The organism is Pseudomonas sp. CFBP 13719, from assembly GCF_014842095.1.
GTDB lineage: Bacteria > Pseudomonadota > Gammaproteobacteria > Pseudomonadales > Pseudomonadaceae > Aquipseudomonas.
On record NZ_JACYVB010000002.1, the window covers coordinates 56801 to 168920 of the forward strand.

Annotated in this window: 114 protein-coding genes and 1 other RNA gene (2 of these 115 cut by a window edge); 50 read left to right on the forward strand and 65 right to left on the reverse strand. The window is 52.2% G+C overall.

All coding sequences use genetic code 11. The features are described 5' to 3' along the window. The 3 genes in view from IFT57_RS05370 to IFT57_RS05380 are tightly spaced (at most 12 nt apart) and all read left to right on the forward strand, a layout consistent with a single transcriptional unit that may run on beyond the window. Window positions 1-39: the end of a hypothetical protein gene (locus tag IFT57_RS05370; RefSeq protein ID WP_192150917.1), read on the forward strand. It extends 864 nt beyond the left edge of the window; 39 of the gene's 903 nt are visible here — the last part of the coding sequence; its start codon lies beyond the left edge, outside the window; the stop codon is at window positions 37-39. Between the two features lie 12 nt (window positions 40-51). Continuing rightward, a complete protein-coding gene (locus IFT57_RS05375; protein ID WP_122531443.1) occupies window positions 52-468 on the forward strand; it encodes a hypothetical protein in 417 nt (138 codons plus the stop codon). Beyond that, window positions 461-1384 (forward strand): hypothetical protein, encoded by a 924-nt coding sequence (locus IFT57_RS05380; RefSeq protein ID WP_122531442.1) that lies wholly within the window; start codon window positions 461-463, stop codon window positions 1382-1384. Before IFT57_RS05375 ends, IFT57_RS05380 begins: the two co-directional genes overlap by 8 nt. A gap of 35 nt (window positions 1385-1419) precedes the next feature. Here IFT57_RS05380 and IFT57_RS26925 read toward each other — a convergent pair whose 3' ends face one another. Further along, entirely contained in the window at window positions 1420-2019 is a 600-nt protein-coding gene (locus IFT57_RS26925; protein ID WP_241032730.1) for a hypothetical protein, read from the reverse strand. A gap of 83 nt (window positions 2020-2102) precedes the next feature. On the opposite strand from IFT57_RS26925, the gene IFT57_RS05390 reads away from it, so the two are divergent. After that, window positions 2103-2402 carry a hypothetical protein gene (locus IFT57_RS05390; RefSeq protein WP_122531441.1) on the forward strand — a complete coding sequence of 100 codons (300 nt, stop codon included), beginning with the start codon at window positions 2103-2105 and terminating at the stop codon, window positions 2400-2402. A gap of 62 nt (window positions 2403-2464) precedes the next feature. On the opposite strand, the gene IFT57_RS05395 is transcribed toward IFT57_RS05390, so the two are convergent. After that, a complete protein-coding gene (locus tag IFT57_RS05395; protein ID WP_241032729.1) occupies window positions 2465-2839 on the reverse strand; it encodes a hypothetical protein in 375 nt (124 codons plus the stop codon). Window positions 2840-3384: 545 nt separating this feature from the next. Between IFT57_RS05395 and IFT57_RS05400 the strand changes: the two genes are divergently transcribed. After that, entirely contained in the window at window positions 3385-5922 is a 2538-nt protein-coding gene (locus tag IFT57_RS05400) for a hybrid sensor histidine kinase/response regulator (RefSeq protein ID WP_241032728.1), read from the forward strand. Window positions 5923-5929: 7 nt separating this feature from the next. Here IFT57_RS05400 and IFT57_RS05405 read toward each other — a convergent pair whose 3' ends face one another. Both IFT57_RS05405 and IFT57_RS05410 read right to left on the reverse strand, forming a co-directional pair. Further along, on the reverse strand, window positions 5930-7252 hold the full coding sequence (locus IFT57_RS05405) for a hypothetical protein (RefSeq protein WP_122531439.1): 1323 nt from the start codon (window positions 7250-7252) through the stop codon (window positions 5930-5932). A 1-nt stretch (window position 7253) separates the two neighbouring features. Next, on the reverse strand, window positions 7254-7586 hold the full coding sequence (locus tag IFT57_RS05410) for a hypothetical protein (RefSeq protein ID WP_241032727.1): 333 nt from the start codon (window positions 7584-7586) through the stop codon (window positions 7254-7256). Between the two features lie 133 nt (window positions 7587-7719). Between IFT57_RS05410 and IFT57_RS05415 the strand changes: the two genes are divergently transcribed. Continuing rightward, window positions 7720-8832, forward strand: a complete 1113-nt coding sequence (locus IFT57_RS05415; RefSeq protein ID WP_122531437.1) for a hypothetical protein — start codon at window positions 7720-7722, stop codon at window positions 8830-8832. On the opposite strand, the gene IFT57_RS05420 is transcribed toward IFT57_RS05415, so the two are convergent. Further along, a complete protein-coding gene (locus IFT57_RS05420) occupies window positions 8821-9588 on the reverse strand; it encodes a hypothetical protein (protein WP_122531436.1) in 768 nt (255 codons plus the stop codon). The genes IFT57_RS05415 and IFT57_RS05420 overlap by 12 nt on opposite strands. Window positions 9589-9675: 87 nt before the next feature. On the opposite strand from IFT57_RS05420, the gene IFT57_RS05425 reads away from it, so the two are divergent. Together IFT57_RS05425 and IFT57_RS05430 are read left to right on the forward strand one after the other, a co-directional pair. Next, window positions 9676-10326: a hypothetical protein gene (locus IFT57_RS05425; RefSeq protein ID WP_122531435.1), complete on the forward strand. Its 651-nt coding sequence runs from the start codon at window positions 9676-9678 to the stop codon at window positions 10324-10326. Window positions 10327-10366: 40 nt separating this feature from the next. Then, on the forward strand, window positions 10367-12388 hold the full coding sequence (locus IFT57_RS05430; RefSeq protein ID WP_241032726.1) for a hypothetical protein: 2022 nt from the start codon (window positions 10367-10369) through the stop codon (window positions 12386-12388). A gap of 4 nt (window positions 12389-12392) precedes the next feature. On the opposite strand, the gene IFT57_RS05435 is transcribed toward IFT57_RS05430, so the two are convergent. After that, a complete protein-coding gene (locus tag IFT57_RS05435; protein WP_122531434.1) occupies window positions 12393-13670 on the reverse strand; it encodes a hypothetical protein in 1278 nt (425 codons plus the stop codon). Window positions 13671-13765: 95 nt separating this feature from the next. Here IFT57_RS05435 and ssrA point away from each other — a divergent pair. From ssrA to IFT57_RS05450, 3 genes are all read left to right on the forward strand, one after another. Continuing rightward, window positions 13766-14147, forward strand: a transfer-messenger RNA (tmRNA) gene (gene ssrA, locus IFT57_RS05440). Window positions 14148-14237: 90 nt separating this feature from the next. After that, window positions 14238-14696 (forward strand): SsrA-binding protein SmpB, encoded by a 459-nt coding sequence (gene smpB / locus IFT57_RS05445; protein ID WP_122531433.1) that lies wholly within the window; start codon window positions 14238-14240, stop codon window positions 14694-14696. Window positions 14697-14709: 13 nt separating this feature from the next. Continuing rightward, window positions 14710-15225, forward strand: a complete 516-nt coding sequence (locus IFT57_RS05450) for a hypothetical protein (RefSeq protein WP_122531432.1) — start codon at window positions 14710-14712, stop codon at window positions 15223-15225. A 3-nt stretch (window positions 15226-15228) separates the two neighbouring features. On the opposite strand, the gene IFT57_RS05455 is transcribed toward IFT57_RS05450, so the two are convergent. The 3 genes from IFT57_RS05455 to IFT57_RS05465 are packed head-to-tail and all read right to left on the reverse strand — an operon-like array spanning window position 15229 to window position 17357. Continuing rightward, window positions 15229-15774, reverse strand: coding sequence for a hypothetical protein (locus IFT57_RS05455; protein ID WP_122531431.1), 546 nt, complete (start codon window positions 15772-15774; stop codon window positions 15229-15231). A 2-nt stretch (window positions 15775-15776) separates the two neighbouring features. Then, window positions 15777-16922 (reverse strand): hypothetical protein, encoded by a 1146-nt coding sequence (locus IFT57_RS05460; protein ID WP_122531430.1) that lies wholly within the window; start codon window positions 16920-16922, stop codon window positions 15777-15779. Window positions 16923-16925: 3 nt separating this feature from the next. Then, entirely contained in the window at window positions 16926-17357 is a 432-nt protein-coding gene (locus IFT57_RS05465) for a hypothetical protein (protein WP_122531726.1), read from the reverse strand. Window positions 17358-17472: 115 nt separating this feature from the next. Between IFT57_RS05465 and IFT57_RS05470 the strand changes: the two genes are divergently transcribed. From IFT57_RS05470 to IFT57_RS05480, 3 genes are all read left to right on the forward strand, one after another. Further along, on the forward strand, window positions 17473-18036 hold the full coding sequence (locus IFT57_RS05470; RefSeq protein WP_122531429.1) for a hypothetical protein: 564 nt from the start codon (window positions 17473-17475) through the stop codon (window positions 18034-18036). Next, window positions 18023-19468: a hypothetical protein gene (locus tag IFT57_RS05475; RefSeq protein WP_122531428.1), complete on the forward strand. Its 1446-nt coding sequence runs from the start codon at window positions 18023-18025 to the stop codon at window positions 19466-19468. The genes IFT57_RS05470 and IFT57_RS05475 overlap by 14 nt, the downstream gene beginning before the upstream one ends. Window positions 19469-19606: 138 nt before the next feature. Beyond that, window positions 19607-20119 (forward strand): hypothetical protein, encoded by a 513-nt coding sequence (locus tag IFT57_RS05480; RefSeq protein ID WP_122531427.1) that lies wholly within the window; start codon window positions 19607-19609, stop codon window positions 20117-20119. Here the strand turns inward: IFT57_RS05480 and IFT57_RS05485 are convergent. Continuing rightward, on the reverse strand, window positions 20109-20828 hold the full coding sequence (locus IFT57_RS05485) for a metallophosphoesterase family protein (protein WP_122531426.1): 720 nt from the start codon (window positions 20826-20828) through the stop codon (window positions 20109-20111). The genes IFT57_RS05480 and IFT57_RS05485 overlap by 11 nt on opposite strands. Before the next feature lie 77 nt (window positions 20829-20905). On the opposite strand from IFT57_RS05485, the gene IFT57_RS05490 reads away from it, so the two are divergent. Next, window positions 20906-21688 carry a hypothetical protein gene (locus IFT57_RS05490; RefSeq protein WP_122531425.1) on the forward strand — a complete coding sequence of 261 codons (783 nt, stop codon included), beginning with the start codon at window positions 20906-20908 and terminating at the stop codon, window positions 21686-21688. On the opposite strand, the gene IFT57_RS05495 is transcribed toward IFT57_RS05490, so the two are convergent. Together IFT57_RS05495 and IFT57_RS05500 are read right to left on the reverse strand one after the other, a co-directional pair. Then, window positions 21679-22191, reverse strand: a complete 513-nt coding sequence (locus IFT57_RS05495; RefSeq protein ID WP_122531424.1) for an NADAR family protein — start codon at window positions 22189-22191, stop codon at window positions 21679-21681. The two genes, IFT57_RS05490 and IFT57_RS05495, sit on opposite strands and share 10 nt — an antisense overlap. Further along, window positions 22188-22667, reverse strand: a complete 480-nt coding sequence (locus IFT57_RS05500) for a hypothetical protein (protein ID WP_122531423.1) — start codon at window positions 22665-22667, stop codon at window positions 22188-22190. Before IFT57_RS05500 ends, IFT57_RS05495 begins: the two co-directional genes overlap by 4 nt. Window positions 22668-22887: 220 nt before the next feature. On the opposite strand from IFT57_RS05500, the gene IFT57_RS05505 reads away from it, so the two are divergent. After that, window positions 22888-23055 carry a hypothetical protein gene (locus IFT57_RS05505; RefSeq protein ID WP_163020443.1) on the forward strand — a complete coding sequence of 56 codons (168 nt, stop codon included), beginning with the start codon at window positions 22888-22890 and terminating at the stop codon, window positions 23053-23055. Here IFT57_RS05505 and IFT57_RS05510 read toward each other — a convergent pair. Beyond that, window positions 23052-23654 carry a hypothetical protein gene (locus IFT57_RS05510; RefSeq protein WP_122531421.1) on the reverse strand — a complete coding sequence of 201 codons (603 nt, stop codon included), beginning with the start codon at window positions 23652-23654 and terminating at the stop codon, window positions 23052-23054. The two genes, IFT57_RS05505 and IFT57_RS05510, sit on opposite strands and share 4 nt — an antisense overlap. 61 nt (window positions 23655-23715) lie before the next feature. Further along, window positions 23716-24357, reverse strand: coding sequence for a hypothetical protein (locus IFT57_RS05515; RefSeq protein WP_122531725.1), 642 nt, complete (start codon window positions 24355-24357; stop codon window positions 23716-23718). 149 nt (window positions 24358-24506) lie between these two features. Between IFT57_RS05515 and IFT57_RS05520 the strand changes: the two genes are divergently transcribed. After that, window positions 24507-25346 (forward strand): hypothetical protein, encoded by an 840-nt coding sequence (locus tag IFT57_RS05520; protein ID WP_192150919.1) that lies wholly within the window; start codon window positions 24507-24509, stop codon window positions 25344-25346. On the opposite strand, the gene IFT57_RS05525 is transcribed toward IFT57_RS05520, so the two are convergent. The 3 genes from IFT57_RS05525 to IFT57_RS05535 form a co-directional block, all read right to left on the reverse strand. Beyond that, complete coding sequence (locus tag IFT57_RS05525) at window positions 25343-25789, reverse strand: GNAT family N-acetyltransferase (RefSeq protein WP_122531419.1); 447 nt, start codon at window positions 25787-25789, stop codon at window positions 25343-25345. The two genes, IFT57_RS05520 and IFT57_RS05525, sit on opposite strands and share 4 nt — an antisense overlap. A 52-nt stretch (window positions 25790-25841) precedes the next feature. Continuing rightward, the gene (locus IFT57_RS05530) at window positions 25842-26195 is read right to left on the reverse strand and encodes a hypothetical protein (RefSeq protein WP_122531418.1); all 354 of its coding nucleotides are present in this window, start codon (window positions 26193-26195) and stop codon (window positions 25842-25844) included. Between the two features lie 79 nt (window positions 26196-26274). Beyond that, a complete protein-coding gene (locus IFT57_RS05535) occupies window positions 26275-26655 on the reverse strand; it encodes a hypothetical protein (RefSeq protein WP_122531417.1) in 381 nt (126 codons plus the stop codon). A 202-nt stretch (window positions 26656-26857) separates the two neighbouring features. On the opposite strand from IFT57_RS05535, the gene IFT57_RS05540 reads away from it, so the two are divergent. Both IFT57_RS05540 and IFT57_RS05545 read left to right on the forward strand, forming a co-directional pair. After that, window positions 26858-28213, forward strand: a complete 1356-nt coding sequence (locus IFT57_RS05540; protein WP_192150921.1) for a hypothetical protein — start codon at window positions 26858-26860, stop codon at window positions 28211-28213. A 59-nt stretch (window positions 28214-28272) separates the two neighbouring features. Next, entirely contained in the window at window positions 28273-28935 is a 663-nt protein-coding gene (locus tag IFT57_RS05545; RefSeq protein ID WP_192150923.1) for a 3'-5' exonuclease, read from the forward strand. A gap of 26 nt (window positions 28936-28961) precedes the next feature. Here IFT57_RS05545 and IFT57_RS27240 read toward each other — a convergent pair whose 3' ends face one another. Together IFT57_RS27240 and IFT57_RS05555 are read right to left on the reverse strand one after the other, a co-directional pair. After that, the gene (locus tag IFT57_RS27240; RefSeq protein WP_192150925.1) at window positions 28962-29177 is read right to left on the reverse strand and encodes a DUF1289 domain-containing protein; all 216 of its coding nucleotides are present in this window, start codon (window positions 29175-29177) and stop codon (window positions 28962-28964) included. 104 nt (window positions 29178-29281) lie between these two features. Beyond that, window positions 29282-29791 carry a hypothetical protein gene (locus tag IFT57_RS05555; RefSeq protein WP_192150927.1) on the reverse strand — a complete coding sequence of 170 codons (510 nt, stop codon included), beginning with the start codon at window positions 29789-29791 and terminating at the stop codon, window positions 29282-29284. A 160-nt stretch (window positions 29792-29951) separates the two neighbouring features. Between IFT57_RS05555 and IFT57_RS05560 the strand changes: the two genes are divergently transcribed. Both IFT57_RS05560 and IFT57_RS05565 read left to right on the forward strand, forming a co-directional pair. Next, a complete protein-coding gene (locus IFT57_RS05560; protein ID WP_192150929.1) occupies window positions 29952-30908 on the forward strand; it encodes a metallophosphoesterase in 957 nt (318 codons plus the stop codon). Then, entirely contained in the window at window positions 30898-31608 is a 711-nt protein-coding gene (locus IFT57_RS05565) for a Sir2 family NAD-dependent protein deacetylase (protein ID WP_192150931.1), read from the forward strand. The genes IFT57_RS05560 and IFT57_RS05565 overlap by 11 nt, the downstream gene beginning before the upstream one ends. 2 nt (window positions 31609-31610) lie before the next feature. On the opposite strand, the gene IFT57_RS05570 is transcribed toward IFT57_RS05565, so the two are convergent. After that, window positions 31611-31907: a hypothetical protein gene (locus IFT57_RS05570; protein WP_241032724.1), complete on the reverse strand. Its 297-nt coding sequence runs from the start codon at window positions 31905-31907 to the stop codon at window positions 31611-31613. A gap of 112 nt (window positions 31908-32019) precedes the next feature. On the opposite strand from IFT57_RS05570, the gene IFT57_RS05575 reads away from it, so the two are divergent. Beyond that, window positions 32020-32463: a hypothetical protein gene (locus IFT57_RS05575; protein WP_241032723.1), complete on the forward strand. Its 444-nt coding sequence runs from the start codon at window positions 32020-32022 to the stop codon at window positions 32461-32463. 12 nt (window positions 32464-32475) lie between these two features. Here the strand turns inward: IFT57_RS05575 and IFT57_RS05580 are convergent, their stop codons facing one another. Next, window positions 32476-32865, reverse strand: a complete 390-nt coding sequence (locus tag IFT57_RS05580) for a hypothetical protein (protein WP_122531409.1) — start codon at window positions 32863-32865, stop codon at window positions 32476-32478. Between the two features lie 344 nt (window positions 32866-33209). On the opposite strand from IFT57_RS05580, the gene IFT57_RS05585 reads away from it, so the two are divergent. Continuing rightward, the gene (locus tag IFT57_RS05585; RefSeq protein WP_122531408.1) at window positions 33210-33908 is read left to right on the forward strand and encodes a hypothetical protein; all 699 of its coding nucleotides are present in this window, start codon (window positions 33210-33212) and stop codon (window positions 33906-33908) included. Here the strand turns inward: IFT57_RS05585 and IFT57_RS05590 are convergent. Next, window positions 33903-35522 (reverse strand): hypothetical protein, encoded by a 1620-nt coding sequence (locus tag IFT57_RS05590; RefSeq protein ID WP_197982725.1) that lies wholly within the window; start codon window positions 35520-35522, stop codon window positions 33903-33905. The two genes, IFT57_RS05585 and IFT57_RS05590, sit on opposite strands and share 6 nt — an antisense overlap. Before the next feature lie 149 nt (window positions 35523-35671). Between IFT57_RS05590 and IFT57_RS05595 the strand changes: the two genes are divergently transcribed. After that, window positions 35672-36280 carry a hypothetical protein gene (locus IFT57_RS05595; RefSeq protein WP_241032722.1) on the forward strand — a complete coding sequence of 203 codons (609 nt, stop codon included), beginning with the start codon at window positions 35672-35674 and terminating at the stop codon, window positions 36278-36280. A 30-nt stretch (window positions 36281-36310) separates the two neighbouring features. On the opposite strand, the gene IFT57_RS05600 is transcribed toward IFT57_RS05595, so the two are convergent. Continuing rightward, window positions 36311-36913, reverse strand: coding sequence for a hypothetical protein (locus IFT57_RS05600; RefSeq protein ID WP_122531406.1), 603 nt, complete (start codon window positions 36911-36913; stop codon window positions 36311-36313). Window positions 36914-37077: 164 nt separating this feature from the next. On the opposite strand from IFT57_RS05600, the gene IFT57_RS05605 reads away from it, so the two are divergent. Next, window positions 37078-40146: a hypothetical protein gene (locus IFT57_RS05605; RefSeq protein ID WP_122531405.1), complete on the forward strand. Its 3069-nt coding sequence runs from the start codon at window positions 37078-37080 to the stop codon at window positions 40144-40146. Window positions 40147-40184: 38 nt separating this feature from the next. Here IFT57_RS05605 and IFT57_RS05610 read toward each other — a convergent pair whose 3' ends face one another. Together IFT57_RS05610 and IFT57_RS05615 are read right to left on the reverse strand one after the other, a co-directional pair. After that, complete coding sequence (locus IFT57_RS05610; RefSeq protein ID WP_122531404.1) at window positions 40185-40478, reverse strand: hypothetical protein; 294 nt, start codon at window positions 40476-40478, stop codon at window positions 40185-40187. A 58-nt stretch (window positions 40479-40536) separates the two neighbouring features. Next, window positions 40537-41265 carry a hypothetical protein gene (locus IFT57_RS05615; protein ID WP_122531403.1) on the reverse strand — a complete coding sequence of 243 codons (729 nt, stop codon included), beginning with the start codon at window positions 41263-41265 and terminating at the stop codon, window positions 40537-40539. Between the two features lie 263 nt (window positions 41266-41528). Between IFT57_RS05615 and IFT57_RS05620 the strand changes: the two genes are divergently transcribed. The 3 genes from IFT57_RS05620 to IFT57_RS05630 all read left to right on the forward strand — a co-directional run bounded on the left by IFT57_RS05620 (window position 41529) and on the right by IFT57_RS05630 (window position 44446). Then, window positions 41529-42071: a hypothetical protein gene (locus IFT57_RS05620; protein ID WP_122531402.1), complete on the forward strand. Its 543-nt coding sequence runs from the start codon at window positions 41529-41531 to the stop codon at window positions 42069-42071. Between the two features lie 42 nt (window positions 42072-42113). Next, window positions 42114-43607, forward strand: a complete 1494-nt coding sequence (locus IFT57_RS05625) for a flotillin family protein (RefSeq protein ID WP_122531401.1) — start codon at window positions 42114-42116, stop codon at window positions 43605-43607. Between the two features lie 110 nt (window positions 43608-43717). Further along, window positions 43718-44446 carry a hypothetical protein gene (locus tag IFT57_RS05630; protein ID WP_122531400.1) on the forward strand — a complete coding sequence of 243 codons (729 nt, stop codon included), beginning with the start codon at window positions 43718-43720 and terminating at the stop codon, window positions 44444-44446. Between the two features lie 23 nt (window positions 44447-44469). Here IFT57_RS05630 and IFT57_RS05635 read toward each other — a convergent pair whose 3' ends face one another. Then, window positions 44470-45159 (reverse strand): hypothetical protein, encoded by a 690-nt coding sequence (locus IFT57_RS05635; protein WP_122531722.1) that lies wholly within the window; start codon window positions 45157-45159, stop codon window positions 44470-44472. A gap of 74 nt (window positions 45160-45233) precedes the next feature. Further along, window positions 45234-46202: a DUF6685 family protein gene (locus tag IFT57_RS05640; protein ID WP_122531399.1), complete on the reverse strand. Its 969-nt coding sequence runs from the start codon at window positions 46200-46202 to the stop codon at window positions 45234-45236. 159 nt (window positions 46203-46361) lie between these two features. Between IFT57_RS05640 and IFT57_RS05645 the strand changes: the two genes are divergently transcribed. From IFT57_RS05645 to IFT57_RS05655, 3 genes are all read left to right on the forward strand, one after another. Continuing rightward, window positions 46362-47195, forward strand: coding sequence for a glycosyltransferase family 2 protein (locus IFT57_RS05645; RefSeq protein WP_163020510.1), 834 nt, complete (start codon window positions 46362-46364; stop codon window positions 47193-47195). A gap of 13 nt (window positions 47196-47208) precedes the next feature. After that, the gene (locus IFT57_RS05650; RefSeq protein WP_122531397.1) at window positions 47209-47859 is read left to right on the forward strand and encodes a hypothetical protein; all 651 of its coding nucleotides are present in this window, start codon (window positions 47209-47211) and stop codon (window positions 47857-47859) included. A 249-nt stretch (window positions 47860-48108) separates the two neighbouring features. Further along, entirely contained in the window at window positions 48109-48540 is a 432-nt protein-coding gene (locus IFT57_RS05655; RefSeq protein ID WP_122531721.1) for a hypothetical protein, read from the forward strand. 25 nt (window positions 48541-48565) lie between these two features. Here IFT57_RS05655 and IFT57_RS05660 read toward each other — a convergent pair whose 3' ends face one another. The 14 genes from IFT57_RS05660 to IFT57_RS05725 all read right to left on the reverse strand — a co-directional run bounded on the left by IFT57_RS05660 (window position 48566) and on the right by IFT57_RS05725 (window position 63358). Continuing rightward, on the reverse strand, window positions 48566-49732 hold the full coding sequence (locus IFT57_RS05660) for a DUF4214 domain-containing protein (RefSeq protein WP_122531396.1): 1167 nt from the start codon (window positions 49730-49732) through the stop codon (window positions 48566-48568). 88 nt (window positions 49733-49820) lie between these two features. Further along, entirely contained in the window at window positions 49821-50705 is an 885-nt protein-coding gene (locus IFT57_RS05665) for a hypothetical protein (RefSeq protein WP_192150933.1), read from the reverse strand. Continuing rightward, the gene (locus IFT57_RS05670; RefSeq protein ID WP_163020509.1) at window positions 50706-51971 is read right to left on the reverse strand and encodes a hypothetical protein; all 1266 of its coding nucleotides are present in this window, start codon (window positions 51969-51971) and stop codon (window positions 50706-50708) included. A 15-nt stretch (window positions 51972-51986) separates the two neighbouring features. Continuing rightward, window positions 51987-52613 (reverse strand): type 4 pilus major pilin, encoded by a 627-nt coding sequence (locus IFT57_RS05675; RefSeq protein WP_122531394.1) that lies wholly within the window; start codon window positions 52611-52613, stop codon window positions 51987-51989. A gap of 152 nt (window positions 52614-52765) precedes the next feature. After that, complete coding sequence (locus IFT57_RS05680) at window positions 52766-53902, reverse strand: hypothetical protein (RefSeq protein ID WP_122531393.1); 1137 nt, start codon at window positions 53900-53902, stop codon at window positions 52766-52768. After that, window positions 53899-55695: an ATPase, T2SS/T4P/T4SS family gene (locus IFT57_RS05685; RefSeq protein WP_122531392.1), complete on the reverse strand. Its 1797-nt coding sequence runs from the start codon at window positions 55693-55695 to the stop codon at window positions 53899-53901. The genes IFT57_RS05680 and IFT57_RS05685 overlap by 4 nt, the downstream gene beginning before the upstream one ends. After that, entirely contained in the window at window positions 55692-56279 is a 588-nt protein-coding gene (locus tag IFT57_RS05690; RefSeq protein WP_122531391.1) for a hypothetical protein, read from the reverse strand. Before IFT57_RS05690 ends, IFT57_RS05685 begins: the two co-directional genes overlap by 4 nt. After that, on the reverse strand, window positions 56269-57609 hold the full coding sequence (locus IFT57_RS05695; protein ID WP_122531390.1) for a type 4b pilus protein PilO2: 1341 nt from the start codon (window positions 57607-57609) through the stop codon (window positions 56269-56271). The genes IFT57_RS05690 and IFT57_RS05695 overlap by 11 nt, the downstream gene beginning before the upstream one ends. Further along, window positions 57606-59336, reverse strand: a complete 1731-nt coding sequence (locus IFT57_RS05700; protein WP_122531389.1) for a hypothetical protein — start codon at window positions 59334-59336, stop codon at window positions 57606-57608. The genes IFT57_RS05695 and IFT57_RS05700 overlap by 4 nt, the downstream gene beginning before the upstream one ends. After that, entirely contained in the window at window positions 59333-59761 is a 429-nt protein-coding gene (locus IFT57_RS05705; RefSeq protein ID WP_122531388.1) for a toxin co-regulated pilus biosynthesis Q family protein, read from the reverse strand. Before IFT57_RS05705 ends, IFT57_RS05700 begins: the two co-directional genes overlap by 4 nt. A gap of 311 nt (window positions 59762-60072) precedes the next feature. Next, window positions 60073-61041, reverse strand: a complete 969-nt coding sequence (locus tag IFT57_RS05710; protein ID WP_122531387.1) for a metallophosphoesterase — start codon at window positions 61039-61041, stop codon at window positions 60073-60075. 111 nt (window positions 61042-61152) lie between these two features. After that, window positions 61153-61614 carry a hypothetical protein gene (locus IFT57_RS05715; RefSeq protein ID WP_122531386.1) on the reverse strand — a complete coding sequence of 154 codons (462 nt, stop codon included), beginning with the start codon at window positions 61612-61614 and terminating at the stop codon, window positions 61153-61155. A gap of 147 nt (window positions 61615-61761) precedes the next feature. Next, window positions 61762-62430, reverse strand: coding sequence for a hypothetical protein (locus IFT57_RS05720; protein ID WP_122531385.1), 669 nt, complete (start codon window positions 62428-62430; stop codon window positions 61762-61764). A gap of 52 nt (window positions 62431-62482) precedes the next feature. Beyond that, window positions 62483-63358 (reverse strand): hypothetical protein, encoded by an 876-nt coding sequence (locus tag IFT57_RS05725; RefSeq protein WP_122531384.1) that lies wholly within the window; start codon window positions 63356-63358, stop codon window positions 62483-62485. Window positions 63359-63778: 420 nt separating this feature from the next. On the opposite strand from IFT57_RS05725, the gene IFT57_RS05730 reads away from it, so the two are divergent. Then, the gene (locus IFT57_RS05730; RefSeq protein WP_122531383.1) at window positions 63779-64018 is read left to right on the forward strand and encodes a DNA-binding protein; all 240 of its coding nucleotides are present in this window, start codon (window positions 63779-63781) and stop codon (window positions 64016-64018) included. A gap of 31 nt (window positions 64019-64049) precedes the next feature. Here the strand turns inward: IFT57_RS05730 and IFT57_RS05735 are convergent, their stop codons facing one another. Together IFT57_RS05735 and IFT57_RS05740 are read right to left on the reverse strand one after the other, a co-directional pair. After that, entirely contained in the window at window positions 64050-64322 is a 273-nt protein-coding gene (locus IFT57_RS05735) for a hypothetical protein (protein WP_122531382.1), read from the reverse strand. A 35-nt stretch (window positions 64323-64357) separates the two neighbouring features. Further along, window positions 64358-65170, reverse strand: a complete 813-nt coding sequence (locus IFT57_RS05740) for an ERCC4 domain-containing protein (RefSeq protein ID WP_163020508.1) — start codon at window positions 65168-65170, stop codon at window positions 64358-64360. A gap of 354 nt (window positions 65171-65524) precedes the next feature. On the opposite strand from IFT57_RS05740, the gene IFT57_RS05745 reads away from it, so the two are divergent. From IFT57_RS05745 to IFT57_RS05760, 4 genes are all read left to right on the forward strand, one after another. Beyond that, window positions 65525-66070: a hypothetical protein gene (locus IFT57_RS05745; protein WP_192150934.1), complete on the forward strand. Its 546-nt coding sequence runs from the start codon at window positions 65525-65527 to the stop codon at window positions 66068-66070. A gap of 431 nt (window positions 66071-66501) precedes the next feature. Further along, window positions 66502-67659, forward strand: a complete 1158-nt coding sequence (locus IFT57_RS05750) for an ATP-binding protein (protein WP_199868792.1) — start codon at window positions 66502-66504, stop codon at window positions 67657-67659. Window positions 67660-67765: 106 nt separating this feature from the next. Continuing rightward, complete coding sequence (locus tag IFT57_RS05755; protein ID WP_122531377.1) at window positions 67766-68476, forward strand: ERCC4 domain-containing protein; 711 nt, start codon at window positions 67766-67768, stop codon at window positions 68474-68476. Between the two features lie 60 nt (window positions 68477-68536). Continuing rightward, window positions 68537-69193 (forward strand): hypothetical protein, encoded by a 657-nt coding sequence (locus IFT57_RS05760; protein ID WP_192150936.1) that lies wholly within the window; start codon window positions 68537-68539, stop codon window positions 69191-69193. A gap of 296 nt (window positions 69194-69489) precedes the next feature. Here the strand turns inward: IFT57_RS05760 and IFT57_RS05765 are convergent, their stop codons facing one another. The 3 genes from IFT57_RS05765 to IFT57_RS05775 all read right to left on the reverse strand — a co-directional run bounded on the left by IFT57_RS05765 (window position 69490) and on the right by IFT57_RS05775 (window position 74381). Beyond that, a complete protein-coding gene (locus IFT57_RS05765; RefSeq protein WP_122531375.1) occupies window positions 69490-71265 on the reverse strand; it encodes a 3'-5' exonuclease in 1776 nt (591 codons plus the stop codon). Between the two features lie 173 nt (window positions 71266-71438). Further along, a complete protein-coding gene (locus tag IFT57_RS05770; RefSeq protein WP_122531374.1) occupies window positions 71439-72989 on the reverse strand; it encodes a hypothetical protein in 1551 nt (516 codons plus the stop codon). A 90-nt stretch (window positions 72990-73079) separates the two neighbouring features. Next, on the reverse strand, window positions 73080-74381 hold the full coding sequence (locus IFT57_RS05775) for a tyrosine-type recombinase/integrase (protein ID WP_122531373.1): 1302 nt from the start codon (window positions 74379-74381) through the stop codon (window positions 73080-73082). A 437-nt stretch (window positions 74382-74818) separates the two neighbouring features. Between IFT57_RS05775 and IFT57_RS05780 the strand changes: the two genes are divergently transcribed. After that, window positions 74819-75226 carry an HD domain-containing protein gene (locus IFT57_RS05780; RefSeq protein ID WP_192150938.1) on the forward strand — a complete coding sequence of 136 codons (408 nt, stop codon included), beginning with the start codon at window positions 74819-74821 and terminating at the stop codon, window positions 75224-75226. Between the two features lie 147 nt (window positions 75227-75373). On the opposite strand, the gene IFT57_RS05785 is transcribed toward IFT57_RS05780, so the two are convergent. From IFT57_RS05785 to IFT57_RS05795, 3 genes are all read right to left on the reverse strand, one after another. Further along, window positions 75374-75781, reverse strand: coding sequence for a hypothetical protein (locus tag IFT57_RS05785; RefSeq protein ID WP_192150940.1), 408 nt, complete (start codon window positions 75779-75781; stop codon window positions 75374-75376). Further along, window positions 75778-75924 carry a hypothetical protein gene (locus tag IFT57_RS05790; protein ID WP_192150942.1) on the reverse strand — a complete coding sequence of 49 codons (147 nt, stop codon included), beginning with the start codon at window positions 75922-75924 and terminating at the stop codon, window positions 75778-75780. The genes IFT57_RS05785 and IFT57_RS05790 overlap by 4 nt, the downstream gene beginning before the upstream one ends. Before the next feature lie 160 nt (window positions 75925-76084). After that, window positions 76085-76978 carry a hypothetical protein gene (locus IFT57_RS05795; RefSeq protein ID WP_192150944.1) on the reverse strand — a complete coding sequence of 298 codons (894 nt, stop codon included), beginning with the start codon at window positions 76976-76978 and terminating at the stop codon, window positions 76085-76087. A gap of 168 nt (window positions 76979-77146) precedes the next feature. On the opposite strand from IFT57_RS05795, the gene IFT57_RS05800 reads away from it, so the two are divergent. Together IFT57_RS05800 and IFT57_RS05805 are read left to right on the forward strand one after the other, a co-directional pair. Next, on the forward strand, window positions 77147-78016 hold the full coding sequence (locus tag IFT57_RS05800) for a hypothetical protein (RefSeq protein ID WP_192150945.1): 870 nt from the start codon (window positions 77147-77149) through the stop codon (window positions 78014-78016). 341 nt (window positions 78017-78357) lie between these two features. Continuing rightward, window positions 78358-79173 (forward strand): hypothetical protein, encoded by an 816-nt coding sequence (locus IFT57_RS05805; RefSeq protein WP_199868793.1) that lies wholly within the window; start codon window positions 78358-78360, stop codon window positions 79171-79173. On the opposite strand, the gene IFT57_RS26930 is transcribed toward IFT57_RS05805, so the two are convergent. Next, on the reverse strand, window positions 79174-79917 hold the full coding sequence (locus IFT57_RS26930; RefSeq protein WP_244657264.1) for a hypothetical protein: 744 nt from the start codon (window positions 79915-79917) through the stop codon (window positions 79174-79176). 388 nt (window positions 79918-80305) lie between these two features. Here IFT57_RS26930 and IFT57_RS05815 point away from each other — a divergent pair, with 388 nt between their 5' ends. Further along, window positions 80306-81232, forward strand: coding sequence for an NAD-dependent epimerase/dehydratase family protein (locus tag IFT57_RS05815; RefSeq protein WP_192150947.1), 927 nt, complete (start codon window positions 80306-80308; stop codon window positions 81230-81232). Window positions 81233-81326: 94 nt separating this feature from the next. Next, window positions 81327-82136 (forward strand): hypothetical protein, encoded by an 810-nt coding sequence (locus tag IFT57_RS05820; RefSeq protein WP_192150949.1) that lies wholly within the window; start codon window positions 81327-81329, stop codon window positions 82134-82136. 125 nt (window positions 82137-82261) lie between these two features. Here IFT57_RS05820 and IFT57_RS05825 read toward each other — a convergent pair whose 3' ends face one another. Continuing rightward, entirely contained in the window at window positions 82262-82900 is a 639-nt protein-coding gene (locus IFT57_RS05825; RefSeq protein ID WP_192150951.1) for a discoidin domain-containing protein, read from the reverse strand. 105 nt (window positions 82901-83005) lie between these two features. Beyond that, window positions 83006-83845, reverse strand: a complete 840-nt coding sequence (locus IFT57_RS05830) for a ceramidase domain-containing protein (RefSeq protein WP_192150953.1) — start codon at window positions 83843-83845, stop codon at window positions 83006-83008. 160 nt (window positions 83846-84005) lie between these two features. Between IFT57_RS05830 and IFT57_RS05835 the strand changes: the two genes are divergently transcribed. Continuing rightward, the gene (locus tag IFT57_RS05835; protein WP_192150955.1) at window positions 84006-84548 is read left to right on the forward strand and encodes a hypothetical protein; all 543 of its coding nucleotides are present in this window, start codon (window positions 84006-84008) and stop codon (window positions 84546-84548) included. 106 nt (window positions 84549-84654) lie between these two features. Then, window positions 84655-85587: a DUF808 domain-containing protein gene (locus tag IFT57_RS05840; protein WP_192150957.1), complete on the forward strand. Its 933-nt coding sequence runs from the start codon at window positions 84655-84657 to the stop codon at window positions 85585-85587. A gap of 67 nt (window positions 85588-85654) precedes the next feature. On the opposite strand, the gene IFT57_RS05845 is transcribed toward IFT57_RS05840, so the two are convergent. Further along, a complete protein-coding gene (locus IFT57_RS05845; RefSeq protein WP_192150959.1) occupies window positions 85655-87124 on the reverse strand; it encodes a hypothetical protein in 1470 nt (489 codons plus the stop codon). A 121-nt stretch (window positions 87125-87245) separates the two neighbouring features. Then, entirely contained in the window at window positions 87246-88097 is an 852-nt protein-coding gene (locus IFT57_RS05850; protein ID WP_192092798.1) for a hypothetical protein, read from the reverse strand. Between the two features lie 204 nt (window positions 88098-88301). Here IFT57_RS05850 and IFT57_RS05855 point away from each other — a divergent pair, with 204 nt between their 5' ends. Both IFT57_RS05855 and IFT57_RS05860 read left to right on the forward strand, forming a co-directional pair. Continuing rightward, the gene (locus IFT57_RS05855; protein ID WP_163020502.1) at window positions 88302-88772 is read left to right on the forward strand and encodes a hypothetical protein; all 471 of its coding nucleotides are present in this window, start codon (window positions 88302-88304) and stop codon (window positions 88770-88772) included. 222 nt (window positions 88773-88994) lie between these two features. Continuing rightward, window positions 88995-89969: a hypothetical protein gene (locus tag IFT57_RS05860; RefSeq protein WP_192150961.1), complete on the forward strand. Its 975-nt coding sequence runs from the start codon at window positions 88995-88997 to the stop codon at window positions 89967-89969. An 8-nt stretch (window positions 89970-89977) separates the two neighbouring features. On the opposite strand, the gene IFT57_RS05865 is transcribed toward IFT57_RS05860, so the two are convergent. The 5 genes from IFT57_RS05865 to IFT57_RS05885 form a co-directional block, all read right to left on the reverse strand. Next, on the reverse strand, window positions 89978-90169 hold the full coding sequence (locus tag IFT57_RS05865; protein ID WP_192092795.1) for a hypothetical protein: 192 nt from the start codon (window positions 90167-90169) through the stop codon (window positions 89978-89980). Between the two features lie 130 nt (window positions 90170-90299). Beyond that, window positions 90300-91394 carry a saccharopine dehydrogenase family protein gene (locus tag IFT57_RS05870; RefSeq protein WP_192150963.1) on the reverse strand — a complete coding sequence of 365 codons (1095 nt, stop codon included), beginning with the start codon at window positions 91392-91394 and terminating at the stop codon, window positions 90300-90302. Between the two features lie 103 nt (window positions 91395-91497). Continuing rightward, window positions 91498-91647, reverse strand: coding sequence for a hypothetical protein (locus tag IFT57_RS05875; protein ID WP_192092793.1), 150 nt, complete (start codon window positions 91645-91647; stop codon window positions 91498-91500). Window positions 91648-91737: 90 nt separating this feature from the next. Next, window positions 91738-92838 carry a competence protein CoiA family protein gene (locus IFT57_RS05880; protein WP_192092792.1) on the reverse strand — a complete coding sequence of 367 codons (1101 nt, stop codon included), beginning with the start codon at window positions 92836-92838 and terminating at the stop codon, window positions 91738-91740. Next, complete coding sequence (locus tag IFT57_RS05885; protein ID WP_192092791.1) at window positions 92835-95306, reverse strand: DEAD/DEAH box helicase; 2472 nt, start codon at window positions 95304-95306, stop codon at window positions 92835-92837. The genes IFT57_RS05880 and IFT57_RS05885 overlap by 4 nt, the downstream gene beginning before the upstream one ends. 272 nt (window positions 95307-95578) lie before the next feature. On the opposite strand from IFT57_RS05885, the gene IFT57_RS05890 reads away from it, so the two are divergent. Beyond that, window positions 95579-96214, forward strand: a complete 636-nt coding sequence (locus IFT57_RS05890; protein ID WP_192150965.1) for a hypothetical protein — start codon at window positions 95579-95581, stop codon at window positions 96212-96214. 148 nt (window positions 96215-96362) lie between these two features. Continuing rightward, window positions 96363-98102: a hypothetical protein gene (locus IFT57_RS05895; protein ID WP_192092789.1), complete on the forward strand. Its 1740-nt coding sequence runs from the start codon at window positions 96363-96365 to the stop codon at window positions 98100-98102. A 64-nt stretch (window positions 98103-98166) separates the two neighbouring features. Here the strand turns inward: IFT57_RS05895 and IFT57_RS05900 are convergent, their stop codons facing one another. The 3 genes from IFT57_RS05900 to IFT57_RS05910 form a co-directional block, all read right to left on the reverse strand. Further along, window positions 98167-99726, reverse strand: coding sequence for a hypothetical protein (locus IFT57_RS05900; RefSeq protein WP_192092787.1), 1560 nt, complete (start codon window positions 99724-99726; stop codon window positions 98167-98169). Further along, window positions 99719-104704 carry an AAA domain-containing protein gene (locus IFT57_RS05905; protein ID WP_192092785.1) on the reverse strand — a complete coding sequence of 1662 codons (4986 nt, stop codon included), beginning with the start codon at window positions 104702-104704 and terminating at the stop codon, window positions 99719-99721. The genes IFT57_RS05900 and IFT57_RS05905 overlap by 8 nt, the downstream gene beginning before the upstream one ends. 118 nt (window positions 104705-104822) lie before the next feature. Beyond that, entirely contained in the window at window positions 104823-105449 is a 627-nt protein-coding gene (locus IFT57_RS05910; RefSeq protein WP_192092783.1) for a nuclease-related domain-containing protein, read from the reverse strand. A gap of 306 nt (window positions 105450-105755) precedes the next feature. Between IFT57_RS05910 and IFT57_RS05915 the strand changes: the two genes are divergently transcribed. Then, window positions 105756-106301, forward strand: coding sequence for an NUDIX hydrolase (locus IFT57_RS05915; RefSeq protein WP_192092781.1), 546 nt, complete (start codon window positions 105756-105758; stop codon window positions 106299-106301). Between the two features lie 1090 nt (window positions 106302-107391). Here IFT57_RS05915 and IFT57_RS05920 read toward each other — a convergent pair. Continuing rightward, entirely contained in the window at window positions 107392-107988 is a 597-nt protein-coding gene (locus IFT57_RS05920; RefSeq protein WP_192092779.1) for a hypothetical protein, read from the reverse strand. A gap of 251 nt (window positions 107989-108239) precedes the next feature. On the opposite strand from IFT57_RS05920, the gene IFT57_RS05925 reads away from it, so the two are divergent. Further along, window positions 108240-109781: a Fic family protein gene (locus IFT57_RS05925; RefSeq protein WP_192092777.1), complete on the forward strand. Its 1542-nt coding sequence runs from the start codon at window positions 108240-108242 to the stop codon at window positions 109779-109781. An 84-nt stretch (window positions 109782-109865) separates the two neighbouring features. Here the strand turns inward: IFT57_RS05925 and IFT57_RS05930 are convergent, their stop codons facing one another. After that, window positions 109866-110348, reverse strand: coding sequence for a DUF2798 domain-containing protein (locus IFT57_RS05930; protein ID WP_122531344.1), 483 nt, complete (start codon window positions 110346-110348; stop codon window positions 109866-109868). A 105-nt stretch (window positions 110349-110453) separates the two neighbouring features. Beyond that, complete coding sequence (locus tag IFT57_RS05935; protein ID WP_122531343.1) at window positions 110454-111158, reverse strand: CerR family C-terminal domain-containing protein; 705 nt, start codon at window positions 111156-111158, stop codon at window positions 110454-110456. A 223-nt stretch (window positions 111159-111381) separates the two neighbouring features. Here IFT57_RS05935 and IFT57_RS05940 point away from each other — a divergent pair, with 223 nt between their 5' ends. Beyond that, window positions 111382-112120: the 5' portion of an HlyD family efflux transporter periplasmic adaptor subunit gene (locus IFT57_RS05940; RefSeq protein WP_192150967.1), read on the forward strand. The gene runs 245 nt beyond the window's last position; only the first 739 of its 984 coding nucleotides appear in the window; its start codon is at window positions 111382-111384; its stop codon lies off the right edge, out of view.

The window sequence follows — 112120 nt, forward strand, 5'->3', positions numbered from 1 at the left end:
TATCTGGACAACAACCTGGGCGCTGACCTGGGGCTGTGAGGAGCTTCTACCGTGAACAATCAAGCAGTCGTACAAGATGCAGAAAAATTTCAGGCGTTGCTGGCAGAGGTGGTCAAAGCCCATCCCATGTTTGCCATCATAAAGCTCAATAAGCAAGGCGTGCCGATGTTGAGCGCACACAATGTCCTTCACATGGGTGTTTTTGCCGTGTTCATCGAGCAGATGGGTGACCTGGCCAATGCGCCTAGCCTTGGAAATCTATTGTCTGTGTCCCGGCTCACCTGCCAGAATTGGATCAATAGCCATAAGGCAAGTGGTGTAGAAATCGAATGGGTGTTTGGACGCGGCACCAACCGCCCACACCTTGAGATGAAATCCTGGGGATGCTACAGCCGCGAATGCTTCAACCCGATCGTTCCATTGGTGCGAGCGATCATTGACCGCTGGATAGAAGAGAAAAATGACTAGCAATGAGCCTCTGAACCTCCCGCTCGACTTCGGCGTACCTGACGAGGTTGTGTTTGCCGCTGCAGTCGAGATGAAGGATTACGAGACTTTGGGCAAGCTCTATGAGCAGGGAATGCCCATGAACGATCCTGATTTTGCCCTGCAGGATTTTTTGCTGGATCTCGAAGATGGTTTGGAGCTATCAGATGCCGCCATCAACGGCTTTGCACTTCGAATCTACAAGACGCTGGCTCTAACCGATCTTGAAGATGACCCCCTGAGTCAGAATGCGATCTACCAGCTACTTCGCAATGTTATGGCTGACGATCTGGGCGTGATGGATTCATCGGCCCGGCTGGCAGCGTCGCTGATGAAGTTGCCTTACACAAAATCAGATAAGCACTCTGTGTTGGGCACCATGCTTGAAGCAGCAGTCGACATTCTGGACGAAACTGATTCAGCCCTTGATGACACCCTTTGCTTCGCCCGACGCTTCAAAGAGGTCTATCCTGGAACCGCAGGTGCGAATGCCTTCGCTGCCCACTCGTGTGTCAGGCATTTTGGCAGCGATTCTGTGAACGTAAACTCAACCATTGGCTTAACGGGCATCCTAACGCATCCTTCGCCTGAAACATCTGAAATCAAGGATGCTTTCTGCCGTCACCTCAAAGAAACAAACCCTGGCAGGGTAGCTTTGCTCGTTGTGCTCCAGGGCATTGAGAAATCCTCGGGTAACGATAGAGCTACGGTTAAGCATACGCTGGAGGGGATGGCTCGCGATGGTTTTGAAATGAGCAGGCTGGCCAATGCTGTTGAGGATGACAACGAGATGCAGACGCTTTTGAAGAAACTTGATTTTGACAGAAGCCTATTCAAGCCTCAGATGATGAAACCGCACATGAGAGATAGCCTGATAGGAGTCGATCTGGGGCTCTAGGAAAGCAGGTGGCGCCCAGGTAGGGCGCCAAAGGCTTAGCTTTTCTCACGAATCGTCAACTTGCACGGACTGAATTGGTCAGTGGTGCTGGTATAGCGAATCTTTTCCATGACCAGAATGTCACCCGGCGCATGGTTCAAGGTGGCTGGAAGCTCAATGTTGATCCACTGCCCTTTGCTCATTCGCCCCGTAATCAATTGAGAACTCAGATCCTCAACTGAGCCACCGCGCTCTTGAAACTCGCGACCTGCCAGGGTCAGCTTGTCGGTAGCGGTGTCTGCCGTCCAAGCCGTATTGAGATAGCCTACATTGCCCCCGCCGAACTCCTGAATGCCAATTTTTGCTTGGATCTCACCTTTGCATGATGGGTCAATCAGGTATTGCAGATTTGTCAATGGAGCAGACAGTTGGATCAGGCCGACCATTGCACCAGCGGTGGTAGGCTGGGTGTCGTAAGCTGGTCGAATGAAATTAATGTCTAAATTGACGTTTTTGCTATTAGCAGGAGTAACCTGAAGGTAACCCTCGTAGCTTTTAACGTCGATGCGCTTGAGCAGGGACTCGGTGTCCTGGGCCTGCGCCATGGCACTGAGGCCGCAGAGAATGGTGGCTAGCAGCGCGGCTGATTTTTTCATTAGGCTATCCCTTTTCTTGTTATCATTTTATCGGTAATCTTAGCATAGCCCCAATCAATATTTACAATAAAATGGGTAAAGCAATGAGCTCCGACCAATCCAATACTTCTGAAGACCTGGAACGCTGCCTGGAGCAGCTTGTCAGGTGCTGCGCTGCACTCAATATGCCTGTATTTCTTGCATTGCAAGAGTCCGAGAAAAGCTTCCGCACCGTCCTTGCAAACGAGCAGTACGCCAAGGGCGGCCAGATGAAGCTGTTGCGCACGCTAGTGAAGGCCGGCAATCTGGATCAGTTCTTTCGACAGATATCGATCGAGGCACAGAATGAGGGGCATTCAAGCCTATTTCTCAAGGCTATTGGGATCCCTCAAAAGCCAAGCTAAGGCTCGAATGATGATTTTCGGGCATTAAAAAGCCCCTTTCGGGGCCCCACTCCTTTCGGAGCTTAAACGGATGACTTCAGAATTAGGCTTTGCCCAGTTCCGTAGCTTTCCTTGATGTGTTTCTGCCAGGTTTTCAGATTCTCAGGGAAGACGGGGGCACCGGATTCCAGAATAGTCCGAACTGTCAGATCCAATTTGCCCAGCAGATCCTCGAAATCACCGTATACGTTGACCCAAGTATAGCTTCCTTCACCACTGAACCTAGTTTCTATTGATAGATGAAACCGGGTGTCTGGCTTGGGAATCAACAATGCCGAGCGAATGTCATCAAGATACTTACGCTCGATAGCCATATTGAGCAAAGTTTCAGCCGCAGATACTTGGCGTTCTTCCCGACTTTGGTCGTTCGCCCCGCTGCTTAATCTTGATTGCATCATGGTAGTGTCTTCATTCAGATTTGCTTGCTTTCGAAGCCTAACTCTCAGGCAACGCTCTTACCATCTGAGCTTCATCCGCCAGTTTCAGCGGACGAGTGCACATTAGCCCCCTGTTGACTTTTTGACAAGACCGCTCGTTCCCTATTTATCGACAAATTCACACTTTAACCGACAGAATGAGTTGACTGCTGTATGGGTATACAGTGATTTTGATACAAATTGGTACAAGAGCCGGTTTCATTGGGGGCTATCTCACTGTTTTGGTGAGCACTCTTATGAATAACTTCACTGTTTTGGTGAACAATATCAACCGAAATTGTTTATTTCTTGCGCCAACATTCTGGCACTGTTAAACCTTCCGTGATGATTTTAATCTCTATTGCCACCCATAGCCATTAATTGGTCGCTCGTAAGTTAGTTTCATGAGTTCTGCAGTTCGTCATGCATTTAGACGAATATTAGTGTTGGCCAAGATCTGTCCGAGATGGTATAAAGCACACCTGATTTGAGGTCAATGGTTCGTCGGTTTGCGTGGGAATTCGAGCATGACGCGTGGTTTGTATAAAGCAGTATCAAGCAAGGCTTTTTGGGGCACGCTGACGGACGGTCTGGTTCGGCGGACAACCTTCAAGGGGATGATCAAACGTGCGGCAATGGGGCCCATGCTTGTGCTGGCCGGTGTAGTGGTCGTAACCCACCTTATCTCTCTGCACGAGAGCTCAAAGGAGGAAGCTTTCCGGACAAGCCATCGGATTTCTCAGGCTCTGTCTGAAAAGCTTCTCGTGTCGATGACTACCGGCGATCGTGACGAAAATCTGCGCGTGCTGAATCTGGCACTTAAAGACAGTGCCTTGATGCGCATCGAGCTGACAGTTGACCCTGTTGTTCCGGGTGAATCCGCGTCCATCCTCACCGCCGATTCTCCACCTACAAGGGGAGGCCCGCTGCTTCGTGCAGTTTCGTGGGTATGTTCATCGTGCATCGAGCCGCTCATTCACAAGAGCTACACGTTCGACGTCAACGCAGACGATTATCCATCTGTGGGAGAAAACTCCGATTCGAAGGCGCGACGCCTCGGTCAGATGCACATCACCCTAGACCTTTCCGATATCGTTTCGCCGCGCCTGAACCAGTTTGCAATCATTCTGACCATCGTCGCTTTGCTGGTGATCTTTGCCTTCTTGTTCGAGCAGACGATTCGTCGCCAGATCAGCGAGCCCCTGGAGGGCCTCATCAAGTCGATGGGGAAAATGAAGGAGCTGACATCCGATCCGACTCAGCATGACCGCCTGAGCATGTCAGAGCTTCCTACCAGTGATCAGCACGAGATCAAGGGATTGATTATTGCGTTTCAGCGCTTGATCGAAAATGTGTATCAGAGCGAAGACGGCATGAAGGCTGTTCTGGCTGCGCAATCCGATAAGATCCGTGCGGCAACAGCCTCCCTTGAGATTTCCCTGGCAAAAGAGAAAGAGGCCAGCGAGATCAAGGGCAATTTCATCAACCTGATGAGCCATGAGCTTCGCCAGCCCCTGTACGCCAGCAAAACTGCAGCGTTGAACATGACCCGTGATGAGGCCCTGTCCCATTATCCAAACCTGCGCCGCAACATTGAGCTGATCTTGCGCGAAATTGCCAAGGCCAGCAGTCAGATCGACAATGTGCTTGAGTATTCTCGCAACCTGCGTGACCCCAAGGTACCGACCAACTCGCATTTTGACCTGTACCGCAAGGTCGAAGGGGCGGTGCTATCGATTTCGGGCATGGCTTACGCCAAAGACCTCTACATCGACCTGATCGTTGAGGATGGTATGCCCAATCAGGTTGTGTCATCACAGGAGGCCTGGACTCATATCATAGACAACTACCTTGGGAACGCCATCAAGTACACTGAGACAGGTGGAATTCGGGTCTACCTGAGTCAGCTTGATGAAACCTCCAAGGACACAATCTGGATCCGCTTTTCGGTTGAAGACACGGGCGTTGGCGTACCTGATTCGAAAATGGACTACATCTTCGAGCCGTTTTCTCAGGTTGAAGATGCTCGAACCCGCCAGCAAAACGGTTTTGGCTTGGGTCTTGCCATCGTTTCGGAAAACATTCAAGCCATGAAAGGTCGTCGCGGTGTTGAGCGCCTGCCACAAGGCGGGATGCGCTTTTGGGCTGACATTCCCGTCAAGCGCTCCAAGGCGCTCTCCGGAGACCAGATCACAGGTGCAAGCAAGCTGAGTCAGGTGGGCGCTCAATTCGTCGTAATGGATAGCCGTGAGAGCTTCAGGGACTCCATTTGCAGTCGTCTGAGCAACTTTGACACCAAATGCGTGCCAGCAGAGAACATCGATCAGTTGGGTGATGCCTTGAACCAGCTTGATGGAGACAACAAGATCCTGATCGTTCGCCGAATCGCATCCAGGGATTTCAAGCGCTCTACAAACGACATGACCCTGGAGCAAATCAAGGCCAAAGGGTTCGTGACCGTGGTAAGCCTGGAACCGACCCTGGAGTCTGATGCAGTTGAAGGTGTGAAATTTCGCAAGGAGGCCGACTTTGGTTTTGTCGAGTCCCTTGAGATGCATAGCCTCATCACCAAGATCTACGCCAGCCTGCAGAATCGTTCAAGCACCGAGCATGGCATGGCTCAACTGCTAAGCATGCTCAAAGTGACCGAGGGTGAAACCCTGAGGGATGTGTCGGTTCTCTTGGTAGATGACCAACAGGTCAATCTGGATGTCATGAGTCAGAGCCTGCAAGGATACGGAGCAGTTGTCGAGACGGCCCGTGGAGGCGAGAGGGCGATCACACTGGCAAAGGAGCAAAAATACGACGTCATTCTCATGGACATCATGATGCCAATTGTTGACGGCATCTCAGCTACAAGAGCTATTCGAAGTGAGTCCAAGAATCAGGCAACCCCTATTTTTGCACTTTCAGCAGCGGGTCGGGACGAGAAGACCAAGGATGAAATGGAGTTTCTGGGGATGGTCTACATGAACAAGATGACGGCAGACGAAGCCTTGGTCTTTGGCATTCAGGCAGCCATCTCGGGCGGGACAGCCAAACCAGTGTTGACTGTCGTCCCTTAGGTAATCATCAAGGCTGGGGGTCGTCGGCGCCCAGCTTTTTTCGAGCCTTCGCTTCGGCTTTGGTGAGCTTGGCGCGAGTTTCAAGCACCTCTTCCAGGGTCAGAATCTGGCATCGCGAGATCTTGTTGTCATTGATGTGCTTGCCATAGGTTTTTGAATAGAAATTCTGGTGTTCTACCACCGTACCCACCAGCTGCACCGTCTGGCCAACCTCCACGTCAATCACGCCCGAGGCTTTCCAGGTGAAGTGATTACCAGAGGGGTCAAGGAAGCAGATCTTCGTGAAAGCGCCGTATTCGTTGCTGTCAGGCTTCACGTAACTCACAGACAGATCTTCAAGAAGCATGCGCTGCTTCTTCTCGCCAATAAAGTTGATGCCGACGTGGGATGTGCCTTCATGACGCTTGCGCTCTTCTTCCTTTCGAGCCAAATCTCTCAGGTAACGAATATAGGCCTGCGGCGCGCTTGCTAGCAGGTTTGCCTGCTTGATCGTGAGGTAGCCTACCTGAGCCATTGTCCTTAGGTTGACGAAGTAATCCAGCTGAGCATCCTGCTCGCGGTGTATGCTGCCCTTGATGAAGGTCAGCACCTCGTCAACAGCGACAGTATCTTCGGGATCTTCTCGCTCAGCACCGCTGCCGACCGCAGCCTGGGCGAGCATGAATGCTTGAGCGCCCGTGCTTTCACCCATATCCCGGTTGCGATAACCGTCTTTTTCTATCAATTTGTGGGCAATTGAAAGGAATAGGCGAAGTGGAATGATCTCGTTTTCAGACATTTCCTTGAAGGTCACTTCGGCAAACTTGTCGGCATCAGCAATGACTTCGTTAAGAGAGTTCGTCCAACGGGACATGTCAAACCCAACGTATTCCTTCAGGCAGCCGCCTCCGACACGCATGACACCCCCTGGTGTTTTGAGTGTGAAAATGTAGGCTCGGTTTCGATTGGAACTGCAATGGTCACAGCCACTTGGATTGGCCGGATTCTGGACAATGTCGCGCTCTTCGTCTGTCAGAGTGCCGTAGGTTTTATGCAGCATGCCGTCAGAATCCAGCTTCTTGACCAATTCAAGGGTGGTCTTGGCCAACACCTGAACACGTTGAGCAGTGGGTGAGGGCGCCGCCCGGACAATTGACAGGGTGACCATTGGAAGCTTCACAATCCCGCCCCCTGGAAGATCCATGCGGCGAAGGTGTGCGCCATGATTGATCACTTCGATGGGTGGTAGCCCACCAGACTTGAGCTTTTCATTGATCTTGGACAGGCGTGTTTCGAAATAGGGCAGTTTAGAGACCAATATATCCCTAATGATGTGTTCATTGAGGTTCATTTCAAATGCCTCGTTCTTGGCCTGAATGATCCAGGCTCTTATTATAAGTGATGCTTTTGTCGGTCAGCAGGTAGTGCCCATCCCGATCAATTTTCAGGCCTGATCGCGTTTTTGAGCCAGGCGCGTTGTTTATGGCGACAGTTTCCAACGCCAGCATACGCACGCAAGCGTCATCCAGGGTGGAAAGAATAGCCCCAAAGCCCGATCGTGCGTCTTCCAGGTGGCTCCCTGTGGCACTGGCCTCGTTCAGGATTAATGCCTCTCGCAGCACAGCGGCGTCGGCTAGGTGCAGAATGAACTCCCCGTGGCCTGCGGGAACGTCGAATGAAGACATTGTTGTGGACATGGTCGTGGATTTTCTGGGTTAGGGATATATCTTCAGAATAAGTAATGCACAAAGGCCGGCGCAACACAATTGCACATCCCTCAAGGCACCATTCATACTCAAGGTGTACCCGGAGAAGATCATGACGACCCCTTACAGATTTGAGCTCAATTCATTCGATATCACCGTTCAGGATCCGGCCAGCTCCCAAAGCTGGGTTGAAGGCCTCATGCCATTGATCGAGGATCTGGCAGAGGACAACGGCGTCACGCAATTTGAGCGGTGGGATAATATCTCGACTGATGCTCACCGAAAGGTGGGTGTCGCCATCCATGACGCCATGAAAAACTACCGCATAAAAGCTGAGGGCGACAAACCCTTCAAGACGTACCTTAGCTGGGCGCTGAATGATGCGTGGGGAGATGAGTCGATGGACTGGTTCATCGACAATATCAGCCGGCGCCCTGTTGATGATCTTTACAGTGATTTGGACGACATCATGGCGGAGTATGACGGCCCAGTGGCTAGCATCGATGAGGTGATCGATGACATGGCTCAGGCGATGGAAGACAAAATCCGAGAAAATGATGACTCCTCGTGCCTGGACTTGTTTTCTGGACACTCGATTCAGCTCACCTTTAACCCCTTCTACGATCCCTTTAAATCAGGGGTGGATGACCTGATGGTCTACCACTCGGCCCTGAAAGATGACCTGGAATCACATGCCGCCAAGTCATTGATCGAATTTCTTCGCCTGGACAAAAAACAGGTGCTTTCAATGCTCAGCTTTGACTACAAAGACACTGACGGCATTCGTAGCGTCCTGGATTCTCTGAGAGCCATCGACCACTCCTTGCCTGCGGTGGTGAAAACTTCAGATCTGGTCACGATGTTTGACAATGCCGGCAATTCTTGTGTCTACCCCCATTGGCACGGTGAAATCGATTTTGACGAACTGCTCAATTGCGACCCCGACAAACCTCTTCGACTCAAGGGAGGGGTGATTGCACTGGTCGACGTCATCAACGGCTCTGGTGATTACGTAAGTCTTCCAGAGGACAGTGTCCTGGTCATGAACCCAACTCAGTACCCATCCCCCAAGTACTGGAGCTACGGCTGTGAAGAGGTTTTTGGAGGCTGTCGTTCTTATGAAGCTACCATCAAGCCTTTCAACATCGAGGTTTACCAGGCGATGGAGGTCGAGAAGAAACGCCAACGCAAACTCGGTTACAGTGAGGTGTCCCTAGGCGAATAGGGGCGGGGTAGCGCAGAGTAGCAGTCTGTTTGACTCGATCCTCTCCCTGAGTAAGCCCTCATTCTCCACTGCCAGCACCTGGCGTCTGGCGTCTCGATAAAGCAACGCGGCTTTGTTCGGATAATCAGGGGCGATTTCATCCATAATTCTGGATATTTCGTGTTCAACAGTGACCAAGGCTGATCGTGCTTCAAGGCCTGGGAGCAGCCTGCGCACCAGTTCCGTGGAAGGAAAGCAATACTGTTGCTTCTCTACAATGCTGATCTTAAAGCCTCGCTCACCGAGAGCAGAGCCACTTAGCAACCGTTCCCAGGTTTTACCGCGCAACGCCCATTCGCGAGGGCTTACTCCGTCCAGAATGGTGTCGCTGGAATTTTGATAGTTGTAGGGTTCCAGACTATCGAATGAGTCTAGAAGTGCGGTGTAGTGGGTACCATGATAGTCGCTCATCACGTAGATATGCCGGCTGTCCACCAAAAATGTCAGTGACAAATCCCACACGCCAGAGCTTGGGCACTCATCAGCCAGGGCATTTTGAGTGCATTGCGCCATGACTGAATAAGGGTCGTTGTCTGCGATCGGATCAAAGCCTAGCGCGTGATTGTCCAGTTTCTGGCAAATCTCAAGCGCCAGATACGAGGCAAATCCACGGCTGGCAATCTCTATGGCCCTTACAGACAGTGCATCACACCAGGCTTGCAGGCGTTGCAGTGAAAGGGTCTTCATTCGATAGGCCCCCAAGATTCTGATCGACATAATGCCTCAATGAAAATTAAAAGGATGATATGCAATTTACAGGATATTCGAATTTGCATATCATTAAAGCCAAAAAGGCATTGCACGATGAACAGCCCGTCACCAACACCCCTTGAAAATGCTTTGAAACGCAAGGTTGCTGAAAACCCGGCAATTGTAAGCGACCTCAACCTCTTTGAGGAGCTCTGTCAGCCTTATTTTTCCAAGTCCTCCGCCATCAAAGCGATGAAAGCCTATTTGTCTGGGCGTGATGCAGCACCCAACGTGCTCGGCTGCCTGATTTACACCCAGGCTGGCCGACGTGAGCTGCAGGAATGGATTCGTTCCGGCATGCCGGCCTCATTACTGTATCGCGCCATGCTTCACGATGGGGGCATTTGGCGTGATGCCGATCACAAGCTTCATCTAATGGTAGAAATCCTCAATGGCGACGATCGCTGGGATTTCGACTACAGGCTTTTGTCTGAATCTGTTTTCTCTGACGCTGTGATTCCAGGATTTATGGAAGCTATCGTTCAAAGGGCTAGCCAGCGAGATCAGATCAAGCAACTGGTAGCTCAGTTGCCACAACGTGTCCTTTCGTCTCTGATCGAGTCATTTCCAGCAGCTTTCAAAGACATCTGTAAACAAATTCAGGAAGATTCAGTAGCCACTCCGGTTGAATTGGCAAGAGCCATGTGTGCCCGGTGGTTGCCGCCTGAGCGCTCAATCATGAAGATGCTGCTGCACTCGGCCTGAGGATTTGGTAGATTCACGGCCATTCAGTACAGGAGTGTGAATGGCTATGCTGCTTTCAAGATTGGAAGAATTTCTCGATGACCTTCCTATAGCGCAGGCTTGGCTACCGGATCGCTTCATTCAGCCGGATAATTCCGAGGAGGCTTGGGGTAATGTCTTCAACCAGGACAAAAGGCTCAAGAAAATCGCAGACGGAGTCAGAAAATCCCCTTTCCTCAAGAAACTAGGCCCGACTGGCAAGAAAGTCTCTCGCCTTCAAGATGCCCATCTGCTGTCCATGTTTTATGGCTCCGAGCCGATGCGCAGCATGATGGAAGATTCAGTGCAGAATGCATCTTCCAACCCTCCCACTGTAAGCTCCAGCGTCGAGTGGCTGACCGAAACTCTGCTTCAGGCGAACCCCTATGAGAAAGAAGCAGCGGATTATCTGATCTCCTTGTTTGAAGAGGATGAGGAGAGTAGCTACGCCAGTCATTTCTTGGTCTTTCTGACGGCGGCTACCGATGAAGCTTTCTACGGAAGTCTGAAGCCCAGGTTCATGGATGTGGCTGACCTTGGGGTAAACCTTCTGCTCTGCACACTGAGCCCGGAAAGCGCTTACGCATTCCTGGATAAGCACCCTTGGTTGGCCAAGAAACAAAGCAGATACATGGATGTTCTCAGAGATGGTCTTAGGGAGGAAGAGCCCGAAGACGATGCCACTCGATATGCCACCGAGCTGCTTTCACTAATCAGGTGCCTGTATGACTATGTCAGTCAGCAGCGAGAGGAGCCATCGCTTCAAGGGCACATGAAGATTCGATCGCTGATCAGGCAGATTCTGGCCTATAGCGAAGAGCATGGGGCCGACTCTTTCTCAGCAACGATGCAAGCCGAGCACTCTCAGATGATAAGCCTGCTGACCAAGGCCGGGGACGTCTTCAGACGCTACAAGATCAGTGAAGCCTTGACACTTTGGAACCCTCTGCTCGCCGATATCGAAGCGCTCCCACCGCTCAGGGCTATTGACGCCTCCAGTGATCAGCAGATCAGCCTGCTTGAAAACTTCCTTGCCAATCGACGTCAAGCAATCATGCCGGCGCAAGAAAGCTTTCGTGCTCTGCATTCCAGCGTAGGCCAGATAGAGCGCCACATGGAGAAGCTCTCCAAGATTACCCAAAATCAGGATGGGGGCCTTGATGAAATCCTAAAACTCAACGAGGAGCTTCTCCTAGCCAAAGGCATTGCTGTAGAAAAAGCTGCCCAGATTGCCCCAATCGGAGCCAGTCTGGTCAAAAACGCTTGCACCATGATCCAAGAAATTGATCGACTCAAAGCCATTCCTAAAATTGATTATGCCGCCCGGACACAAGAACTTGAGCAGCAGATGTCAGGGCTTTCATCTCAACTGTCTGGGCTTCAAGAGCAGGCTTCTTCGGCCACTCAAGCATTGGAGCTGGCCAACCAGGCGCTGGAAAAAGAGCGTGAGCGCCGAATCAATCAGGAGGAGGCAGCAACTGTTGCTCGACGTGAGGCCCATGAGGCTAAAACTGCCATGGCCAATATAGGCAAGAGCATGAACTCGCAGGGCAATTGCGCGAGCCTTCCACTGGAGCCAACATTTGTTGTCGAACTCATGAAAGGTTCTGCCAAGCTTACTCCAGAGTCGATCCTGACAACCTTCGCTGCTTTGTATCCCCAGGATATCGTGGTGCTGGAGAGTGCCATCAAGAGTGCTAAGGGTGCCTACAATTTTGAAATGGGCAGCCGGCTCGCTTCGCTGATCCAGTCATTGGTCGAGTATCTAGGAAGCGTACGATCGGGCAAGCCAGACACTGAGTCCAGAGTGATTTTGGGAAGCAGTTACGCCAGCCACGAATCAGATTCCGTCGTGAATAACGTGAAGCTTCGCTCACAGCGAGAATTTTCGTACGAGGGAGAAACGGTGCTATTTCTCTCTCATGTGGGCGTGGGTCGCGGGTATGGGACTCAGCATCAGATCCGGGTGTACTTCAAGGTCATCAACGACAAGATGGTGATCGCCTATTGCGGTGAGCGCCTGGATAGCGCCACCACAAGCTAAAAGCTTAAAGTCCCAGATCGATGGACATCGCGTGATCCCTGACCTTAGAGGGCACGCGATGGTACTGATCAATACCTGTCTCCTTCATGAGGCGGATCAACTTGGCGGAGTCGGCCTCCTTGCTGTTGCGCACCTTGCACAGACTCTTAAGGTGTCGATAGGCATGATCTCCCAATCCTTCTTCCCTCAAAGCCTGGTAATAGATTTTGCTGGTCGGCTCAAGCTTGCTCATTTGTGTTGCCAACGAAAGCAAGCGCTCACCCGCTGGATCCAGTCGACCCATCAGGCTCGATAATGTTTTCAGCGCAGGGCCTGCGTCTTCTCGATGCAGATTCTGCGGCAACAGGATTGCTGTGAGCAGATTGGAGATTGATTGATGACCGCCCTTGATATCCATCGAATGGCATAAGTGCGTCATCAAAAGGGCATAGGGCGCCAGCCAAGGCTGCTTGTTGGAGTAGGTCAGCAATTTTTGACCAAGCTTCTCCAGCATTTCGGGCTTTTCGGGCCATCCCTCGATCACTTTTGCGTAGTTGAACTTGTGGTTCATCATCGACAGCGCCAGTTGGGTTTCTCTAGGACGAACCCAGTCATGCCGCCCCAGAATGTCGGTAATGCGATCATCATAGGGCGTGTGGTGAATATCATTGCTTCTGAGCAGCTCCTGGGCCTGCGTACAGAGTTTTTTCCACTTGGGAGCAGACTCGGTATGCCTCAGAGCAAAATAGCGCTCATGGTCGGTCTGGTGGATCCCCAATAAGGATGGATCTACAAGGTACACTGCGATGGGTAGCGCCTTGTCGAACATGGGGTGCCTGACGTCGATGTCCCACTGCAAATAGAGCTTTTCAACTTCCCAGTCACGATCATTGATGAGTTTTCTGGCCGTCGCGAGAGACAAATCCCCAAGGGCTGTTTTCTCGGGAGTGGTTTCCCCTCCACAAGCTTTTTCCAGGGTGTCGGATGATCGAGCAGCAACCGGGTAGTCGAGATAGTGATAACGCTTCAGCATAAAAACCACTACCCCAAGCTTTGCCTGGGTCTTGCCGGTGCCAATGTGATGAAGCTCATCAACAAGCCTGGCTTCAAGCGCAATGGCAGAACTTGCATGAACCGGGTCATCTGCCATCGCCATCAGCGAGCTGTGGATTTGGTCTAGCTCGGCCACTACCCTTGGCTTCAAAATGTCCTCGGCGCTTAGGGCCCTCAGGAAGTCCTTGAGAGGGTCGCTGAAGTCCGTTTTGGATTTGCTGCCAAAAGGGAATGGAAATGGTGGTTTCATGAGAAGCTCCTTTTTTCTATTTTTTCATGTCTTTCGCACTTATTGCAATGAGGGCTGTTGACAATAAGCCGGAAAATGACGATTATAGTGTCCATGGGGTCGATTAGGATTCGACGCTGGTTTCAAAACTCTAGGTGCAAGCCGAGCTGGTAGCAGACCTCGTTAATTAGCTGCTGCAAAACCATAGTTGCCAACAACGACAACTTCGACGCTCCGGTGGCCCTGGCCGCTTGATGCGTTTCTGGTGGCCTCGGCCCCAGCGAGTACAAGGGGATGCCTGTAAACTCAAAGTGCTCGTCAGATAGAACAGGATCGCCGCCAAGCTCGCTGCAGGCGTAACGGCTAAAAAACATGCAGCTCGCTCCAAGCACCCTGCCATTCGGGCGGTGAGGAGTTAACTCAGTAGAATTGGCTAAGCCTGTAGTACCGACAGCAGAGAACTGGCGGACGGGGGTTCGAAACCCCCCGACTCCACCAAATTAAGCTATAAAAACAGGCACTTAGCTCATAGCGAAAGTGCCTTTTTTGTTTCACCTGCATTTGCAGCCACCATTTTCTGGGCCAGTTATGACTACCATCGCGCAAAATCGCAAAGCCCGGCATGATTATGCTGTGGAGCAAAAATTTCAGGCTGGGATCGCTTTGGAGGGCTGGGAAGTGAAAAGCCTTCGTGCCGGCAAGGCCCAGTTAACTGACAGCTACGTTCTGCTCAAGGGCGGAGAGGCGTTCATCATCGGTCTGCAAATTCAGCCGCTTCAGACTGCTAGCACCCATGTACAACCCGACCCGTTGCGCACACGCAAACTCCTGCTAAATCGCAAGGAGCTTGATCGACTTGTGAGCTCCGTTGAGCAGAAGGGCTACACAGCGGTGGTGCTGTCGCTTGAATGGTCAAAGCACCTGGTTAAATGCACTGTGGCCTTGGCCAAGGGCAAGAAAAATTACGAGAAACGCGAAACGCTCAAAGAGCGAGACGCCAAAAAGCAGATCGACCAGGCCCTCAAACAACGCCGCGCAGCAGCGTGAAGCCTTGGGTGACATGAACATGTTAGCCCCCATTGAATTACCACCGGCAGTCTTCGCCGAAGCTGTTCGCCTGGCCAACCTGCCAAACCTGGATCGAAAGGGTTGGCGCATTGCCATCGAGCATCTGACAAGCTGGTGGAATTCAACTGCGGATGTGCCGTACCAAGGCGCCTATGGCCTGTCACTGTACGTACGCTTTGGCGATGACTGGCTCTCAGGCAATCCGGAGGAGTGCTGGGTCAGTGGTGCTCAATGGGCCCTTGCTGAGAGGCCCCTTGCCCAAGCAGGATTATTGAACGGCGATGTGAGCATTACCTTTCAAAGGCAGGCAGAAGATATTGGAGGCCACTCCTTTGAAGCCAAGGCAGTCGATGGCTCTCATGGAACCTCTGGCGGACTGGTCGAGGGCTCAACCGGAAACGACACGCTTGATGAATTTTCATTCGAGGTGTTGAGCATCTTCCCAGTGCGCTATCCAGACGCTTGGGCAAAAATCCTGGATCAGTTCGCATCTGCGTCCGCCATCTGAACCCTAATTCAGAAGCGGAAATTCCACCCCACTGATCAAGGCCGAAAAATCATGCTCGAATGCGTAATCGCCAGCATAGGTCAGTGCGATTTTTCCTGTCCATACGATATCGAACAGATTACTTGACCCCACCCTTTGGAACTTGATTTTGTGGTGGGCGGTTGAATCATGCCCCAGCAAGTAGATTGAGAAAGCCAAATCATCTTGGTCGTAGTTATCTGCAGGGCAACTATCGACTTGAAATTCTTTACCATCCAGCCAGTCAGGTGTGAAAAGCTTTTTCTTGCATGCTTTGAAACCACCAACCCCCCACTCTTCTGACGAAAGAGTGCAGCTTCGATAATTTTTCCAGGTAACAGCCGCCTCCCAGTCGCTTGAGATCGCCTCCTCGTCTTGTTCGACCTCGCGCTCTGAATCGTAGTCCTTCGTCGACAGGTGAAAGTCGAACCAGACAGACCCATCCTTGATGCTAGCGCCCCAAGTGAATCCACTCAGCGGATGGCCTTCGGGCCATGGGTTGCCCTGAAAAGTTATTCTCCCTGATTCCATGATCAAAGCCCCAGGTCTGATGCAAAAGCATGCTCGCGGCCCAGTCGCAGCTGCTTGTAAATATCTTCTCCCATCAGACCCCTCACCATCTTCACGCGGCTGGGGGAGTCGTAGGTTTCGTCGAGCAGAGCGACGAGCCTTGCCTTGCTCTCATTGCCTCGGCGCGGCCATAGGTAATTACAGGCATCGCAAAGGGCTTTATCGAAAACTCTCTGAGGCATCAGGGTAATAGCGCTAGCGAACGCGTAATCGCCTTGCTCATCGAAATCCAAGGCCATCATGGAGCTGATTTTGGTTGAGACCTTATCCTTGGCAGCGTCTGAATTGTCCTTATAAGCCATGAATTTCTTGTAGGTATCCAACATTTCATGCTTGTCAGCGCTTTTTAGCCTGAATCCACACATGGCCAGTTTTTCATAATGGCCGATGTCACCCGTGACCGGGTTTCCTGCCACCTCGCAAGTTGCCATTTGCACCAGGTCGTCGAATCCGAATGCTTTGAGAGCAAGAGGGGCGTCTGCCCCATGTCCGGACACCCTGATCGTATCGTCGAGATCGGGGCCAATATGGCGAATCAGATCTAGCCAGTGCTGCTCTGGCTTCTCGCCTGCTCGGTAGCAGTGCACCAAGGACGAAAACGTCATCCCAGTCAGTGTATTCAAATCCCAGTGATCGAACACTTGGGATGCCGGGGAGCCGGAGGATCCAGTCACACGAACACCCGTAACATCTTCGACGTCCTGAGCGCTGATCAGCGCACGGCAGAGGTCTATCTTTCCGGCGTCGAGAAGGTTGATGTAGAGCTCAACGCGTTCCGTGAATGCAGTGTTTCGAGCAAAGTTGTGCACCACTGCTTGAAGCACTGCAGGCTGCTTAACCTCAATGATTTCGTTGCCCCGAAGCTGAATGCGACTTGCCAGAGTTCGGCCAATTTCTGCGGTGCAGTCAGCGGATAAAAGGTATTGTTTGGCCTGTCTCTCGACCAGGTGACTAACCCTGATCACCTCGTGAAAGTCTTGGGCCAGTGCGTGCTCGCTCAGGCTCTGCGCCAACCAATCCAAAGCCCTGGTCGTTGACATCCAGTCGTGCGCTCTAAGTCCTTCAGCCAGATGCCCAAGAGCCCGGTCGTTATCAGCCTTGCCGTTCATGGGTCACTCGCACTGGGTAATGAAGTAATTGGTGAAGAACTCGCCATCGGCAAAGTATACCTTCCAGAGGATGCGTCCGTTGGTATTCAGGTAAAGGCGCTCCAGCCCCTGGTTCTCACCGCAACTCAGGTTGTTGGCGTAGTCCTGCAGTTTTCGCTTGAGATCAAATTCATCTGAGGGTTTTGCAATCGATTCGCTACGGGTATGCCCGAACAGAATATTGATCGATGCAATACCGCCATTGATCGAAAGGTCAGTCATGGTAACCGTGTCGGTTACGGGGAGTGGAAGAACCTTGCTGTAGAAATCCTGGAGTGCCTGGGCAACACAGTCCTGGCTCAGTGCGCAGGCATCCCCAATTCCAGCCTCGTCAGCAAAGGATAGGGATGGCAACAGTAGAAGCCCCAATGCAAGGGCGCGCAGAGTACGAGTCATGGTGTTATCGCTCTTGAGTACGAAATACCCATATATTGACATAGAGGAGGGTAGATCCCAATAGATTTCTAACCCTATCCTCCCCTATCATCGGGATATATGAAGAGGATTATGGATGAAAGATCGTATTGCAAAAGGGGAACTCGGACTGGGTTTTCACGGCTCATCTCAAAAGATCATGCGCTTCGCTTCGAACAAGGTGGGGCAGGGCAGTGACAGCAATTCAAGCCTGGGTCTATGCCTCAGTCAGGTGCCCCTCAATGCGCTGGATTACGCGCTCGGTTCTAACGAGGCAGGTGAAGGTAAGCATGTGCTGGTCTACGTTGTCGCTTTTCCGTCAAAGGGGCTCTGCCACCAGATGACTCCTGATGAGTTCTTCGGAATTGGAGCTGACGGCAAGAAAGCTACACATGATCACTTCTCGCACCTGCGAGCTGAACTGATTAGAAACGGTTACGATCGCATTGACTGCGAAACTGGGGAGGATGCTATCACTGTGGCTCTTGTCCCTGACGACTGTCAGATTGTTGCATCCCTTGATCAGGATGCCATCGAAAAGCTTGAATCCTCAGGCGTAGACTGTTTCGACGCCTTGGCGCTGTTTGAGGCCATCAAACATTACATCCCTGCACCGGGGCGAACCAGACAACCATCAGGGCAAAACCATGAATATTCCTAAAAAGCTCTCGACCTATGCCTACAAGTCTCTGGTCAAGCAGGGGGTCGTCGAAACCATCCTGGAGAATGAGGTGTCGGCCATGCGAGATTGGCGCTTTGCCTATGATCTGGAGGGTGGGCCTGCGTTGCGTAACCCGAAGAAGAGCGAAAATCCGTGGCGACCTTGGGCAGAGGCGATGGTGAAATGGGCCTGCACACCGCCTTTTCAGCCCAGCTTGGGTGGCTTGAAGATGGAAGACCTGTTCAGGCCTGTGCTCCAAGAAATCCTTTCCGAGCTCAGAGAAAAGGATTATCGGAGTGCCTGGAGGTTGTTCAGCGCTGAAGTGCCACAGTTTTTGATGAGTGAGTCCTTTGTCTTGGCGCAAGCGTGTAGTGGCGTCATCCGTCCGGACTACTTGCCGGAGCGTTTTCAGACGCCCGATTTCATCAACCAGGTTGCGCTCAAGAACAAGGCGTATGTCGAAAGCTTCAAAAATGTGATTACCGAAGAAACCGCGTTGGCTCTGTGTACACGCGAAGGCTCGCTGTTAAGAGATTTGGATGAGAGGTTGCGCACCGCCCAGGTGGTTGATGCTGCCATGAAAAGCTGCTCCTGGGCTTTCGATGCGGTACCCAAGGCGCTAAAGACTCCTTCCCGATGCATGACTCAGGTTAAGCTTCACAAATCGCTCAGTTACGTTCCAGAAGGGCTGATCAGCCAGGAGATGTGCGACATTGCAATTTCAAGCAATCTTCGGGAAATCGAGTACGCCCCCAAGCACATGGTCAACCCGCAAAGCGTGTTCAATGGGGCTGTCAGCGATCCGAGCAATGTTGCCAAACACGCGCCGGCAGAACTGGTCGATGAGAGTTTCATTGACGCGGTCATCAAGTCGAATCCACGTGGCATCAACACGCTGAGCGATCGGGTGGTGACTGACGAGATGATTCTGGGCGCTATCCGCCGAAATGTTATCAACTTTCAGCATATTCGCTCTCACCGTGTGACAGATGAGATGGCAGACCTTCTTGTAGAGCAGAGAGCTGATGCTTTCCCGTTTTTGGCGGACAAGCATCGCACCCTTGATAGGGCTTTGAAGGTAATTGATCGCTTTCCCTATGTGATGCTCCTGATGAAAATGGAGAACTTCACCGACGAAGATTTGCTCAATGCCGTGCGCGCTGACTACAAGGTGCTGGCGCTGTTGCCCAAAGAGCGTGTGACGGCAGAGATGGATCTTGAGGCCCTTCGCCAGAACGGAGAGTTGCTCAGAATGGTAAATGTTCAAGCGCGTACCCCGGCTGTCTGCCTCGAAGCGTTGAGCAGTTCTGAACTGGCATTGAAGTATGTGCCCAAGGACGTGCTGGCCAGCCAAGGTTTCAGACAGCAGGCAATTCGCCGGAATCCGGCCTTGGTGAGCAAGCTTGAGTCACAGACGTCACCGGGTTTGTAGCCTGGGGCCCAGGTGAAAGCGATGGGGTCGACAGGGCTAGCTGTCGAGTTTTCGAGCCCACGAAATCCGGCATGGGTTAGGGCGTAGTCACCACTCATTTGAAATTGAACCATTTATCCAAAAAAAGGAGTGCCACAAGTGGCCTTGAGCATCAGCGACAGTATCCGGCAGGTGAGGGACGAGTTCGTCCGTGAGGGCGCCGCCAAATCTTACTACCATATCAACTGCGGGCTTTGTGAGGAGCTGGCGGTTGAGGCCATGAGGCGGGTCTCAACAGGGCAGGAGCACCTCTTGGACGTGCAACTGGAGAATTTCATGGAGGACGACAATCAAACCTTCGATTTTGAGTTGCTCACCACGTTCTGGAGGTTCACATTGCCCAAAGATGTCACCCGAGAAATGCTAAACAACGATATTAGCTTCGGCAACCATGTGTTTGTTGGCGATTGCCAATCACGTCGATTCTTCGATGCCGAATGTCCTGATGGTGTGGACAATTTTCTAGACCTTCCACTGTTTCGGCGCTACATCGTGAGTCACTTGCGATCTATCGGCATACCAGCGGCTGAGGTGGTAACGGATGACGTTATTCCAGCCCCGCTATGCCGCATTCCCAATCCAGACCACGGCAGTCCAGGTCTTAGCGCGTGAAGGCTTCTGAAGCCCTCTCAGGATGCTTATGGATGAGGTTGCCAGTGAGGTCGACAATAGATCTGAAGCCTACGCTGTAGCCCTCAAAGCCAGCCTGGTGGAGGCTCCCTGCATAGCGCTCATCCTCATGGTAGTGACCGTGGAAAAGCTGACGCGCCCCCAAAAATCCTGCTAGCTCATCGATCGCCTCGAAACCATACCGATGAAAGCTGGGAGCCTGATGCGTGACCAGGATATCCGCCCTGTCCATGGCCAACAAAAAATAGTCGTCGGGGAAAATTGAAGCTTTGTATCTCTGGCATTTGGAATCAAAAATGTCGGCTGGCTCACGCCTTTGCCTTAGATAGTCGACCATTTCCTGGTAATTCTGCGGGCCATCTGTCGAATTGCCAGGCATCCACACAGGGGTCTCAAAGATGCCCCCCAGCCCAGCAACACGGTGCCCGTCGATCTCCACTACTCTTCCATGCAGATTTCTGTCCGCCAACCCGCTGTATATCAGGTTGTCCCAGTATTGGGTTGAATCTGCATCGTGATTTCCAGGTATGAACCAGACCTGGGTCAAATCAAGAATCGGGCGAAGAATCTTGTCTAGAGGTAGGGAGCACTCCATGTCGCCCAAAAGGATCACTGCTTCGGGCTCCTGGCTTCTGACGGCATTGATGATGTGCTCAAAGCGACCATGCGGGTCGCCAGCAAACCAGATCATTTTTGACCTCCGGACTTTTATCGATCTTGCGCCGGCATGTGCGGGCTGGGCCATAATGGCCTATACAGGAGATTATCATGCCAATCGGTTACCGCGTCGTATCGTTCGATATTGCCTCACAAACAGCCAAGACCCTAATGGAGCGTAAGCCCGTCGACCTTTCAATCGGGAGTGTCCACGCTTATCCTGGGGGAGTGTTTCTGGGTACTTCTCGTGATTTTTGCCAATACTACCTGGGCGGCACCGACGATTCCGATTTGATACTCGCCTTCGAATTTGAAGAGGCCCATATCGCACGCGGTGACCTAGCCCCTAATTGCGAAGTGCTGGTAAAGCAGGCGAAGCTGCTGAGTGTCGAGTTCGAAGACGAGGAGTTGGCGCGTACCTACAATCACCTCTTCAATCCCGAAGCCGTTCAGAGCAGGCGAGCTTCCTCAAGGGGTGAGTGCCTCTTTGATGCTGAAGGCCCTCGCCGCACAAGTTTGATTCGCGCAATGGATGGTCGCAGCAATCACCTGAATCCAATGGATTTCGTGTACGTCACCGATGGTATGGCGGCTCATGCAGCCGCCAAGCGTGTTCTGCGGGCCTACGAGGAGGGCGATCGCTCAAGGGCGGGAATGGACATGGTTATCAGAAAAGCGCTTGATCACGCAGTCACCACAGCCGTGTATGAGCAGGAGCCTCAGAAGGTCGCCTTCACCAATATCTCAAACAAGATGATCTACAAGGCGCCAAATGAAGGAGAGTGGTTTTTTGATGGCAACAAGCCTCAGTCTGTTGTAACGCTGCTCGAAGTGACCGCCGATGGCCAAGTATCGCTGGCGGCGCCCACTCGCGAGCATGGATTTCAGCCCTGACCGGGTGAGCAGTCTTTGGCCGCGACATGCTCGACGACGCGGTCACGAACCCGATCAAGTACTTTGCCCAGACCGTTAAGACCAAGCCAGGTGGACTCATCCCAGGCGCGAGGGTCGTCTTCGTGAAGGCCCACACCCCAGAGCCTGTCACTCGGCGACGCTTCGACCAAACGAGTCCCCAGCGACTGAAGGATTATTTCCGTCAGATCCTGGTGCTGGATAAACTTTTGAAAAAGCCCTGGGGCTAGAATGCTGGGTGCGCGAGCTTTCCATACTTCGTCATCATAGCCCTTGACCAGACGACCCAGCTCCTTCTGCCGCTTGGGGTTAGGCGTTTTCATGATCAATTGAGCAGTATGAAGGTCATTGAACAGCATGGCCTTCGAATACATCATATATTGCTCGCCACAATTGAACGTGATGCCCTTGACTTTGAAATCTCGCTTAAACCAATTCGAAAATGGGCCGCCCCAAAACAATGTGAATTTCTCTGTGCGCCTCATATCGAGCGACCCCTGCTCCCACGCGCCAGGTTGATCTCTATTTTCTGCTCGATGACCGATTGCAGATCGATCGATTGCCTGGCGGCAATTTCCTCGCACAACAACAACGTACCAACTAGGCTGTCGATAATGCTATCGGCATCCTGTGTGCGAGATGCGTTTACGCCTTTTGCAAGCACAGATGTGATGCAGAGCAGGCACGCCTGGGTTGTGCGGTAGGCGGGGCGATCAGGACTGTAGTGTTGGCGCTCGAAGTCTACATTGATGCCATTTTCAAGCGCCATGTCCACTGTCCGAAGAACGATGTCTGCAAGCTCTCCTGGGAATTTTGAAGTCATTCCCTGCGATGTCATTTCGTCGACAGATTCACCGACTTCTGAGTAGATCATGGCCATGGCTTCAAGATTGGTTCTTTTGTGCCAGCCCATAGCTTCAACCCAGGCATGGTGCCGGGTCGAAAATTCGTTGTAGGTCATATTGTTCTCCTTGTACACCCATCTTACGCGGGCTGTCCCATGTCAGCAATATATGCTTAAACCGTACAAGGGCTCTTGCGATTCTTAGGTTATCTCCGTATGCTCTGCCTGCCCTGATTTAAGTGAGAGAAAGCAGATGAGCTTATGGTGCGAATGCCTGGATTGCGGGGGAAGCGGGGACGCTTTCATTTGCGAAAATGGCCTGATGAGGGCCAGAATAATGGCTGCCAAGGCCGAGCAGAACTCATTCTCTCTGGGAATCTTGGCACTGCCATTTTTCATTGTTTTCATGGCTGTTGCCGCGATCGGCACAGCGCCAATGGTCACCCGAGATCGTGGCGCCGAACCTGATCAGGTGGGCGCCTCAATCGTGACCGACAGTTTCTAGTCCACAGCTGGCAGGACGGGGTCTCCTTGAGTCACCGTGCCATCTTGCTCAAGAACATGGATATAGGTAAAGGGCACCTGGCCGTAGAGGGGGTGATCACGAACCTGGGAGGCGTGGTAGACAATACGCCCATAGTTCTCAGGAAGATCACGGCGCTTGAGTAGGCCAAAGCTTCCGCTGATGCTATGGATGCTGTCGAACTCATCCTCAGACTGGGTCAGTCGATTGGCCAGCATCAGGAATCCATTGATGCCAGAGGCTGATTTAAGATCGAAGATCTCAAGCCAGCAATGGTCTCGGTCTTCAAGTGTAAAGAAGCACTCCATTTCTGGCCTCGGGTAGGCCAGCACAGCGTTTTGGCCTTTGAGGCGGGGGCTTAACTGGTAAACCGTGGTGTAGCTACCTGTGAAAACAAGCCGCTCATCTTCGCTGACTGCCAGATCTGGATATTGGACTCGATAGAGTAGCGGGTACCTTGTATCGGTCTCTGGACAGGAGAAAGAATCGACAATTTTCTCTGCTACAGGAACAGACGCCACTGCATTCTGCTCCTCGCGTTGCTCGACAAAATCAACCAGGTTAACAACGTTACTGTCCATGCGGGCCGACTCTGAAGCTCTGGAGGTCGGCTATGTTAGTCGATCGTCACCTGTAAATCCATCAAAACCCAAGGCTCGATCTGTCAACAACGGCCAGATATTCGGCTCTCTTTATTTGAGCCTGAATCTGGGCAAATGGATCAGGCAGCTCATAATGAGAGTGCTCCACCTTGTTTGCCGGCACCACATCAAATGTGTTGATGCATCCTGTATTGTAGATCGTTCCCCAGTACTCTTTGCCACTGCGATGGCTGAACGAGCAGTCAATGCCTTGATCGGCCAGGAATTCGGCAAGTGCCAACCCCTTGGCTCCCAGGGTCAGGTCGCCGTTGACACAGAGATTGACCAAGGACTCGGCATGAAAGCGTTGGTCGTCGCTGCCAAGAAGGGTTCTTCCTTCAAGCCGATGACGACTTGCCAGCTCGACCATGCGCTCGATGATATTTCGCTGTTTGGATTTGACGATAACGCTGGTCACAAAGTCGCAAGCGTCGGACAGCGATAGTGCGGCTTGTTCCAGGATCAGGTTTGGGGTCATGACAATATTTCGAACGACGCCGCCACCTTTGGCGAAGCCCCGACAGGTCTCATAATGGTTCGAGAGGTAAATGCCAGGCCCAAGCTCCGCTCGCCCTTTCCTGGGGCCTTGAATCTCAGGGAGGGCATCCCATTTTCGCCCGCCGTGCCACATTGAAATCTGCATGAACATAGTTCCTATTGTCAGTATGTTTTCATGATGATTGATGCGGGCCTAGTGCATCAACCCCAGCCAAAAAGTGAGTGGCAGGTTGTCTCGTAATTATGCCAATATACACATAATGCGACGATTTGAGATATCGAGAGGAAGTTTTCATGAATAGCACAGAATCAATGAGGCTTTCAGGCCTCGCTCTTGATGTTTCGAGTGGTGAGTTGACCTTCTCCGGCAACCCTGTGAATTCCCATCACGTCCTCCAGTTGCTGGATGCGGACATCGAATTCAAAATTGAAAGCCCTTCAATTCTGAGCCTTCAGACCCTGTATCGATTGCTCAAGCGTTATCCACTGCTTCAGCATATAAACGCTTTGGCCAGTGATTTCATGGAGCAGGGGGGCGCCCTCAAGCCAAAGCTTGGCTTGGTCAGCGCAAAGCCCCTTGAGGCGGACATGGGTGAAGCCCCCGAGCCCGTGCGCTTGAATTTGGTCAAGATCACCACCGTAAATCGCTCTGATTTGAGCTTTCTTGAGCAGGTTCAGATGGGTGAGCCTACAGAAACGCTCACGGGGCTATTCATTGCTAACTACCAGATGATCTTTGAAGACAAGCCCAGCATCGATGTGGGTGTAGATGTGAGCCTGACCGCACATCTTGAGGACGGCGTGCCCCAAGCTTGTGTGGGCGATTATTTCGTAGAGCAGCTGTTCCACAAACCAATCAACATCTTGCCAGGGCGCATTGCCGATTACTTCTTCCCTGCGAATGGAGACAGGCTGGCCCCTAACTACGACGCCGTACAAGAGACGGTCACGCAACTCGACAACTCGGATTTGACATTGGCTGATTTTGTCCATACCTGCTTGAGCCTCAATTACCACAGCGCACAAGAGCGCGCCGCGATGAAGGCTGAGCAGTCAGAACAGCAGAAGTTTTTCGACAGGATCAATCGTCTCGTCGGTCAACACATTGAAGAGCTTGAGCGCAAGCCAGATTAGGGCTGGGGTTCATCATCAGCGTACGGGCCCAGATATTCAGCCATGTCCTCAACCAGATCTTCTGGCATAACCATCAAGGGGCCCGATCCAGTTCCCATTATCCCGCAAAACCCAAACCCCTCGTACCAGGCATTGAGATCAAGCCCGTTGATCTGCTCCTCACCATCATCCGAGATCAGAACAAAGCAGGTGGCTCCTTCAAGTTCCGCCTGTTCGAGAAAACTAGCCACAAGGGCTGATCCTACTCCCTGGCCCCTGTGCTCAGGGTCAACGTAGAGGTTTCTCAGCAAGGCTACCGTTTCCTGGCGTTGTGCAAGCTTCCAGGCGATCGACTTGGCAAGGCTGGTATGCTCAGCCAGGTAGTTTTGAATGTTGGATTTACTCGCATCGACAACGTAGCCGCTGATGCTCCCGTGTTCCATTGAGAAATCGATCATCCGCATGAACAGATCCAGTATTCAAGGCAGATAACCACGGACTTCTGGTGACCCGACATCAGCAAGCCATTTCCTGTTGAGTGGCGACTGATCGCTGCCGGCGCTTCAGCGTGCTTTGATCCTGGCCATACAAGGAAATAGGCAGGGACATCTGCAGATCGTACCCAGAGATGCTGAACGCACGCGTCTCGATGGCCTGGATTACCTGGTCGAGCTCCCCATCGCTGATCTCCCGATGCGAACTCCCGGATTCGGAGAGATTGAGACGCCATCCTGAGGGGCCTACATTCCACCTAAAGCTTTTGCCACCAGGCGATCTGCCCACCGTCTCCATGGCATGGCTATTGCGTTTTTCATAAGCAAGCCAGTTGCTCAGTAGATCCGAAGCCGTTTTTCCATCAATAATGGACATGGTGCTCTCCTGTGTTCTCAGTATTACAGCATGGCCACGATTAAGGGTTCAATTGAATGCAATGGATTCCGGGTGTCTCTTAATAGGGGTCGTAGGTGTTATGGCGAAGGTTCGCCACAGGAAGAGGTGATGGCGTGTGCAGGAGGCTTACGATCCATTCCGGGATTTCATCACTGAGCTTGCTGCAGTCAACAACCTCTACCGAATCCATGATGTGGGATGACGGATTGAGCTCAACCCTTGTGTCGGCATCGATAACCCTGATGGAAAAATCTTCGAGCACCTTGATGGCTTCACGGTTGTGAAATGACTCAAGGGCGGTTTCGCATACCACGTCATCGGACTGCCTCGGATCTATGCCTGAAACAAGGTAAACCCCAGGCACGCCGATGTCGTAAGCGTGAAGGTCTTTTTCATTCACGATGGGAGTGGCTACGACAAGGCAGGTCTTGGTGGTCATAATGATTGCTCCGCAGAGGGTATGTTTCCATCTTATGGGTCGCTGTGACACCGGTTCAAGAGCGCGCTGCAAACACCTGGCTGTTCACAAGTCGAATAAGCCATATATTGACAGCATGTCAGATCTACGGGAATATACGCGCAATCATCAACTTGACCTGTGTAAGGCAGGCAAGGCCCCCCAGAAAAGACAAGGTGTCCCGATGTCTCAGCCGTTTCGTTTGTCCGCCATTGCTGGCGCGTGCTTGTTCGCAGGCCTCTCTCAGTATGCTGTTGCCGGCACCGTCGATGAGGCGAAATGCCTCGCACAGCCAGACACCCTAAAGGCGGAGGCTTGCTTGCATACTACCGGTAAGCCCTTTGCTCGCCTCCATGTGCGCAGTAATGGTGAACAGGTTGTCATCGACAAGCCGGCTGTCATCGAAGGCGACTATGCCGAATACCTTAAAGGCGACGCAGACAATCTGAACAGCCCTCTCCTGCTTCGCGCTCTTGAAAACGAAGGTCAGGGCTTGGCTGTTAGCGCCAGCGCTGTTGACTCGGCAAACGAAAACTACACCCTGCGCCTGAAGGCAAAACCCTACGATCAGAAGCCATACCGTGGCGCAGTAATGCTTTCCAATTCAGGCCCCGACATCAGTGGTCGGGACATCCTGTCCTGGTATCACCGCCAGCTGCTTGGCCAGGGTTACGTGCTGACGACCAGCTTGACTCATGGTTTTGCGGATTTGCGTCCTGAGTCCAAAGGCGGAAAATACGAGTCGGCATTCTTCTCCCTGGAGAAAGCCACGCAGTACGGCGTTTTCGATGCTCAGTACCTGTACTCTGAAAATACCTCAGGCGGAACTGCGCGTCTGTATGACCTTGGCGGTACCACCAATCGCTTCAGCCTGGGCTTTACCCAATACCTGCTGCCATCTCTGACTCTGCGCCACCAGCTTTCCTACACAGACCGCAAGCAAGACTTCGGCGCCTATGGTATCGACGAGAAGCAGCAGTTCATGACTTACTCGGGGAAGGTGGGCTACACCTTCGCTGGGGTCGACACCTATCTCAAACTGACCAAAGGCCTGGATGGCAAGCGCGATTACGACTTAATCCCGCTGATGGGGACGCTCAATCCTTACTTTTGGTCAGGTGAGGCAGATGCGCGCACCTCCATCATTCTCCCTCAGGGCCTAGTTCTGAATTTGCACGCCACCGGATTCAAGGGCAGCAAAGACATGCCGTCCTCCGAGCGCTTTGGCCTTGGCGGCGCAGGTCGTGGTAGCAGCCATGAAAGTGGTCTTTACTCGGGCTATGAGGGCTTCAGTTATGAGGCCCAAGTCAGCCGCTCCCTGGCCAACCTCAATGGGGTTGTCATTTCTGCCAGCGCTGGCTTGAACGGATCAGATATCACAACCGCCATTGACCAGGATATCTCTGTGATGTCGGCTCGTGTAGGCGTAGACGTCGGCTACCATGACTGGAGTATCCAGACCTCGTACAACAAAAGCGTGATGTCCAGAAATCTTGAGGACGATCAGCGTCTGAGCCTAGACCTTGTCTGGCGCTACTGATTAACGCAATATGGCGGGGAGCTTAGGCTCCACTTCTTTTTTGTAGGCAAGGTTTCAGAATGAGCAGAATACGCAAACCTCAAAAGATGCTAGAGCTTTTGGAGCTTATGCGGCCTTATCGATATCTGTTATGCGTTGATCTTGAAGCGACGTGCAATGAGCTACCAGAAGGCCTGAGCGAGGAGCAAGCGCAGTCTTTTCCTGGCCTGATACCGGTGGCCGAGATGGAGACAATTGAGGTAGGTGCCGTTGTTGTCGACACCTGGGATGACGATGCGATCGTGGGCGAGTTCTGTCGATTTGTGAAGCCTACGCTTCATCCTCAATTAACTGAATTTTGCATAGGGTTAACGACCATCACACAGGCTGACGTCGATCAGGCACAGGGGTACGCTGAGGTTTCGAAAGAACTCTCAGATTTTATTGAGCCTTACAGGGCTGATGGAATCATGTGGGGGAGCTGGGGCGCCTATGACCTTAAGCAATTGGCCCAGGATGCAGCTTTGCATGACTGCCAGGCGATGCTTTTTGATCTTCAACACACCAATCTTAAAAAATGGCACTGGAAAGTCCTGAGCTGTCGGGCAATGGGCCTCAAAAACGCAGTACTCGATCTGGGCTTGTCATGGTCTGGGACGCACCATCGGGGCATCGACGATTCACGCAATGTGGCAGCCGTCTTTCATCAGCTACGCATCGAGCACAATCAGCTAATAGCCTGACGGCCATGCAGAGCTACATCCAGCAATTACATTGAAAGCTCGGTTCCAAGGCCCTGGGGGCTGAGCCTTGCTTTGGCAAGTTTCTTGACCTCAATCTTCTGTTCGCTGCTCATCCCAAGCCATTCATAGACTTCGTTCACCGTCCTCCCGCAACCCTTGCAGACATCACCTCCGGTGTTATGGCTACAGATGCCAACGCAGGGTGTAGAATCAGGTTTGTTAGGGCGCCCCAGGATACTCATTGCAATGTCCTCTTTTTAAATCCAGTATCCCAGGTGGAAGGGGCTGATAGCAATCAGCCGTCACGCATAACAGATAAATTGCACAACTCTGTAGCAGCTACGCATCAGCAGATTTTTGCCTTTAGGGAGTCAGGGGTTGTCAGAGGAAGTCGTGCAAACTTTACTTCTTCCATCGTCTCAAATTGCTTGGTTTTCAGGGTCAGGTAATGAACAACGATGCCGCTTTCCTCGTGTGAGATAGCGTAAGGATGTGCCACATCAGACTCCAGATCGCGATTGGCTTTGAGCAGATTCTTGCGAGGATACGACTGAATCTCAGGCGCAAAGCGCGCTGCCATCATCCTCTTGACCTCCTCGGTGGTGAAACCGGGGTGGTGTGCATCTGCTTCCTGAGTGTGAACCAGGGCATCTGCTACCGTCAGAAAACAGCGCTTGAGGCTGTGTTCTGAAAAGACCTCTTCTGTTTGAATGTAGGGCGGGCCCTCCACAAAAACCGGGTCAATGCCGGACAACAAAACCGCTAGTACAGTGCGGGTACCTACGTCGGTGCAGCGGTATTCGAAACCCCCTCCACTGTTGAAAACCAAACCAATGTAGAACTGCGAAATATCCAAGAAGCACCTCAAGCAAATGTGGGGTTGACGCAGCAAATCCGAGGCTTTTGCACGCGATTATCTGCTTAATTGTATGGTATCATTCAACGATAGAATTCGCTACTCGACGCGGGCACACAGCGCCTCAACGTATGGGCTGCAGCACTCAAGGATCCACTAAATGGCTGATTCCCCTATCCTAGTTCAACGCCTCTCGATCAATCGCAAGGGGCGTTGCTTCGTCGTCACGGACGTCCACTTTCAGGTGGACAAGCTGATGGAGGGATTGGCCTTGCTGGGCTTCGATCCGCAAGTTGATCGCCTGATCATCGGCGGTGATTTGTTGGATCGTGGCCCAAACTGGCGAGAAGGGCTGGCGCTTCTGGAAAAGCCTTGGGTGTTTTTGCTTCGCGGAAACCACGAGCAAATGATCATCGACGCCTGGAAAGCCAAGCGGGTCTACAGCGAACATGGGGCAGGCTGGTGGATGACCCTAACCGACGAATCACAGGACATGGTCGGCGCCAGGCTCGACGTCCTTCCTTACGCAATCGAGATCGAAACTGAACAAGGCTTGGTTGGCGTAGTTCATGCGAATGTTCCCAGCGCGATGACTTGGAATGAGTTCGTTCAAGCACTTGCGTTCCCAGGGATCAAAGAAAAGGCGCTTTGGCAGCGTGAGCGCGTAACCAGGCATCAGCGCTCAGGAGTTGAGGGTATTTGGAGGGTTTGCATCGGCCACACCTATTTGCCTATCCCCCAGCGACTCGATAATGTGTTGGCGCTAGATTGCACCACAGGCAACGGTAAACCTCTTGCCATCTATTGCGTGCAAGAGGACACCATCTATGTAAACGGCAAGCCTGCTCTGTTTGAGGATATGCCTCACTTGAAAGCCCATGCAGTCGAGCGTCATCTGGAATCACCCTCAACGCTTGAGGCGGTGACAAGTCAATTGGGGCGCATGGATGATGATGTTCATCTACTCCTGGAAATGAATAACGCTCTGACGGGGATTCTGTTCGAGAAGCCCAAGGATCGGGGTGACTATGTGATGTACATCAGGCGCCGCTTCCAAGGCACTCCTGTTGAGCCGATGCTTGATAACCTCCTGAAGGTGATGAACCTTGAAACCTGAGATCGATACAAACAAGGTAGTGGTCTTCACAGGTGCGGGCGTAAGTGCCGAAAGTGGCCTTGCAACCTTTAGAGATGGAGACGGCCTTTGGGCTAATCACCGGGTTGAGGACGTGGCCTCCATCGGTGGCTGGCGACGAGACCCAGGGCTGGTGCTGGACTTCTATAACCAGCGTCGGGACGAAGTCATGTGCGCAGAGCCGAATAGGGCACATTTGGCCATCGCTGAACTTCAAGCACGCTTCGAAACTGTCGTAATTACCCAGAACGTTGACGATCTCCATGAAAGGGCTGGATCCTCGCAAGTGTTACATCTTCATGGACAGATTTTGAAATCAAGAAGCTCGCTCGACCCCAGCGTGCGTCAACATCAGACCCGACCCATAGCCCTTGGCGATCTCTGCCCTAATGGCGGACAAATTCGTCCCGATATCGTTTGGTTCGGCGAGCAATTGGGAGAACTGGGTGATGCTATCGGACACCTGAAGACTGCCGGCAAAGTCTTGGTGATTGGTACCTCACTCAATGTCATGCCCGCTGCAGGGTTGTTGAAGCATGCCAGGTTCCATGCTGAAAAACTGATCATCGGCCTGGTTGTGGCAAAGATTCCGTTCGGTTACAGATTTTTGCGGGGCAGGGCATCCAGTCTGGTGCCCCTGGTGATCGGGAGTTGGCTTCGAGGTGAGAAATTTAGGCCCTGACACTATGGTCGGGTGGCAATCCAGCCCTCAGGAATGGTGGAGAATCTTTCCAGCTTTTCGTAATTCGCCAGGCAATCCGATAGGTTCTGGTAGCAATAGCGCCTTCTGTACGAAGTGAACGCGTCGATACCTATGCAAATGGCAACGGAGGCAAAAAGGCGCTTGACGCCCACGTACGTGCCGTCAGAAAGCAGTTTCGCTCCGATAAACCCAAAGTCATCGTTGCTCACGAGCTCACGGCTGAAGTCATCTTGCATGTCGCTCGGGCTCAGGATCTCTTGGATGTCGTGGCTGGGCACGGGTATCTCTCTCATTGACTTGAGCGATAACATACCGAAAATTTGACGTTTTTCAACCCTGCGGCATACAGAGGCATGCAGGGTTGCCGACCTGGGTCGGTCGATGAATATAATGGATCATATCGCCAAATGGCACAGGCTTATTCCAACAATAACAAGGGTTTCTCCAGCAATGTCCAGTTCACTAGTGGTCTATACAGTTGAGTACGGTAATTCCAGCGATCGCTCCTTTGCCATGTCCAGCGCAACCCTCAAACGCGGCTTTGACTATAGCGGCGTCCTACTTCACTCCAGCGAAGATCAAGCGAACGAAGCCATGGCTTCGGATATCGCCGATGGCGAAAGTCCGGATGAGATGCGGGTAGCTGTCCTCAAGATCAACCGCAATGGTGATCTGTATGATGCTTATGGCGTCATGTTGCACGACACCATTGCATTGCAAAACAACCAGAGCAAGCGTGAGGTGCGTCAGCATCTTCAGGAGTATTTTCTGCACGAGATGGCAGATAGGCGTAGCAAGATAGACATGACACCTGACCTCGCCATGGGCATGTAGGTGTCACGAAAATCAAGGGGAGGGGGCGCTGCTTTCGATGGTTTCGAGCGTGTAGCGCTTGTTCTTCTTGTCGTAGCCGACTGATTTGTAAAATTCTTCCAGGTTTTTGTGAAAGTGCACAGGTACGTCCTTGTGCATGGGGAAGATGGCTTCTTCAGCTTCGTAGGAGGCCGGAACCTTGACTTCGCAGAACCTGGGAATCCGACAATCCATCAGCCAGTTGGTTGAGCCCTTCAGGGCAGCAGACAGGCGCTTGAGCTCTCTCTGCCCAAACCAATAAAGGCTACGCTGATCCTGATCAGCCTGGGCTTTTCCTGCGCTATCCGAGATGCGGACTCTGTGAACCCCTACGGGGTCGCCATGACGATTCTCGATGACGACGTGTTCAGTGAAACATTCCATTTTTACGGCCCTGATGTCAGCTGCACTCCAATAGCCTAATTCTCTCACTGCGCAACCATCTTGGTAAAGTGTCACAAGGCCAGTACAAATGCCCTTGGTCTGAATAGCTTAGGAGGATGGTGACATTGCCCCTCAGACCTTAGATCGTTATTCGCTAATTGGGCAAAAGGCCTCCCCCCATACATCGCAAAGGTTGATCAGGAGAGGTGGCGTTTGTCCGAGGCCATCGTGCCAGGTAGCTCAGCCAGAACGAATCTGGGTGCTGAAATTTCGTGTTGTAAAAAACCGGTCAGTCAATATAATGGAAAACCGAATTATGCCGGCTTCCATCTGGAGATTAGCCAGTGAACCCTTTACGTGTCGTTCTACTTAATCCATGCCTCGTTGCAACACCCCTCAATTTCCGCAAGTGGTTGCGTGACAAGCTCGATCACTACGAAAAAGCTGGCGTTGTAAGCGGTGAGCGGGTGACAGGCATCCTGTTTCTCACAAAGACCTACAAGGGCGCAATTGGGTCTAAGAGCCTGGACAAGATACTCAAGGGCTCCCTGCTGCGTCGCTCTTGGATGGAGAATTTCAGTATCGTGACATCCGAGGTGCCGCTATCTGATGCGGAGGCTCAGGATTTTCTCGAAAAGGTTCAGGCTGACTTCAAAACCCAACAAGAAAGCCTGGCTCAGCCAGATGAAACACCTGACATCCATACCGATGAGATCATCGACACGTTGCTGGGATATCTGCCCCAGGATCTACGGGCAGATGGCTCGATTGATCATGCTATCGAGCCTCAGTGTGTCGTTCGCAAGGCCAGAGAATCTGATTTGAACGATACTCTCAAAGCCGAACAGGGCTACAGCATTGGCCAATGGTTTGTCATGGGCAAGGGCAGGGAGGGTGTAAGCGCTCTATTGAGCAGGCCCTTTGATACAGAGGCAGACGCAACCGATTATGCGGAACGCGAACATGGGGCCTCTGTATTCAAACAAGCTGCCGAGATTCAGCTTGCGCACCTGCAGGAACAAATTGAGGCAATGGCTTCATAGCCCCAAATCTGTTGCGAAGTGCTGGTCACGATATCGCTGGGGTAGCTTGGGAAGGTCGCGGAAGTAGGGGTGCCCATACTTATCCAGTTTTGGAAGATACTTCTTTTGGATGGAGCCAAGCGTGACCTCGTGAAACGCCGCCTGAACCAGATCAGGTTTTGACAGTAGGAGACGGTCGATAAAAGCATCCCTCAATTTGCCCTGCTGGGTCATTCCATCGGAGCGAAATGCGTTGGCTGGGCTCATGATCGCTTTGACGAGCAGTTGTGATGCTTGTCGATCGCTGTAGGCCTCCAGATAGTGGCAAGAGACATCGCGGCTCACAAAGGTAGGATATGACCATCTTCGGGCCGCGTACACCCCGATGAGCTCGTCTAGCGCCTCCTCACTCACAGCAGCAAGCGAGTAGGGTAGGTGATTACCGAAGCCCAGTCGGAAAATGTTTTCCTGGTCTGCCAGGTCAATGCCAGCAGCCTCACTGAACGCGATGATTTTATCGCTATGGCGATGGGCACCTAGCCCGTAGTAAGTCACGGCCATGTGTGAGGATGAAACTTCGGCCTTTGGATCCTCACGACGCACATCCAGGCCTAGGAAGTCCCCAGTGGAGATGCCAAAATCATCCCAATATTCCGGGTACAGAAAGAATGGAAGCTTGCAGAGACTATCCCTGACGCCTTCCTTGCCCGGATAGTCGACGGTCTGGGAAAAAAGATATTCCACACGCGAACGCACGCCCCTCATGACTCTCTCTGGATCAACACCCTGAAGGAGGAGTAGCTGGGCCGGCAGTGTCGTCAGCGCACCAGCCATCTGTTCGGTATACATAATTTTGGATTGGGCCGGTGGTTGTTGATTTCCTTTGTAATTATCAGCCACATCCAGTATCAAAAGTTCACTGGCTTTGCGAAAGCGAGACATGTCCACGTTGCACCAGTGATCTGGCTCCAGATCTCCAGTTTGCGACAGCCCGGTAATGTCCAGGATCAGTTGGCAATCTTCGTGTTCAGCAAGGTTTGACAAGCCCGCTACGCCGTCCAGGTAGAAGCTTGGGAACCACTCTCGCATGTACTCAATGAAATTCGGGGTTTTCCTCATTTCGTTGATTCTGCTTACCGCTTTGCCGGTGTCTTGACGCATTCTCTTCAGGTGAGGAGCCATGTTGCTGAGCAAGCGATCAAGGGTCAGCGCAGGATCTGTAGACGACGACATACCAATCATTCCCCACAGGCTCATCTCAACCAGCTGGGTCGTATCGTACGAGAAAGTGCCTGATTTCTCTGCATGGGAATAGACATACATCCTTTCCCGGTCAACCCCCTCGGCCTGGAGGAGTGCAGACATGTCCAGGTCGATCGGAGTTGAAAAGCGGTGCAGGGATTTAGTGCCGATGTTTTCGTCAGCCGCTTTGGCAGGGTCAAAGGTATATTTTTGCCCTGGCGTTTTTTCTTTTGAGAGAGACTGGAATTTCCTCTCCCATCGACGAGCCAGGTTTTCGAAGAGGGTGGTGGAGCCCTCATCACCTTCAACGCTTTGCCACAGTGACAGAAGTTCTGACCACTGTTTTTTTCCTACCAGTTTTTCAGCATGTTCTGGGGACATGCTTTTGAGCATCTTAGCCACTGAGAAACCCCTTTTCCTTCAGCATATCCTGGGCGAACAACGGCACTCAACAGGGTCAGGATTTATCCAAAGCCTGTCTAGATCGTTATTCGATAATATTGGGTATCATATCCCACGTTACCTCTACCAAGGCGTTGACAGTGGCGAAGCCAGATGGTCAGAGTAGAGCAGCAATCAATTTCAAATTGGAAAAAACAATGCGCACTCGAACAATTCGCAGAAAAGGCCAGGTTTCTCTTGTCATTGACAGGGAAGATCCAAGCGCGCCACGAGAAGTTCTTGCTTCACTGCAGCAGATGGCAGATTCGAGTAATTGGTTCGTCATCGATATACGTTTGCTCCAACGCCCTGTGGCCCATGAATTTTCCGGATCAGCTGCTGCAGAGGACTTCTGTGCCCATTTGACCCCTGAGTCGGCAGAAGAGAGAGATTTCTATGTCAAAAAGCTCGATGATTACCTGGAGCAGCAAGATGGCACGTTGTTGTGGTGCACGTACCGCAACATGTGGCGCGGGGAGCAAGGTATAGATGGCTACATACCTCCCTCCATAGTTCAGCCGCATGTCTACATGACCTTCAAGAACGGTCTCAAGCTGATGAAGGATATTCAAGATTATTGGGAATCGTTTGAGGGCAAAATAGCAGATGCAAAGGTTGAAAATCCCTACCGTCAGCCAAGAGAAGGCGAGCTCACGCGGGAGTGGTGGATGGAGAAAAACCTGCGCAAAGGGCAGGGGCTTGAGCCTTGAGAGAGTCGCCCTTCCCCGAAGGGGGCTGCTTTATAATCCCAGGTCGCCGGCAAGGATTTTGTTCCTATCTACTGAGCTTGCAGCAGCCAGTACGGCCTTGTTGTGTGTCAGGTGGTAGAGGCTGATGAAGCAAGCATGTTGGGTGGCATAAGCAACCATGGCTTGGTCAGGAATACACCCAATGCGATTCATCAGGGCTTTGCTTGGCAGGTTGAGCCCTTGAATGAAGGGTGGCCCCTGTGGTTTACCGAGTGAAAGAGCAAGCACTGCGTTGTAGGAAAGTTTTGCAGCGATTTTTTCAACCCAGCCACTATGACGGCAGCCCACACTTTTCCAAATATAGTTGACCAGGCCTTCACGAGAAACTGGGGATTCAATCAGCTTTTCGAGACAACGCATAGCCGCCAGCGCCTGCGGCGTGTCGAAGGACGACTCCGCCAGGGAGCATTGCCTGTTCTTTCCCTTCATGGGTCTGATCTGAGCTAGGCCGAACATTTGCTCCACTAGCCATCTGCTGGTGTACTGACCCAGCCGGATACCCTGTAGTACCTCGTCGATTGAGATAACCCCATCGAGCAACAAGGCGGGTACAGCGTTGTTGTCATGGATCTCTTCAAGATTTTTATCGTGCATAGGTAAAAATCCTCCAGGCTCAAGGCCAATATAGGGCTAAAGAAATTGGCGCACAATCGGTTCTTGAAGATTTCATGAAACTTGAGCGTCCCCGATCACCGCTTTATCGACATATTGACAGGCTGAGGTTATGATCCCCTGATCTCATTGGGCAGTCCTTTCTCATGTCGCTTTTCGTTTCGGCCAATTATGGTCGTTATCTGTCTACCTGGCTGACCGGATTTTCAGTCGCACTCATCGCGTTTTTGCCAGGCTGTGCGCAGGCATTTCCTTTCATTGCAGCGGGTGGAGGAGCTGTCATTTTACCGTATCTGCTTGCCATGTTGGCCGGATTGATGCGTAGCAAAATCGCCATAGCGGCCACGACACTCAGCATTCTGGGTGGCTATTGGCTGGTTTATGCGCCCTATGATTACGTGACAGACACCTATTCTTTTGAGGAAAACAGGCTGGCGGGCATGCTGGGTGAGCGTGTACACAGCATTCGCAACGTCAGGATGACAGCTCCCGATCTCACCAAAGAAGTGGCGTATCCAGAATTATTCTCCACGCAATCAAAGGTGCTTTTTGTCAACGATGGGGGGCTTGCCTGGCGCAACGGCTTTGAGGCCGAGTTTGTCCTCAGTAACCAGAGGTTTTTGACCAAGGACACCATTCTGGTCAGTGCCGGGGCAGAGCTTTCTGAGACTATCGCCAATGCTACCCAGACACGGTGGCTCAAAGGAGGGTTGATCGGCGTGCTGGAATCCTACGCCCAGCGAGCTGATTTCCCGGCTTTGAGCACTCAAGAGTGCCAACCCAATTCAAAATGTGCACGTATCGGCGTCATGGGCCCCGGATTTTTCATGCGTTTTTCAGGGTTTCCCTACAATTCCAAGGATAGAATGATCGATCTGCATGAGCTCATGATGCCTAATGGGGGTGGCATCGAAGTACTCAAAGGGTACCAGGATCAAGGATTGCACCTCTCCCTTGAGCTCTATGACTACCCAGGCAAGGATCTTGATCGAGGCATGTTCAATTTCCTTCAGAGCCAGGGAATCAAAGATCTGTCCGTCCATTACTACGATGAGCAGGCTAAAACAAAGGGTAACATTGACACCTTGGCCAGCCGTTTCGGAGGGTCAAACAAACACTTGGATTTGGCTGACATCGACTTTCTTTGCAAGAACGACACGTCGTTTGTTATGGCCTTTGACGGGCAAATGAACACAGGCATGCTGTTCCCCGAGACCCTTAGGGAGAACTGCGAAGCGATATTCCTACCCGTTGAAGGCATGCTGCCTCATCAAATCGCAGCCTACATCAAAGAACATCCCTTGCCCAAAGGGCGCCGCTTCGTAGGCATTTATACCGACAAGTCGACCGCCTTCTACACCAAGCTGATGCTTGGGCTCATGGCAGACCAGGGTTATCCGGTCGTAGGCATCACCTCCCTGGATAAGGAGCATATCTACGTGGGAGACCCCTTGAAAAGGGTGGCCGACAGCTTGCTCCTGTCTTTTAGTCAACACATCAAAGGGGCGGATGGAAAACCCTCTTCAGCCTGGGTCTCCTCGATATTTTCTCTGATCTTCGTTATGATCACTGGTGCCTTTTTGTACGCCGAACGGCGATGGCTGGTGATGCTCGCCTGGGTGGCTAACTTGGGCGTTATGTTGCTTCTCAATTTCTTTGCGCGCTACATTCCGAATGACCTGACAGTGGATATTTTCGAGGTCTGTGTGCTGGTGTCCACGGCTCAATTGGTGCTGGCTGTACTGCTCTCGCCCCGGAACAAGCCCTTCTCCAAGGCTTCAGGACTCACCTGGCTTAATCGTGCAGGATTTGATGTTCCGAGATCTCGGCAACTGCACAAATTCAATCAGCGAGTCTTCAACCGACTCATGGGTGCATCAACAACTGCGCTGATATTCCGATCGTGCGCTTCTGGAGAAAACCTGGAAAGTGGCGATAGCGGCAGATTTTCGAGTGTTGTTGCCAAAAACCCGTATGACTTCGACAGGGTTGCCGTTGCCTGGCAAGAAATGATCGAGTCGGGCCGAAAGCCGGGTTTTGTCGTACAACCTTACCTGGATTTTGAGACCGCTGGCGCCGTTTCGTCTGTACGCGATTTTCATGGTCACATTGGGTATGTGATCGAAACCTCTAAGCGGGCAGAAGGCGTGACGTCGGGTCATGATCCAGAAGTGATTCAACAATTCTTGAGCCGGGAAGCGCTCACCGCTTCACTATGCCCTCTACATCAGGGCGTGTTGGCATTGCACAGGCGTCTGCAAGGGCATTTCCTGGCCGAGTTCGGTGTCGAGCATGGCAAGGTGGTGTGGTTGCAGGTAATGCGTCAGCAAACGCTCGTGGGAGATCACAGAGGCTTTCATCAGGTTGGCTATTGCGAATCTGCGCTCAATGGTCTGATCGATGTTTCAACGGATGCCGCACTAGGATTCATGAGCAAAGCAGTAGTGGGTATTGACTACCTGCACCATCAAGGGAATATTTTCGAGCGCCCCACTCGCATCGGTACGTGGATCACTGCAATGTCTTTTGCAGCACCGTGGCGTGTGCTTGCTTGGCTTATAGGTAAAGCGCATGAGCAGATGATCAGTAATCCTGCGCGTATATTCAGTAGCTGGCACTTGTTATTCCTTGCTCGCCTGGCCTTGATTGTCGATCAAATAGCGTTGAGCAAGGGACTTTCAGATAGCGGTGTGCAAGATACGATGACGTTGCAGTACGCAACCACGTTTGGGGCATCTGAATTGTTTCTGCAATCGCCTGCGCAGATGTGCTCATTGCTAAGCGCCTACCAAATCTGTGAGCGTCGACCCGCAAGCTGCAAAAGAATCAATCTTCAGTTAAGCATTCGAGACAAGGCAAGAGAGGTTGTTCAGGTGGCCTATGCGATTGAGTGCTCCCGCCAGATGTCCAAAGGAAATCACTCTTCGAGCGTCATCATGCATGAGCCATCATTTTCCAGTGATCCAAACCTTGTCTGTGCTGGTTCCCGCCCGGTAGGGGGTGATGTATTTGACTGGGATGCAGAGGACTTCGAGAAAGAGAGGCTGCTAACACCCTCTGGAGGTGCAACTGTATTGCTGGCCAGGGCCGACCTGTCTCTGCTGGTCGCCCATCAGCACATTGCGTGCGTACGACTTAAAGTGCGCCCAGCCTACAATTCACATTTCGTCCAAAGGTGCCTGGCCTACGGCATCAGAGTGGAGGTGTCTGGGTAGTACTGCCCCAGAGTGCCCAATGGCTTTGTTCGATCAGGTCAAGCCTGTAGTTCAGCCCTTTGCAGGAGCAGTCTGATCACATCGTGATACTCGTGCCCAGGCTGCTCAGCCACTCTCAAGGCTGCCTCATTGAAAAGGATTTCGATGCAACCCTGCTTTTTATCGACATCGACATCGACTTCCACGGACGCGAGCAACCGATGCCGCGCTTTATGCCCTTCGTTGTCCACTACGATCACTGCATTTTCGAACAAATCCAGAGCAAGATCTGCAAGCTCTTCCTCTTCGCCGGCAAGAGGGTAGACCTTCAGTTGGCCAGGGCAGATTTGCATGATGTGATCCTGTTCTGTGATTGACGGGATTCTAGCGGATTTCAATCCAGTGCGGGCATTATTCAGGGCCCAACCCCCAGTTGCGATCTGCATCGTTACGCCTGTTGGCGCTGAAAGCTCCTTGGCTTGCAATGTGGTTAGGTTCGCCATTGGAGCCTGTCCATGAAAACGATTCGTTCCAATCATGGCTCTTGCCAGAATTGCTGCTTGAGCGGGTTAGGGTTTTGGAGATTTCTAGCCCAGCAACCGTCATCGCTCCATTAGAAACCTTGTGGTGCAGAAACAGATCGTGCAGAAAAGATTCGGTCAATTCGGGTTCGCGGATTTGGTCTAGAGGGCGATTGAGTCGAGCCAGCCTAGCCTCGCGCTTGCGGTTTTCTTCAGCCTTTCCAGCATTCAGGATTTCCTTGAGGCTCAGCTTAGACTTGGAATACTCGATGAGTTCCTGCCCTACACCCTCCAGGGTTACCGGCTTTGTCTTTGTTTCCAGGCGCCCGCACAGGTACAGCTCGATAAGGATCTTGGCAGCTCTTGGAGAAACTGTGTCCTTTCCGCCTTGAGCACCATCGGAATAATTCATCTCGAACAGCACGTCCGGCTCGATTGTGATACCGCCAATAACAACGGCCTGACGTTTTTGCACTTTGATGCCTTTGGCAGTGCTTCGAACCCCTCCGGTCTTGCGCTCCCAGCTTTTGATCAAATCCTTGGTCGATCGGGTCTTGACTCCAGGCATCTGGGCCATAGCTTCGCTGAGCAACAATAGTTTGGTCAGGGGGAGGGTCATGCCAAGTGTCCATGAGTAGTGAGAGGGACATCATGTTCACATTTTCCTGCCTTGCAGAGAAGCGCCGGGGCCCAGAAAAGACCTGATGTAAAAATCGGGCAACAAACTATCGATGTCAAATGACGTTTTATACATATATTGACAGTCAAGAAAATGCAGGTATGATGAGTGCCAATCCCAAGGCTGGATCCTGATCCCGCCGCAAGATCACATCCCTCGGTACCTGCCGACTGGGCGCACTACTCATTGAACAGGGTGACAGAATGGACAAGCCCATTCTCATGCTTGCGATTGCAGCGACGGTTGTATTCGTTCTTTATACGATGTTCGCCAGCTTCTTCGGTGATCATCACAACACTGATTCGGGCGGCGGCGATTCCGGTGAGGGATTCAGTGTCCTTCAGTTTCTGTCGATTCAATCGGCTTTGCTGGCTGTCATGAGCTACAGCTGGAGCTGGTTGTTCTGGACTGCAGGCGGCACTGATAAAGCGATCGCAGCATTGGCAACGGTCATCACCGGCACGGCCATGGTCGCATTCTACGTGCTGGGTATGCGGGCATTGAGAAAGCTCAATACGCATGACCAGATCGACGAATTCACTCCTGCTGTCGGTATGCATGCAACGGTCTACTCGACCATTCCTGCAAACAATGCCGGCTACGGGTTGGTTACGATTCTTTGCCCCAAACGGGGTGATTTTCAGATCAATGCGACATCAGTTTCTAAAGATCCGATCGTCACCGGCACCAAGGTGGTGCTGGCAGAGTTGAATCTGCCCTCCAGCGTCATCGTTCGCCCGGCATAAGGGCTGTGGCTTAACCATTTTCTTAGACAAGGACTACAAATTATGTTCGATATCCTCCCTGGTGTGATGATGTGGGTGATCCCGCTGATGATCGTTGCCGTGATCATCATGACAATCATCAAGCAATACAAGATCTGCCCCAGTGACAAGCTTATGGTCGTGTTCGGCGCCGGTAGCGGCGATGGTGCACGGATTGTGCATGGAGGGGGGCGCTTCGTTGTCCCTTTCGTACAGAACTATCGCTTTATGAGCCTGGCCCCGATCTCAATCCCAGTCAACCTGGAAAGCGCCCTTTCAAAAAACAACATTCGGGTCAACGTTCCGAGCCAGTTCACTATTTCAATTGCTTCGAAAGATCCAGCATTGGCCCAAAATGCTGTGCGCAATTTGCTGGAAATGGATGATCGGGCTATCCAAATCACTGCTTCCGAAATCATCATTGGCGCTCTGCGCTCAACTGTTGCAACCCTGTCGATCGAGGAGTTGACCCGCGATCGCGATACTTTCATTCGCTCGATCAACGACAACGTTGCAACCGAGCTAAACAAGATCGGAATGAATCTCATTAACGTTAACCTCAAAGATCTGACCGATGATTCGGGCTTTATTGAGGCGATGGGCAAAAAAGCTGCCGCCGAAGCAATCAATAAAGCAAATATTGAAGTCAGTGAGCAGGCACGTTTTGGCGAGATCGGCGTTGAGACCAATAACCGTGAGCGAGATGTCAGCGTAGCAGTACAAAAGGCTGAGGGTGAAATCGGCAAGAAAGAGGCCGAAAAGAACCAGGTTGTCCGAACCGCCGCCCTGGCCGCAGAAACTGCCCAAGGTGAAAACACCTCCAAAGCACTCGTGGCTGAGTCAGAAGCGCAGCTGAAAGTCAGCCAAGCAACTGCTTACCAGAGCGGCGAAGTGGCACGCGCCAAAGCCGACACGGCGGTGTCGCTTGAGCAACGTATTGCTCGGGAAGCAGAACTCTCCAAGGAGCAGCTGCCTTTGGCTGAGGTCGCTCGTAAACAGCTGGTAATCCAGGCCGAAGCGCAAGCTGAACAGTCTCGCATCCTCGCCGAAGGTGAGGCCAAGGCAACCCTGCTGCGGTTTGAAGCAGAAGCGGCTGGTCTGCAGAAAATGCTGGAAGCCAAGGCTGCCGGCTACAAGCAGATCATTGATGCAGCGGGTGGCGATCCGATCGCTGCCGCTAATCTGCTGCTGATCGAGAAGATGGAAGAGATCGTCCGGATCAATGCCGAGGCTATCAAAAACATCAAATTCGACAAGGTTACGGTCTGGGATAGCGGTAACGGCGCTGGTGGGAACGGTGGCGTTCAAGGCTTCCTGAAAAACTTCGCATCGGCACTGCCGCCTCTGAACGAGCTTGCCAAACAAGCCGGCATCAACCTGCCGCCTTTCATGGGAAGCCTTCAGCCAGGAGCAGTTCTGCCTGCGCCAAAGCCTGCTGACGCAGCGCCAGCCACAAAGGGCAGCGCAGTAGTGGTCAGTGACCGCCAGGTAGCAGATGCAGTGCCCGCGCAAGCGTAAGCTTTAGCAATCTTTATAAAAAACCCCGGCTTAGCCGGGGTTTTTCTTTGGGGTTTTGTAATCTTGGATTAGTGATATATTGATGATAAATAACAAGAAAGAGGCAAACCATGACTATCATATTCCCGGAACCTGGCCAGCTAGAGGCTGTTTTTAAAGCCCTTCCTTCCTTTGAGTGTCCCTCTCCAGACAAGACAGCATTTGGAGCCAAATTCGATGGCTCTGTTTCCTTGGCAGGCGCATTGAATTTCGCTGATAGCCAGTTGTGCAGCGGACTCTATCTTGCTGGACTGATCCTTTCGCAGTCAAATGCTTCGCAGGATTACATTTGTGATGCCTCTGATCTTTCAGATTTCGAAATTGAAGGTACAGAGGTGCGTTTGGTAATCGGAAACCTTACGGTTGCAGGTGACCTGGAAGTCTCAGCGCCCCTGATCGTCACTGGGGATCTTGTGGTTGAGGGTCGATACTGGGATCAGTGCGCCGAAGCTCGTGTAGCCGTGCTTGGCAATCTGATGTGCCACAACATGCGCACTACCGCCTGGGTGATTGTTGGGGGTCAGACCAAGGTCGAAAATTTCTTCTACGCACATCATAACGATGATGCCTTCGAGACCATCGGAATGCTGAGCGCAAGGGCAATCATGACCGATGACCATCAGATCCTTGCAGGTAGCATAATGGCCGAGTTCAGCCCTCTTGAAGGATCGTGTTTTGGAGAGAGCATTTTTGACACTCGCCAGGATGTCGACATCCGCCACTTGCTCAATTTATGGGACGATAATTTTGCCACGGTTATCGACCTTGATGACCTGCAAACGCGGCTTGAAAACGAATAGCTACCAGGCCACACCAAACTGAATCAGGGCTTGAAAGTCTCGGCCTGCGCGAGCCTTGCTTCGGCTTGAGACTGCCCATGCCTTGATCCAAGGGTTCTTGCCAGATGCTCGTACAGCGGTTTGGAGAAGTAAGTGGGCAGGTGATCGAAATCCTGATAGCCCAGGGCTCGCTTACATGAAATAGACGCCTGTTTTGCCGCCCTGGCTTCGTCAAAGAGAGGCAAGTCATCCAGTGTTCGGCGAAATGACATGGCGGCAACATGCTTGTAGCTCGACACCATCCTGGGCATGAAATCGACCACACAAGGTTTCATCACCCCGAATTGCTCCAACTTCTCGATCATTGCTGCCAGAGGCTCTGCCAAGCTGATCATTTTTTCACGAGTTTCACAATTCATGGCGGCTCGACTCGCCGCGCTGTGGATGATGCCATAAGCTGTTTTTGCATCGATCTCCTGATCTACCAGAGCTTCGGGGCAATCATCCTGGGCACAGCCAAATTGCAGAGCAACCTCGTTGATTGCCTGCACCAGATCCTGATACTTGAGTTTGGAATCAGTGACCATCTCTGGCTCAGTCACCTGAAGCGCCATGAAGATGCTGATTGGCATCTTGGTTTTCAGGAAATGCTCGATTGTATTGTGAGCAAACGGCGTGAAAGCGAAAAGCTCTCGATGCGCGTGTTTGGGGCGGATCTTGGAGGGTTGGCTCATGTCCATTACTCTATGGGCTGCCTGGTAGGTGCTGGTAATTTAGCGACCTGGCACCCGGCAGAGGGATTCTAAAACTATTGTGCCCTGTGCGCCTGCATGCCCTCAACCTCATGAGGGGGTTGTTTCAAAGTCTTCAACCTTTCACCGACGAGGGTTTGTTGTGCCACGATCGACTGCAGCATGCTTACCACATCCACGAAGCCATGCTTGTCCAGCAGTTGAGCGGCTCGCAGCGAATGCTCATCAGCGGTCGGAAAAAGGATTACCCGGCCTTGAGGCTGCTGGGCATCTTTAGGTAGGGTGTAATACGGCACCTGAAGCGTTCTGAGTGTGTTTTTGAATAGCCCCAGCGCCCTGGCTTCAGAAGACACCAGAAAGGCTCTGAATCGCAGCCCCAGGCCCCCAACTGCTACCGGATTGATGGCCTGCGTTACGAGCCTGCCAGTGATGGGCACCTTGCAGCCGATGCGGATTGCGATGTGCCGGGCGGCAGCGAAATGGTGTGAGCCCCCAGCATTGCAAAGCCACAGGCGCTCATCCCACAAGAATCGCATGAAAAAATCACCGGGCTCATCCTGGAGAATTCGAATTTCGTTATGAGCTAGATTGATTTGAAGCTTCTCAGGGGATAGCTCAGAGATTTTATCCTGGCAGCGATCAATGGCGAACGCATCAAGCGTTCGATACTTGGAAAGATCACCCTTAGAGCCTGTCAGGCCCGACACCTCAGATATGTCGAACTGGGACACCTCTGACCAGGTCTGACCCATGGCTCTAATCTCGGGGATGTCGATCAAGCTGCCGGCATACTCGTAGCCTGCTCGATCCCAGCCGCGCACCTGTCCTGGAGGTAGGTAGGTCGGGTCAAGGGCAGATCCGTGACCAAATTCATCCCACCTAAGCACCGATTGAGAACTGACATTTTCAGTTTGCTCTACAAACGCAGCTTGCAGATGAGCCGAGACGAGCACGTCCTCAAGTAGTTCAAAGCCGGGCTTAGGCTGCCTGATGCGGCTGATAAGGTTTCCAAGCAATTGCTTCATCACAATCTCCCCCTGGTTTGCTGCTAACTTCGCCTGGCAGCGGACTGACGAAACATACAGGACAGCGTTAGGTTGCGCCAGAGCCCTTTTTGGCAGAGTCAAGCCCAATAGACTACAAAACACGACATAGTGGTATATTGAAAGAAAAGTGATTTGATCATGACCCAGCTTTCAATTCTGATACCAGCCTACAAGGCCACCGCCACGCTGCCCAAGCTTGTCCAGCGCCTGCTTGCTCAAGCGGGCAGCCGGCATGACGTTGAAATTGTCATCAGTCCTGATGATGGAGAGTCTTATGAAACATTGCTGCCTTTTGACTCCCGAATAGTCTTCGCGCCAGCTGGTTTGAAAAGCGGCCCTGGAGTCGCACGTACACGCGCCCTTGTCGCTGCACGGGGCGATCATGTCACGTGGGTAGATGCCGATGACTGGATTGAGGATCACTACCTGGACAACCTCTTCACGGGGCTTGAGCATCACCGGGCCTTTGCTGTGCGGCCTGAGTATCGAGAATGTGGACATCGTGTGCGCGGCCTCGAAGCAAACATTCTGAACGCCAGCGGTCTTGCAGGCTTCTATGGCAGTGTACCTGTTGTGGCTCCAAAGGCTTGGCTGGCATGTTTTGCAGATGTGGTAGCGGAGGACGTCATAGCCACCATGCAGGTGCTGCACTCTAACGGCGGGCGCCTTCCGGTAGTGAATGCTGGCTATCACTTTCTTCTCAATGATGACTCATTTTGCGCCGTGCATGGAGCGACATTTACAGCGGCTTATCAAGAGAACCTGCATAATCTGAAGGAGTTGTGTCGCCAACTGACAGCACCCGACCTTGAGTCAAGCTTGAGAATGCTTTTTGAATCTCGACTCGCCATGAGCACTCGCTTTGATGAAGCCATTGCGAATGATCCTGGGGCTGATTACCATCGCTTCGTGCTGGGAGACCAGAAGAAAATCCCGGCGCCTTACAGCGGCCCCTTGGGTCGTTGGTACTGATTGGAGCAAAGGCATGGGCAAAGTAATTGATGGATCTGATCGATTTGAACTCAAAAAGGGGCTGGATGAAGCAGTCGATAATCTGAGCATCATCGTGGATGGAGTAAGGGGAGGAGGGGTGGCTTCGGGAGATTATTCTGAGGCTGCAATTGGTTATGTCGAGCGATTTCTGTCTGGCCATATCCAGCCTCACTACGACATCCTTGAAGACAGCGACACTCTGTACTGCCTCATGAAGCAGGATCAGCCTAGGTACCAAACCTTGATTGGCTACGTGATGCGCTACGCCCATTCAGACTGCCACTGCCTGAGCATCGCCCTTACAGAGATCAACCCAAATATCAGGCTGTTGAAGGTCGTGGACTCGATGGGTGTCCCTATGCACAGCTGTATTGCTGGGGCAGATGATGCTCTGGTGCTTGACGCCAATGGTGTGCATCTCAGCGAGTCACTCCTGTCGCACTGGTCGCGTATATCGGGGGCTCAAGTTCGTCTGCTGCCCACTACTGCGCAAGAGCTGTTTTTCTTCAGTGGCTATGGTGATGAGGAGTTAATCGAAGCCACAAATGGATTTGGCTACTTGTCCTTGTTCATGAGTGAGCGCGAGGTCGAATTGAGTATTGCCTCAATTGAGGAGTTGGACGAGCCTGGCCTGGATATTTGAGCATCCGAGGGCGGTGCTCGATCGAGGTGCATGACTTGTATTTTCTTGCATACAGCAATCTTAAAGTTCAGCATACAGGGTCTAATAAACCCTGCATGCTAGTCCTAATCCTGATCGCAGACGTTGCGTATAAATCGTTGTATGCACAAGATATCTTTGCAGGTATAGCTGCAAAGATCTGTTCTGTATGCAGGCATCGTCATGAATGGCATAATACGATTCCAAATTAGGTACCCGGTGAGGCCCTCGATGCAGATTTCCCCTAAAGGTATGCGGATCGTAGGTATCAGAACGACCTATGATTCAGCAAGGCAGCGTGGAGTGGGTTCGCAGGTGATTTCTTTCAGGTCATACCTGAATACTATTGAGGAAATCCGCACAGTCGAACCAAAAGGAGCCCTTCAGCTTGATGGTCTGAAGGCAGATGAGCTGAGCCAACTCAAAGCCTGGCTTCTCAAGCGATCCAATGACCGCGAACAAGCCAGCAATCAGGCTGCTGTTCGCAATCTTGAGCGTCAATTGGACTTGGCCCTAAAGGCCCTAGACACGGAATCTGGTCAGCTCGGCCTTACCTCAGATTTGGCGAGCAGACTCTATGTGAAAATTCGCGATCTCCAGATGGCCATGAAGAAGGCTGGGCATTCGAGACCCCTAGTTGGGGATGCGAAAAAGGGGTCATAGCGACCCCTTTTCTTCATGTCGTCGATCAGAAGCCCATTGCGTGATCGTGGTATGTCGCCTGCCCTGTAATCTCAATGGTTGCCATCTGAATCTGCGAAGGGCTGACATCGGCAACAGGCTCATCAAAGATTCTGAGCGTGGCAAATGTTGAAACTTGATTTGCCTGTGCGCCGTACCCGTACTTCTGGATGACGGAGTTTATGACTGACAAGGCAGCTTCTGAACTTGAGATGCCCTGGATGATGCCGTGAAGATCGACGCCGGGAGCTTCGGGGCCGGACACGTGTTTCTGGGCTGCAAATTCTGCTACTGCCACCCGGTTTTGCAGAAAGGCATTGTCGACTTCACTTTTTGCCGCCGCTGTTAGGAAGGTCACCAGGAAGTCGCCACGCTCGATTCGGCCAGCGTTCAGATCAGCGACCCAATAGGCCTTGCCCCCAGCATCAGGTTCTCGCCCCAGAGCATTCTTGTAAGCAAATTCAACGTAATCACTGTTGTTTAGGGTTGTTCCGCCTTCCCCATTCTGAGCGCCTGCTACGTACATGGTCTTGCCAATCTGGAGGAAGGCTTCGTTGATGGGCTTGCCGCTTTCGATCAAGCCAGCGAGCTCGTTAGCCCAATACTTCAGCCCGTCATATTCTGGGGCGCGGCTGAATGCGCCGACATACATGCTGGTGAGGAAATCCTCCTGGGCCTGGTTAATGCCTGAAAATACGAGGTTTGCCGCAGGCAAGGCAATACCGGTGTAGATGGGTTGTACAGCTTGCTCAACCAGGGTCTCTACAGCAGGTGGCTGCCCAGTAGGTGCAATGATGCTGATGGTTGTCACGAATTGTGAGGTGGTCAAAACGCCAGAGTGGATGGCGTCAACAAGGTCAGCCTGATCAGAAGAAGATGCTCCCTTATAGAAATAGCTGACCAGCTGGGAGGTGTCGGCCTTGGCGAGCACTTTGTCCGTGTCAACACGCTCAGCCGGGGTTAGCGAGGGCATAATAAAAGAACCCTCGATTGCCGAGGACAGCACCGCACCTTGCTTGATAGCGGATTCATAAGCGGAAAGCAGTGAGGTTCCATTGCCCAGCATCATCTCGAAAACCTGCAGGGCGACGTCCTTCATGGTGGAGTTGGATGGCAGGTATATGTCATAGAAAGAGGCGATGTTTGAGTATGCCAATTCACGTGTGATATTCATGGAAATACCTGCTGTAGAAGGTTGCTGAACTTTAAAAAACAAAAATAGTTAATAATTGACAATTTGTCAATGGGCAGGAAACTCATCCCTACTGGATCAAGCATTTATCGCCGGAGCCAGCCACGTACACAGCGTTGATGGGTCGCCCGTAGGCAGATGTAGCAAAATCTGTACAAAAAACGTTAAGATTAGTTTGGTACGAAGGTTTTTCTTCACCATTTATAGCGGCTGCCTGCCGGATAGTTGCTGCTGTAGTGCTCCAAGTGGCAAGAAGAGCATCGTCTAGGCTGGTGCCAGGGCTCGCGGCCTGGTATTGATTGGCTAGGCCCACCCAAAAGTTTTGCCAATTCAAATATCCACCATAATCTGGGCATCTGAGCAGTACAGGGTTGAAGCTCCTGTACATTTGAATAAGTATTTCTTTGTAGCTTGCCGAAAGCGGGCCTGAGTAATAACTAGGATTTGACGAGTTGCAAATGAATATTGTGACGTAAAACTGCTCACCTACGGTACCCGAGCCAGTCCCAGGAGCGATGGGGTCTTTCACACAGGCATTGGTGACCTCAACGCATGATCCCCAGGAGGTGCTTCCTGTTGAGCTCACCTGTTCTGATCCAGCTGGTGGTAAGCGCCATCCAAAGACCAGGTAGGTGCCTGATTGCTGTGACGTGCAGTAGCCTGATCCGGAGCAACTGCAGCTACAAGACCTGGATGTAGAAACGGTGCGTAGCTGTAGAGGAGATGTGCAGCGCCCTACGACGATATCCCACATCTGCCCTGAGGCGCACCCGCTGCCACCAGGGTTTACCGCGACATTCATGTTGCTCATATTCGTTTGATAAAAGATCGTCCCGGTGTTGATCGCAGGGTCTGCTGCCCAGGACGGGATGACAAAAAGCAAGCTTATGACTACCGCCAGGATGGGGGAAAAGAAACGCCTGATCATTTTTTGTGCTCGCTTTGTAATCTTCATTTAGAAGGCCTTGCAACCCTGAATAATCAAGGCTTTGGCCTTTAGCCCATTGGGGGTAATTTGCAATACGTTATTGACCACATCGGCGGATTGAGCAACGTGAATGGTGCTCGCAGTTGTAGAATTTGCTGATCCCGTGAAGGTGCCACTTACCGAAACGCTTCCTGCAGAGCTGACCTGACCAGTGCCTCTAATTGTGCCTGAAAGGGCGCCTTGAACATCGATGTCGGTTCCCTTGAGGGTCACGTCAGCTGATTGAAGTGTGGCGTAGGTGAATGGAATCAGATGCTGACCTGGGCATGAGGGGGCGGGTACAGCCTCGCCATTCAAAGCATACCTGGCCACAGTCACTGTTTGGGATGTCAGTTCAAACCACGTTCCAGATTTGCACATTACCACTGTTTCTTTGGTGCTCAGGCCAGTAGCGCCGTTTGTGTCGCAAGAAGAGCCAGGGGCGTAGGAGGTGATTGAGCGAAAGCCTTTGTGACTGGAGATATTTCCCTGTGTCTCAAGCTGATTATTAAGGTAAACGTTTCGAGAGTCCCCTTGCCTTACGAATTGATTGAACATGGTGCTGTTCAAAGAGGCGGCAACCACCAGATGGCCTGGGCTACCTCCAGGAATGCCGATGTCGGTGGAGCTGAAGTTGAAAAGCGCACCATTGACGATCGCAGGGTTATTGCTGTTTGAGCCGCCAAAGCCATCCGCCGCCTCGATCGCCTTGCCTACCAAGTTGCCATCGAAATTCTGGTTTGCAGGGGGTGTGGCACATGACGTCACGTCGACTGCCGCCCTAGTGCGCTGCTTGGATATAGGCCAGCAGGTGTACACAAAGGCCGTCACCTCGCAACCAGATCCTGGGCACACGCCCGGCGTTCTGGAAAGCGAGATCATGATGGATCGACCCAGCGGAGGAGTGTTTGGAAAATCCTTGGGCAACAGCCCGTCGTTCTTGAGATCCAAGACGCTAATAGTCGCCTTGTCTGTAGAAAACTTTGCCCAAGCGGGCGTAGTGGGATAGGTGCCTGATGGGGCTCCTGATGTATCTACCAGCGTCAGGGCTTCATGATGCCGGCCTAGCGCGCTTATTACCGCGCCCCTGACCGTCAGAAGGTATTTGCCAGTCGACTGGGCGGAGGCCTCATAGACAGCGGCGCTCCATGTCCCAGCAGCCAGAGCTGCCAGTGCCATCATGACCATAATGCTGATCATGAGAGAAATCATCGCAAAGCCGCGTTGATTCGATTTGCTTTGCAATTTTGGCACGGCAGCATCCCTCGCTTACTTGATGGTGAAGACCATTTCGTTCACATCACCGTCAAGGCAGTTCGCGCCAGCAGAGCCTGCCTGGTAGGCAACTTTTACAGTGTTGGTTTCGTCAGTGGACTTCACGACAGCGCCGTTGATTGTCATGTCTTCAACGGACTGGCTCATCGCAGTAGCCAAGCCTGGGCAGGCTGCCCGGTTCAGCGACTTGAAGGTCAGCGCCAGGGTGTCGCCGGTTTCAGCAATGGTCACAGTACCTGCGTCGCCGTTGCCACCCAGACCGTGGCGAACAACGGTGCCGCCGCCACTTTCGCCCGAGCGGTCACCAACCTGCAAGGAGCTGCCGCGCACGTCACGAGAAAAGGCTTTCTGGTCGATGCCTTTGTATGGGGTAGTGCCAGCCCCCATTGAGTTTGTTTGCACCCTGGCAAGGTATTTCTGCGTGTCCTGCGCCACCGAAGGAATGGCCCCCTCAACCAGGTAGTCTTTGATCTTGGGAATGCCCCAAACCGAAAGAATGACGGTGATCATCAAGGTGATGCCCAGAGACAGCAGCATGTTTCCTTTCTGTTTGTGAGGCATGCCGGTCATGCCTTTAGGCGTGCTTGCAGGGCTCTTTGGCATTTGTGTCAGCTTTTTCATGTTGCACCTTTTTTTTATTGTTGGTTTGGTCACAGAAAAAAATTACGCCAGTACTGCGGGCTGACTAACAGCAGGAGTACCAGGATGAAGAAATATTCACACATTTACATCTATATTGACAGCGCTGATGTCAATATACCATCAAATACTGGTTATGAAAGGTAGTTTTGCAGGGCTGATTTCATCGAGTCGATAGCTTCAAAATGCCAGAACATCAAGTAGGCAGCAGCGCAAATGGTGCTCAACATCAGGATCCAGCTGAAGATCATGCTCTTTCGCTCAATTCTGTTGATGACCCGCTCTTCAAGCCTTGCTCGCACGAACTGTAAACCCTCATCCATGCCCCTCGAACGAATCATGTCCGATAGAAACCATTCCATTTCCGGTTCCAATATCCCGGTTGAAAAAACCTTGGCACCCACGTGGCCACCATCAATGATTTTAAGCATGGCTTTGACTTGATCCTGTTTCCATGGGGAAGCGCCAGCGCTTTGCATCTCGATCGCTTCTCTGAGCAGGTTGGATCCGTTGCCCCTTTTGCGAACAATGGAGGCGAGGCCAGAAAGGAACCTGATGCTTTGAAAATCTCGGTACATGCCCCAGATCACCCCATAGCGATTGAGAAGATCTCTTGGCTTTCCAGTCAGGTGCGACAATGAGTACCAGCATGATCCCGCAACTGCAGCAATGGATACACTGATCAAAGCCCAGTAGTTCGAGACGAAGGCTGAAAAGGCGAAAAGGCTGGCTGCCGGCGCGGGGTATTGGTCTGGAGGCAGCATGGTAAAGGCCTCCTCGATCTTGGGGACTGTGATCATGGGCATTGCAAAAACCAGCGCTACCAGCATGCCCAAGGAGATCACAGAGGCAATAGTGGTCATGATGGCCACGCTGCGGGCTTTATTGACCAGGGCGGTATTATTGGCAAGGTCACGAAAACCCCCTTCCAGCGCGCCGATACCGCCTGCTTGTTGCAGAGTTACCAGGAAAGCCACATCCTCAGCCGGGATGGATCCTTCAAAGGTGTGAGCGAGCCACCCCCCTTGATCAAATCGGTTTGCCCAATGGGCTGACAGCAAGCCTCTGACCGAACCGCCGTATCGAATGGCGTCTTGGCTGAAGATCTCCTTGAGCGTGCTTCGGCCTTTGGTGTCTTTGATCATGTCCGCCAGGTAGCGGTAGTAGTCAGCACGCTTGGGTGCGAAGTAAAGCGACCATAGCTTCACTTTTGCCTGTGATGGAGTCCAGGTGCTGAAGCGCTTGATGGTCTTTAGGAGCCCGCTTGTCATAAGGCCCCCTGCGTCTTGATCTTCAAGGCCGTAGCAAACGAGCAGGTTTTGAACTCAACATCGCGAGGGTCGACCTGCCCAATAATGGCTTTGTAGACAGCGCATTCCATCAACGACTTGTTGTCCATATTGGAGTCATCAATTGCCGTCCTTTTCTTGCCTTCCAAATGTTCAAGCAAGCCCAGGGTGTCGTTGGCATGGATACGCCTGAGAATTTCTCGGTCAGTGTTGGGCTCGATCATTTGCGCCGCAGCAGTTCGTCCGGCATAGCCGTTGATCTCGGGAATCTCGCTGTTCTGGCAGTCAGGGCACCCTTCAGGATGACGAATTTTCATGGCGCCAGCGTCGGTGTCATAGAGCAATTTGAGCGTATCCGCGTAGCCTTTCCAATATTCCCGAGTTTGGAAAACACCATCTCGGTCAACACCACCGTTTTCCAGCAGGGTTGAGAAAGGGATTGCGCATTTTTGGCAAAGGCAAGGTAGCAATATCTGATGAATGAGAAGATTCAGCATGCCTGGTGATGCCAGGTGGTCTGCCGGCACGCCGATTGACTTGGATGCCAAGCGTTCGGGAATGTGGGCTGCCGAGTGAGCATGGACAGAGGTGTAAACTGTAGTGCCGGAACCGGTAAAGTCAATGAATGCGCCCCCGGTGGCATGGTCTCGTATCTCACCCAGGACGAGGTCGTTCATCGCCGACCGCTTGATTGTCTTCATCTTGGGCTGAAAAGAATCCTCTCCGCTTTCATGCAGGCTGCGGTGCACCGTGCTCTGGATCGCCAATTTACCGCTATGTCGATTCCTGATTACATACTCAACCGGGTCTTCCACCGTAATGAGCTTGCGGGTAGGTGGCAGATCCTCAACAACTGTTTTGATCGAGGTGGATTTGCCCGAACCAACCTCCCCAGAGAAAATGATGCTTCCCCCATTGCTCATTTGGGCGCGGGTGAACATGGCTACCTGAGAGGGCAGAAAACCAAGGTCGGCCAGGGATCGGGCTGCTGATTTCGATTCAAGCTCAAGGATCCTGAGCGTGACTGAGTAGCCCTGATCTGCGGCAAGGGAGGCGAAGCGGATGCCGATAGGCCTGTTGTCGACCGAGGTCAGAATCCGGCATTGCAGCTCAAGAGTTTGATCAAAGGCCGAGGAGGCGCCACCGGTACCATTCATCCAAGCCACGTTAACGATTTCATCGAGCCTGTTGCTCGGCATGAGAAATCGACGAGGGGCGATATAAAGCCCGCTGATGGTGAAGTGAACCTGGGAGGTGGGCTCGTCCGGGTTGACGTTCAGGGTGATGTCACTTGCATTGTTGCGCACGCCCCACTGAACCATTTCATGGAAAGCAATGGTGTGGGCCGTATGGGTCACAATTTTCTTGCCGGCGTCCTCAGCCTCGTTTAGGCCGCTGTCACGCAGCGATAGAAGCAATGTCGGCGTGATTTCATAGATTTCGGGTAGGCCTGCGCCTGTAGAAGAAAAGGATCCCTTTCCATGAGTCATCGTTTCAATGACCATGCTCAATGCATCACTTGTGAGGTATTCGTGAGTGACCAGTATGATCCAATGCCCGGACTTGAGCTGGGCGGGGCAGATCCTGGAGCTCAAATGATCCCCAACGATATCTGGGTGGAATTTGTTGATCGGTGAAGAGAGCGTCAGCAGATCCTCTCGATGAGCCAATTGGCCGCTGACAACGACTTGGATTCCAGGATTTTTCAGATCACCTGCAAATCGAGCAGTTTCGCTCGAATTTTTGCCGGCCTTTGCTCGATTCCACCAGCTCATTTCGAATCCTCGACTGCGCCACCTGAAATACAGGATTTGATGGTCTGTCCAGGGTTGCTCTCAAGCGCGAGCCTGACACAAGGTGGTGTGATGGATTTCAATCTCCAGGGGAAATCGCTCGATGCGCCAAGGGGTAATGCCTTGCCACTTTCAAAGCGATACTTTGAGCCATCGATCATCATATCTGCGTAAAGGTGCCGACCCATACCAAAGACGCCTTCAACTGTTGGAGAAGAGGCGACAGCCGCTTTTTGCGGGGCTGGCTCTGTCAGGGCTACCAATTCATCTGGCAGGCCACCTGAAAGCTTTACTGGCTGCTCCGAGATAGGCGTCATGATCGCATCAGTTGATGTGGCAACAGGGCCCTCAAATTTTGCCGCAGCGGCCTTCAGACGCTCCTGAAAGCGCTGCTGTTCCGTGTGCAGGCCCAGGGTAGCGTCGATAGCGAGCATCTGCCTCACTGTCACGGCCTCGCCCACGTCAGAGCCTGGAGTCCCAGACGGTAGGCCGTTAAGTGATTCGGCGTCAGCATGCCCTACGATCAGAAGCGCCAGGCATGCAGTAGCCAAAAATTTAGAATACATAGAGTTCTCCTTCCAGGGTGGCCATGAGCATGCTTTTTCCAAGCGAGGCGTCTGTGACGACATCCTGGTTAACCTGAACCTGGAGCCGGGTGAAGTGGGTCATCGAGTCGACGGGGAGAACGCTCAGGCTTCTGAGAGGGCCGTAGAACAAGATGGATTGTTTACTTGGGATCAGAGGGGCCTGTGCTTCACCCGATGGGTAGTTCACGCTCACGTGCTTGCCCTGGTCATCCACAATGCTGGGGTTAGGCAGTTTGATGGAGGCCTCTGTCGACACCTTCACTTGCTGGAATGCCGGCAATACAGCTTGTAGTGCGGCGAAATATCCGATGCTCAACGCTTGTGATGAGGAAATCTCAGACAGATTCAGGCTTTGGCGTTTGGAGACAAAGTTGTGAGTGGCAACAGCCTTGCCTAAACCATCCCAGCCAACCACCCAGCTTGTGGGAACCGATTTGACGAAAGTGTCGTTGTTCCCGCCAGCGGCCTTCGCGTAAGCCAGGTGGCAAGACCAGCCTTGTTGAGTAGGGCTGCAATCGATGCTGGTTAGAAGCCAGTTGCCGATTCGTACAGGAACGTTGCCCACTTCCTGGTAAAGCGATGTCAGACCCTGCGACCCATCGACCTGTTGCAGGTTGGCCCAATTCTGAACGTGCTCTCGCCACACCTTGGGTTCGTCGACTTTGAATTCCGCTCTATGCTGATTTTTTTGACTGTTTGCGTAGTCGCTCCAATAGCCCCAGCCCAAATGAGCGGCTGTTGCGAGCAGAAAGACTGAAAATCCGGCCTTGGCCCACAGAGGGAGGGCCTGCAAAGGCGTCTTGCATTCAAGAAGCCTGCTTGAAGCCCAGTGCATTCCCGCTTTTTCTGCATTGAAGCCAGTTTCCTCGACATGGAACCTGAAGCGCTCTTGCAGCTGGCGGTAGATCTGTTCTGCCTGATCCTTTCCACAGACTTCATCGGTACCCGCCACAATCACGCCATCTTGGGAGCCGACAACCCAGAACAGCGTCTCTGCTTCGCCTTTGTCTGGAAGTTGAATGCATGCCAGGCTGACACCTTGTTTGTTCTCGTGAGCAAACAGGGCAGCAGCGGAAACCACTTCTTTTCGGAGCCGGGTTTTCTGGGCTGCCGGAATCTGAATGGTGCCCACGCAAGCCGATGTCGTATCAGCTGCACAGAAGTGTGTAGACTTGTGAGAGAGGGCAAATTTTCGAGATGCCTTGGCCACGTCATCGCCCAGCAGCGGGCTCCAGGATAAGCCGTAAATCACGGCTTTTTCCGGGTCATTCAGGTTCTGGATGAAGAATTCCTTGGCCACGTTCATCATTCGCGAACTCGTGGCGTCAGAACAAGCACCGTGACTCTTTCGGTACGGTCAGTGACATCGGAGCCGCCCACGATCATCGGGGCATCAGGATCCACCCGTCTGGCGTCGTACTGATCCTTTTTAGAGCTGAAAGCGGTTACAACGAATGGCTGACCGGATTTCAAGCTCGAATTGACCACGATTGTGTCGCTCAGCGTCGTTGGAGACTGAACGTATCCACCCTTGTTGAACTTCTGGGTCTGAAGCACTGGATCTGGAGTATTGTCGTACTTCAGCGCAACATCTACCGTGCCGTCACCATAGGCGCGGGGAACAATTGTCAGCACCCTGCCAAACACCACTTCAGCCTGAGTAACGGTGACCGTAGGCTCGCTGTTGTCGGCGTATCCAGGGGTCTGCTCCATCTTATTGATGTAGGTCAATCGACCTGGGCGTCCGGCAGTGGCTGGCATGCCATTGAGCGAGCTGAAGACGTTGATTTTCTTGTCAACGACACGCCCAATCTTTGCCAATGCCTGGGTGGCGATCGATGATCCCTTCCAAGGCCCGGATCCAACTGCACCCCCAAGTGAAAGAGCCGCACCTTCCTGCTCAAGCAATGAGTTCAGACCGTTGACATCGAAGGAGTTGGCTTGACCCCCCGAGTTGAACGCCAGATTGAAATTAACCCCGGCCTGAGCGCTGCTGGATTTCTCGATAGTGATCTCTTCGAGCACGAAATCAATTCGACGAGTTCGCACCCGGTTTTCCTCGGCTACCAGCTTCTCGATCTGATCCAAAGATCCTTTGGCATCAGTGACTACAATCAGACCGCCCGCACCTACGACAACCTTGCCAGAGCGTGTCATGTATTGCTCCACGCGCCGGATCACAGGTGCAAGGGAGCCTTCCTTGTCGGCCTGCATTTCCAAGGTGGTGCTTGAGGTGCTATTGAAACCGTTGGACGAAGATTCTCCATCGACAGATCCGTCAATTCCAATGGCGAGTTTGGCAGAAGGACTGATATCAACACCGCGCACCTCGAACGATCGAGTCTCGGTTCTGTAGAACACCAGAGCGCCGATTGCATCATCGTATTTCCAGTAGACACCCAGTTTCAGTGCGATCGCGTCCAGCACCTGAGGAAGGTACTGCTTGCCCTTGGGTAGCTTTACATGGGTCTTGCCTGACTGCTGTAGGGCAACCTCAAGGCCTACGGGGCCGCTGTCGCGCAGAGCAGCATCCAGATCAATGCCTCGCAACTGCATAGGGTCGAAACTTGCTGTGGAGAGCGAAGGGACGGCGAGCGCAGAGTCGTTCTGATCGTTCTTTTCCAAACGCGGCAGGAAGTCTTCCTGAGGAAGCAGGGCATCTGGAGTCACCTTCACGGGAATGCCGGTGGCATCGGTGATTCTTGACGCGAGGGTCACCAGATTGGCATCGCCACTGTAGAGCAGGGTCACGTCAACTTTGCCTTGAAGCACCAGGGGCAGGGTGGCTTCTCGGGCCAGGGGTCTTGCCTTGCCCGCCAGGTAGGGCTTGTCGACAATCTGGGCTGCACGCTTTGCATCCAGTTTCACTTTGGCAGTGAAGTCCTGTATGTGGCTATCGGACTCGGCACTGGTTGTTGTGACCAGGTTGTCGATATCACGTTTGTCCTGATAAGCAGCGCAGCCAGAGAACAATACAGATGCGGCGACAATGAGGGCAATTCTGGTTTTGGACAGCTTGAATTCAATGCTCATCATTGCTCACTCATCTTGTCGCAGGACTGATTGAAATACAGCACTCGCACCACTTTGTTCTGGTAGAAGCAGGGCTGCAGCGGGGTATCGGTGAGCTCGGTAGTGGCCACCAAACCCTGAACGGCTTCTATAAAGCCGCCCTGAAAGATGGCTGTCCCGATGATAGGTACATCAACATTGGGTACCCAGTTTTCATTGGGAAAAGACCAGCCTTCTTCACTCGCCCAGCGAGCAACGGTTTGGCGAATGGTCTGGTTTTCTGGGGTTACTGCCCATCGCGGGAGCGATTTGGAGATGTGAGTCACCAGGTGCTCAGGACTGGCCTTCACGGGATCAGGCGCGGCATTGGCCATGGGGCTCAGAAGAGCGATCAGACAGGCACAAAGCGGAAAAAGGGCACTCTTCACCCTGAGATTCGGAATAGTCATGCTGGATCTCTTATTTTTATGGTTGTCGGCGATCCATTACGTGCAGCCATGACCATCCTGGATACATTCTGCCGCCGCTGATGCTATGAGGATATTATGAGGAACCGTTCATCGTGTCAATATATATGGAAATCGACTATTGGGGAGGTGCTGTGAGGCTGAATAAGTCCGTCATCAGTGAGGTAACGGCGGACTGAGCGACTTATGGAGGGGGAAGTATTGCGATTGAGCGCCCGTCATTTCTGGGAAAATGAGAGGCCAGGCTTGCGAATCGAAGCCTGGGTGCATGCCTTGGCGGTTGGGCTCTTTGCTTATGGCGCCACGGACGGGGTATAGGCCAAATGGCTTTCCAAAGCGTCGACCCATACGAATGCGTCACTGTTCAGCAACTGCTCACCATTCCAGCGATAAGCGCAAAGTTTCGTGCCACGGGTGCCCTTGCCAATACTGTAGTCCAAGCAAGCAACAGTGGGGGTCAACAAGCTTGGGCGTCCGGTCATCCAATAGTGGCCAATGAACAGCGGCTTGGCCTGGTCATAGGTCAAGAGGTTCTTGGCAGGTATCGAGGCCTCGGGAAGCTGATGCAAAAGCGAACTCTTGAGCATTCCAGCAGAGCGATAGGTTGTGGCCGTTTCGTCCCACCAGCGTGTTCTGGTTCGATTTCGCTCATTCCCATCAGGGTCGAAGTAGGTCAACCCTGCCGGCAACTCGATCTCCGTGCCTTTAAGCAGGTTCTCGATGATGAAGTAGGGCTCGGTGTCCTTGCGGCTCATCGGCACCCAGGATTGGGGGAGTATGACGTTGTTGGCATCCAGGTATTGCCGGGATTGTTCAATGAAAGGGCCATGCCAGCAGGCGTGAATAGCTCTGAATTCAGGTGTCTCAACAAACACAGGCAGTGTTTTGAACCAAGAAACAGTTTCGCGGTGTAGCGCGCTGCCTTCACCCACTTGATCAAGAAAGGCGCGGTGCTGATGGCGATTTTTCTCTGTGTGAGGACGAAGGTATTCACCAGGGCTTTCTGGGTCTGGTGTCGCCCAAGCGCATCCGTTGTATTCATGGTTGCCAAGTACGACTTCTGCGTGGCCACCCTCAACCATAAGCCTGACGATCTCCAGGGTCTGAACTTGTTGGGGGCCTCGGTCGATTAGGTCACCGATGAAGAAAGCCTTTCGCTGCGGGTGGCTATAAACTCCAGAGTGCTTTGAATATCCCATAAGCACCAGTAGAGCTTCCAGGCGCTCGCTTTGTCCGTGGACGTCCCCAATAAAATCGTACATTCAATTTATCTCCTTTTTTCCATTATGAGCCGGGCCACTGTCTTTTTCCAGGTCAATGGGAGAAGGCCTCAGCCTAAGAATGATACGAGCAGGTTGGGATCATCTCACCACTTACGCAGGCTTGGGCGAAGCGGCCAAGGCTTTCAGGGCATTGAACTGGGTCACGTATTCAGCACCTTTGTCGGCGTTTATTCGAGTGAGGCTTGCGTATTCGCCGCTGCTGCCCAAGAGTTCAAACCAGCGGCCATCAGCATCACTGCAAATCACCTTATCGCCAACGGTGGATTCATCAAAGTCCTCAATGACCACTCTCTCGTTGAAGTGCAGGATGAGAGATTGCCCGTGAATAGTGTCGGGCGTAAGGTGGTCGCCCTGCACCGCTTTAAACACATGAAATTCTAGGAAGTCTTTCCAGCCCGCAATTGCCTGATCACTTTTCTCGACAACCCTTTGAGCGTGCTGTCTTTTGCGAACAAGCTTTCGCTGAGCTCGCTTGATGGAGCGCTCTTGAAAGTAGGATTTAAGCTTTTGACCCAAGGTTCGGGTGAAGTGTTTTTCTACGATTAACGTCATTATCTATCTCCCATTTCAGCTGTGGCAGCCGTCTCCTGCGGTCTTAGCAGGAGAGGATGAATGATCGACCTGGCGGTCATCTTGCCGGACAAGATATCAATACATTGCCAAAACGTCAATTTATGCATTTTGAGATGCTGGTTGGGCTCAAACAGGCGTTGAATCTGCAGCCTTGAAGGCAGCTCTCTCTCGATTAGTCAGCGAACGTACATTGTGAGGGTCGAATTTGAGCAGCGTCACCAGTTTTGGTGCCGTTTCACCGTGCATGTTCCTGGCAAGCTGACGCTCGGCATCATCGTCCAAGCGGAAGGCTCGACGGTAAGCTGAAAAAGCATCCCTGACAGCTTCCTGCAACTCCTTTTGGTGAGCAGGTTCCATGTGCTGCGAACGATCGAGGACACTGACCAAAAGAGAGCCGAAATTCTTTTGCGCTGGCGCAAGCTCGCCCTGATCAAGCACCTTCCCGATGATTTTGATTGCTGCCACAGGTACTGCCTGGATAGGGGCGAGGTGCACTACTTCATGAGCGCTTCGCATCAGCATATCCAGGGAGACCTGGACGCTTGCGTTGAGGCTGGATACTGCCGGGCCAGACTGAATGTTAGCAGGCTGAAGCAGCTCAGGATTGTTTACCAGATGGGCCAATGCTACCAAGGGCGAGGAGATCCCTTGTTCAAGCACATCGCCATGGGAGACTTCCTTGGCAATGAGCTCATTGAGCATATGATTCAAGCTGGGGTAGTAGGACGGCTGGTTAAGCGCGTTATCCAGATACTGGGCAAACGGTTTGAAGTTGTCGTCAAATTGCATTTTCATGGTTTTTCCTTTGGTATGCGGGTGCGTGATGCAGCCCAGTAATCGCTCAAGCCTACAAACCCAAGTCTGCGGCAAAGGTTTTTTCAGTGACGCGGTCAACGGCCACCTGGCCCCAGGCCTTTCGGATGGCATTCAGAATTGGTTGACTGACTTTATTTACGGTAAGGGAGTCCATCCAAAAGGGGTGCGCATCCATCCCAATCAGGTTGGCCTCTTTAGGATCCTTATTCCAAAGGAATCCGATCGCAAAAACCCTATCCTTTCCTTGTTGAACCTCCACCCATCTGAGGTGGCAGTTGGTGTGGAACTCTTGCTCTACCATCCAGTCCAGCGTTCGTTGACCCAGCGCATGGATCTCAGACAGCGCGTGGTCAAGGCTGTCTGTGTAGTATGCACCTCTTACTGGCAAAACGATGTACAGGTCTTCACCAGTTTGCTCGTCATACTCGTCACAGTCTTCCAATACGGTAACAAAAACTTTGTAGCGCGGCGGATGGCTCAGGGCGATGGACTCATCGAATGTAGGGGGTCTGCTGAGCTCATGATACTCAGGCAATTCCTCGGCAGAAATGAACGCCCACAGTGATTTGAGCTGATCCCAGGCCTTTTCATCTGCGCTGAGGTCTTCGATCATGCTTTGCAGTGCGGCAGTCTGCTTCAACGTCAGGGGCTCCTTGCTGGAGCAGGCAGACCATAATCTGGCTTTCAGCTCTGTTAGACTCATTTCCGCAGCCAGAGCATCCCCCCCAATCAGCACACCTAACCTGGCTAGTTGTGAATCTTTGAGATCAATTTCCTCGAATTCATTGTTAACCAGCCGGCTTACGGCAACATTGGAAACGGCAGCAAAATGATCCTGCAGCTTGAACAATGTGCTCAGCATCCAGGCCTGTAGATCCCTGGGAGTGGGAGGGGTATAGATCTTCATACGCCATAATCGCTTATTGGGGCAGCGTAAGGAGGCGCATGCCCAGAAAAGTCATGTATAACAGTAGCCTACCAGTGGCAGCACCCTGTGGCCTAGTGCTTGAAGTAGCCAGATGAATTTTCGGCCTTCTTTCTGGTGCGCAGGCATAGTCATTGATCGGTACCAATGAACAATTGATGGCCAAAGCAGTCCTGTACTGCTCCAAATTCATCACCTTCTGTCTGACCTCAAATATTTACTGCGTAGAGCTTTTGGCAGCGGGATATCTATAGACCCTACTGCTCATTCGAAAATCCTGCAGGCCCCGAGAATACGGGCTTGTAGGGAATATTCTCTCCCGGATATCGGAATTAACCTACAGCCTCTTCAGACCCAGCCATGCTCAGCTTGTGCTTAAGTAGGTGAAAAAGGGAGAAAGCCATGAAAATTCTGCGAACAAATGTTGAGGCCAAGGCCTGGCTGCGCCTTATGGGGATTTCGGTTATTGAGTTCAGCCGAAAAAATAATTTGGATGCACCCACGGTTTACCAGGTGCTGGCAGGCAGAAAGAAAGGGTACCGGGGCAAAGCCCATCACGCAGCAGTGGCTTTGGGCATGAAGCCTCGGATTGCGATGGATGTTCCTGGATATCTGCACGCGCAAGAAGCTCTAGCAGATTGAATCAGATGGACATACGAGCCTGCCTGATTTATCAGCCAGAAAAGGCCGGCCCCTTGTCATTGTCTCTCTCCATCAGCAAGAAGGCTGCATTGGCGGACAAGGGCTGAAGGGAAGGGGGGAGTCGCTCAATTCCCAGCATGGCTGGGACTTTCAAGTGGACAGAAAAAAACTGCACTTGTTTTTTGGTTTGCCCCTGAATTTCCCAAAGCGAAAAGCAGCGCTCAAGATCGAATAGGCGATCCCCTGGTGACAATGCCCCCAACAACGGCTGTTCGACCGTTTTGAAAGCATCATCTAAGACCATTAGCACCGCAAGCGTATGGCCTTGACGTAGTCCGACTATGTGGCTTGAAATGATGGGTCTTGCCAATTGATGGTATCGTAAATCCGTTGGGCAGTGGCTTTGCCGATCCGTGGAACCTTGGCCAATTCCTCGGGGGTTGCATTCATCACTGCTCGAATCGATCCAAAGTGGGCTAGAAGATTTCCAGAGCCGATTGCGGCAACAGCAGGTAAACCCTCAAGGATGTACTTGGCGCTCTTATCTGTCAGCTCCGGCTTTTTGACTCGGAGCGGCACAGCCTTCATGTCCACCTGGGCGTTTTTAGCCATGAAATAGATAATTTCAGCAGTTGCCTCCGGGGACGTAGAGGGGATAAGCGAAACCCCATTGGCATGGATCCAGGCCATAGCACCACCCAAAGACGCTTTGGAGAACTTTGATCGTGTTGAGAAAATGTCTCCCTCAAGGATGACTACCGGCTTGGTGTAGTTGAGTTTCATGTTGAAGATTTGGCCGTGAAACCGACCATCATCCAGAGAGTGGATAAAGTCCACCGCCGTTTTGCGCTCAATGATGATGCCGCCACCGACGGAAAAATCTCCGACCGCAAGTTGAATGTCGATGACATTGGCATCTGCTCTCTTCTTGAGCATGTCGACAATGCCTGAGCGTTGCTCTCTGCTGTCTGCATGAATCTCGATCATCGTCATTTCAGTGTCCGCGCCAGTTCTTTTGAGGTCTGCATTTTTAACAGCTGCCGAAACCTTTTGGAAGCCAGAAGCTGTTTTTTTTGCGTTTTTCCTTTGATGGAATCGGGGCGAGAACCCAATGCTGACTGGCTTTTTAGCGCCTTGGTTTACGTTTTTCAATATGGCCTATTTTATGCTTTTGCTGAAATTGATTCAATTGTCGGTAAAACATCAGGAGATAAGGCGCAAAAAGTCGATTTCGGGGTGTTTATTGGCCCTCGACCTTATCTTTCGTGTTCCTCAAATGTAAACCAAAAATGCCTCTGCCGCTCCCTAATGGATTAAACCCGGCTGTTAGGCCTTAGGAAGATTTCTCCCATCTGATGGCGAATCTCAATGCTTGTGGGTGTCCATCATTCGGTTCCAGGCGGTGCCAGTTGATGATGATCACACATTACCATGGGCAAAAAGCCCATTGACCCAGATTAGGCTGGTACGAATAATGGGTAAATTGATTGTGCTATGGGGTACTTTATGATGACCAGAATACTGCTCGCCCTTATTGCAGGCATGCTGCCGGTCGCCTCATACGCGAGTCCGGACAATGTCATCCGCATCCGCGCCCCTATTGCACAGAGCACTGCCAATTACTGGGCATCTGACCCGGTTTATGGCGATTGGGCTGACAGTGGTGCTGCAAGCTGCTTAAAAATGACGCCTGATCTTGCCGTTGTCAGAATAGGTACGACCATCACCCAGGTGGGGGCGAGCTGCAGCCAGCCTCAATCTCGGCTTGTTGAGCCAAGAGAGCTTAACAGCAAGACACACGAATACCGATCTTTGGGTGATTCCTACACTGAGGATCGAATCCTGCCAATGGCCAGCACGACTAACCGGGGTGTAGGTACCTCAACTGACACATTTACCACCTTTAATCGGAGTTATTCTGTCAGCCAAAATATTCATGCCTACACTGGCGCAGTAGCGGGGAACCTTCAGTACTTTAAAGATGGCTCACACCCGGCCTGGGCCATGTACCAAATGGATATGCGGTCTGGCAACCCGGCTTACTACTTTTGAATGCAAATCGACAACGCAAAAGCCGTAACCTCAAATGCTGGCCTGGCTGCATATTTAAGCAGCATCATTGGAAGCTTCTCCATCGCCGGCAAACCAATCAATAGCGCATCTGCTGGCGCATTTTGGAGCGGCCCAAACCTGCAAGCATACTGGCCTCTTACCTCAGAGCAATTCAATGCCCTAGGCGGGGACAACCGTACCGCAAAAGGAACGTTCACGGTGCAGTACACAGCTCCATAGCGGATTCTTGCCTATGCTTAAGTGTCGACGGTTTCATCCATACTCACCATCACCTATGAGCGAATGCGTAGGGCATTACTGGGAGACCAGCATAAGGCTTACCCCGCAGGGGTGATGATCATTGGGTAGGCAGCTTTATGTTCAATTATGAATAGTCTATAATTATTGGAAATCCATAATTTGGAACAATCATGGCCATTTACCACCGTCAGGAGCTTGCCCAACGCATGGCCCAGCAGCTCCTTAGCCCCGGAATTTTAGACGAGGGCCTGCGCTCAGGCCTATTCATTTCTGGACTCAGGAGAACCGGCAAGACGACATTTTTGATTGCTGATCTTGTTCCCGCTCTTGAAGAGAAAGGGGCCATCGTGATCTATGTCGACTTGTGGTCTGACACGCTTACCTCGCCCTCGGCTTTGCTTCATCAGGCCATCGGCGAGAAGCTTGCCGAGCTTGAAACGCCTGCATCTGGAATCCTTGAGCGATTGACCAAGATCAATGGCTTGGATCTAGGAGGGTTTGGATTCAAATTCGGCTTCAAGCTCCAGGATCTTGGGAGGGAAGGCGGCGTGACACTAGCCCAAGCGCTGAGAGAAGTCGTTGATAAGGCCAAGACCGATCTGGTGCTGATTGTCGATGAGGTTCAACAGGCGACAGCCTCCGACGATGGCCACAACATGATGCTTGCTCTGAAGGCGGCGCGGGACTCGATTAATCCTCGCCCTGGTACAGCAGGTCATTTGATTTTCATTGGAACAGGCTCGCATCGAGCACAACTCAGTGAGATGACAGCCAAGCGCAATCAGGCTTTTGCTGGAGCAACATCAATCAGCTATCCAGTTCTGGATGAGGGCTATGTCAACTTCCTCATGGGGCTCTATGGTGCTGAGGTGGATGCTCAAAGGCTTCCTAGTGGGGAGGTGGCTATGCAGGCCTTCAGAGCTTTGGGAAATCGACCAGAAGAGCTCAAGAGAGCGCTAGGGCAGGTTGTCCGGCAGGGAGGTGATCCCAACATAGTCATGCCGATCGTGGCCCAGACCTTGCGCTCAACGGTAGCCGACGGTGAAATCCTGAAAGTCGAGAAATTAGGCAGCCTGGCCGTAGAAATTTTCGGTCGAATCGCTGGTTCCGATACCCCGGTCAGTCGATTGTTTTCCGTAGAAGCTGCAGGCGATTACACCAAGGCGATTGGCCGGGATGTAAGGGTTGAAGAGATTCAGCCTGTCATTAATGCCCTGCTGACTGAAAATCTCATTATGAGGGTAGGACACGGCTCCTACACCCTGTCTGACCCCTATGTTGGAGAGATGTGGAAGGAGAATCTGGCGCTGTTGGGCCGGGCGAAGTGATGCGTCCACAATTCGATGCTGAGAAACATGCGCTCACCCTCACATCCAGAAGCGGGTTTGGTCTGGCGCAAAAAATAAGCTAATTAGGCATAAGGGAGAAGGTAAAATGACCGATTTGAATCAAGGTGCGCTGCCAGGTGCAGAGCTGGACTTCACGGTTCAGAAGAAAGAGGATGACAAGAAGATTGTCAGGATTTATGCCGATACTCGTGAGGCGAGGTCTGGCGTGATCAAAGAGCTTCAAGCGATGGCCAATGTTCACGTCACCGTCGTCGAGCTTCCTTGCGGTGACTACATCTTGAGCCCGGAGGTTGCTGTGGAACGGAAGTCAGCTGTCGACTTCGTCAATTCAGTCATGAGTGGGCACATCTTTGAGCAGGTTGCTCGAATGAAGATCGATTACGTTCGACCAATGGTTTTGATTGAGGGCGACCCTATCCGCACCCGCTCCGCCATCAAGCCAGAAGCAGTGGCGGGGGCTATGTCTAGCCTGATGACAGTGCAGATGATATCACTTGTATCAGTCGCTGACGTGACCGAAACAGCTATAATGATTGCTACCATGGCTCGCCACCTCCAGCACGGCCTGGGCTACGAGATCAACTTACATCCGAAGAAGCCTAAGCCAACGCAGGATGCCAAGAACTATGTGATTTCCAGCCTTCCTGGGCTGGGGACAAGTACGTCGGCCAAGCTGCTGGCCCACTTCGGCACAATCTATGGGGTGGTCACAGCATCACAGGATCAAATCATGGGCGTGAAGGGAATTGGGCCAAAAACCGCATCTAGGATCTATGACCTGATTCACCATCATTGATTTTGAATAAAAATATTTTTCTAGATAATTTATATCAACTGTTTTAATGGAGATAAGATAATGCCAGCAGATACTAAAACCCAGGAAATGGTGGACAAGATATACGCTGATTACGGCGATCTCATCGTTGGCAACGAAGATCATATGTCTATTGTCTTCTCCCTGCTGAGTTTGAAAGTATTAAACTCAAGCAACAAACCGGATATCTCAGCAAATAACAAAAAATTAATCTTAGAAAATTACCCATCAGCAACCCTTGAGGATATAAAGTCTAGAGGCCTTGACGAGAAGGGTCTTTCGACGCTTTTGATTGTTTTAAATCAGGTGTTGTCTATAGCTATAGATTATTCTCCACTTACAAATGCAAAGGCAGATCAGGATAAAGACCTTTCAACTGGTCAACAGTCTCGTGCGCAAGAAATTGCAACCAATGCACATGCTTCAATAAAAGAACTTGGCTATTCGTCATTTGGATCTGCAACAACTATGGTTTATTCGGGACTTATGATGGCTACCATTGATGGAGTTTCACAATTCCATCTTTATAGAACGATTATAGAGGCAATGGCTCAAATACCAAAATTTCACCAGGAGCTTACGCCGCGCAAAGCACCCTCGGATTCTGAAATGATCAATGTATTGTGCAAACAAATGGGGATATCAAAGGCGACCGCAAAAAAATATTTGGCCAGCTTCAAGCAGTCTATCGAAAAATGAGTTATTAAAACCTATTTTTCTGTACGGTTTTTAAAACTTGAACGAGACTGTCAAAGCCGATTTTCAATCGGCTTTGAAACCAAACGAAATGCAGCCGGCATTCTTTATGTCATTGTTATGTTGGGTGAATCAAGAAAGGATATTCGCAATATACTAAATTTTATATAGGCAATCTGATGAGAAATCAGCATCCCGTTTAACCGCATGCTTTAAAACGCAGCGGTCAGCCCCAGAAGTTGTAATTACTCGGCCTTTTTCGTCAATAACAGACGATCTTCATGATCGTAAGCCCTCTGTTACTGAAGCGCACTGTTGTTTAAAGCAACATGCGCTGCCCTGCACTGGCTGACGTCCAGCTCGAACTGGGCGCGGGTGATGCCCACGTAGAAAATCCTCGCTTCTTCTTCACTGTACGGGATCTTCGACTTTTCCGAGTCGGTAGGTGGAAATGCAAAATCATCTGCTAGACGCACGGTAGGAAATTCTAGTCCCTTAGCCTTGTGAACGGTCGAAATGGTCAGGTCAGCTTCTTCTTGCTTGACGTTGTGCACTGCTTTCAGAGCGGAGAGAAGATGCTGAGCTGGCCAGAGAAGGATCAATCTGACGAGGGTGGCAAGCTCTGCCCCTACCTCGGTTTCGGAATATTCGACAAGCTCATTCCAATCTCGGAACATCTGAAACTCAGGTAACCGGGGACGTCTCCCTTCCATCAGGCTGACGCAAGCTTCGACTTCATTGATCATTGTCGAGACATCACCCGCCATATGAACCCTTTTTTTCAGCTTGAGTGCTTCCATGAGCTCAGTCATGGCGCCCCTATTTCCCCGGCATAAGATGGCCTTTGGGTTGTCGATCACGCAGATCCTGGAGTCAACCATGGGAGAGCCAACGATTTTGAAGCTTTTCTCGCCCAGAAAATTGTGCAACACCTTGTTGGCCATCTCAGCAATGGGTTGGCCGTATCTGAATGAGCGGGTGAGGGTGCTTGTGTGTTTCGTTTCGATGGTGTCCATTGCATTGACCGCTCCGCGCCAAGCGTAGATCTGCTGCCGGCGATCTCCCACCCATATAACCTGGCATGGTTGCTCGTTGATCACCCTGAGGGTCACACCTGAAGTATCTTGCGCTTCGTCCAGGAGAATGAAGTCACAGGCGAGCACAGGCTCGGTCAGAGCCCAGATCTTCAAATAAACGTCTGGCCATATTGGCAAAGTGCCTTTGACGTCTCTAAGCAGCTCCCAGAGCCTCACGGCGTAGGGCCCAAGGTGACTGACGATAGGCTGGGCAGCGACATAGGCTTGTTGCTTGTCGCCTTGCTTTGTCATGAGGTTAATCAGCTTCCAGGGCGCTGACTTGGTTGTCAGATGCGCCTCATCACTCTGGGTGTAATTCACAACCCATTGGCGGATCGCATTTGCCTGTGCCCATTTAGAAATTCCCGCCCAGTCATTCAGCAGCAGGGCGTCGATTATCATCTGGCTTGATATCGTTTTTTTCTGCAGCCTGTGCTTGAACATGTAGCCAGCCCCCTCAAAAGCGACCGAATGCGTTGTGCGACAGGATGTCCCCTTGTTGAATTTGGAGGTGGCCTCTTTGATGATTGCCTGGTTGAAAGCCAGGTAAAGGCCTTTGCGCCTTCCCATGTTCTGACTTATAGCAGTTAGACCGCTAGTCTTTCCCGCGCCAGCCCCGGCTTCGATCTTGAGGCTTGCGCCTGTCACGGCAAGCTCCAGGCTATGCTGCTGCTCATCGGTCAAGGGATGGATGCCCAAGCGGAAATTGTTGGGATTTGATTGCAAAGGCGGAGCGATGCAATTGTTGAGGCTCAGCATGCTGTCAGGGATGCTAGATCCAGGCGGTTCGTTCAGGATGGGCTTTACAGGCAAGGTCACCACATTGGGGCTGCTCGCATGTGCTTTGGTTGGCTGAAGATCGCTATCAAGACCTAGCTGGGTGATCAGAGATTTCCCTGTGGCTTTATGGTGAATTTTTTCAGCTTTCTTGACGACGTCATGGAGGCGAGCGTTCTCAAGGGCAAGCTTTCTGATCAATTCAACGGGGTCGTTTGCCATCTCATCATCCACAAGCAGGGCCTTGATTTTCGCTGATGATAGTCCTCAAGACGCAAGACGCCAACTGGCTCATAATAAAGTCCATGGAGAAGCTGAAGGATATATACTCAGCTAATGCCTGCATCCCGCAGGCACCCTAGAAGGAAATCCTTAGCAATTAGACTTTTTTAGGGTCACTCGGCATCGCCCCACATATATTTAAATGCCGTTTTTATACCAATTTTGAAATCATAAATGTTAAAGAATAAATTCTTGACATTTGGGTGAGACCGAAGACTGTTGAGTCTTTCTTGAATTTTTAATGAATCGCTAATTCTTTCATCAGTAACTGCGCCTGAAAGTGAAGAGTCACGGAGGTACTGAAGGGGGTTTATGGTTGAAGCAACATGAAAATTGCGCTTGTATTTTGACTTCAAACGCGTCAGACATTCGCTTACAAGCTCCATGCCAAGCCCAGGCGTGGAAGTTGGATTTCTTTCGAATATTGCCAGGGTGACTATATTCCCATCACAGAAAAGTCTTTCCATGTTGATATCTTGTTTGTCAATGTGCTCACCATATTCACTCATTATTTCGTTCTGAAGCTGAACTAAGACATAATCAAGTATGTCTACATCTTGATCGCCGACTGAATCAGCAGCAGAAATTAGCTCGCCACCACTAGACGGCTTCTTAGCTGGGCCAGATATATAGGAGCCTTGTGCATACGCAATAATGTCACCCGAATCTGATTGGATCTGACCAGTCCAAGAGTGACTTCTGAAGCTAGATGGTTCACAGTCATCACTGAACGATTGAAAAACAAAATTGTGCCCCCCAAGCTTATAATAGTCTTTCGCGGGAGTTTTGCTAGGGTTTATGGCCCGCGTATTTCTATAAAATCCGTTATCGCCTCGCTCACAAGTGAAGAGGCTTAGTGCTTTCCTTGGTAAAATTACTGTGTTTAAGAAATTCCTCATATGAGAACCTAGATTGGGGAACCCCTTTTCATTTCTTGAGAGTTCATTTGCGTCATTTGGGCTAAATCCTGTGCCTTTGAACGAACTAATCACTTCAGCCCAAGATTGGCCTAACATATATTCTATAGTTTGGATCAAGGCGTCCTGAAATAAATTGTCAATGATCTCTGGATCAATGAAGTCCTTGATTTCGGATTTTTTTATTTGTTCAATGGTAACCCAGCCCCCCATTGAGGCTGCTATGGTAGCTGCAGAAGCAGTACTTTTTTCCAAGGTTTGAAAGTTGTAGTGTTGAAACGAGTTATTGCACCAATAAGAATCAAAAATATCCTCGAAGTTGGCAAGCACTTTCTCTGAAAGAAGGCAAGTCGTAGATCCATATTTCCACCTGCTTACAAGATGATTTGGCCAACTTTTAAAAAATTCGAAAGCTACTTTGTTTTTGTCTGACAAATCGAAAGCATTCTCAAGAGAATGGATTGTCCTAAAGGACTCTCCAAAAATAACCTTCCTTAGATTTGAGGTTGGATCCCACATCAAATAACCGCCATCATCTAGAAAACACTCTGGGAAAGCTTCGGTTGCGGATTCAATAGCCTCGGCGTAATTTAAATAGCCAAGGGTAATTGCCACATTCTCCCTAGACTCTTCAAATGAAATTGTTTGGTCACAGACCCAATTTTCTTTAACAAAATTGCACAGGCAATCAAATCGCCCAGATGTAAAGTCTGAGGTGGATAGTGGCAAGTTCTTCAATAAGCGCATTGTGGAATTCCTTTAACTCGTGTGAACTGCTTTCCGCCGTTAATCGAAGCCCATATTCTGTTCCAAGCTGTTAAATTTGTCATTACCATCTTACCGGTCTTCAATGCTTAAATTCTTATTTGAACGGTGACGTTCTTCATCCAAGCTGTTGTAATACGTATCGGTTGTGGTAGCCAGGCTCTCATGACGCAGATCCGCCTGAAGATCTTTGTGCTCACGCACCTTGGCGTCGAAGGTTGCCGAGGTGTGCCGGAGCCAATGAAGCGATGCTGAGCGCAAGCTGTCGACCTCTTCCTCTGAACGACCATCGTCTCGCATCCGTTGAAATGCTTTGTCGAAGACCTCTTGCACCAGGGTTCGAATGTGCCCCTCAGACAAGCCTGGTCGCCCTCTCAGCGAAGAAATCAAGGGGGCCTGATCATCAGGGGAGGGTGCAGCGGTCATTCCGAGGAAGCGCCTGTACCGCGACATCCAGACCGTCATGTATTCATCTTTGACGCTGATCTTGGCAGCTTTGTTGCCCTTACCAATGACGTAGAACCACCAGTTGCCATTCGAGTCTTTCTGGAAGTCGCGCATCATTGGCTCCCAGTTGTCGCGGCCAACAAGATCAGAAACACGAAGGTACATTGAAAATATCGTGGCCAAGATGAAAAGGGTGCGTTCGTGGTTGTCAGGATCTTCATCAGCCATTAGCTTGGCCGTGTCTAGGACAAAGCTCCACTGGAGTGGCGTCAATGACTTGGCCTTAACGTGGCTGGTGCTGCGCTGCTTGTATTTGGACTTTTGCTTGATCGCCCGGATCGGGTTTGCTTGATTTGTAAGGCCTTCATCAGTAGCAAATTGGAAGAAACTGCCGCAAACGGCGAAGACTTGGCCAATGGAGTCCTGAGCCATTTTGTATGGCGTAGCCTCAATCTCTCTGTTTTCTTCTTTAGCGATTTTGATAGCGCGTTTTGGCGTAGTGAAGAAGAAAGGACGCCACTCAGGATTCATGGAAAAAGTGTCTGTTTCCTTGGCTTTGCGGCCACCAACACGCTGAAATCGTGCCTTAACAACGGGGCCGATCCATTCAGGTGCTGGCTTGATGCAGAATTCCATGAAGCGCTCGCCATCTTGACGGGTCATTTCAAGCAGTGGCTTCTTGCAGACTATAAGCGACCACAGGAGCAAACGCTCGACGTGCGTACGGTAGGAATTGAACGTGGCAGTGTTGCCTTCGTAGGATCTCAGAAACGCACGGACTGCCTTGTAGCCATCGATGGCTTCGAGATCTAGAGGAAACGATTCCAAGAAGTTGATTACGACTGGTTGTTCACAAGACAGGTTGTTGTGGTTCAGCTCTAAAAATCTGTCGTGTGATTCGAACAATGGCAGCGGAATTATGGCCATGGAGATTCCAAATCTGGGTGATGTCAGAGGCTTGCGCATTCTAGCTCAAATGAAGCTACGTGTCAAATACGGTTCTACCCATTATCGAATATTACACGCGTGCTGATGTCGATGCGCCACTCATTTTTCCACTTGACCGGCAATCGAGCTTTAACTGGAAAGCCACAAGCCCCGCAATTCTTGAGCCGCACCACCCTCTTAGAGAAACAAGTGGAATCACTCCCGGTTTTTCCAGTCATTTCCTATTGACCTACGTCTTAACGACCGCTACGCCCATGGACTTCAGCGCTTCACTCGTAAGAGGTGGGATGGCTAGTGGTACGGTTTGGGAGCAAAGGCTCTAGGAAGTTTCGAGGACATCCTGAGCGCTACAGTGAGCCACACAGGGTTTCCGATGGTGTGAGACATATAGAGAGGTGCTTTGCTCAGTTCGAACGTTGAAAGCCCTCGCAGAGCCTCCAGAATTCGTTGAGTTAGCGTTATGGCTCCATGACGCTGTTTATGACATCAAGGCTAGTGACAATGAAGCTATGGGTGCAGATATGTCCAGGCGCCTTTTACAGGAAGCCGGTGCCCCAGGCCCTGTGGATGTCATCACCGGCATGATCATGTCGACCACACCCCACGACGTACCAACAGTGGGTGATGCAGCTCTGGTCTCAGATATAGATCTTTCAATACTCGGCATAGATCAGGATAAATACGACTCCTACACGGATGAGGTTAGGCATGAGTATTCGTGGGTGCTGGAGGCGGATTTCCGATTGGGAAGATTGAAAGTACTGAATTCAATTTTTCCGGAGGCACCCCATTCCATCACAAGGCTTGTGTCGATTTCTGGGTAGTGAGGGCCAAGCAGAATTTTGGCAGGGAGCTGAAAAGCCTGCGTGCAGGCAAGCGTAAATCCTCGCAACCAATTGATTTAACTCAACTAAATAGTCATTTAATGGAGTTATTAATTTTCTAATTCGGAAAGACAGTTTGTGGCTTTTTTATAATGTGTATGCGTCATCCAGCTCCTTCTTTAACTTGCGTGTTAGATTCGAGTCAATCTTCCTGCACCATGACTCGTCGAAGACATTCCCCTCATCGTCAATGAGGGTGTTGACAAGTCCCAGGTCGCGCATGTGCAACCAGTAGGCCACGTGGCCATCAATCTCCGCACCTTCTTCTGGAGGCATGCCCATGTTGAACGCCGTTATATTGCACGCACCTTGATCCCTAAGCCATCTCAAAGCTTCCTTGGTGTGTCCAAGGCCCTTCATTGACGAGCTCCATTCGTAAATGACGGCTTGGTCAGCAACAAGATCTATGATTCCGCTTACCCTGCCATCCTGGTACCTCAATAAGCCGTCATGAGGCTCTAATGCAGGGTCGAAAGGCACAATCTGAAGTCTCATTTGAAATTGTCCATGCCCGCGAGGAGGAGCTCTCTCGCCCCAGAAAGAAAAGCAACAAGGTTGGTGCGCAGCGAAGACACGCACTTTGGCAGCATCGGGGTAATGGGATCTTCCACACCATCATTCAAGATCACATAATCCACAGTCCACACCTACCCTTTTCTTTCAGCGTATGCTTTCAGATGCTAAGTCATCAACCAGCCCCAAATCAAATAAGAGAAGGAAGGTTCTTTAGGCTCCTTGCTTCTTGCTCCAATTGAGCCTGCTTTTTTCAGCGAGCCCCGCGTCATTTCTGAAATACTATCATTTCGTGATATCGACAAGCGCAGGATCGCCGAAGCCCAATATCAGGGCCAGAGCAGACGGCTGCCTTAGCAGATCAAGATCGATCCCCAGGGCTTGCTCCGGGGTTTCGCCTTCGCGCTGGTTCATCCTCAAAGGCTCTCGCTTTAGATAACGATTAAACTCTTCTGTGCATTGGGCATGATTTTTCGCCCCCGATCCATACACCTGTACGCTGTTGGCAGCCATGGATTTCAGTTCATCCGGGCAATTTGCTGACTGACCAAAAAGGCTTTTAATCTCGTCATCTTGGGAGCTTTCGCGGGTCACTCTGCAGGTTGCGATACGCAATGCCCGGCACTGAGACACGATGACACTGAATCCCTTCGATAATGGATAATCCATTTCGATGAACATCAGCAATCGAACGCCCTTGGCTTTGCGCCTTTGTAGTTCCAGGCGGCATGCTGCTTCATCGATAGGGGCGCCTAGGGCTGGCGCAAGTTTCGATCGCAAGGCAGTCTCGGCTACCCTGTAGCGGGCTGCCAAAATGTCGTAAGCTAGGCTGTCATCCTCCACCACTACCCAAAGCGCCTTTGGATTTTCGAGGTCGATGATCTCCGAGATTTCCTCCATGCGTTCAAAATGAACAGCCTGGTACGAGGCTCCCTGCTCTGCCAGTTGGCGGATTACGTCAGGCGCTCTGGATTTCTTGACGAAAATATATCCCCCATTTCTGAGGTCATCCTTCATGGCCCTGAGGTACGATCCAACCATATTCTGGCTTTGAAGCTCGTTCACTGGCCTGAGCCAGAATGACGTTGGCTTGTGCCGAGATAGAATGTCTTCGGAAAGGCCAATTGGCTTAGGTTTGAAGGCGCGCTTTGCCTTAATGATCAATTGGGCAATGGACATCAGATGCTCTCTTATTTTTATGGAAAATTCATGGTTTAAGACCTAAAAGGTCTGTAATTCCACCATGTTAATTCTCAGTGCACGAAGCGTCAATTTATAGCTAAACCGAAATTTATGGTGGCCTGGCTCTCGCCCCATCGTGATAAAATCATGAAAAAGGAAGGGATCATGATCGAAGCTACCCTTGGTTGGCCAAAAGAAACATACGAACACTACAGCTCAGGTAATTGCATGCACCTCGCCGCAGCTCTCCACCGAAAGCTCGGGTGGGAGATTCAGCTGACCTTGCACCCTGCCGAAGGTCAATACCTCCCGTATGTCGAACATGCATGGGTGGTTGATCCTGGTGGCACCTACTGCTTGTGTGCAGATGGGCTTTATCCCATTAATCGAAATGGCTTCATAGGCGCTTCGAGTCCATTGCATACCCAGCTTTCAGAGCAAGACCTCAAAGCCATGACACTCCTTGGGGCTCATCGCCCTTTTACTGACGCCGAGTGGAACGAATCCATTCTCAAGGCAATAGTTACTGTTGAGAGATATTTTCCACTTGAAAGCATTGTCTCGATGCTTGGTTTGGCAGAGATCTCCGGACAGCCTTGCGCAGCTAAAGAATTAACAGCCGCCACCCTACCCGTCCTCTACCACGGCACCTCCCGGCGTCAGTGGCGCAAAAGGCATGGCGAACCATCTTACCTTAACCTTACGTCTTCATTTGAGGATGCCCAAAGGTATGCAGAGGAATGGGCTGAATCAGAATTCGAAGACTATGGAAATTGCCATCCAATGGTCATGCAGATCAATCCCGGCGCCCTTGAAAATCTGCTCAATCGGCCCGGTGTAAAGCTTGAGCCTGATTGGGGCTGGGTTGAGGGGCAGGAGCATGATGCCAAGAAAAATGGCGGCTTTTTCACAGGTGCGGATGCGACCTGGCAGAACAGCCTTGCAAGATGTCACGGCCTTGGAATACAGGGATTTCGGGACAAATTCAAGAAAGCCTTCTGGAATGTGAACGACTCCACGCTTGAGTTGGGTTAAGCGGTAGAGGTGCTGGGTTGGCTGGGGTATTTCTTTTACTGTATGCGTACAAGGAGCCCTACCACCTGCTTCAGGACGTTTGCCCACAAAGCGACTCGCGTGATTATTGCCGCCAAGCCATTCGCGCAATCTGAAGCTAAAACACTGCCATGGAAAGCAATCATATTCCTACGGTAGAATTAGAGATAAGCAAGGCACAATATGGAGTGATCACAGTGGTTACTACTGGAAGGAAAATCAGTAGCAGCACTATCCAATGTCCGGATGGCTCAGTTTTGGCAGTCACCCTATCCGAAGGTCGTTCTCAGAGTTCCGACTGTGAGATCAGGGTGATAGAGTTCGTGGATGAGAACCTTAATCACTACCAGACGTGGTTGGATGAACGTGCCGCCTCTGTCGCTCGGGTTGGAAAAATCCTCTACGCCGCCAAGCATTCTCCCGATTTTCGCGAGTCCTTGAAGGTCGAACAGGTTGAATACCCAGAGTCGCAACGGTTAGTCATGCTACTTGGTCAGTTAGATAAGCCTGGTTTTATCGAGGTGAGCGGCAATCGTGAGCCAGCGACCGCACATCAGGAGGCCGCAACGGTCATCAATTTTCCAGACGGCTTCCCAAAAAACCTGGAAAAGCATGCCCACAAGGCAGGATGGATTTCGGTGCGCAAAGGCGGTGGACATAACCGCATCAAGGTGTGTGCAAATTATGGAAACGCCCACGTCTATAATCTCCGGTTTGAGCAATTTCTTGAGCGAATGCTAACCAATGGCCTCAAGAGACCTGACTACTTTTACCTAGATTTGCCTTCAGCTTCGACAGTTCCCGCGACGTTTGGCGTCAAGCGCCCTAGTACACCCATTGCCCCGGAAGTGGTTAGCAAGGCTGTTGAGGCAGCTATCTGCTACCCGCTGCACCAAGCTCATGATGCATTGAGAAGGCTCAAGGCAGGGCGCGATTCCTGGTCTTCAATGAAGCTCCAGGAGCTTGAGTCACATATTGAGTCTGGCACCCTAGATCTGCTTCAGAAGGCTTTCAAGGTAGAAAAATCAAGACTTACAGCTTATCGATGGCACCTGAGAGGCTTGCCAGCACCTTATGCAATCTTGAAAGCCACTCTGGAAATCGAGCGCGCCCAAGATTATGCCATGATAAACCGGTGATCAAGGCGTCAGGTCGTCAGAGGGGGCTTTCCTCAGCAGCAGTCGGGCCCGCTCAACCACATCAGGCTCTTCGTCGAATACATTGCGATCGCCATCAAAGTTATAGAATCCTGCCCACCATTTGACTGCAAGTCTCGCAACCTCTTGTGTTGAAGAGGTCGGGTTTTTATGGGATGCAGGTACCCCAGAATTATGAATAACCTTCGCCAGGGCTACAAAATCTGGATCATCGTCGAAGACGTTATGTTCGCCACGATCGCCTTTGGTCATGTATATGACGTCCTCCCACCACCGGGAGATATCTTCAATAAATGCTTTGCGAGCCGGGCTCAGTGATGCAAATGACTCCACCTTTGTGCAGGCAGGCGCAGAATTTGACCAGGTATCGAAAAATTCCTTTGAGTAAACGACATCCCCTTGCTCTAGCAGCGATTCAGAATTCTCTCTGGACGTAGGCCCGGTAATGACCATATGTGTTCGTGAGGCTGTGGTGTAGAACCACATGCTAGCCTTTTCGGGAAAGTCGATATCAATCAAGATGTGAACAGGCTCCTCTGAGGCCTTCGCAAGGTCTATTGTCTGGGCCTCCGAGCGGCGCAGTTCGGGAAAATCATGCTCCCTCCATTCCTGCGCCTTTTCCACCGTAGGGAACAGCGGTGTCAGCGCCCAGCCTGGGCTGTCAGCATAGACGAGGTATGCCTCGTGACCATCGCTGTAGATTGCTTTCCCGTAGCGCATTGACATGTCTCACCCGCCCTCTGCGCTTTGAGTAAGCTGGGAAACCCTTCCTCAGCTAGATATTCATGGACTAATGCTGCATCTCTTTGATTGCGATCTTGGCCCGAAACCGCTTTACTGAAGCGCGCTGGATTCTGCGATCACTCCGGAACCGATGTTGACTGTGCAAATTTAGCATGTGCTCATCAGGAAGATCCACCTTCCCAGATAATTCGTCTATGGGAAGCGTTGGTCATGAACGGTAGCCCAGAAGCATTTTTCCCCTGCGCATTCATTGTTAAGTCGAAGGACTCATCGTTCGTCGAAAGCAATATTAGTCTAAATATATGGAATAAACCTGGGGTCTGAGGCATTCTAAGGATCCCTTTTCAAGACCTCGCTCTGAGAAATTTACATGACTACCAAACGAATTCTGATAACCGGAGGTGCCGGCTTTATCGGCTCTCACCTGTCGGACACGCTGCTGGATCAAGGCTACGCAGTCCGCATCCTGGACAACCTTTCAACAGGAAAGCTAGAGAATCTGCGGATGGATCATTCTGGCTTGGAGTTCATGCTTGGCAGCGTGGCGGATGCACAGGTTGTAGCCAAAGCCATTGAGGGTTGCCAAGCGGTGGTGCACTTGGCAGCTGTTGCATCCGTTCAAGCCTCGGTTGATGACCCTGTAGGTACACATCAAGCTAATTTCATCGGCACCCTGAATGTGTGTGAGGCGATGCGTATAGCTGGTTTGAAGCGGATCGTTTTTGCTTCATCCGCCGCTATCTATGGGGATAGCACTTGCGAGGTCATACAGGAGGAGCAGAACAAAGCACCGCTCACTCCCTATGCCAGTGACAAGCTCTCTAGTGAGCATTATCTTGAGTTCTACAAGCGTGCCCATGGGCTCGATCCTGTTATCTTCAGGTTCTTCAATATCTTCGGCCCAAGGCAGGATCCTTCATCGCCCTATTCGGGTGTGATCAGTATTTTCTGTCAGCGAGCCTTGAATGGTCTCCCGATAACTGTGTTCGGCGATGGAAATCAGACTCGTGATTTTTACTACGTGAAAGACCTAGTCCGTGTTTTGTGTCAGGGTCTTGATCTGGAAAACTCACCGCACTTGGCCTTCAACGTAGGCCATTGCAAATCTACTTCCCTGAATATGATATTGACGTCCTTGGCGGAGGTGCTGGACAAAGAGCTTGAGATTCGCTTCGTTGATGCGAGACCTGGCGACATTCGCCACTCCAAAGCAAATAACGATCGCCTTAAGAGTCATTTTGCACTTGGCGCTCAGACGTCGTTGATCGAGGGGCTTACTAATCTGCTTATCCCATAATATTGCAAGCCGTGAATGATTCTGGAGGCAGGTCTTAGGGTTGATCGCAGGTGAGCTCATTTTCAATAATATTGAAAACAATGAGAAGCCTACGATGAAGACCCTGAAAAAGCTTAGCGACCTGCATCCTCGCGGAAAGATTTCCTCATGGTCGGATGTCAATCCATCACTAGGAAAAAAATTCTATTCTCTCGATGGCATTCCCATTGCGAGAGGCGACAAGATCGGATCTTTGCCAAGGCTTCCAGCGGTGTTGAACAACGCGAGGATGGTTGCCGGAGACCTTATTCCCTCATCCTCCTGGGGATCAAGCTTGGCAAATTTGCTGACCAAGAAATCATGGGACATGCTGAGGCATCCTTTGATTGAGAAAAATAACGGTATCTGTGAAATGTGCGGCCAGAAATTCCCCGTGCTCGATGTTCATGAAGACTGGAGCTATTGGTTTTTCGACGAGGGCGAATCATCTGTAAACTCGCCAGCCATGCCTGGCAAAACAGGCATTCAGCAGCTAAACGGACTGCTTACACTGTGCAAGGATTGCCACAAGTGTTTTCACTTGGGAAAAGCCAATGCTGATGGAGAAATCGACCAGGTTTTGGGCCGTTTGGCATTGCTCAATGGATGGGGGAAAGCAGAAACCACTCAGTATTTCAGGACTGTAAGTCGTCGCTGGGAGGCTTTATCGAAATTTAGCTGGGTTCTTGAGCTTGGAGCCATCAGTCATCCGGAGGGTTTTCTCACCATAAAATCGCCCTGGACTAGGGTCGATTCCGACCAGCGTTTTCTGACCGCACCTGGTCGATTTGGCCCGCCTTCACTTACCGCTATCACAAGTCATCCATGGCGATTTGTGAAAGATTCTGAAACTACGCTGACGAATGTCCAAGACCTGATTGTTTGAGCATCAGGTTGCAATAATCTGCGCTCGATCGAAAAAAGCCGCCCTTTTAACTGAGGACGGCTTCGAATTCTCTGGAATTATCGGGGCGTGACAGGCGCAAGTTTATAGCTGATTGCTGAAGTTTTTTATTCGATGCTGATCACTGATGGCTGCCCAAGCACCCAAGACGTCAGTCCTGTCACCGACTTCACAGTCCGCCAGCCATAGCCATCATCACTGGTCTGAATTTCGAAATCCTTTGGCGCTCGTTGCAGTCCGCCACCAGTCCAATATTGAGGCCACAAGGCAATTTCGTGGATTTCTGCCGATGTGCCCATATCGAGCGCTAGCCAGTGTGGGAAAGGTGCAGCTTGTGCAGAAAGCCAGAAAGCATGCTGGTAATCTGAGTAGTTGTTGTCCACCGCTTTTCCAGGAGTGAGGCCATCCCCTGGGTAATAACTGGATGCCGTAGCAAGTGTGCTTGGGCTGGTGAGGTCAGGGCCCCCAGGCGCTGCTCGAAGCTCAATCTCCTGAACCCCCACAAAGTTTGAGCCGGATCCGTTATTTGAAGTGAACAGCAGGCGCCAATAGCGACTTTTGATGCCTTGATTCTCTGGTTCGGAAGGCTTAGTCGGGATGGTGGGCTCGATGGGTGGCGTTGGTTCAGCATTCTCTGCATACCCTTTGATGGGCGCCGACATGCGGATGATGTTTGAAGCCTGTGCTGCTCCTGACGAGATAGCCAGGGTGAGTGCCAGGTAGGTAAGCAATTTCTTAGCGAGCATTTGGTCGAGACTCAAGTAAAGCGGCATTGGCCGTGATTACACTCATTCTTGGCAATATCCCTCTAAATATCAAGGGCCACTTCCTTGTCTGAGGGGCGATATCTTTCAGATCACCTTCGACGGCTTTGCTTCGAGATAGAATTCATGCTCAAGGCCCTGCCTGCTGTCTCTGATCTCAAGAAGCACAATGAAGGCGGCAGCACTGGCAACCACGTGCTTGATGGCATGGCCACTCATTTCAGACCACAGCCCTTGAAACACCAGCGCATCCCCCTGCTCCAGTGCCTTGGCAAGCATGTAAAGCGCGATGATTTTGAAGACGGCTAGCGACCTCATCGCTTCGGCACCCGAACCCAGCACAAGAGCTGGGATCAGGAAGATCGGCAAGAATTGCACCAATGCGTAAGGCCGAAGATCCCCGGCACCCACAGATTCAGTGTAGTTCCAGTAGAGTACTGACCCTACCCCGGCTAGCAGCAGTGGGATGGCCGCAATGCGTGCCGTTCTGTAACTGACGTGGCAGCCAATGATCAGTGCAAAAAATGCCATGAATGAGATTGTCATCGGCAACCTGTCCCAGATCAGGGTGTGGTTGTTTGGATCCAGATGATAGTAAGCTGAACCAAGACCGGTCAGCAGTACACCGACAAAGAAGATCACCGTGATGGCTGGAAGCTCGTACATGACCACGTGAGGCATTTTACCTCCACTGGTCTGGCGCCAGCACTCGTGAAGCCCCAGAAGGCCCACAAACACGAATGGCGCATTCGAGATCACGTTCCAGAAATTGGTGATGCCGTGCAGATGACGCTGATCCACAAACTGATGGTAGGCAGGATTTTGGCCTATGGCGGGCGCCAGAAGCACCGAGATCAGTGCCAAAACACTGATCAGGCCAATCATAAACCAGCGGATGGTCACAACCTTACCAGGTACGGTGCTCATGGCAGCCTCGTTAATAGTGATTTGAGAGCAAATCATACAGAGACAACCTTTTTTGTCAATATATCAAAAAACCGAACAAAAAAGCGTTGGTTAGCTTCGCACGCTTGAAAAAAACCGCTATGATTTTGGCTCAAGTATAAGAATCCAAGAGAAATCCCTCATGTCTAAATCTGCCGAACGCCTTATTTACACCGATACGCGCCAACTCATTTATTGGGGGGCTGGATTCGGCATCATCTGCTTTATCCTTGCCCTTTACAGTTTCTCCAAAGGGCTTGAGGTCGGTATTGGCTCAGTCTTGGCGGTCGTCGCAGGTTGGGGATTTCTGACATCCCTGCGTCACCTGGAAAGCGGCAAAAAAACCGTGCTTGAACTGCGTAAGGATGACATCATCTTCAGCAATGGCATCAAGGTTCGCTATGCAGACATCGTTCAGGTATGGGCAGCTGATCCATTTCCCATGCTGGGCGTAGGTACTTTGAATCTGGTGCTCCACCTCAAGCCCGATGCTCAGATCACTCAGACTGGGCGTAGCATTCGAGCACTCTTCTTCCAGAGCTGGGTAGGTGCCAACATCAGCCTGATTCGCAAGAAGAAAATGGTGAGCTTGATGTGTCCTGGGCTTAAGCCGCTTGGTCATGGCATGGATGTGGATGCAATGATTGATGAAATTATCAAGCGCGCAGAGCTCGCCGATTCGTAAGATTCTGATTGGAAGCTGGCTTGGCAAAGCATGGTTTAGCAGGATATTGACTTTTCTTCAGGGTGGCTGTTTAATATGGCCTCCATATCACTGAAGGAATGAAACCATGGCTGGCGCAAGCCTGCTGACCCTGCTGGATGACGTTACCACTTTGCTGGACGACGTTGCCCTGCTGACCAAGACCACTACCCAAAAGACTGCCGGCGTGCTCGGGGATGACCTGGCTCTCAACGCCCAACAAGTCTCAGGTGTTCGCGCAGACCGCGAGCTCCCTGTTGTTTGGGCCGTGGCCAAGGGTTCGCTGAAGAATAAAGCGATCCTTGTTCCAGGCGCCATGCTGATCAGCTCCTTCATTCCTTGGGCAATCACCCCTATCCTTCTGGTCGGCGGTGCCTACCTCTGTCTGGAAGGCTTCGAGAAAGTCGCCCACAAATACATCTCAAATGACAGCGACGCCGATGAGGCACGCGCCAGTGCCAAAGCTGCTGCGGGCAAAACCCCTGCAGAAATCGAGAAGATGAAGATCAAAGGGGCGATCAAAACTGACTTCGTTCTTAGCATCGAGATCCTTTCGATCGCGCTGGGCACTGTCCAGGGCGCCTCACTGCTCAATCAGTTCTTGGTGTTATCGCTGGTCGCCTTATTGGTGACTGTTGGTGTGTACGGCCTGGTAGCCGCCATCGTGCGCCTTGACGACGTAGGTATGTACCTCGAAAAGAAGCGAAGCACTGTTGCTCAGGCGGTGGGCCGCAAGATCATTCTCAGTGCACCGATCTTGATGAAAGTGCTGACCTTCGTTGGCACGCTTGCCATGTTTTTGGTCGGTGGAGGGATTTTGATTCACAGCATTCCCATGCTTGGTCAGGCTATGCAGGGTATTGAGCACGCCACCCACGCCATACCTCTCGCTGGAAAGGCGCTAGGCTACGTCGTTCCCCTAGTGGTCGAGGCTGTCGTAGGTCTTGTGGCTGGCGGTCTGGTGCTGGCTTTGGTGAGTTTTGCGACAAATCTGTTTGCGCGAATCAGACCCAAAGGGTAATCAATACCTGACAGGCGATGGAAGAACCCCAGGAGCATTCACCCTCCTGGGGTTTTTTATTGCTTGATCAGCCTGGCGCTGGTGCTTCCTGCTGAGCCGTCTTGATCAGATCCGTATGCTGAAGCGCATTCTTGAAACTTGCTCTGATCAAGTCGCTCTCTGGGCTCAGCCGGTAGTCGCCACCAATCTGGATGGCTCTGCGCATGATTGATCCACCCGAACCACCGTTGTGCAAAATACCGCGCTCAGCAGACAGCGAATGATCAACCTTGTCAAAAAGGCTCGTCATGCCAGGGTCTTTTGCGATGTGGCTGGCAACCTCTACAGAAGACACGCCCAGGATCTCTAGCGCTGCAGCATGGTTGCCCATTTGTTTTGCCACAACCTCTTTGGCTTGATCCAGATGCTCTGCAGCGACTTTGCCGGAACTCAGCAGGTTCTGCTGGCTTTCAATGGATTTTTGGCTAAGTGACATGAATTCGACTTTGGATGCTTGAAGGCTTCCATCGAGCACTTTGGCGTCAAACCTTGCAATGATGTCCTTCTGCGCTTGCTCAAGACCTGGCGTCACCTGGGCGCGAATGTGGATCTCTTCTGCCACAGACTTGAAGCCACCTGAGTGAATTGACAGCTTTCCATCCTGGTAGAAGTGCTTGGTGAAAGCAGCATTCACCTGTTCGGTGACTTGCTCATGGGATTTACCAATCAGGTCGCCAGGCTTGAGCCCCGCTGCCTGTTCTTGCGCCAGGATGCGGTACACCGCAAGATCGTCAGCATGGTTCATGTCCCATTTGACTGCCTGGCGGTAGTTGTTGATGACCCCAGAGAAGCTGTCGAACGAGCCAGTGAGTGCTGCCGTTTGGTAAACCGCATGCAGGTCGGCATAGGCCTCCTTCACAGCGGTCGAGTAGATGCCAGCCTCGTAGGAGGCCATTCGGTTCTCCAGGACATAGCCAGCGCCCTTCTGCGCGACTCCTGCCAGATCAACAGTGCCGCCATTTTCAAGCGCTTGCGTCATGGCGATGTTGACGACGGAATTGATATTGGCGCCTGTGCCGGCAAGATCAGCTTTGAGTTTGGGCATGACGGTGAAGTCGATACAGTGGCCAATCTCGTGGTTTGTGTTGCTGATGCGAGCAAGATCAGCGTTCACCAGAAGCAAATCGCCGCGTGCGCCATGAAACGAAAGGTCATCTCCAGCCTTCACCCAGCCCTTGTCCTGCATATTGACGACGCACCCAGGGTCTTTCATGTCCATCACGACCGGCGTGGCCCTGGGGACATTGGGGAGACCCTCGTAGGTGATGTCTACGTTCTCGATCAGAAACCTGATGCTTTGGCCATCCATGCTTTTTGAAGCCATGGTGCGAGCTCGCCCGAAGTCTGAGGACTTGAGCATGGCTATATCCTGAACCACCTCCTGCTCAGTGGGTTGCGAGTCCATGCCTGCAGCATTCGCAAAATTCTGAATAGCCATCGTGCCACACAGCACCAGAAGCGCGGAAGCAACGAAGCGAGAGGGTTTTTTTAGAATCATTGTGACCTCTGTTGATCAATATACAGCTCAATTCATTGTTTCAAGCGCAAGCTTCCTAATCAACCTATGTCTGCGCTAATTTCAAATTTGAGCCATAGGCGAGTCTCCTCGCCCCTGGCCCTCAGTTTGCCCAGCAGGTCTTTACTGTGCCGCTCGCTGGGTCGCCAAATACTCCATTCGAGCAACTGTACTTGCCAGCCGCAAAGGTTTTGCTGGTCAGGCGAGTGGTGCCCTTCACCCCGTAGTAGACAGTGGCAGGAGAAGTGATGGTGAATGTTCCGCCCTCATTGGCAGGCAGTCCAGGTATGACAACAGGCTCCTTGGTGCCGACTGCGGTACGTGTCGCTGTGCCTACCATTGTGCGGGTAAGGGAGCTGGCGGTACCGGTATCGCGCATTTCACCTGTAACCGGGTTTCGCTCCTGGGGCTGAACATTTTGAGTCTGCGTGTAGAGACAGTTGGAGCCGGTCTGCGTAAACGAAACACCTTTGTCGACGGCACTGACTGCTGGCGTCCAGCTGCATGAGCTGGAGGCAGCGGGATCTGTGGCATTCACCCACTCACCTACTTTGCTGTACCCTTGTTGCCAGATGATCAGCGTGCCGATCGCGGCCCTGGTGCTGGAGACTGTTCTGACAATGCTCTCAGTGGAAGCCTGGCCAGCATTTCGTACTGCGTGGGTTTTTGAGTGGGTTTCTTGAGGCTGGATCGTTCGCTCCTGGGTTTGAAGGCAGTCGCTGGCGCTCTGCGTGAACGAGTGGCCACTCTCGACGGTATTAACTTCAGGCGTCCAGACGGAACAACCATAGATCTGCCCTGCAGGGGCCCAGGCTGAGACAAAGTCTTGGGTCTGCTCCCAAAAATTACCTTGGGCGATGGGCGCCTGCATCCGGATAACGTTATGCGCTTGGGCGTACGTTGAGGCCGCTATGGCACCGGCCAGGGTTAGGCCAAACAGGTTTCGCTTTTTCATTTATTCTCGTTCTCAGTAGAAAATGCACGTGCCCTAAGCACCTACTTCAATATATAGCTAAGCCAATACCGTGTCCAAAATTTCAAATCGAGTAATAGGGCCTATCCTACGAAAGGCTTCACTAAATGCGAAAATGCATCAGTACTTGCATCGCCCTGCCCGCACAAACCTAAAATAGTGCATACCCACTACGCTTTGCGCATCATGAATATCGAAGACGACCTCAAGCGACTTAAAGAGTCCGGGATTTCTCGCACCAAAGCTGCCCTGGCACTTGGTATGGACAAATCGAAACTGGACACCATCATCGAAGTGCTCGACATGGACTGGCCCAAGCAAGTGGGTGGCACATATGAGATCAACGGACTCAGGAGAACGCTCGCGGCACACGCTCAGGCTCTTGGTCTGCCGCCCACCACTTTGCGCCAGCGCGTCAAGAAAGGGACTGACGTGACGGCTCCTCTGCGGATTGCGCCTGTGACCCGCGAAGAGGCTCATGCCTTCGCTGAACTGCGTAAAGCTGGCGTACCGGCCTGGGAAGCGGCTCGGGAGATGGGTCGACCCTACAACACCCTCAAGAATGCTGCTAAAAAGTTCGTTCCTGACTACGATCAAATTTCAGCCAATGCTCCACGCATTCGTCGCTCTCCTGAAGAAATCTCCCTGGCCTCCTAATGCACCTACTGATTCATGGGGGTTGATTTTAAGATTTGGTACGGGCAGAATCTGGGCCTGGCGTTAACTTGCGCCTCGGGCCCTGCCTCCCACTCTCCCAGCCGCCTGTGAGAAAGATTGGCGTTGTAATCAAGGTTTTCTCGGTCAGCCAGAGCTTTTGTGCCAGGTTGATTCATGCTTGTTTGCGGCTGGGCTAGCGATCAACTGATTGCAGAGTTCAAAATGACAGACACCAAAAGCTTTACCCTCACCCTGCTGCGAAATCAGCATTACACCGTCGACCGCCAGCTCTTTCAGCGCAAGGAATTCCGGGCATCCACTCCTCGCCCCGGCACTGATCCACGCGCAGGCCTTCTCCGCACGCCGCTATGTTCTCTGGATGTCAGTTTTTTTGGCAGTGATCATCAATTCAACGACATCAGCAAGGCGTTCGAAAATCAATCGATCCTGCTCAATGAGCCGCACCTGCTCCTTTCGGGAGAAATGAAGGTCAAGGACTTCCAAGCCGCTGCCTTGCTTGAGTTTCCTGGTGAAAAGATCAGCAAAGCCTACGACCTCTATGCGAGAAAGGTTGCTAAAAAGCCTTACACGCAACTGTTGCAAGACCAAAAGGATCGCTTGATGGAGCGCTTTCTTGCAGCTTTTGAAGATACATCGCTAGAGCACCCCATGATCCGCAGCCGCTTCGATTTGGGCCTGCACAATCAGAATGTCTTCACCCACGCAGCCATGGACTGTTCTGATGAAGCGCTGCAGACCTATCAGTCACTGGCGAACGAAGGTCACGTCTACTCCCAGTACCTTGCTGGCTTGCTGACGGGCACCTATCCAGGGGGTTACAGCCCAAAGTGCATTCCATTCCTGATCGATGCCTACCGCAACGAACACCCAGACGCCCTGAATTTCCTGGCTGAATTTCTTCTGGTCAAGGAGGATTATCTGGGTTCGCTTCAGTGCGCACTACTTTCCATCGACAGCGGCCAATATCACTCCCGAACGATTCTGAAAAAGGTCATGCAGACCACATCACTGCACGTTGACTTCTTCGGCAATGGTGCTCGCATGGTGGGTCATGACTATTTGATCAATCATGTGCTCGATGCGAATTTCCGCCGCCTGGCCGAGAAGCACATCGCCGTTTCTAAGCCCGAGATGCGTACTCCGTCGTTCCTTTTTACTCGTCGGGAGCAGGCATAATGGATGATCTAAACTGCGAGTCCTGCGGGGTTCAGGTCAGTAACGAGGACTTCGAGTTTGTAGATGACGAACTCGATGAGACCCACCCGCTCTGCCCAGACTGTTCTTCCAATCTCAGCCTGGATGGACAAAATTGCGAGCACTGTGGTGAGCCGGCCCAACACGAGGTCGAGTTGGGCTTTCTGTGTGATGACCACCATGAAGAGTACGTAGACGGGGCTCTACGCGACTAGCAAACAGGGGGCTGGCAGCGATGTCGGCCCTTTTATGTCGAATTATGGAAAACCAATAATTCCACCCTGGCCGCGTGAATTCAGATCTTCAGCCCCGTTAGCTTTTAGATTCGGTAATGGTCACAAAAGACGGGTCTATCTCGTACAAATACTCACCCAGGGTGATCTCGCCAACGCAGGGTCTTGCTCCAGAATCAGGTCTATAGCCTGAAGCCATCTTGCGCGCCAAGGCGATTGCACCACAGCAAGGTATCTGCGGGCCCTTGTCATGCGTCGCAAGGATCTCCCAGCGGTAAGTCGTCTCTTCGCTGCGCAGCAGCGACTTGAGCTCGACATACATGGCACTTTTGCCGTCACCCAGAAACTCAAAGCGCCGGCCTAACTTGTGAAGCCAGCCCGCTACGCGGAAAGTCGACTTCGCCAGCCCCCACTGCACTACCGTGGCCAGTGCGTAGTTGGCCAGCGCACCCATCGCCACGCCGGGCCCAGCCTTGAACACGATGTCCTTTACGGCGTACCGCTCAGGGAAGATATCCATGTCCGGGACATCCACATTAGCCACCAGGCGCCTACCACTGATGCCCGCGACTTTGACGGCCTCAAGATCTTTCCAGCCCGGCACTTGATGGAGCGCGCCGTTGCGCTGCTGGGGGATGGAACGTCCTGCGTATTCGAGAACGCCTACTACCGTAGATAACCCCGGCATCTTTCCTGACGAATTAATGCCATGCCGGATGGAGGTGAGAACAGTACCCTTAGGCTCGCTGGCCAGGTAGGCATCAATCACGGCGGAAGATAGCGTAGGGACTGAGCTACAGCCACTAAGGATGGCTACCCCTTTTTCGCGAGCACTGCTGTCCAAAGCTTTGGATTTGGTAACAAACTCACGAGCGTCTGACAGGTCGCAATAGTGACAGCCATAGTCGATACACGCGCTGGCGACATTCAGAGATTGATTTTGAAAGGGCCCCGCTGCATGAACGACCAGTTCGACGGCGTACTGTGCCAACACCTGCGCAAAGCCATCAGCAAGCGCATCGCCCTGCCAGTATTCTGCACCAAGTTCTTTGGCCAGATCCTTGGCTTGTTCCGATCGCCCCACAAGGACTAATTCTATCTCAGGAATCTGGGAGAGCTTTCGGCTGATGATACTGCCGAAGTTTCCGCCTGCGCCAACGATTAATACCTTCATCATCCAACTCCTGGCCCCAAGCTCCCGCTTGCGAGCGTGACGTTCTAGTTTTTCCTGAGCATGCTCAAGGTCACATCCCGTTGCCCGCATTCAAAATGGACGTTCATTGAAACAGGGGGCAGGTATATTTTGACTGGTTAGGGGAAGTAATCTCATCCCCAATCTTTTCGATGCCCAAGAAGGTGTGATGCGCATCAAGCCCCTTGGGCAGGGCACAGAGCAGTTTCTTTTGGAGTGTATCGAGGAGCTTCATCACGTTTCTCAAGTCATCACGAAAGCCCACTTTTAGGCGGGCACAAAGGTAAAACACAGGCTTCAATCATCGGTTATTTGACAAATTGAATCAAGATAAACCCTCACCTTCCGCCTCAAGGTTCGGAACCCGCTTGATGGACTCATCGGGCTTTGTAGAGCAGCGCATCCTGGCCTCTGCATTTCTGGCATAGTCAGAGGTGAACGATACTTGAGACAGAGTTGTGCTTTGGCAGTAGGTACAGCGAACATCACCGGGGGCGTTGACCATCCAGCAGGTTTGGCACTGTGCACCCTGCCCCTCATGCTCAGTAACGGCTCTTTCAATTGTGCGGGCAATGGCCTTTGCGCGACACATGATACGCTGGCGCAGCTCCCCCATGTTTTCACGGTAAACCTTGGCCTCATGGGAGTCGTGTGCCTGTGCAACCTGTTCACTGGTGATCTGACGCCTGGCTTGGGCTTCAAGCTCGCGCAAAAGCTTACCGCTGGCACGCTGCTCGGTCAGCTCCAGTTCACGCAACCTTTGCTTCTCACGCTGCTGCTCTCTTGCCTGGGTCAATTCTGTCAGCGCCCTGCTGACCAATCTGGCTCCCAATCGCGAGTGAAGCCAGCGCCTGTTCTCAGGGTTGTGCAGTACCTCGTGTTCGAATGCCTTGGGATCGACCACAGACTCGATCTTCAGATGTCGCAGATCAATTTCGAAACTGGACTGATCCATGCTACGAAGCACTTGTTGCTTGCGGCCATCGACTTTGTGGGAGACATGAATTTCAATCAGCAGTAGATGTCCTCCAACCGTGTACACGACGTCCGGGACAACACCCTGCATTGTGACTTCACTTTGAGCCTGGTCTGCACTGACCAGTGCGCCTGGGATCGATACCCGCTTCCCGCTGATCAGGTGATTTCCTCCAGCGGTGACGTACTGGTCAAAATCCGGGGTCTGAACAAACATCTTCTCGACAAGAAGCTCTTTGGCTGCGCGATGCAGCGCAGTCTCATATGCCCCTTGGCAGTCGACGGCCTGTGCGTGACGGAAGTGGGGAACATTGCGAACACCCTTATTGGCTGCGATTAGGGGTGATTTACAGCCAGGGCATAAACAGCCGCACGCCAAGCCATTGGGGACATCCATGGCGCGCTTGAGATCGCCGTTGAGCAGCCCAAAGGGAATCTTTGTTGTGTTCATAGGCCGAGGCTCTGCTGGACGGGAATGTTGGTCACCTCAATGCACGATGGTCGTGTTGGCGTGCGCCCCAGGGTGATTCCAACCGCCTTGAAACCGATCTTGGCATAGCCTGCTCGCCTTTTACGCCACATCGAGAGCAGCTGAGGGTGACCTGTGTCGATATAGTCGCGAATGATGACATCGACCTTGGATTCATAGGGGCGATCAAGCCTGCCTGAAACCTGAGCTACGCGACCTCTCCAGGAGATCGGCATGGCCAGCGCCATCATGTCCAGAGGGGGGTGGTCGAAACCCTCCCCTAAGAGGCTGGTGGTGGCGATGATGATATGAGGTGTGCCAGGGGGAAGACCCTCCAGCTGCTCCATTAGTTTTTCTTTCTTCTTCTCCGATTGCCCGCTGCCCAAGAGAAAAAGTGCCTCAACATCCGGCTTCAGCAGTTCAGCCAGTCTTTTGCAGTGGCTTACCCGCTCTGTCAGCAGGATGATCTTTCTGCCTTGGCGGTAAGCATTCAGGACGTCTTCAGCAATTTTCTGTGTGCGCTCCTCACTCTCAGCCAGGAAAGTGAAGATATCCTGGATATCAGCATCATCAGCAAACGGCACCTCGAAGTTTAAGGGTACTGGGACAACCCTTCGGTCTTTAGGGGCGTTTTCGGCTCTTTGCGCAACGTGGCGTATCGGGCCACATTGCATGTAAACAATCGGTTCATCACCCTGACGCTTTTCTGAGTTTGCTGTCATCCCCATAACGTACCTGACATTGGCACTTTGCATGATCGTTTCAAACTGGGCTGAGGTGACATGATGGCACTCATCGGCCATGATTTGCCCGTACTCTGCGATGATCCCCGCCAGGTTTTCTTCAGCATGCAGCGACTTGACCAGGGCTATGTCGATAAAGCCACTGGGCTTGGCATCTTTACCACCAACGGTACCAATCTGATGATCCTTCAGACCCAAGAACTGCTTGAGGCTTTTACGCCATTGGGTTTTTAGGGTTTTGCGGTGCACGATGATCAAGGTGTTGACTTTGCGATGCGCAATGACAGCTGAGCTTAGGACGGTTTTGCCAAATGCCGGTGGCGCGATTAGCGTGCCATCTTCATGCTCGATCATCTTGTTGAATGCTACGGACTGGTCGTCCCGTAGCTTGCCTTTGAAGCTGACCTTGATGGGCGTTCCTTGCGACCTGACATCTTCAACCTTCGCTTCGATCGAGTTTTTAGCCAGCAGATCCATAACCGAGGAGTGGCTGCCGCGAGGAATTCCAAAGTACTGCCGCTCCAGCTCCCATTTCGCGATCAGTCGTGGGATGTCCCATACCGATCGGTTCATCGCCTGGGCCAAATAGAACTGTTTGTTTTTGAATGCCGTCAGCCTGATCAACCTGTTCTTCAAAGCCAATGGCAGGCTGTTTTCGAACCAAAGCATATTGCCTTGCTTGATAGTCACACTCTTTGGCAGCACGCCTGATAGCAAGACCGAGTCTTTTTTCTTGGGTGACCAGGGCTCGTCAACAGGGCTCTCGTCGTCGATATCCTTTGAGAATTCGATGTCTAGGGGGTCGGCGTCACCTACGGCGTTGAAAATGGCCTCCCGAATGTCGTCGACTCGCATTCTTTTGATCGTGTACAGGTAGGCCCACTGATCCCTATAGACCTGGAATTTTTCGTTGACGAATACGCTACAGCCTCGCTCACGAGGCTCATATTGGAATGGCAGGCCAATCAGGTTTCCAAATCCACCATTGGGCATGACATCTTGATTGGGGAATAGCCGGTCATAGGACTTCAGATCCAGTTGCCGATTATTCGAGCAGGCGTGACTGATGATGGCAAAGCCTAGCTGTCGAGCCATCTTGGCTGTCGCTGCTCGATCAAAGAAAATCCAGATATGGGCGCCATTACCTGACTGAGACAGTTCGATTGATGCCGGCACCCCTAGCGCCTTGCAGGACGCATAAAATGCCAAAGCATCTTGCCTGAAATTATCTTTGTCAAAGTCGACAGCCAGGAGGTAGCAGGTGCTGTCAGGCATCAGTGGGAAAAGCCCGATAGCCCCTTTGTTTTCCTGTGTTGTTCCCAATCCTTTCAGATGCCTTGAGATTCGCTCGTCCGTTAAGGCCAGCAAATCCCTATTGCTGCAAGCATCGCAAGGGACTACCTTGATGTTGCACACGCCCTTTTTGAAAAGATTTCCGCATGCTGGGGAGTACCCGCCCCTCTTGCCATCGGGGGATGTCCATCGTGTGGGGTAAACATCGATTCTCCCCCGGAAAACGGATTTGAACAGTTCGCGCTTGTCAGTGATAAACTCCCCTTCAGGCATTGCTGGCCCATCCACCATCACAGGGTGCTCTGCAGCTGTCACCACACCCTCAAGCAGATCAGAAAACCGGGCGCTTTCGATCGATTCCTCTTCATGCCCTTTTTTGAGCTGTTTTTGGGTTGGGCTGGGGCGCTTGACCATGCTTCAAACCCTTATCCTGGTTGGCTGAAGTTTAAATTGAGATGAAGCCGACCTTATCACCTATAGGGTTTTTGGCAACCCTGGGCATTCAACCCTTAACCCCCGATTTAGAGGGCTTGTGCTGGTTACTTGAGCTTTAAGGATCTTGCCAGGTGTCGTGCTGCCCCTCTCATCAAGCGCACTGGAAGCTTGAATTCGACTTATGCGTATATTGACAGGATGGAGAAAGCTCAGTAATATCAGTCGTTTCCGCAAATCCATGTGAGCTTTTTGTGTTCAAATCACAGGCATTGAGTGCCCTATCCCAGATTGTCCATTCGAATATGCCTGAGGCGAACTCGACCATTTTGGCTGTCCAAGTCAAAATTCAAAGCATGGCAAAAATCCAGCATTCTCACCTGAGTGAAGCCGGCGCTGCCGCAGATCGCGAGAGCATACTGCAGGTCAGAGGGGGTTCGAATATCACCTTGTCCTCTCCAAAGCTCTTGCGTAAAAGCTACCCAGACAGCCCGGATACGGTCATGCTGATGCACCACCTGTGGATGTTGATGCGCCGCACCCCCGAGGGCGTTGAGATGTGGCTTCGCCCTCAAACCACCGAATCCATTTTCGAGTTTCAGTGCCCAGATGGCGACTACTTCCACGTGGCCAGTGATCCTGCAAACTGGTTGAGCGCTGCCTGCGAGCTGTCGACCATCGCAATCCAGGACAAAGCTCGCGTGGCCGTGTACGCCAAGAGCCTGGTGGTTCCAGAGCACCACCTGGCCGTCGAGATGGATCAGGAATTCATTGTGGGCGATGTGCTCGATGTCCATTGCAAGATTCGCAACGGCTGCAGCTCCAGCCGCCCAGAGCGCTTGCATGTCTCCAATGTTCACCCAAGTCTGCGCGCTCAACGAGCTGCCTGAGCTGAATAGCTCTGATGTGCGCAAGCCGGAACTATTTTAACGACAGGTTTTCTTTTATTGACCTGAGAAAGAGCTAGCCTCCTGCGCGCTGAGTTGACCCTGCTTCAGGGTGCTGATAGAACATCCTGTCAGCCCGGAGAGCACCCTCATGATCACATCTTCCGATCCACGTGAAATCATCAAGCATTTCGAAGATCTCGTTATGGCCCCTGCGCCGATCCGGAAGAAAATCCAAGACCATAAGCAAAAGTCTTCAAAGCCGGAGCTTAGGAACCCCATCAAGCGCAAAGGGCTTGCATACCAAAGCAGGCAAGCCGATACAGGGAATTCACCTAAGGTAGATGGCGAAGGGCAGGCGGTGAAAGAGCAAGCATTGCACGACATGATCGTTGCTCACCCCTATCTACTCCATACCCCCGAGCTATACGCCGGGGGGCTGTATCTGGATGCCCTTCTTAATAAATACACGCTGCCCTGTCGGCTGACCACGGATTTTACCTACATTACGGTGCAGGGGTCAGTCGTGAAGATCACATTGGTAGAAATTGAAAAGTCTTCCAAAAAGGTCTTTGACAACAAACTCCTCAGTCGCTCTACGTTTCTGTTCGAAGCAGAAGATGCGATCAATCAAGTCAGAAGCTGGCGAGAGCGGATGCGACCTGACTACATGAAGAAAGCCCTGCTCGATAGCATTAAGCCTTTGTTCGAAGGCTACCCGGTTCCAATATTTGGCCAGGATGGGGAACCCTCCAAGCTTGTGAAGATTGAGATTGGCTATGTTCTGGTGGTTGGAAATCAAGGGGGTCACCATCCGGCGCATCAGACAATGATCGATCGGCTTTACCTTGATGAAGGAATTATCTTCATGACCTATCCCATGATGATTGATCAGGTTAAAGCCAATCTTCATCAGAAAAACGTCATCAAGCTCGGGCCTCACGGCATCCAGGCGGTCACCCTGGCCAAGCAAGACGCCCTCGCCCCAATCGCGGAGCCCCTCAACCTGCCAGCCTTGAGTGATGATGACCCGTTTGGTATCAAAGTTGCGGGGCTAGGCTGGCGGCTTAATGCCGGGACATCGAGAGCGTGTGCTCTTCACCCTGGGTCTATAAAAGAGATTTTCTACAGATCTCAAGGTGTATGTGAGAAGCCCGGTTGTGGCAAGCAGGTGGTTCGAGAAGGTCACGTTGATGGGCATTTCAGCCCGATCTACAACGTGGTGGATGATGACAGCGACTGTGAAACCTTCTGGAACACTGATCATGTAGCGCTGACTTGCTCTGAGCATCTCTACCGCATAAACGGTCATGAGCACTATGTATTGGGCAAAGGACACCCTATGAGCCAAGGGCTTGCGCAGCGGTGGCCTTACCGCCCTGATCTGGACATGCAGTCCTTGCGCTTCACAAAGCATTGGCAAGAACGGATGATGGACAGTCTGCCAGGTGTCCTTGATATCAACACGCAAGAGGAGCCAGAGCTTTCTCGATCACTCATTAACTGGGCAAAGGCCGCGAACTCACTTTCTTGGAGGTGTCAGCTCCTGCTAGGTCAAATTGTTGAGGATCATTTCAGAGGTCGCAGGACTTACAGGATCGATAGGGCAGCAAATCTTATTTCTATGCACGCGGGCTTTTTCTACCTACACAAAGCCCGCCTGATCAGGATCAATCGATATGCGCCTAAAGGATTTGAGATAGAGCCTGAGTTTTTCACCCATTCTTTCATTGATCGCATTGAGTTGATCTTCGGTGGTCGAGCCATGATGGCAGTCACCAAGCTTTGCCAGGGGGATGTGGATGGGCTGAGAATCGCATTGAAAAGCGAACGGGACGATGCCCTGCAATCTGGTAGGATTCACCAGCATAAAGGGCATCTTCATCGGTGAAGAAAAACGAAACTGTTCACCTGAAATTCTGGAGCCCTAGGGCTCCAGTTAGGTCGGTTTTTTGTCAGGATGGGTGATTTCCGTTTGGCGTCGGTGCCTGGATCACTTTGTTAGCCAGGCTCAACACTGGTTTGCGATTGGCTTCACAGAAGTGCGTGCGACAGTCACCCATGAGGTCTTCAACCCTTGAGGTGCTGTCACTCCAGGCAAGCTCAGGCTTGCCACGCGACTTGACCAGGTTGTCCAGGTACGTTTCGATCTTGGCGATGCGCTCTTGGTCAACCGTGACGTAACCCACCGGCACCGTGATCGCACTCGCGTTATCGGGTTGGACATGATACTGCACCACCGCCAACTGCCCTGGTATCAGGAAAATCTCCACCTGATTTTGCAGGTCGGCGCCCTTGTAGGCGATGCCACAAGGAATACGGGTGTGAAAGCTCTGCTTCAGAACCGAAAGCTCCTTGACGTCGTCATAGGGCATGATCGCAGTGACGTGCCCCTTGCTTTGGCGGTCTTCAGCCAGGCGGCGTGAGATCTCATTGCAGAAGTCGCTCATGAGAAAGCCATTGGCGCCCCACAGCGGCGCTGAGCTCGACAGCCAGAATGCGCGGTGCACCTCGCCTGCCTTCCAGTCCTTGGATACTTCATCAATCATGCGATCCAGGGTCTTCTTGTTGTTGCGATCGAATATTGGGCCGATCATCGAGCGGGTCGTCGGTGTGCCGTAACCGGTCTTGCGATTGGCATGGTCGAGCAGCCAGTGGTTTAGATCCAGGCCACGGTCGTCGATGTACTGATCCAATACGTGGTCGTCGAACATCTTGCAGTAGCCCAGGATGGTCATGCCCTTCTTGGGACGTGGCAGGCTATTGAGGTAGTCAGAGATCTTTGCTTCCACTCCCATAGACAAAGGACGCTGGCGCCCTCCGCTGGACTTCTCAGCCACCTTCTTGATGACCTCGACATCACCTTCCTTGGTTGGCCTCAGCCAGATTTCCAGGTCAATCGGAATCTGCACAAACTTGCCGGCGCTGCAACCATCAACCTTGTACAGGCGGGTTTTCTTGGTCTCGACTTCTGGGCGGCGTGAGTAGTCCAGAAAAGCTCTGAACTGACTGCCGAAAAGCTCGGTAATCAACTGCGGCGACGGGCTGTGGTTATCGTCCGGGATCGGCAGCTGAGGCAGGCCATGGCGACTACGGTTGTAGGCATTGGACGGCATGATGGACACCGTGAGCGCTTCAAACACAACCGTTTCGGTCTTGACCTCGTACTTGGTCAGGCTTGGAGTCACCTCGGGATTGTCCTTGGTGCGGTCGATCAACATGTTGGTGGGCACCAGCATGCCCTCGTTGTTGTGCGTAACGAGCTTGTTCTTCTCCAGCGTCTCGATGAGCACCTCGCACTCACGCTTGCTGAGTCCGAAGTATTGCTGAACCTCGCCTGGGGTGATCTCACGCAGGGCGATCAGCAATCGACAGGTGAACTCCTCGATCGCAGGCAAGGGGATCTCTTGAGTCCAGGCGCAGTTGATGTGGTAGGTGTACGCCGGGATCAAAAGGGAGATCGTGTTGCACAGCCGCACGCCGCTGGTTTCGATCATTTCGATTTCATCATGCATTTCGTGCGCCCTCAATTACGGTGGTACCGTCGACCAACTCATAGTTTTCATTGCCAGCGGCGGTCTGCTCGCTGATATAGGTCAGTACATCGGCCAGCGATGACTGCTTGTTGGAGGCTTCCCACATGTTCTTGGAGCCAATCACGACCAGGCGATCCTGGGCGCGTGAAAGCGAAACGTTGATCCGGGAAGGCTCAACCAGAAAGCCTTGCTTGCGCTCTGGGTTGTTTCGCACCAGGCACAGGATCACAACACGTCTTTCCTGGCCCTGATAGCTGTCTACTGTTGCGATGTCGCACAGGTCACGCAACGGCGCCATCCACTCAGAACTGGAGAGCACGGATTCGAGCAAGCGCTTCTGAGCGCTGTACATGACGATGATGCCAATGGGAAACGGATGCTTTTCCGACTTGCTGGCGCGCAGATGCTCAAGCGTTGGGGAGGTCGCAATCTGACGCAGCAGGTGCATACATACCGCCAATTCATGACGGTTGATCACTCTGCCGCCGCCAGTATCTTCTTCATAGACCGCACGCTCACCGCTGCCGCTGTCGATCCAGGCGACGGGCTTGTTCATCGGGTACGGCAGTTCAGCGTACCAGGAGGCGGCTTCCTTGCGATGACTCTTGAGCTGGCCACCGTAGAAGCAATGGGAGACGATTTCCCCAATGGGTTCGACCATCCGGTACTGGGTGTCGAGGGTAACGCCATCGTTGGCGATGAAGGCGCGCTCGAAGTCTGTCTTGCGCACCTCAGCTTCATCCACGCCCAGCTTGCGCGATACGTGGCGCAACAGGGACTGCTCGTAGTGCGGCGACAGCTGGCGATGGTCGCCCACCAGCAAGCCACGGCGTGCACACTGAAGCGCGATCATGAGCTCAGAGGCTTGTGCGCGACCGGCCTCATCAACGATTACCCAGTCAAACTCCTGCTCTTCGATGTTGAGCCACTTTGCGCCCATGCCCACCAGAGTGCCGGTGACTAACTGGCTGGATTTGACGAAGAAACGGTCAAAGCTTGCAGAGCCCGACGCCAGGACGTCGATCCAATCCTTGCTGATCGCAATCAGGTGATTGAGGCGCTGGATGGCCAGCTGATTGGTGACGCCGTGATTGGCGGCGATTTGGCGAACCAGCTCGCGCCAGTATTCCGGATCGGTCACTTCCGGCAGCTTGAACTCGTAGCCACGGGTACGGATGTTGTTGTCGACGATCTGGGTGCACTCATCCAGGCTGCGCTTGAACTCATCAATGCGGCCCTGGCGATCCGGACTGTGCTCGCGGCGTTCGGTCAGGTCATTGATGTTGCCCAGCAGCACCGCAATGCGCGACAGCAAAGGGCTGATGCTGCGGTGAAGCTTGGCAATGTCCTCGACGAAGCTCTGATCGAGCATCAAGCGTGATGCCAGTGCGTTGATCCGTTGCTCATACTCACGCTGGAACTTGTGGCGCATCTTGCGCTGGATAGAGCTGGAGTGGCATTGCAGCAGCTTCTCGTCGATCAAGTGCTCTTGGCCCAGGCGAACCAGACTGATCTGGTTGCCCATTTCCTCGCACAGCTCTTTGGCCTTGATTGCCACAGTGTCGACGGACGTATGTGATTGACCCACAAGGAGAATATTGCGCGCCAGATTGTTTTCGAACAGATAGTGTATCAATTTTGATACAAACGCCGTTTTTCCTGTCCCAGGAGGGCCCTGCAACACGCTGATAGGCGACTGGCTGACAACCTTCTGAAAGGCAACGATTTGTTTTGGGTTGAGCTGCTCTTCAGAACCATTGAAGTTGTCATAGCGGGCGCGGATCGACTCTTCGCTCGGCACCTCCTGAACAACCTTGGAGCGTGCAGTGCCCTCCTCATCGAAATAGCCAGGCAAGTTGTGAATGCGTGAGTTGCCCGTCAGCACCCTGTCCATGGCTTTCTGGCGACGGAATCGAGAAGCGTGGTTGCGTTTGGATTCAAAGAACAGCTCGGTGCCCTCTGCCACTTTCTTCTTGAACGAAGAGAGGGATTCGCCTTGGGGTCTGACCGCCAGGGTTTCGTCCCCGGACTCTTCAGGAATGACCCATCCGAACTGGCGAGGCTCATCAGCCAGGTAAATGCCGATCTCCTCGTCTTCATCCGAGGGAAATTCCAGCTCATTGCCGGTCTTGAGCACACAAGGGATCAGCCAGGCGCCCGACTTGCTTTCTTCAATGTCGCCGCTACCCACTTCCACCTTCAGCCGCTGTTCGCCTTCCGAGTCCATCAGGGCTTGCCAGATCTGGTGAGGCTTGACGGTCTGCTCAACTCCCCCTTCAAGCTCTACAGGCTCACTGAGCTCCTGCTCAGCGGGGCCGAACATTTCCTCAAGCAGGTCGAGTACAGCATCCTGCCCCATCAGGAACTCAATGAACGAGTTTGGCTTGCCGGCAGGCATGATTCCGCGTTCGACGCTGATCGGGGTGGTGAAGCTGTGGATGGCACGCTGCGCTGCCTGGGCGTAGTCGTTAAGGCCAGAATCGTTGATCCAGGCAGCCGAAATCCTGCGCTGCTCGGGATTGAGCATGACATTGAGTCGCTTGTAATGCGCGGTGATCACGCAGAACAGCTCTTGCTTGTTCTTGGACGAGATACTGACGTTGAGCTGATACTCAAGGCCTTCGTCCTGCAGCAACATGGCAATGTTAGGCAGGTGTGAGTCCATGTGGATCAAGCGCAAGGGCGCCTGGGCAACCTTGGGCGGCGCATTGACCCGTTCGATATCTGCCTTGAGGCAATTGCGCAACAGCACTAAATCAACGGGAATGCCGTCTGGCTGCCCCGCTGCCGCTTCAAGTTCTGCCCGCAGGTCTGTGGTCACCGCTTCGCCAAAAAGCTCCTCGACCATGCGGTAGACCGCAAACTTGTCCCGACCATAGCTGTCGGCAGACGTCGGATTGATCGGGCCGTATTCAGTGTTGTAGGGCTCGCTGTGCCCACCCCAATCTAACGAGTCGATCAGCACCATCCGTGCTACAGGTTCGTCGCCAGCCTCAGTGGCTTCCGGCTCCGGTCGCACGAGGATGTTTTCCGGATGCAGATCGCCGTGAGGAAATTCACTGCTGTGAATCTGAATCACAAGCTCACAAAGGGCCAGGGCGTTTTGCAGCTTTTCCTCTGTCGTCACCAGAGATTTAGCATGCTCGCTCCAGGTGATGCCCTCTTCATAGCGGGTCAGGATAAACAAGCCGGAGCCTTCCCCAAACAGTCCGTACTGCATCACCTTCGTGATTGGCAGATCTGCCTGAACGGCTTTCTCAATACGGCGGCGCATACGCAGCAGGCGGCGGTTGGCGCTGGGGTTTTTCAAGTCGATGGCCGCTTTCTGCCAGAACTTGAACATACCGCTTTCGCCATTTACCAAGCACCGGTAGGCGATCTTCTCACCAAACAGGGGTGGAGCTTCACCTGGCATGGGTGGAAAGTGGGCCATGAGCGCAAAGGGGCTCAGGTCTCGGCGAATGAAATCGCCCTTGCCCAGCTCTTCGATGACGGTATGAGCGTCGTCATAAGGCTCATCCTTGCCCAGCGAGATAGCGTTGAACTCGGCATGCATTTCGGCAGCGCTTGAAAAGCGATTCTGGTGCTCAAGATCCATGGCCTTGGCAAAAAATGCGTCAAGCTTGCCCTCAAACGGGTCATTGGCCACAGGTTGCCAGATGGCCAACCCGTTTTCTTCGGTCATTTTCTGATCAGGAAAGCAGATCTTGTGAGCGATGATGGCCAGCAGATAAACGTCCTGTGCGAACGGATTGGTGATATCACCTGCCTCGCCATAGACGTCCTCAGGGAGCATTGAGGATGAGCTTTTGATCAACTTGCTCAGATCGCGGACAGTGCCTTTCTCAGGCAGGAACGATGCGTGAAAGCCGCTGGCCAGGATGTAGGAGCTGTCTTCGGCGTACCACAGGTTTTGCGGCTGGATATCACGGTGTGCGGCGCCCATGCTGTGCAGCTCAGCAAACGGCGCCAGCAATGCGCGGACGATATCGAGCTTTTGGTCTTTGCCCCACTTGTGGGCGTTGAGCGCGATGTAGTCACCCAATCGGCGGGTGTTGTTCTTCACCTCATACATGGCCACGCAATCTGAACCGATGTTGTCTTCGTCCGGAGAGTCCAGCGGGCGCAGCATGTAATTTTGCAATGGGCTGTTGGTAGCCGAAGCGGTGCGATAAAGATGGTCTTCGCGGGTGACGATTTTTTGCCAGATGCTGTCTTCGCGATTGACGATGCCCAATACCGTCAAATCCCAGCGTCTGATCATGGCGTGCTGGCCGTGGTACTTCTCGTGCTGCGCGGGATATTCAGAAAAGAGATTGTTCTCGTGCTGGTGATCAGGCACTTCAGATGCCTCAAAGCCCTTGACCTTGAAGGTGGCCAGCTCTACACGACTTCCACGGAAGAAATCGTCGAAGTGCTTGAGGTTGGCTGGATCGTTGGGACGTAGACGACCGACGTCATCGAACTTGATCTTTTGCGGCCCGGTGATGATGGCGTCATAGCCCTCGGACTCGCGAATCTTCATGAATTCGTCAAGGGTGTGAACGAAAGGCTTGTCGCTGACGGGCAGGTGTTCTGGCGTGGCTTCACCACACAGAACGACATGGGCTTCGACGAAGGGGTAATAGCCGAGCTTGTGGCCCATCTCGGTCTTCAGGATATTGACGAGACGGTAACCCTGATCGCGCTTGGTATGGTACGGGCTCTTGGAGCGGTACTTCCCATCGATGTACCAGTTGCCGTCAAAGGAGGTCAGCTTCCCCCTCCAGTTCTTGAGCTCAACAATGATGATGCGGTCATGGGTGACCAGAATGAGGTCGAACTCCATCCCGCCCTGCGAATCACAGATCAATACCGATGCGTAGGCATGCCATGAATTTCGCAGCTCAGCCTCCATGCGAGCTACCGCTTTGGTCTCACTTCCGTGAAGCCCCTTACCCCTGACGACAATCTTCATGCTGCTCCCCTTGCCTATCCTTTTATCCGGGAGCTTCTAGGCATCCCGGTCTCGACACGATCTACTGACGGCCCTGTGGCTCAGACTTGACAGCAGTGCCGCCGAGCCTGGCTGGGGTTTACTGGCTCAACGCTTCTGGTGCTGCGGTCTGATTTTTTTGTTGCACATTTTCTTGAGCGATGTGGCGATGGGTGAAGAACTCGTCGAAATGCTTGAGGTTTTCCGGGCTATTGGGTCTCAGTCGTTTTTCATCGAAACGAACCTGCTGCTCCCCAAGGATCGCCTCATAGCCTTGGGCCTCACGAATTTTTAGGAAATCTTCGAGTCTGTGGGCGCAGCGCTTTTCGCGAGGCGGTAGGTTTTCGGTTGTGGATGTTCCACACAAAAGGACGCGTGCTTCAACGAAGGGGAAGTATCCCAGTGCGTGCTGAAGCTCTTCCTTGAGAATCGCGATAAGCCGAGAGGCGTGGTCTCGCTTGCGGTGAACCGGGCTTCGCCCCCGAATCTGACCGTCGATGTACCAGTTTCCATCATAAGAGGTCAGCTTGCCGTTCCAGTGCTTGACCTCGATCAGCACCACTCGGTCGTGAGTGACCATGACCAGATCCAGCTCCATGGGGCCCTTGGAGTCGCTGATCGTGAATCCCCGGTAGGCGCGCCATGAATCACGCAACTCTTCTTGAAGCCGCCCGAAGGTCTCTTCCTCAACCCTGTGTTGCGCTGCATCGCTGGCGATAATCTTCATCACACCCTCTTCCTTTTGGCAGACCATTTGCTTGCATCAGCTCGACCTGGTTTTACGCATTCCACTTTTAGGTGATTTGCCGGGTTGACCCTCGGGTCGCTCATGCATTCGAGGGTGCGATCCTATCGGAAAATCCCGTAGTGTTAAAGCGCTACTTCTGCCGATCAGAGATATCGCGAAAGCCAGTAGTGACGTGCTCTTCAGCGCTTTTAAATCGGTTAACTTCTATATTGACGAGTCACTCTCTGACTTCAGGTCGTGGTATGATAATCGCAGAAGAATCCATGAGCAGAGATCACGATACCGATGTGCATTTTTGATGATATCAAGGCTTTCCTTGCGAATAATCACAGGGATAATGAAGAAATTGCGTATGAAGTCATGAACAGCGCGCTGGATCCTTTTGCGCGCTCCACGCTGCCGGGTCACATCACGGGGTCTGCTTTCGTGACCGATGTCGTGCAGCGCCGAGCCCTGTTGATCCATCATGCTGCGCTGGGTATCTGGATTCAGCCAGGTGGGCATGTTGACCCTGGTGAATTGCCAGTTCAGGCGGCTCTGCGCGAGACCCTTGAAGAGACTGGGATTGCTGGAGAGCTATTGTCTCCCAAGATATTTGACATCGACATTCACAAGATCCCATCCAACCCGCGCAAGGGTGAGAAAGAACATTATCATATTGATGTTCGCTACCTGATTTCGGCCAGCTGCAGTGATTCTGTGACCATCAGCGAGCAAGAATGCCATGGTTATGAATGGCCGAAACTTGAATCCCTGGCCATTCAGAATGAAAGTGTTGCCCGCATGGCCAGATTGGCTTTGGCGTGGATCGAAGCCAAACAGGCAGCTTGATCCGCATGCCTGGAAATGGGGTGAAGCACTATTTCACCAGCTGAACCCGAGTCACTAGGCTGGGTTGAGCATACCAACGGCTAAATTCGGCTGGGGTTATGATCGCATCACGAGCGCAGTAACCCCTTTGGCACGTTATAGCTCGAAGAGCGTAGCTAAATTGTACTGCCCCGTCACTGGAGAGCAAATTGACTCGGGTATACGATGACAGGAAATAATTGGCCTCTGTGGTGTCCAGCCAATCGGCAGCGCCGAGGTTTTCAGTGCCCGCAATGACAGCTAGGCCGTAGGCTCCTGCGTAGTAGACAAACCCTGCGGTGACAGGCAGTGATCCGTTCCCGGTCATGGAGGTACCGAAAGAGTACACACCGCCAATTTGCCGTCTGTAGCCAACGGCACGGTTGCCATCCAATATGCCGGCAACAATATCAGCATTGAAGGTCTCGACATTTCTTGTCCCGACTAGCTGAGCACTTCCCTGTTGATCTTTCAGTACCTGTCGCTCAGTCGCCGGGCTTCCGTACGCTTGCAGCTCACCAGTATGGCGGTTGACCCTGTTTTTCTGAACGGATCGCTCCTGATCCTGGCTGCATCCTGAGAATGTCTGCGTAAATGTCAGGCCAGTTGGAATTGAGCTCGCTAAGGGAGCTTGTGTCCCGCAGTCGTATAGGCCTCCTGTATTAGCCCAGGCGCTGACGGTAGACTCACTAAGCGCCCACTCTGCGGATCCGCTGATCGGAGCAAGGATTCGTATGATATTTTCTGATGCATGAGCATTGATTGAGGCTGCCGCCATAACTGCGGCCAGCGCCAATGTTCTTAGCATGTCCATCTGTGATGAGTCCTTCGCACATGTTGTCGATTGATTTGGATATATATTGCCATCGAGCAAACCCTTTTGCATCAACCCTATAACCGCGCACTGACTCTCTATCGTTAAAGCAATGCGATAGCGATTACGGCTTATGTCGACTGCCGCTCATAATTATTTCTGACAGAAAGGCTGAGATCTTAAGCATTTTGCACGCAGAAATAACGAGTTTTCCAGGTACTGATAACTGAAGGGCCCATAGGGCCCTCAGTCATTTGATCATGGGATGAAGCAGAGCTTTGCCCATCCTCCAGCAGGATCACCGCCGAATACAGCGCTGCTGCAGGCGTACGATCCTGGCTCAAAGTACTTCTGAAAGTATGCAGATCCACCCTGAAGTCCATATCGAACTGTGGCTGCGGAGGCCAGCGTGAAGGATCCTCCCTCCTTGGCCAGGATCACTGGCGCGGCTTGCGTGCCCAAAGCGCTTCGGGTTAACGATGCGCCGACTGTTTTGCTCTCGATCGAAGCAGCCCCTACGTTTCGAATCGCTTGGGTTTTGCTGTTCAGCTCTCTGGGTTGACTGGTGCGCTGTTGTTCTTGCTGGCAGTCGGTAGCTGTTTGCGAAAAGGTCTGCCCCTGGGCGACCGCGCTTGGAGACGGGCTCCAGTTCGAACAGTTGTAAGCAGCGCCTGAGCTTGCCCAGGCGGACAGCAGGGGGCTAGTAGCAGCCCACGATGAGCTTTCAGCGATAGGCGCTTGCATGCGGATGATGTTGAGAGATGGATCGGCCATGGCGGTACCGACAGACAATGCCAGAACTGCCGCCAGGGCAAGAGAACGCCGAAGTGATGTCATAAAATACTCGAAAATCATTGGGTTATGCGATCAACTCACTATATCTACATGCCATGTATGTGTCCATTTTGACTTCAATATATTGATAAAGCTAATTTCCCTACCGTTTGCTTCGGTGAGGGTTTTGCATGACTATTGTGAATGCATATCGGTCTGATTGCGGAGCACACCCCTAGCGTTTTCGGTGTTGTTTTAATCATTTTGACGTAGGAATGCGGATATGTAATGATTTGTCTTCTATTAAAATGATTTTTCTTGTGAGGCAGGCCATGAGTGAGTTGATGGGATACGCATGGTTGGCTGATCAGTATGAATTGACGCTTGCGCAGCCGCTCACCGTTGTCAGCGGGCTGGGTAATCCTCAAAAGTCGGGCGGTGCTGGGGATGTTACCTACCAGTATTACACCGCCAAGTACCTACCAGAGCCTACCTTGCGCGCTCACCTGACGTTTGCTCTGAAGCGCGAGCCTTTGCACCTTGAGTTGATGGCCAGACTTTTTTCAAAACTGGATCCTGCCGAACTCCTCGCCTGGATCACCAGTGAGCCGACAGGCCAGTACGCCCGCAAAGCCTGCTTCTTCTACGAGTGGCTGACTGACAGGTCTTTGGATCACCCAGGACTTACCCAGTCAAATTATGTGAATGCGCTGGATCCTGACGAATACTTGGTGGCTAGCCAGCCGATCCCCAATGCCCGCTGGCGGATTCGCGACAATTTGCCGGGCGTACCCGACTTCTGCCCTACCGTTCGATTGACCCCCAAGCTAAAGCAGGCGCTTGCCTACGACCCTGCCCTTGAGATCGATCGGCTCGGCGCCGAGTTCGGTGAGGATACGTTGATGCGCAGCTCAGTGTGGCTGTCGCTCAAAGAAAGTCGGTCGAGTTTCGCCATTGAGCATGAGCTTAAAAAGGTCGACCGTATCCAGCGCTTTGCTGCCGTGATGGAGCGCCGCTGCGGCAAGGGATCGGTGCATCTCAATGCCACGGATATCGAAATCCTTCAACGCGAGATCCTGGGTGACTCGGCTCTAAGCTACGGCCTGCGTCAGTCCCCTGTATTTGTGGGTGAAACCACGGGTTATGGGGATTATGTGCACTATCTGGCGCCGCAATGGCATCAGGTGCCGCACATGCTCAGTGGACTCAAACAGTTTGAGCTCAAGACGCAGGGGCAGTCCGCACTGGTGAGAGCTGCTGCCATTTCGTTCGGCTTTGTGTATATCCACCCCATGTCTGATGGCAACGGGCGGGTTTCCCGGTTTCTGATAAATGATGTGCTGCGCCACGATAAGGCGATTCCGGCCCCTTACATCCTTCCGGTTTCCTCCGTATTGCAAAAGCACTCCTTAAGGCCCCGTAACTATGATCAGGTGCTGGAAAGCTTCTCCCGGCCCCTTATGGACTCACTGAGTGGGCAATACCGTTTTGGAAGCAAACAGACTGCCCCTGACGGTACCGAGTACAACCTTCATTTCGATGGCTATGAAGAGACAGCCCCGGCCTGGCGCTATATCGACATGACCGTACACGCCGAGTACATGGCGGATGTGGTGCAGATCACTATCAACGAAGAGATGCGAGCAGAGGCGGACATCCTGCGCTCTCACTACCGGGCTCGCCAGGCTATCAAGGAGGTGCTTGAGGGGCCTGATCGAGATATCGATGCGATCATTCGTTCGGTGCGCCAGAATGAGGGCAAGCTTAGCGGTAAGCTTGCCAAGCAGTATCCACAGCTGGCGGAGCCTGAGGTGTTTCAGGATGTGGTATTGGTTATCGAAACTCACCTGCCGTGGAGCAGTTCTTCCGGTTAAGCCTTGCTGGATTTGGCGATCTGGGATGAGCCAACAACACAAGATTGTTGGATTCCTGGTGCCGTCTTCCTAAGCTGGCGGGCCTCAGGCTGGATCAGCAAGCGCGCCAGCTTGAGCGGCGTGCCGCATGCGATCAATTTTAGGCTTCATGTAAAAGCACATGAACAGTGAAATGAGCAGACCCACCGGCAGTGAGCGACTGAATACGAGCCACCAGTTGCCGGCGAACGCTGAGTCAAAGGGATGGCTCACTGCCGTAACCGCACACGCAATGATCGTTTCAATAAAGCATGCAGTGACCATTGAAGCGATCAGCTTTTTTGCGATTTCTCCGATATCGCCAACGACCTTGTCGACTGCCTTTTCCAGCAGCCCAAGAAAGGCCAGTACAAATGGCAGGACTATCAGGGTAGAAAGGAAGCTGCGGCCCCATCGGGTCATGAAGTCTGGGCCAATGCCAAGGGTTGCCCACGTCATGACGAAGCTCAAGAGCAGTGCAATCGAGGGTAGAAGCACCAGCGGAGGAAGAATGGCGCGTATTGATGGTCTTGAAGATTTCATGGTCATTTGTTCTACGATTGATTAGAGGTCATGGTATTTCAATATGCCATGGGATATTTGATGCCTTTAAGAGCCTGGCATGCGCCCAACTGTCACAGGCAGTACAAGTGCTTATGGGGTTCCGATCTGGGTTAATGCCGCAGTCGCATGCTCCTTGAGCACGTTTTTGAGCAGCTTGATTTCACTGTCAGTAATATCTGCCCAGTTCAGTGCGGCTTGCGTGTAATGCCGTCCGACGTGGAAGATCAGGGCCTGGCCCAGCAGGGTCATGGCTTTCACCTTCACTAGCGGCGATTCTGGCGGCAGTGCGCAAGCGATCGCGACCAGGTTCTGAGCGCAAGCATCGATCTTGTCCGCGACCTTTTCTCGCATCAGTCGGAAGCCGCACTCCAGACCCTGGCCCGTTTGAGACATCGACATGAACAGGCGTTTCGGGTCATCCAGACCCCCGCACGTCAGTAGCCGATCAACGATGGCGCCCTGCAGGTGACAGAACAGTCCGACAGCATTTTCTCTTTCAGATGAGCCGCTCAAGCTGACCTTGATTCGCTCAAGCACGGGATCAAAATATTCGCTGGCTTGTTCGGTGATCTGCTCGACGCAGGCCTTGTACAGCCCCTCCTTGTTCTCGAAGTAGTACTGAAGCGCGGGCGTATTCACTCCGGCCTGGGTAGCGATCTGTCGAGTAGTGGCTGCCTGAAAGCCCTTGGTGGCAAACACATCGATCGCAGCCTCGATGATCCGAGTGCGAGTATCGTCCCCGCACTGGTAGGCTTGACGGTTGGTGCGCCTGATCTTGCTGTCCATCTCGGTCATGAGAAGGCTCCTTCAATTTATGCATAAGTCGATTATATCAGTTGACACAATTATTCCAACAGAGATAATTGTTACAGATCAATAATAAAAATCAGGACATCTCGTGAACTCCCCTACTGCCACCCCAGCTGTCGTCGCACCTGTCAAAAAATCCAAACGCCCCCTTTTGATTGGCGTTTCTATCCTTGCACTTGCTGTTGCAGCAAGCGCTACGGGCTACTGGATGCAGGTAGGTCGCTATCTCCAGAGCACTGACGATGCGTTTCTGAAAGCCGACAGCACCACTATCGCCCCACGGGTATCGGGCTACGTGACCCAAGTGCTGGTCAAAGACAATGAGTACGTCAAGGCCGGAGCTGTGATCACCCAACTCGACGCCAGTCCTTACCAGGCAGCCTTTGAACAGAGCATGGCCAGTGTGGCCTCCAAGCAGGCGGCGGTGGCCAAGATCCAGGCGAGCCTGGTGCAGCAGTCACAGAACATCAAGCAGGCACAGGCACTTGTTCAGTCCGCCAAGGCCGATGCTGACCACGCGAAACACGAATACAACCGTCACCAACCCCTGGTGGCCAAGAACATCGAAAGTGGTGAAAGCCTTGCAGAGCTGAAGAGGACTCGTGACTCCAGCGCCGCCGAGCTTATGGCAGACCAAGCCGCTGCTCAATCAGCACAGCTGCAGGTGGCCGTTCTGCAGGCCGATCTTTCTCAGGCTCAGGCGGATCTGCTTGAGGCTAAGGCCAGTGCAGAACAGGCAAGCATCTCGCTGGCCGATACTCAGATCAAAAGCCCAGTCACGGGGCGTGTGGGCGACAAGAGCGTACGGGTTGGCGCCTATGTCCAGTCCGGTACCCGGATGTTGACCCTGGTGCCGACTGATGAGATCTATGCGGTAGCCAACTTCAAAGAGACCCAGATCGGCAACATGCGAGCGGGTCAGCCAGTCACCGTGCAGGTGGATGCTC

What these genes read in the sequence shown, in the direction of transcription:
- IFT57_RS05880 (WP_192092792.1), bottom strand. Translation starts at nt 92,838, where the DNA reads ATGAACACAACAAAGATTCCCTTTGGGCTGCTCAACGGCGATCTCAAG.
- IFT57_RS05510 (WP_122531421.1), bottom strand. Translation starts at nt 23,654, where the DNA reads ATGGACAGTAACGTTGTTAACCTGGTTGATTTTGTCGAGCAACGCGAG.
- IFT57_RS05665 (WP_192150933.1), bottom strand. Translation starts at nt 50,705, where the DNA reads ATGAAGATTACAAAGCGAGCACAAAAAATGATCAGGCGTTTCTTTTCC.
- IFT57_RS05885 (WP_192092791.1), bottom strand. Translation starts at nt 95,306, where the DNA reads ATGGTCAAGCGCCCCAGCCCAACCCAAAAACAGCTCAAAAAAGGGCAT.
- IFT57_RS05540 (WP_192150921.1), top strand. Translation starts at nt 26,858, where the DNA reads ATGTCTCAGCCGTTTCGTTTGTCCGCCATTGCTGGCGCGTGCTTGTTC.
- IFT57_RS05840 (WP_192150957.1), top strand. Translation starts at nt 84,655, where the DNA reads ATGGCTGGCGCAAGCCTGCTGACCCTGCTGGATGACGTTACCACTTTG.
- IFT57_RS05720 (WP_122531385.1), bottom strand. Translation starts at nt 62,430, where the DNA reads ATGAAAATGCAATTTGACGACAACTTCAAACCGTTTGCCCAGTATCTG.
- IFT57_RS05395 (WP_241032729.1), bottom strand. Translation starts at nt 2,839, where the DNA reads ATGATGCAATCAAGATTAAGCAGCGGGGCGAACGACCAAAGTCGGGAA.
- IFT57_RS05815 (WP_192150947.1), top strand. Translation starts at nt 80,306, where the DNA reads ATGACTACCAAACGAATTCTGATAACCGGAGGTGCCGGCTTTATCGGC.
- IFT57_RS05795 (WP_192150944.1), bottom strand. Translation starts at nt 76,978, where the DNA reads ATGTCCATTGCCCAATTGATCATTAAGGCAAAGCGCGCCTTCAAACCT.
- IFT57_RS05920 (WP_192092779.1), bottom strand. Translation starts at nt 107,988, where the DNA reads ATGATTTTCGAGTATTTTATGACATCACTTCGGCGTTCTCTTGCCCTG.
- IFT57_RS05620 (WP_122531402.1), top strand. Translation starts at nt 41,529, where the DNA reads ATGGACAAGCCCATTCTCATGCTTGCGATTGCAGCGACGGTTGTATTC.
- IFT57_RS05785 (WP_192150940.1), bottom strand. Translation starts at nt 75,781, where the DNA reads ATGAGACTTCAGATTGTGCCTTTCGACCCTGCATTAGAGCCTCATGAC.
- IFT57_RS05415 (WP_122531437.1), top strand. Translation starts at nt 7,720, where the DNA reads ATGACGACCCCTTACAGATTTGAGCTCAATTCATTCGATATCACCGTT.
- IFT57_RS05700 (WP_122531389.1), bottom strand. Translation starts at nt 59,336, where the DNA reads ATGATGAGCATTGAATTCAAGCTGTCCAAAACCAGAATTGCCCTCATT.
- IFT57_RS05745 (WP_192150934.1), top strand. Translation starts at nt 65,525, where the DNA reads ATGATGACCAGAATACTGCTCGCCCTTATTGCAGGCATGCTGCCGGTC.
- IFT57_RS05770 (WP_122531374.1), bottom strand. Translation starts at nt 72,989, where the DNA reads ATGCGCTTATTGAAGAACTTGCCACTATCCACCTCAGACTTTACATCT.
- IFT57_RS05380 (WP_122531442.1), top strand. Translation starts at nt 461, where the DNA reads ATGACTAGCAATGAGCCTCTGAACCTCCCGCTCGACTTCGGCGTACCT.
- IFT57_RS05505 (WP_163020443.1), top strand. Translation starts at nt 22,888, where the DNA reads ATGGCTGCCAAGGCCGAGCAGAACTCATTCTCTCTGGGAATCTTGGCA.
- IFT57_RS05635 (WP_122531722.1), bottom strand. Translation starts at nt 45,159, where the DNA reads ATGAGCCAACCCTCCAAGATCCGCCCCAAACACGCGCATCGAGAGCTT.
- IFT57_RS05530 (WP_122531418.1), bottom strand. Translation starts at nt 26,195, where the DNA reads ATGTCCATTATTGATGGAAAAACGGCTTCGGATCTACTGAGCAACTGG.
- IFT57_RS05460 (WP_122531430.1), bottom strand. Translation starts at nt 16,922, where the DNA reads ATGAACGGCAAGGCTGATAACGACCGGGCTCTTGGGCATCTGGCTGAA.
- IFT57_RS05410 (WP_241032727.1), bottom strand. Translation starts at nt 7,586, where the DNA reads ATGTCTTCATTCGACGTTCCCGCAGGCCACGGGGAGTTCATTCTGCAC.
- IFT57_RS05485 (WP_122531426.1), bottom strand. Translation starts at nt 20,828, where the DNA reads ATGATCTGGTTTGCTGGCGACCCGCATGGTCGCTTTGAGCACATCATC.
- IFT57_RS05575 (WP_241032723.1), top strand. Translation starts at nt 32,020, where the DNA reads ATGGATCATATCGCCAAATGGCACAGGCTTATTCCAACAATAACAAGG.
- IFT57_RS05660 (WP_122531396.1), bottom strand. Translation starts at nt 49,732, where the DNA reads ATGAATATCACACGTGAATTGGCATACTCAAACATCGCCTCTTTCTAT.
- IFT57_RS05525 (WP_122531419.1), bottom strand. Translation starts at nt 25,789, where the DNA reads ATGCGGATGATCGATTTCTCAATGGAACACGGGAGCATCAGCGGCTAC.
- IFT57_RS05520 (WP_192150919.1), top strand. Translation starts at nt 24,507, where the DNA reads ATGAATAGCACAGAATCAATGAGGCTTTCAGGCCTCGCTCTTGATGTT.
- IFT57_RS05735 (WP_122531382.1), bottom strand. Translation starts at nt 64,322, where the DNA reads ATGGTCTTAGATGATGCTTTCAAAACGGTCGAACAGCCGTTGTTGGGG.
- IFT57_RS05750 (WP_199868792.1), top strand. Translation starts at nt 66,502, where the DNA reads ATGGCCATTTACCACCGTCAGGAGCTTGCCCAACGCATGGCCCAGCAG.
- IFT57_RS05870 (WP_192150963.1), bottom strand. Translation starts at nt 91,394, where the DNA reads ATGAAGGTATTAATCGTTGGCGCAGGCGGAAACTTCGGCAGTATCATC.
- IFT57_RS05905 (WP_192092785.1), bottom strand. Translation starts at nt 104,704, where the DNA reads ATGAAGATTGTCGTCAGGGGTAAGGGGCTTCACGGAAGTGAGACCAAA.
- IFT57_RS05650 (WP_122531397.1), top strand. Translation starts at nt 47,209, where the DNA reads ATGGGCAAAGTAATTGATGGATCTGATCGATTTGAACTCAAAAAGGGG.
- IFT57_RS05835 (WP_192150955.1), top strand. Translation starts at nt 84,006, where the DNA reads ATGTCTAAATCTGCCGAACGCCTTATTTACACCGATACGCGCCAACTC.
- IFT57_RS05755 (WP_122531377.1), top strand. Translation starts at nt 67,766, where the DNA reads ATGACCGATTTGAATCAAGGTGCGCTGCCAGGTGCAGAGCTGGACTTC.
- IFT57_RS05845 (WP_192150959.1), bottom strand. Translation starts at nt 87,124, where the DNA reads ATGATTCTAAAAAAACCCTCTCGCTTCGTTGCTTCCGCGCTTCTGGTG.
- IFT57_RS05610 (WP_122531404.1), bottom strand. Translation starts at nt 40,478, where the DNA reads ATGCAAATCTGCCCTGGCCAACTGAAGGTCTACCCTCTTGCCGGCGAA.
- IFT57_RS05725 (WP_122531384.1), bottom strand. Translation starts at nt 63,358, where the DNA reads ATGAAGATCTATACCCCTCCCACTCCCAGGGATCTACAGGCCTGGATG.
- IFT57_RS05500 (WP_122531423.1), bottom strand. Translation starts at nt 22,667, where the DNA reads ATGACCTACAACGAATTTTCGACCCGGCACCATGCCTGGGTTGAAGCT.
- IFT57_RS05455 (WP_122531431.1), bottom strand. Translation starts at nt 15,774, where the DNA reads ATGGAATCAGGGAGAATAACTTTTCAGGGCAACCCATGGCCCGAAGGC.
- IFT57_RS05625 (WP_122531401.1), top strand. Translation starts at nt 42,114, where the DNA reads ATGTTCGATATCCTCCCTGGTGTGATGATGTGGGTGATCCCGCTGATG.
- IFT57_RS05690 (WP_122531391.1), bottom strand. Translation starts at nt 56,279, where the DNA reads ATGTATTCTAAATTTTTGGCTACTGCATGCCTGGCGCTTCTGATCGTA.
- IFT57_RS05465 (WP_122531726.1), bottom strand. Translation starts at nt 17,357, where the DNA reads ATGACTCGTACTCTGCGCGCCCTTGCATTGGGGCTTCTACTGTTGCCA.
- IFT57_RS05600 (WP_122531406.1), bottom strand. Translation starts at nt 36,913, where the DNA reads ATGCACGATAAAAATCTTGAAGAGATCCATGACAACAACGCTGTACCC.
- IFT57_RS05830 (WP_192150953.1), bottom strand. Translation starts at nt 83,845, where the DNA reads ATGAGCACCGTACCTGGTAAGGTTGTGACCATCCGCTGGTTTATGATT.
- IFT57_RS05675 (WP_122531394.1), bottom strand. Translation starts at nt 52,613, where the DNA reads ATGAAAAAGCTGACACAAATGCCAAAGAGCCCTGCAAGCACGCCTAAA.
- IFT57_RS05590 (WP_197982725.1), bottom strand. Translation starts at nt 35,522, where the DNA reads ATGCTCAAAAGCATGTCCCCAGAACATGCTGAAAAACTGGTAGGAAAA.
- IFT57_RS05800 (WP_192150945.1), top strand. Translation starts at nt 77,147, where the DNA reads ATGATCGAAGCTACCCTTGGTTGGCCAAAAGAAACATACGAACACTAC.
- IFT57_RS05860 (WP_192150961.1), top strand. Translation starts at nt 88,995, where the DNA reads ATGACAGACACCAAAAGCTTTACCCTCACCCTGCTGCGAAATCAGCAT.
- IFT57_RS27240 (WP_192150925.1), bottom strand. Translation starts at nt 29,177, where the DNA reads ATGAGTATCCTGGGGCGCCCTAACAAACCTGATTCTACACCCTGCGTT.
- IFT57_RS05490 (WP_122531425.1), top strand. Translation starts at nt 20,906, where the DNA reads ATGCCAATCGGTTACCGCGTCGTATCGTTCGATATTGCCTCACAAACA.
- IFT57_RS05685 (WP_122531392.1), bottom strand. Translation starts at nt 55,695, where the DNA reads ATGAGCTGGTGGAATCGAGCAAAGGCCGGCAAAAATTCGAGCGAAACT.
- IFT57_RS05680 (WP_122531393.1), bottom strand. Translation starts at nt 53,902, where the DNA reads ATGACAAGCGGGCTCCTAAAGACCATCAAGCGCTTCAGCACCTGGACT.
- IFT57_RS05825 (WP_192150951.1), bottom strand. Translation starts at nt 82,900, where the DNA reads ATGCTCGCTAAGAAATTGCTTACCTACCTGGCACTCACCCTGGCTATC.
- IFT57_RS05910 (WP_192092783.1), bottom strand. Translation starts at nt 105,449, where the DNA reads ATGAAGATTATCGCCAGCGATGCAGCGCAACACAGGGTTGAGGAAGAG.
- IFT57_RS05850 (WP_192092798.1), bottom strand. Translation starts at nt 88,097, where the DNA reads ATGAAAAAGCGAAACCTGTTTGGCCTAACCCTGGCCGGTGCCATAGCG.
- IFT57_RS05865 (WP_192092795.1), bottom strand. Translation starts at nt 90,169, where the DNA reads ATGGTGGTCATCACACAGAAAGCCCAACTCGACCTCGTGTTGGGCCGG.
- IFT57_RS05710 (WP_122531387.1), bottom strand. Translation starts at nt 61,041, where the DNA reads ATGTACGATTTTATTGGGGACGTCCACGGACAAAGCGAGCGCCTGGAA.
- IFT57_RS05640 (WP_122531399.1), bottom strand. Translation starts at nt 46,202, where the DNA reads ATGAAGCAATTGCTTGGAAACCTTATCAGCCGCATCAGGCAGCCTAAG.
- IFT57_RS05715 (WP_122531386.1), bottom strand. Translation starts at nt 61,614, where the DNA reads ATGACGTTAATCGTAGAAAAACACTTCACCCGAACCTTGGGTCAAAAG.
- IFT57_RS05820 (WP_192150949.1), top strand. Translation starts at nt 81,327, where the DNA reads ATGAAGACCCTGAAAAAGCTTAGCGACCTGCATCCTCGCGGAAAGATT.
- IFT57_RS05900 (WP_192092787.1), bottom strand. Translation starts at nt 99,726, where the DNA reads ATGCATGATGAAATCGAAATGATCGAAACCAGCGGCGTGCGGCTGTGC.
- IFT57_RS05705 (WP_122531388.1), bottom strand. Translation starts at nt 59,761, where the DNA reads ATGACTATTCCGAATCTCAGGGTGAAGAGTGCCCTTTTTCCGCTTTGT.
- IFT57_RS05875 (WP_192092793.1), bottom strand. Translation starts at nt 91,647, where the DNA reads ATGAAGCTCCTCGATACACTCCAAAAGAAACTGCTCTGTGCCCTGCCC.
- IFT57_RS05930 (WP_122531344.1), bottom strand. Translation starts at nt 110,348, where the DNA reads ATGACCATGAAATCTTCAAGACCATCAATACGCGCCATTCTTCCTCCG.
- IFT57_RS05535 (WP_122531417.1), bottom strand. Translation starts at nt 26,655, where the DNA reads ATGACCACCAAGACCTGCCTTGTCGTAGCCACTCCCATCGTGAATGAA.
- IFT57_RS05470 (WP_122531429.1), top strand. Translation starts at nt 17,473, where the DNA reads ATGAAAGATCGTATTGCAAAAGGGGAACTCGGACTGGGTTTTCACGGC.
- IFT57_RS05655 (WP_122531721.1), top strand. Translation starts at nt 48,109, where the DNA reads ATGCAGATTTCCCCTAAAGGTATGCGGATCGTAGGTATCAGAACGACC.
- IFT57_RS05545 (WP_192150923.1), top strand. Translation starts at nt 28,273, where the DNA reads ATGAGCAGAATACGCAAACCTCAAAAGATGCTAGAGCTTTTGGAGCTT.
- IFT57_RS05495 (WP_122531424.1), bottom strand. Translation starts at nt 22,191, where the DNA reads ATGAGGCGCACAGAGAAATTCACATTGTTTTGGGGCGGCCCATTTTCG.
- IFT57_RS05515 (WP_122531725.1), bottom strand. Translation starts at nt 24,357, where the DNA reads ATGCAGATTTCAATGTGGCACGGCGGGCGAAAATGGGATGCCCTCCCT.
- IFT57_RS05430 (WP_241032726.1), top strand. Translation starts at nt 10,367, where the DNA reads ATGGCTATGCTGCTTTCAAGATTGGAAGAATTTCTCGATGACCTTCCT.
- IFT57_RS05630 (WP_122531400.1), top strand. Translation starts at nt 43,718, where the DNA reads ATGACTATCATATTCCCGGAACCTGGCCAGCTAGAGGCTGTTTTTAAA.
- IFT57_RS05730 (WP_122531383.1), top strand. Translation starts at nt 63,779, where the DNA reads ATGAAAATTCTGCGAACAAATGTTGAGGCCAAGGCCTGGCTGCGCCTT.
- IFT57_RS26930 (WP_244657264.1), bottom strand. Translation starts at nt 79,917, where the DNA reads ATGTCAATGCGCTACGGGAAAGCAATCTACAGCGATGGTCACGAGGCA.
- IFT57_RS05405 (WP_122531439.1), bottom strand. Translation starts at nt 7,252, where the DNA reads ATGAACCTCAATGAACACATCATTAGGGATATATTGGTCTCTAAACTG.
- IFT57_RS05855 (WP_163020502.1), top strand. Translation starts at nt 88,302, where the DNA reads ATGAATATCGAAGACGACCTCAAGCGACTTAAAGAGTCCGGGATTTCT.
- IFT57_RS05475 (WP_122531428.1), top strand. Translation starts at nt 18,023, where the DNA reads ATGAATATTCCTAAAAAGCTCTCGACCTATGCCTACAAGTCTCTGGTC.
- IFT57_RS26925 (WP_241032730.1), bottom strand. Translation starts at nt 2,019, where the DNA reads ATGAAAAAATCAGCCGCGCTGCTAGCCACCATTCTCTGCGGCCTCAGT.
- IFT57_RS05935 (WP_122531343.1), bottom strand. Translation starts at nt 111,158, where the DNA reads ATGACCGAGATGGACAGCAAGATCAGGCGCACCAACCGTCAAGCCTAC.
- IFT57_RS05895 (WP_192092789.1), top strand. Translation starts at nt 96,363, where the DNA reads ATGATCACATCTTCCGATCCACGTGAAATCATCAAGCATTTCGAAGAT.
- IFT57_RS05695 (WP_122531390.1), bottom strand. Translation starts at nt 57,609, where the DNA reads ATGATGAACGTGGCCAAGGAATTCTTCATCCAGAACCTGAATGACCCG.
- IFT57_RS05615 (WP_122531403.1), bottom strand. Translation starts at nt 41,265, where the DNA reads ATGACCCTCCCCCTGACCAAACTATTGTTGCTCAGCGAAGCTATGGCC.
- IFT57_RS05390 (WP_122531441.1), top strand. Translation starts at nt 2,103, where the DNA reads ATGAGCTCCGACCAATCCAATACTTCTGAAGACCTGGAACGCTGCCTG.
- IFT57_RS05915 (WP_192092781.1), top strand. Translation starts at nt 105,756, where the DNA reads ATGTGCATTTTTGATGATATCAAGGCTTTCCTTGCGAATAATCACAGG.
- IFT57_RS05645 (WP_163020510.1), top strand. Translation starts at nt 46,362, where the DNA reads ATGACCCAGCTTTCAATTCTGATACCAGCCTACAAGGCCACCGCCACG.
- IFT57_RS05450 (WP_122531432.1), top strand. Translation starts at nt 14,710, where the DNA reads ATGAACATGTTAGCCCCCATTGAATTACCACCGGCAGTCTTCGCCGAA.
- smpB (WP_122531433.1), top strand. Translation starts at nt 14,238, where the DNA reads ATGACTACCATCGCGCAAAATCGCAAAGCCCGGCATGATTATGCTGTG.
- IFT57_RS05760 (WP_192150936.1), top strand. Translation starts at nt 68,537, where the DNA reads ATGCCAGCAGATACTAAAACCCAGGAAATGGTGGACAAGATATACGCT.
- IFT57_RS05435 (WP_122531434.1), bottom strand. Translation starts at nt 13,670, where the DNA reads ATGAAACCACCATTTCCATTCCCTTTTGGCAGCAAATCCAAAACGGAC.
- IFT57_RS05775 (WP_122531373.1), bottom strand. Translation starts at nt 74,381, where the DNA reads ATGGCCATAATTCCGCTGCCATTGTTCGAATCACACGACAGATTTTTA.
- IFT57_RS05580 (WP_122531409.1), bottom strand. Translation starts at nt 32,865, where the DNA reads ATGGAATGTTTCACTGAACACGTCGTCATCGAGAATCGTCATGGCGAC.
- IFT57_RS05425 (WP_122531435.1), top strand. Translation starts at nt 9,676, where the DNA reads ATGAACAGCCCGTCACCAACACCCCTTGAAAATGCTTTGAAACGCAAG.
- IFT57_RS05400 (WP_241032728.1), top strand. Translation starts at nt 3,385, where the DNA reads ATGACGCGTGGTTTGTATAAAGCAGTATCAAGCAAGGCTTTTTGGGGC.
- IFT57_RS05765 (WP_122531375.1), bottom strand. Translation starts at nt 71,265, where the DNA reads ATGGCAAACGACCCCGTTGAATTGATCAGAAAGCTTGCCCTTGAGAAC.
- IFT57_RS05605 (WP_122531405.1), top strand. Translation starts at nt 37,078, where the DNA reads ATGTCGCTTTTCGTTTCGGCCAATTATGGTCGTTATCTGTCTACCTGG.
- IFT57_RS05420 (WP_122531436.1), bottom strand. Translation starts at nt 9,588, where the DNA reads ATGTCGATCAGAATCTTGGGGGCCTATCGAATGAAGACCCTTTCACTG.
- IFT57_RS05925 (WP_192092777.1), top strand. Translation starts at nt 108,240, where the DNA reads ATGAGTGAGTTGATGGGATACGCATGGTTGGCTGATCAGTATGAATTG.
- IFT57_RS05560 (WP_192150929.1), top strand. Translation starts at nt 29,952, where the DNA reads ATGGCTGATTCCCCTATCCTAGTTCAACGCCTCTCGATCAATCGCAAG.